A 115343-nucleotide genomic window follows, 5' to 3' on the forward strand; every position below is an offset into this window, starting at 1 on the left:
CTCAGAAGTTTTTCAACCACTTCCAGTCCAATGGCTGGCGGGTTGGCGGCAAAACCCCGATGCGCGATTGGATGGCAGCTGCCAGTAACTGGATGCTTAACAGCGTAAACTTCGCTAAAGCGCCAGTACAGCAAGTCTTAAACCTTAACCCTCCAAAATCATACAATGATCCATTATAAGACGCCCATAAAGTTCCTTTTTAACAGAGGCAAAAATGCTCCGTTAATGAGGCAGATATGCTCCATTAACGAGGCAAAAATGCTCCACTATCGAGGCATATATGCTCCGTTAACGAGGCAAATATGCTCCAATTAAAATTTTCAAACAGTTCATCATGAAGAAGATAAAGGCTACTGAGGCATTTATGCCTCGATTGACCACTACTATATATATATTATTATATAGTATAAGTATTATTATATATTATTTGTTTGTAGTGTTTTTGCCCGGTTCGTACACCTTTGTTTCAAACAATCTTGTACCAACAACTCAATCTCAGCCACTACCAACTTTGGCACTTTCACTATTTCCAACACACCACTCCCTTTTCCCAAATTTTTCATCTTTCAACCTTTCATTTTTCATCTCTCAGCCATGAACCTCACCGAAACCTACCAATTCCTGGAGTCTCGCGGAAAGGACACCCTCAACCCCAGCTTCAAAATCTACCAGGAGGACCACGAGCTAATCCTAAAGCTGCTGGCCTACTTCACCAACAACCAGCAAGCCTGCCAGAAGTACGCCATTTCGCTCCGTAAGGGGCTAATGCTATCCGGCCCTGTCGGATGCGGAAAAACCAGCCTTATGAGGATTTTTAACACCCTTTTGCTACCCCAGTTCAAGTATCAGGTGAAACCTTGCCGCGATATCAGCTTCGAGTTCAACCGCGATGGTTACACAGTAATTCACAAGTACAGCACAAACTCCTATAGCCGAGGCCAGCACAAGATCTACTGCTTCGACGACCTCGGAACCGAAAACCACCTCAAGTTCTACGGCGTGGAGTGCAACGTCATGGCTGAAATTCTCCTATCCCGCTACGACCAGTTCTGCCTACAAGGGCTTCAAACACACCTTACCACCAACCTTACCAGCATGGACATCGAGGAGCAGTATGGAAAGCGTGTCCGCTCCCGCATGCGCGAAATGTTTAACCTGTTGGCGTTTGATGCAGGCTCAAGAGATAAAAGGAATTAACTTTTTTATATAAAAAAGTGGTATCCGTTTATTCATCCGACACAAGGTCATTTCGTACATTTTCTATTTTGGCGTAACGTTCAACCTTAACGCCTACAAGCCATCGAATGGGCAAAAGGGTGCCTCCAGCGAAGACGATGGAGCCCTAATAAAGCTAGGACAGTAGGGCAGATGCCCGCTGGCACGTGGTAGGCCCATGGGGGTACGCCTTCCTCAAGGAGCCATCCTTACTGGTTTTGTCATTTCGTTAAAGAACAATTAATAAAAAAAACAATATTCAATCCGTATATTTGCCAGCCAAAAACAATGCAGCATGTTCACAATAAAACTTTTCAGCATAGTTGTTATCCTTATTTCGATAGCATTTCTTGGTCTTGCTCTTAGAATATTTGTACGCGGCAACTACGATGATACCGAGTTCGAAACTAACCCCAAAATGCAGGATATGGGCATAAAGTGTGCTCGCCACCAGGAAATGGAAAACTATTGCAAAAACAAGAAGCTAAGCGGTATTGGCTGCGGTTCTTGTAAGGGCTGTGCTTAACCGTAAGGTTTTCATAAAACAATAAACAGTAAGGGGATTGGCTGCAACGCTAATCCCCTTACTGTTTTAGTTCTCAAGCCGAGTTACTGCTTCTTAACGGCCTTCATCACCTCATCGTATGGAAGTTTTTTGGTGCAGAAGAACCAGTCGTAGCACTTCAGGTCTCCTTTGTTTTCCATACGCTCCTTGGCAACGCCGCACGATCCTGCCGTTGGTACAATTACATCATCGCCGGGTTGCCAATCGGCTGGTGTTGCTACGCCAAAGGTGTCGGCCGTCTGTAGCGCAACTACTACTCGATAGAGTTCGTCGAAGTTTCTTCCAAGGCTCAATGGATAGTAAATAATAGTCCGAATTATACCATTGGGGTCAACTACAAATACGGCCCTTACCGCCTTGGTGCTGCTCTCCCCGGGTTGAATCATGCCATACTTACGCGCTACCTCCATGGTAATGTCCTCTATCAGCGGAAATTTTACCTCAACATCCTTCATACCCTTGTACTCAATCTTTTCCTTTATGGTACGGAGCCATGCGATGTGGCTGTATAGTCCATCAACCGATAGGCCAACCAGCTTGCAGCTAACTTCTGCAAACTTTGCTTCCATGCTGGCAAAGGTCATGAACTCGGAGGTGCAAACAGGGGTAAAGTCGGCAGGGTGGCTAAATAAGATTACCCAGCTGCCCTTGTAGTCTGCCGGGAAATTGATTTCCCCTTGAGTCGTAACAGCTTTAAAGGTGGGTGCCGCTTCTCCAATACGAGGCAATAGTACAGCTTCTTGTTCCATAGTAGTAGATATTATTGGGTTTACATTCTGAGTTTCTTCCATTCCTCTTTCATTCGGCTTAAATCGGTCAGCCAGTCCTCTATGTCATTTTCATGTTCCAGTTCCTCGTTGAGGATTGTAACCGCCATTTGGTAGGTAGCGTGATCTTTGCCTAGCGTAAAATCGGCGATTTCTTGGTAGCGCTCAATGGCGCATCGTTCACCTTTTAGGTTCTGCGCTAGGATTGCTTCGATGTACGGATCGCGTGGCTCATCGTACGAGCAGCGTGCCAGCTTTGTCCATTCGCTTGGGTTTATAACAGGAGTCCCGCCTAGTTGGATAATTCGATTAACCACCATAACGGCGTGGTTTAACTCCTGGCTTGCATGCAGAAGAAGTTCTGGTTCAACCTCGCTTCTCATTGGCCCCTCCATTAACCTTGCGCCAATCCAGTACTGGTAGTAGGCTAGCCATTCTTCCGAAAGAGCCGCGTTTAACATACTGATAAGCTTATCGATATCTACCGAAGCTATCTTCGTTGCTTCCTTTCCCATATTGCTCTGTTTAAGTAAGAAAAACCACAATTTAGCCCGTTTTGAGAAAAAAGTCAATCAAAATAGCAATAATGAGCAATTGCTCATTATATTTGTAACGAACAAATGCTCGTTTCGTATGCCAAGACCAAAACGTATTCGTCGTGTAACCAATCCACCCCATTTTAAGGGATTCAAACCTTTGGGCTTGCCTGATGGTGGAGCTCCGGTTGTTATAAACTTCGAGGAGTATGAAGCCATCCGATTAAGCGACTGCGACCTGCATGGTCAGGTAGAAGCTGCAAAAATCATGGGGGTGTCGCGCCCAACCTTTGCTCGCATATACGAAAGCGCACGCCGTAAAATAGCCGAAGCTTTTATCGATGGGAAAAATATTGTATTCGAAGGCGGGAAGGTTTACTTTGATAGCGATTGGTACTCATGCAACGATTGTGGCTGCTGGTTTAACCATACCGAAAAAGAGCAGGAGGTTTCCTCCTGTGCCCTTTGTGGCTCTGCAAACATCCAACCTTACAGCGAAGATGATGATGCGCAGCTCGAGGAAGTCTGCCAATGCCCTCAGTGTGGTAAAGAGTTTCAAAACTTTCAAGCGTCAGACTGCAATGGGGATATTTGCCCCGAATGTAGCTGCCATATGATTCGAAAAAGCATGTCGCCTCATCGTAGAATGAGAAACCAAAAATGCAGAATGCAGTAAGCCGTTAGGCAATTAAGCTTCTGCTCATAAAAAACAGGTAAAATGAAAGTAGCCATCACATCAACAGGTAATAGCCCCGAGGCTAAGCTAGACAGCCGTTTTGGGCGTTGCTCCTATTTTGCGATCCTCGATACAGAAAGTCAGGGCATTGAGTTTATTCCCAATCCCAACAAGGATAGCATAGAGGGTGCAGGTCCAGCCTCTGCTCAGCTGGTAGCATCTAAAGATGTAACAAAGGTCGTTTCCGGCGAATTCGGGGCAAAGGTTAAGTCCATCTTCGACAGCTTGAAAATCCAGCTGGTAATGCTTCCCGATTCCGAAAAGACTATCAGTGAAATAATCGAGCTGCTAAACCATAAAAACTAGCCAACGGAAATGGTTGTACTACCCGAACAGGTCTGCAAGGCTTGGGATAATCGTAAGGATGCTGTTGTCTTTTCGACAGCTGACGTCAATGGAGTTCCTAACTCAATTTATGTAAAAAGCGTTTCTAGGTACAGCGAATCGCTTATCGTTATTGTCGATAACTACTTCCATAAAACGCGTAAAAATATTCTTGCAGGAGGTAAGGCAAGCATACTATTTATCACTAACGAAGGGAAGTCGTACCAGCTAAAAGGGTCGGTACGCTACCTACAAAGCGGCGAAATTTACGACGATATGAAAAGGTGGAATCCTTCTCGGCATCCGGGTCATGCAGCTGCATGTTTGGAAGTTGAAGAGGTTTACTCCGGTTCCGAGAGAATCGCCTAAAATATTCCTCAACCATAAACCATTTTTAGAATGCCTCAGATGGATGGAACAGGTCCTCTAAAGGAGGGCAAGCAAACAGGACGAGGTCTTGGTTACTGCAAAACTTCTTCCGATAAGAGTACGCTCGATATGCTAGGCAAAGGGATGGGCCTTCGCCGTAATTCTGGAGGAGGTTCAGGTCAAGGTAAACGCTTAAAAAGCGGTATTCGATAGTATTAACCTAATTAAAAAGGAGGTTACTATGCCAGGTTTAAACAGACGTGGCCCTAACGGAGAAGGGCCAATGACAGGACGAAGAATGGGACGCTGCAATCCCGACAATAAGGGGAAAATAGACGACGAAATCCTTCAAAATCGTGCTTCCGAATCGCAAGTAAATTCACCATTTGGTCGTGGACAAGGTGGAGGACGAGGAAGAGGTTTAAGGCGTTTCTTGAGGCTGCGCCTTCGAGGTCGTAGTGAATAGAGTAACTCTTAAGTTGTCTTATCATATTTATTTCGAGTATGCCAAGACATATCAAATTGGTTAGACGTAAAATTTTATTTGTATGAAAAACATTTTTGCAATTCCGTTAGCAAGCGGACGTCTTTGTTCACACTTTGGCCACTGCGAGCAGTTTGCCATTGTTGAGGTAGAAAATAACGCAATAATTGGCGAATCGCTTATCACGCCTCCGCCTCACGAACCTGGGCTTCTTCCCGGATGGTTGGCTGACCGTGGCGTTACCGATGTAATCGCTGGCGGTATGGGACAACGTGCTCTCGATCTTTTTGCTGCTCAAAACATTAAGGTTAACGTTGGCGCTCAGCATAAGGCTCCAAAAGAGTTGGTTGGCGATTGGCTCGAAAACTCGCTGGTAACAGGCTCAAACGCTTGCGATCACTAGGTGGATAATAGAATGATTTCAGACTATCGTTGCTTCTTTTGCTTTGCTCGCGCTTTTGAGGTGCTGCTCGAAAAGGAAAACCTATCGCTGACCGATAAAAATACCTTTACCAGCCAAATGGCAGAGCTTTACCGCCAGTCTTCTGGTTGTTTTTCGGCTCCTGCATTTGCCCGTGAGCTACATGTGGCGCTTAGGCGACTCACCTGTAATGCCGATCCTTACAAGGAAGCAAAGCAAAAGAGCAACGATTTGGTTTTAGGACAGTATCATCAGCTTAAGGCTCAAATTCTTCAGTCGGAGAACCCGTATGACACGGCGCTGCGCCTTGCCATTGCAGGGAACATCATCGACTTGGCCGTATGTAGCGAGTACGACCTTCCTGCTGCAATCAACAAGGTCTTATCGTCCGATTTTGCGATAGATTACTCTAAAGAGCTTAAGCAGGAACTCTCTATGGCAAAACGGGTGCTTTACCTTGGCGACAATGCCGGTGAAATTGTTTTTGATAAGCTTTTCATCGAAGCTATTATGCATCCGAACCTCATATATGCGGTTCGCGGTAGCAGCATCATAAACGATGCTACCATCTACGATGCTAGATATGTAGGTATAGATCGAGTGGCAGATGTAATCTCCAATGGGTACGATGCCCCGTCTACCATATTCGACTGTTGCTCATCAGAGTTTAAGGAGGCTTTTATGCAGGCTGATGTGATTATTGCCAAAGGTCAGGGCAACTTCGAGGGGCTATTTCGCCATTCGCCCAAAGATTTTTACTCCTTACTAATGGTAAAATGCGATGTTATTGCAGATGCCTTAGGCGTTCGTAAGGGCGATTTCGTTATAAAAAAAGTAAGTTCAGTACAATGATAAAAATAGCAATAGCTAGCGGTAAGGGTGGAACTGGGAAAACTTTTGTCTCGACCAACCTTTTCTGGGCTATCCAAAATACGGGGCAAGCGGTTTCGTTAGTCGATTGCGATGCCGAAGAACCCAACGTTGCAGAGTTTATTTCAGGTAGGGTTTCGGATCGTTCGGATATTTTCCAAAATGTTCCGGTAATCGATTCCGCGAAGTGCCTGTTTTGTGGCAGATGCTACAACTACTGCAGCTACAACGCCATTGTCTTCCTTCCTTCTTCTCGCTTCATTCAGGTAGTCGAAGACCTTTGCCACGATTGTGGTGCCTGCTCGGTAGCCTGTAAAAATGGGGCAATAACCGAAAAGAAAAAGCTACTGGGTACGGTAAAAACGATGGCTATTAACGACCATGCACAGGTCGTTGAAGCCCGAGCCGAAGTTGGAGTTTACTCTCCCGTTCCCTTAATTAAGAATGCCATAAAGGCTGTTGAAACTGAAGAAATCTCCATTTTCGATTCTCCTCCAGGTATCTCGTGTCCTTTTATTGCCACTGTTGATAAGGCTGACTTTGTGGTGCTGGTTACCGAACCTACTCCTTTCGGACTAAACGACCTGATGCTATCTGTCGAAACTCTTCAGGAGCTCAAAAGACCTTTTGGCGTTATAATAAATCGTGCAGGAATGGGCGATAGCGGAGTTTACGACTACCTAAAGCAAAATAGCATTCCCTTGCTCATGGAAATTCCTTTCGACAGGGAGATTGCCCGTACCTATTCCGAAGGAAGATTACTCGTAGAACAAAACCTAAGCTATCGAGAAAAATTTTCAGAGCTGCTTAATGTAGTTGTTAGACAAATAAAAAAAGGGTAAGAAATGAAAGAACGCGTTTTAAGCATCACTGCAGCCATATCGAGGGTGCTTGTCGGTGTCGTTTTTATCTTTTCGGGTTTTGTAAAAGCGGTTGATCCGCTTGGCTCTACCTACAAGTTTATCGACTACTTCAACGCATTTGGCATGCCTTCACTGGAGGTTACGGCATTTCCCTTAGCAATCCTCTTAAGTGCTTTAGAGCTTACTATTGGTGTATGTCTAATACTGTTTATTCAAAGTCGATGGGCTAGCTGGGGTGCACTCTTCTTTATGATTTTCTTTACTCCACTTACGCTTTGGCTTGCCATTACCAATCCGGTTCACGACTGCGGATGCTTTGGCGATGCCCTTGTGCTAACTAACTGGCAAACCTTCTATAAGAATATTTTAATTTTACTGTTAGCAGCCATTTTATTTGTCTTTAAAAGCAAATATCGGGCTTGGCTGAACGCAAAGGGAGAATGGGCAATAACAGCGGTTATTCTTCTGCTAATCGTTAGTTTCTCGTGGTATAACTACGAACACCTTCCCATTATTGATTTTAGACCCTACAAGGTAGGCGTTAGCATCCCCGAAAAAATGGCGATTCCCGAAGGTGCTCCAGCCGATATATACGAGCAGTACTTTACGCTTGTCGATACTGTTAGCGGCAAAAAGGTTGAGTTGGAGAGTAATGTTTACATGAGCGATTCCACCTACTGGAAAAATGGAACCATTTGGAAGTTCATCTCTTCATCCGAACCTAAACTGGTAAAAAGGGGGTATCAACCCGAGATCCACGACTTTAGAATTAGCACCTCAATGGGCGAAGACATTACTTCCGATGTCCTTTCCGATACTCGGTATTACTTCATCTTGGTTGCCTACGATTTGAAAAAGACAAATCCCGATCACCTGCCTTTAATTAAATCGATCCATAATCAGGCTATCAAAAACGGCTATCAATTTATGTGCCTTACAGCATCATCCGAATCTGTGGTGGAAAAGTATAAGCAGCAATGGCAAATTCCTTACCAATTCTACTACGCCGACCCCATAACCCTAAAAACCATAATCAGGGCAAATCCGGGGCTCCTTATTCTTCATAAAGGCAAAATAGTAGCCAAATGGCATCACAACGACATCCCCGATTATAATACGATCAATGCAAACTTCTTAAAACTATGACCGAAATTACCATTCTAAGCGGCAAAGGCGGAACCGGCAAAACAAGCCTCAGTGCGGCTTTTGCAACCATACATAGCAACTTGGTCGTAGCCGATTGCGATGTAGATGCTGCCAACCTGCATCTTATCCTTCAACCCCAAAACCAGCTCGAAGCCAACTTTGTAACTGGGCATAAGGCTATAATCGATTATGGCAAATGTACCAGCTGCGGTCTTTGTGTTGGCTACTGTCGATTCGATGCTTTGGCATTTCAGGGCAATCGGGTAGTTGTATCCGAAACATCATGCGATGGTTGCAAGCTCTGCTCTCGCGTTTGCCCGTCGCGTGCAATAACAATGGAGCCAAGCAATAAGAGCCGATGGTATGCTGGTAGCTATCGCAATGGTCTAATGGTACATGCAAGGCTTGCCCCAGGCGAAGAGAACTCGGGGAAACTGGTAAATGTAGTACGCGAACATGCTAAAAAAGTAGCCCAAGAACAGGGTGTCGAAACTATCATTATTGATGGACCTCCAGGAACGGGATGCCCTGTCATTTCGTCTGTTACAGGGGTGAAAAAAGCTGTTATTGTTACCGAACCAACCAACTCAGGATTTCACGATATGAAGCGAATCCTGGAGCTAACGGCAAACTTCAAGGTAAAATCGTATGTGGTTATCAACAAGTACGATTTAAACGACGAACTTGCTGTAGCTATCGAGCAATGGTGCGCATCAGCGGGGATTCCCGTTATAGGTAAAATTCCGTTTTCTCCGCTGGTAGTTCAGGCTATGGTTAGCTGTAAAAGCATTACAGAATTTGCCCCCGATTCGGAGGTGAGCCACGAAATTGTAAATATCTGGAACCAAATAAATACTACTGAAGCATGATAAGCTTTGGACCAGTACCATCGCGTAGGCTAGGGGAAAGCCTTGGGATAAACAACATCCCATCGCGCAAGGTATGCTCGTATGCCTGCATATACTGTCAGGTAGGTCGAACCTATAAGCATTCCATCAACCGCGAGCCGTTTTACTCTCCAGAGGTTCTTTTATCCGAGGTGAAAAAGCATCTATCGGCTCTTAAGGAAGAGGACAGACCCGATTACTTGACGCTTGTATCCAACGGAGAGCCTACGCTAGACATTAACCTTGGCGATTCTATCCTTAAACTAAAGGAATTAGGTATTCCAATTGCCGTTATTACGAATGCCTCCCTTTTAACAGATCCACAGGTGAGAGATGAGCTTTGCCTAGCCAACTGGGTATCCGTTAAGGTGGATGCTGGCAGCGAAACGGTATGGAAGGCCATTAACCGACCCTGTGTTGGATTGCATTTCAACGATCATATAGAAGGCATTTTAAAATTTGCATCTCAATTTAAGGGAACGCTTGCAACCGAAACCATGCTGGTTAGCGGAGTAAACGATAGCCCTGAAATGGTACAGCAAGCAGCCTCAATTGTCGAAAAGATAAATCCTGATGTTGCCTACATCTCTATCCCAACGCGTCCTCCTACCGTGCAATCGGTTCATGCACCATCTGAGTTAACCGTAAGCGAAGCGTTCCATATTTACAAGGATAGGGGGCTTAACGTGGAGCTGCTCCTAGGCTTCGAAGGCACCAACTTCGGCAATACAGGCAATATCATCGAGGATATCGTAAACATCTCAACGGTACACCCTATTCGCGAGGATGCTATGCTGGAGCTGCTGAAAAAGAATGGTGCGGATACTGCCATTCTTAACGAGTTGCTGCAAATAAAGTACATAAAAAAGGTGCAGTATAAGTCTGACACCTACTACATAAGATATTTTCATCTCTAAAGAACCAAGGGAAGGACCATTTTAAATCTTGTGTCTTAAATCTTGTGTCTCATAAAATAACGTTGTAAAATGAATCAACAAATCGAGAAAAAGAAGCTACCCAATATCAAGAATATTATCATTGTAGCTTCGGGTAAGGGTGGCGTAGGTAAATCTACGGTCGCCGCTGGTGTTGCCATGTCGCTGGCTGGTGAAGGCTATAAAACAGGACTGCTGGATGCCGATATTTTTGGCCCATCAGTACCGCTGCTATTCGATCTTCAGGATGCAAAGCCCGAGGTTGAGGTTCGCGATGGCAAACAGTGCCTTATGCCATTCGAAAAGTATGGCATTAAGCTGATGTCGATAGGTTTCTTTATCGACACCAAGCAGGCTGTAGTTTGGCGTGGTCCCCGTGTTTCGAGTGGTATTTCTCAGCTACTTTCCGATACCTATTGGGGTGAACTCGACTATCTCGTTATCGATACCCCTCCTGGTACCGGCGATGTACACATCACCCTTCTTCAGAACTTCGAAACATCGGGAGCCGTTGTGGTAACCACTCCACAGCAAATGGCTTTGGCAGATGTTAAGAAGGCTGTAGATATGTTTAACGACCCTCAAATTGGAACTCCAATCTTCGGAATTGTCGAAAATATGGCATGGTTTAGCCCAACCGCTCATCCCGAAGAGAAGTACTTCCTTTTTGGTAAAGGTGGCGGACAAAGCTTGGCCAACGAGTTTAACCTCCCGCTTGTGGCTCAAATTCCATTTAACGAGAAGATGGGAGAAAGCTGCGATGCTGGTAAGATGGCTGAACTTCTTACAGACAAGTCTATTAAGGCTGCGTTTAACCAGCTGTTCAATGGCATCATTTCAAAATAGGATAGCACTACTATTGAAAAGAGGAGTAATGCTTATGCTCCTCTTTTCGATGATTTGGGCAATGGGGTGCTCTCCTCAAAAGAGTTTGAGGAAGAAAAAGGCGGTCCCTTGTCCCTGCGAAAACAAGTATAAAAGAAGGGTGTTATGATTGAGCACGAGTATACCTTTAGGGTGATGTACCCCGATACCGATCGCATGGGTACCGTTCACCATTCCAACTACGCTAAGTACTACGAAACTGCCCGTTGGGAGCTTTTTCGCAGCCTTGGCATTTCCTACCAATCGGTTGAAGAGGCTGGCTACATGCTTCCCGTCATTCGAATGAATTTTAGGTTTATAAAAACTACCCGTTACGACGAGCAGCTCCGTGTAAAAACAACCCTCAAGGCTATTAAGGGGGTGCGGTTGTGGTTTACCTACAAGTTATACAACGAGCAGAATGAGCTCATCAACGAGGCAGAAACGGAGCTGGCTTTTGTTGAGGCTGATACATGGAAGCCTTGTCTTGCTCCAACATTTGTTGTGGATGCTATTAATGACAAAATTAAAACTTTGTGGGTTAATTAATTCCTCTGAGTAACGGTTCTTATAAGGAAGGACGATGGTTGGATATATCCTGATAGCAGTATTGTTCGGTAATATTGGTAGCGTAATGCTTGCATCTCTTTTGCTCAGAATAGGTTCCCATAAGCTGCAGCAGCTCACAAAGCACATCAACGCTTTTGCAGGAGGTACGCTTCTTGGTGCCGCATTTATCGGGATGCTTCCCAATGCTGTAAAACTGGGCGGCTTTCAGGTTTCATATGCAATTCTAGGCGGTATTCTTTTTTTCTTCCTTATCGAAAAAGTAATGCTTTGGCGTATCTGTGCCGATGAGCATTGCGACCGTCATAGCAAGGCTGGGGCCTTAATGCTAATGGTTGGCGACTCTTTTCATAACTTCCTCGATGGCATTGTCATTGCTGCTGCCTTCCTTCATTCATCGTCATTTGGGGTTGTTGTGGCTCTGTCTGTTTTCGCTCACGAAATACCGCAGGAGGTTGCCGACTTTGGAGTGATGATAAAGTCAGGGTTTTCCAAAAGGAAGGCCGTATTCTACAACCTTTTTTCAGGATTTACCGCAATTATAGGTGCACTTCTAGCTTGGTATTGGGGTGTATACACTCAAATGGCCATGCCTTTTATTTTAGCAGTATCAGCAGCTGGGTTTATTTACATTGCTCTAGCAGACTTAATCCCAGAGCTGCATCGAAGATCTTCTTTTGGTCAATCTTTTACGCAGTTTTTGCTTCTCCTTGCTGGGATTTCTGTTATAGTAGTATCCATTTTAACTAAGCCATAATGAACCTACTCCAAGAGCTTAAAAAAGATATCCGCTACATAGAAGGGCTGAATGCCTGCATCAACTGCGGAACCTGCACCGCCATTTGTCCGGCTGCTGTCTTTAACGACTACGATCCCCGCAATATTGTAGATACGGTTCAATGCGCAAGCGAGAGTGATATCAGAGACCTCCTCACAAGCGATACCATCTGGTACTGCGGCGAATGCCTATCGTGCAAGACACGCTGTCCACGAGGCAATACTCCCGGGTACATCGTTCAGGCACTACGGGCGCTCTCCATCGAATCGGGACTCTTTGTCGAAAGCGAGCAGGGGCAAAAGCAGCTAGCTATTAAGCGGACTGTGGGCGACCATATACTTAAGCATGGCTACTGCGTTTACATCGACGAGGTGAATACTGAAATGTACCCCGAACAGGGTCCCGTTTGGGATTGGCTTCAGGAAAACCGCGAACAGGTGCTCGAACGGCTTGGCACCAGCTACCAAAAGCTGCAGAGCGGAACGCTACGCCTAACCTCCGAAGAATCGTTAAACGACCTTAAGCGCATTTTCGATGAAACGGGTGCCACCCAACGATTCGAGAAAATTGAGGCTTACTCGGAGCATGTTGCCAATAAGCTGGGCTTAGAATTTAGCGGAGGTAAGGATGCCTACTTCGGCTATCAGTACAACGGCAATGAAGATGCATAGCATAGCGTGACTACAATCATGTGTCTAAAATCTAATATCTATCGTCTAACGTCTAAAATCTACCCAAATGAAAGGTTACATTCAAGTTTACACCGGTGATGGTAAGGGTAAAACAACCGCAGCCTTTGGCTTGGCGCTTCGTGCAGTAGGCGCAGGGAAAAAGGTATTTATTGCCCAGTTCATAAAAGGAAAACCTTACTCCGAAATCGATGCCGTTAACAAGTATATTCCAAAAATAACCGTCAAGCAGTATGGGCTAGACTGCTTTATCTACACCCAGCCAACCGCAGCCGATATTACAGTTGCACGTACAGGGTTGGCAGAGGTTGCCGAAATTGTTGCAGCCGAGAAGTACGATGTTGTGGTGCTCGATGAAATATGCATCGCCCTATACTATAACATATTTTCGGTTCCCGAAGTGGTGAAGATTCTCGCCACCAAACCCGAGCAAACCGAAATCATCGTAACGGGCCGATATGCCCCCAACGAAATCATTGCTGTTGCCGATTTGGTTACCGAAATGCGCGAGGTAAAGCACTACTATACCAAAGGTGTTGAGGCTCGTAAAGGAATAGAATTCTAACGGCATAAAAGCCCTTTACCATGGAATACAATAGAAAAGAATCGTGGGTTGAAGCCCAAAAGGATATAGCTGGCGATAGGTACTACTTCGCCCGAAGCTGTATTCGTCAGAATTTCTTTCCTGCTGCCGAAGGTGTTTTTCTAAAAATCATTAAAGATATTCTTGGCAAAGATATCTACGATGACCCTAACCAAACTACCTGTACCGGCATTGCCTACCATTCGGGGATAATCCCTTTCGAAACGATAATGACGGTGGTAGGTCGCCAGTTTGCCCTTATGACCGAGGCAGGTTACGAGAACTTTGTTTGCTCGTGCGTTACCTCGTTCGGCATCTACACCGAGGTGCTCGAAACCTGGAAGCACTTTCCCGAAAAGGAGGAAGAAGCGCGCCAAGCACTGCTCCGTGCAACCGGAAGAACCTTCCAAATACCCAAGAACTTGGTGCACTCTAGCGACCTCATCTACAAGTTTAGGAAGGAGATTGCTGCGAAAGCCAAGTATCGATTGGTTGATGGTCAAACAGGAGAACCCTTGAAGGTGGTAGACCATGTGGGCTGTCACTACGCCAAGATATTCCCAGAGAAGGGCGTTGGTGGTGCCGAATTTCCACAAGTTCTGGTAGGTCTTGTTGATGAGTGGGGGGGGGCGCAGATCGACTATCCCGAGCGCCGCCACTGCTGCGGTTTTGGCTTTAGGCAGTACCTCCTAAAGTCGAATCGGGGATACTCGGTTAGCAATTCCAAATTAAAGTTCGATTCCATGGAGCCATTTCATCCCGACTTTATCCTTACCAACTGTCCAGGTTGCAACTACTTCCTCGATCGCTGGCAGTATGTCATTTCCGAAATGGAGGGTAAGGTATACGGTGCCAATGGTTATGGCATTCCAGCTTTAAGCCACGAGGAGTTGGCGGGTTTGGTACTCGGCTTCGATCCTTGGGATTTGGGACTTCAGCTACATCAGGTTGCGGTAGAGCCTCTGCTTGATAAGATGGACGTTGCATACAACCCTTTCGATAAGTACAAAGGAGTAAACGGGCAGGTGCTAAGCACTCCCGCAAGCCCCAGCATCCTTAGGCTTTGCTAGGTCGGATTTCCTATTTGTATTAGAAATACTTTCACTGTCCTTTTATTCAAGTAGGCGGTATCTCCCTTTGGGAGATCCGCCTTTTTTATTCCCCGTGGCTGTTTGTGGCCGTTGGCTACAGGTTGTTTTGAGCCGCTTTTTCAAGACTTCTAACTTTGTTCTCAATACATACTGATTCAGTTGAGAGAAACCGATACCTCTCACCCTCTTAAAATATCAATCAACCCCTTGTTTACGTACAACGTCTCTCGCCCAACCTTTACCGACTCCAAAACGCCGATTCCCTCAAGTTCCTTTAGGTATCTCGATGCAGTTTTTCGTTCAACCTGTAGGCGGTTAACCACAAAATCAATCTTAGAGTAGGGTTGCTCAAAAAGCAGCTCAACCAGTTCCTTCTTGTAAATCTTGGGAGCATGCTCTTGCACCCTTATCACCGTCTGCTCGAGTAGCTGCCTAATCAGGCTAATTTTCTCTATGGTTTGCAGCGAGGTTACCTCAACCGCTTTAAGCATAAACAAAATCCAATCCTCCCATACCCCAGTCCTGTTGGTCTGATTCAGCAATCGGTAGTAGTCCGATTTATGCTCAATAATATAGGAGCTTAAGTACAGTATCGGAATGTCAATTAGCTCATTCAGTATCAAGTACAGGATATTCAGTATTCTGCCAGTCCTTCCGTTTCCATCGTAAAAAGGGTGAATGCTTTCAAATTGGTAGTGTAGAATGGCAAGGCTTATCAAAGGCGACAAATCCTGCTCTTGCTCATTAAAGTGGTTAATGAAATTGGTAAGAAGATCAAAAATCTCCCGCTTATCTTGTGGTGGCGTATAAACCACCTCCCCCGTCTTGTCATTTTTCAGAACTGTTCCAGGTGTGCTTCTTACACCTGCCGTATTATCCACCAGTTCCTGTTGTATACTTACAATGTCATTTACGCGTAGGAAACCCTGTTTCTTAACTATTTCAAATCCTCTAAAAATCGCTTTTCTATAGTTCACAACCTCTTTTGTCTCTGGCGAAACATTCGATTTATTCACAGTAAGCGCCTTATAAAGATCATCCTGCGTAGTAATAATATTTTCAATTTCAGAACTCCCCTTAGCCTCCTGCAGTACAATTGCATTAATAAGCATCGCCTGGTTAGGAATCGTCTTAGCAATACCCTTAAGCTCTGCCAAAGCTGCCGTTGCCCTATTTACCTGTCGTAAAATTGGTATGGTTTCAACCTTCTCTCTCTTTGGAGGAAGGTTATCTAGTACATAGTTTGGTTCTATTTGTCCCATTTTTTTATTATATGTACCAAAAATACACTATTTTGTACATATAACTATCACTTGTCCCATTTTTTCATTAATACGTACAAGTAGATGCAAAAAATCACCAGTTGCACCAACTCCACTATTACCTACCCACCACTCCCTACTCCCGAAGGACACTCCCCGGGTCTGTTTGGGGCCGTTGGCTACAGCCTGTCATGCTTTTTGCATTCGGCACCCTTCACTTCAGGCAGCTCCAATGCCCTTCGTTCCTTCGGGCATCCCAGCTACCCTCCGCTGCGGTTGCCGAGCAAAAAGGCGCAGCTTTCCCCCGGCCCCTGCTGCTCACGCCAGGCTTACGCCAATGTAAGCTATTTTAACATAACGTGATATTATAGTACAACCCCCAAGGGGCTCCGCTCCGCTCCGGGCTACGCCTTTGTCCTATAATCACATTATGCAAAATAGCCCCCAAACAGCCCCTCGCCCGCCCACCACCCCGAAATACAGATGCCACAGCATTCCCCGCCACCCTTTCAGCGGTGCGGTTTTGGAGGGGGGTAATTAGGGCAGTGCATCCTTCATGTGCCTGCGGCAGCGCCCAACGCTCGCGCTTCCGCTCCTCCCTGGCTCCAGCCCATGCCCGTTCCGCGCAAGCCTCTCGCAGCGGTCGGTGCTGCAGCGCTCCCTTTTAGCCGCCACCTCGGCACCCCACGGCAAAGGTGGCTCGTGCCTCGCCGCTGCTCGTTGCTCCACCGGGCTGTCGCTGCTCCGCTCGTGCCTCCCTCCGCAGATGCCACCCAGTTCCGCGCCTCCCATCAGCTCATCCCTCACCACCCTTGCCCAAATCCCCCAGCACCTTTGAAACCATCGGCTAGCCCCTCCAAAACCGCCCTTTGTTCACCCCGTAAGAAGAGTTCCTTTTAAGTAATTTGCATTCCATATAGGGTAGTTCCTCCAAATCCTTTATTTTTTCATCCTTTCATTTTTCATCTTATCATATCTCTTCCGTCTAACTCCCGCTTAACTTCAGCATAACTTCCGATTACCTTCTAAAGTCTAATATCTAAAGTCTAATATCTAACGTCTAACATCTAAAGTCTTTGATTCCCGCACTCCCCAACCGATAGAAAAGGTAAGCCGTTCCGCGCCTATGCGTCAAGGTCAAGCCCTGCGGGTTTTTCGCAAAATCTCCACCCTCGCCTTCGTGCCTCCGGCTCGGGTAGTATTTTCCGAAAAAACCTTGACCCGGCGCTCCGCTCACTTGGCTGGTCGCTATCGGTTGATGAGGGCTACCTCTGTTCAGACTATCAACCTTACCGCTGTTATCAGCCATGTTGAGGATTATCCCAATAAAAAAGAGGACTCCCAATCGTGGAAATCCTCTTTCTAAAAGGTTTTACGGATTGCCGCTTTTGCGGCTAAATCCTTGATACACTATTCGCCATCAACCGACACCTGGGCAACCGCCGACATAACGCCACCCGCTAGGGTAATGTAGCCCGCAATGGTTACAACAGCTGCTGGTAGCGCAATCGGGCTGGCTATAATCGCACCGCCCACGGCGGCTAGGCAAAGCCCAATGGTGCGAACCCGTTTAAAGAACTTGGGGGTAGGAGCCGCTGCACGTTTGGCCAGGCTCATCTCATTTCCCTTCATGCTCGTTCGTTTTAAAGATGATTGTTTCGAGGTGGTGAATCCGGCGCTCCAGAAACTCAATCCGCTGGTTCATTAGCTCGTTGATCCCCTTAAACTCCGCCTTAATCAGCGCCATGGTCGACTTTACCTCCGTCACATCCTTTTCTACCCGCTTAAAGTCAGCAAGCAGCTGCCGCAGGAAGTAGGCTACAACGGCCAGCAGCACCGAGATCAGGGCGTAGAAGTAGGGTGCCGAACTCTCCATCTCCTGAAGGATTAAGGTTGAGGCTGCGCTAGGCCGGATACCTTAACCAGCGATACCGAGTTATACTGCCCGTTCTTTAGCGAGTAGAGCTCACCGTTAACCTGCTGGTAGAACTCAATACCCAGCACCAGGAAAAGCGGCTTGGTCTCCGCCTTGGCAAAGGTGCTGCTCAATGATACCGCATCCTTGGTGGGCTCTGCAGCTGCCAAGCTAACCTGGTAGGGCTGCGCCTCGCTTACCTCAAAGGTGCCCGCCTCAAAGTCTACCTTGGCCACACCCGATACCAGCTTCACGTGGGTTGCACCTTCCGGTGCCCCAAAGTCTGCATTCGGTGTGATCACCCCAAAGCTTACGGTTGCCTTACCCTCGGCGCGGTCAATCGTTGAGGCCATCTTTCTGAAGTAGCTCGTACCCAGCTTGGCGTTGCTGTTGAACTCAAATCCCTCCAGTAGCTCCAGCTCGCCATCCAGCACGTTGCGCTGGCCTCGCGTGCTCGTGGCGTCGGCCTTTACCACCCTCATCATCTCACCCGTTAGACGGCTAGTCATACGGCTGTCAGAGCCGTTTCTGATGAAGTTGCGCAGCGCATCCCTCAGCAGCTTGCCAGCTTTGCCGGCACGGCCAAACTCGGCCCCGTTCTCACGCGTACGCTCAAACGCTGGGTCGTTCTTGATGCGCTCCGCATCCACGCCGCCCTTCATGCGGGCAAGATGACCATCCTTGCTCTTGTAGAAGGAAAAATCCCCGATTTTACCCTTCAGCTTAATCAGTCCTTCTTGTTTTGCCATAACCTAAAAAATTTTGGTGAACAGGGGCAAGCTACAACGCATAGGCAAGAATTGAAATTAACCACTTCCGATACTGGTCATTATGGCCGCATTATTACCCATCCTTCCGAATCGGGTAGCCCGTTTTTTTGTACCTTTGGTATAGGCAAGTCCACGGATAAGCCAGAGATGCACCATACATCAAACTGACATAAAGCATAGGCCAAAATGAAGCAGGCACGCGTAGTCATTTACCCCAAGGACATCCAGCTCATAACGGGCAAGAGCGAGCGTTACGGACGGATGCTGCTCAGCAAGATCCGCAGAGCAAACCAGAAAGACGAGCACCAGTTCATCACCATTCACGAGTTCGCCTCCTTTACCGGCATTCCCGAGGACACAATCGAACCCTATCTCAAATAGGTTAATTTTAACGGTAACCTAAGAGGTAGCACCACTAAAAACGCCCAAAATTCAAGCCTCAAAATCGGTGCGTAACCCAAAACAAACCCCAACTGAGCGCTAACCATCAACCTTTTACAAATAACGTTCGAATCCCTCCCTCTCCGCAGACCACAACATCAAAGCACAACAAAGTTCTGTAAATCGAATGGTTTACAGAATTTTATGTTTTTACCCCATTCTAAAAATCCACCCCAATTCCCAAATTAAAAGTTACCGATTCGGTGAACTCTCTCTTTTTACACCCTAAACAGTTCACCGATCTGACCCTATGCTATTGTAGCATTGCTGCTTATATCGCAAAATTTGGGCTGTTTTAGTTCGATTTATGGTCATTCGCCACTATTTTTAGCTTGTAAAACAAAAAATGTAAGGATCATGACACAAAAACAACCAATTGTCGTGCTCTTCTATATATACGTAAAGCCAAGAGCACAAAAAGTAAAACAATTTTTACTATTACTACTCCACCATTTCCTACCCCAAAAATTTTTCATCCTTCACCCCTTCATTTTTCATTTAACAGCCATGAATCTAACCGAAACCTACCAATTCATGAAATCTCGTGGCAAGTCCACCTCAAACCCAGTTTTAAAATCTACCAAGAGAGCTACAAACTAAATCTAAAGCAGTTTGCCTACTTTACCAACAACCACTAGGCATGCCTCGAATTCGTCATCTCGTTCCGCAAGGGGGTAATACAGTATTGTACTGTCGAATGTGGAAAACCAGCAAAACTTAGTACGGGAAAGAACTCCAAGAAGCAACTTGGCTATATTTACGACGTAAACCGTACGACCATTAATGAGTGGATTAGGCGGTACTACCGGAAAGATCTAAAAAATACCTGAATAATCGTGGAAGCCCTATACGAAACGCCCCAGACTAAGACCCTTCAAACAACTCAAGGAACTGCTGATCAAGAAGGACATCGACAGGCTGGCGCTAGATTCCAACCTAGAGGTCGTAGAACCCGTAAAGGAGGATCGGATGGAGCAGCCCAGGGCGGGAATCCAAAAGCTTTATAGGACACTATACGCTTCCTTTGATGCCGTAGGGCTAAAAGTGGGGGCACGACAAACTGTTCTCCATCCTCAAGGCGCATGGCTGCTGGAACGCGTAAAACAGCGTAGTGCAGAATCACCAACTCGTACCACCTCTTTCACAAGTACAAGAACCGAGTCTAAGGAAGAGTGATTACTGACCCTAACGAGGTTTAGGTGCCCGTATAACCCATCTGCGCCGGTCAACCCTATTGGGGAAACAATCGGCACACTATTCGCTACCGTCTGTTCCCTAAGAAGGATTTTCCATGGCTATTTCAGATAGTTAACTACAGCCTGTCATGTCTCTTTCATTCAGCACCCTTTCAGCATATTGCAGAAGGTTCATCAGGGAGGAATACTCAATACCATTCTTTGCTGCAAAAAGCATTTCCATTCGTACATGAAATAAAGAAGCGGACATCTAGAAGTTTCCTAGATGTCCGCTTCGTCTTATTCTTTAAAACATAACCTTCTAGTTGGCGTCAATAAGCTGAGAGCCTCCAGTTAGCGAATGCACAATATTGGGATGGCCTGCATACTTCACGATGCTTGCCTCCGATGCTGTAACTACCAGCTTGTTTACGGCAGTTACCTGAGCCTCGCTGCCTCCCTTTAGGTTTAAGTCGCTGTGGCTGGTGAGCAGCCTAAAGCCGTAGAGTTTGCTGTTACCAGAGAGCTCTTCTACATATAGGATGCCTGCTTCGCCGTAAGGTTTTACATCGGAGCCAGCGCTAGCTATTACGCTCAGTTCGTCGGTAGCGATGTTGGTTTCCACGTAGCTGCCCCCATCAGCATCGATTTTGAACTTCGATGGATTAAAGATACCTGTTGTGTATACCTCGGAGCCTCCCCAGGCCGTGATGGAGCGAAGCAGCGGCATCGTTATTAGTACCCGTTTGTGCTTAACATATTGAGGCATTATTGCATTATCGAGGAAGATGCATAGTTCGCCAACTCCGTTTATATCGGTATGTATGTTATCCTGGTAGCCATCTGGGGCTTCTACAACAACCTCTATATGGCTGCCTCTTACAACTTCTACCTGGAAGCCATCTTCTACCTTCAACTTGTCAAAGTAGCCAATTCCTATACGATTTACTGCGGTTACATCACCGGGACCAAACTCCTCCTTAATGCATGACGTAAATGTTAGAACGAGCGCAAAGAGTATAAGCTTAAATGTAATCTTCATGTGTTAATGGTATTTGAGCTGCAAAAGTAGAACTATAGGCCAAATATCAACCATGTAAAGTTGGGAAAAGTGCTAGTTGGCCGTTCGTATACCTTACGACGGTTTGCTTTGCGAAAAGTTACAGCAGCGCATGCATTGTGGGGGGAGAAGCCGGTAGCCTCATATTAAGGGTTGGAGGGGTGGCTTATCCGTTCAGGAAATAGGCGGTAGGGGTGACATGAGGTCATTCAAGCCCTACAAATGCATTTTTAGTGCTTGCATGAGGCCATTCAAGCCTTCCAAATACTTTTTTTATGCTTGCATGAGGTTATTCAAGGCCTGCAACTACGTTTTTGGTGCTTGCATGAGGTCATTCAAGCACCAAAAATTCGTTTTTAGCCCTTGCATTACCTCATGCAAGGCTATTTCGCATTTTGCTCTTCATAATGGAGGAGGATTCCGCTACTCGCCAATGGCTCTAAGGTAGTTGCTGTACACCTGCTTCCAGTCTACCACCTTCCAGAGGTTGGCGAGGTAGTCGCCGCGCTTGTTGCGGTACTTGAGGTAGTAGGCGTGCTCCCACACGTCGATGTTGAAGATGGGATACCCTTCGGTTAGGGCTACATCCATGAATGGGGCGTCCTGGTTGGCCGTTGTTGTAATGGTAAGCTTACCATCGGGCAGTACCAGCAGCCATGCCCAGCCCGATCCGAAGCGCGATAGCGCTGCCTTTTCCATCTCCTTCTTAAAGGCCTCAAGGCTACCGTACTGCTTCTCGATGATCTGCTTAAGTTCATCGGGCATTACGCTTTTCGAGGCAGGTGTAAGCACATCAAAGAACAGATTGTGGTTGTAAACGCCACCACCGTTATTGCGCACAGCTTGCTGTATGGGCTGGGGCAGCGTTCCTATGTTGCGCAGCAGCATCATTAGCGGCATTGACTTCAAATCGGGGTAACTTTCTAGAGCCTTTACAAGGTTGGTCGCATATGCCGCATGATGCGCCGAGTAGTGTATGCGCATGGTGGTCGAATCGATGTAGGGTTCAAGATCGGCATAGCTGTATTTCAGTTTAACCTGTCCTTCTTGTGCGCTTGCCGCAACGAAAGTAAGAGCTAGGCTTACTACGAGTATAAGAACTTTCTTCATAATAGGTACGATTAATGTTAGGAAGCGCCATTCTGTAGCGCTATTGCAATAAACCCTTTTTTGCCGATAATGTTTAAAAGCAAAAGGAGTCGACAGTATGTTGACCCCTTTTTTATAGAAATTGGTTGAGCCTAGTAGTTCTCAACCACAAGATCTGCGTCTTTTTCCATCTCCGTATCTTTTACAATAAAATCACGTTCTGCCTTAAGCAGGTTGATGGTTTGGAGTAGCAGATTCTTCGTTTCGTTCAGAATGCCCAGGTAAAGGTTGCTGTTTCGGGTCGTTGCCTCGCCGTTCTTTATACGCTTAATCTGCTTTTTGCGGACCACGTTTAGCAGTTCAATAACCTGCTGCTGTTTCTTAATGATGTCGGGTATTTCGTCGAACGTTTGCTCGTTAATAGCGCGGGTAATATCGCTGAATAGGGCCGACACTTCATAGTTAATGGATTTAAGTTCTACCACCTGATCCTTGTGTAGTCCTTTATGGTTATTGTCGATATGGTCGAATGCGGGTTTGGTAATAAAGCTAAGCGAATGGGCAATTTCGCGTAGGTAGTCAATTACCTGAACGTAGTAGTGGCCCGTTTCTATGGAATCGCTTTGCAGCTGCGTTAGCGTATGGTAGAGGTTTGCCTTGTACTTTTTGGTCTCAAAGGAGATCTCCTCCACATCATTATTCAGCTTTTTGAGCAACTTGCGATCCTCGTTCGAAAGGCCATGTATGGTCTCGTTGTAGATAACCACAATGTTTCGTAAAGCCTTGTTTACCTCGTTTACACAGCGCTTTACCACGGCCTCTTCCTTCATATCCAGCGGGATGTTGCTTTCAGTCTCTTCTTTAAGCTTTTTGTTGTGGATTTTATTCGATTTTAGGATGAAGAATACAGCAATCGCAATCATAATAAATATGCCGATGACGCCGGTCCACGAAAGGAAAAGGGCAACAACCAACGATGCCGTAAATGCGATGAGCGCCGTAAATAGCCATCCCGAAATGACCGTAAGCACGCCGGTTACGCGGTAAACCGCGCTTTCGCGCCCCCAGGCACGATCGGATAGCGATGAAGCCATTGCAACCATAAAGGTAACGTAGGTCGTAGAAAGAGGTAACTTTAGCGATGTTGCCGAGGATATCAAGATACTTGCAACAGTGAGGTTTACGGATGCTCGAAGCATGTCAAACGAAGCGTCATGCTTTTTTGACTTATGTTGCTCTTCTACGTTAAAGCGTGAGGAGATAAACTTTTTCACCTTTTGGGGAAGAACCCTTTCTATGGATGCATTGGCATTGAGAGCACCTCTTACAATGCCCCTGGATATACTTGTAGAACCAAACTTTTCGGATCCTGAATCTTGCCGTGCCAAGCCTATCTCAGTTTCGGTAACCGTACGTGCCTTTTTCGATAGCCAAAGCGTTATTGTCATAATGGCCCCGGCGATAACAAGGTAAATTGCATTGGTCGAAACCGGTTGTGCCAATTCACCCATCATGAGGTGTCCAGCAGGAACACCAGAGGTAAGGTATATTTGGTACGATTTTAGTCCTGCCATGAAAACCCCAATAAAATTAACCAAGTCGTTTCCTGCAAACGAAAGCGCAAGCGCAAATGTACCAGCAAGTACGATATACTTAAGTAGGTTGAAGTTGAATAGCGATATAAATAGTTGGAAGATTAGGGTTAGGGTTATAAATGAAAGACCTAGAATAGTTAAAGTATTCGATTCTATGTAGGCTATAAATTCGGGATTAAACACCGATGAGTCAACAATCCCTTTCATTATTATAAAATAAAGTATTGCGGTTAAGGCTATGCCGCCCCATATGGATCCAAGGTATTTGAATGTTTTTTTATAGTTGAAGGTAAAAATCAGACGGGTAACGTACATGGTAACTGCTCCCGCTATAAATGCTACCGCAATAGAAATGAATATTCCCGAGATGATGGCGAGCGCCTTTCCTGCATTTATGTACTGGGTTAGATCTGCAAGTGTAGCATCGGTATTGGCAATCTTAAAAAGCGATACGGCAACCGCAGCACCAAGCAATTCGAAGACTAGAGAAACCGTGGTAGAGGTTGGTAGGCCAAATGTGTTATAAAAGTCGAGCAGAATAACATCGGTGAGCATTACGGCCAGAAAAATGACCATTATTTCCATTAGGTAGAATTCCTGAGGATGAAAAATCCCCTTTCGAGCAACCTCCATCATTCCTCCCGAGAAAACAGACCCTAAAAGAATTCCTAATGATGCTATAATCATAATGACATAGCGAGGTGCTGATTTAGAGCCTATGGCCGAGTTTAGAAAGTTTACGGCATCGTTACTTACCCCAACAACCAGATCTAAGATGGATAGCAGCAACAATACGGTAACAATAATCAAAAGAACGTTATCCATTGTATTCAAAATTTGAATGTAAAATTACAATTCGATAAAAAACAAGTATTAACTCAATGTTAACAATGGGTTAACTGTAATTTATCGACAACTGAAATGTCATATATATTAAAGTGAAAAATCCCTTACCCATGCACGCGTGAATCTTTGATTATAACAGACAAACACCTATTTCGATTCTTTGTTTTGGTTAACTTCAACTTTATCCGTGAACTAATAAAAATTATAAGCAGAATGGAAAATTTGTGAAGAGTTGCTTAATGTTTACTTAACATGAAGATGCAGGATGTTACCCATGCAGTTCGTAGTTGGACTACAATAAATTGGTAATTAAAGAAGAGCGACAAAGCATACTGTCTATTATAAAAAGGCAACGTAATGGTTTAAATAGATATAGGAACAACAGAATTGCACCATTTTCAGCAGATTGTATTTCATTTTAGATCTAGCTTTAGTAAAACTGTTGCCTATTGAACTACTAATTTGTAGTGTTTTAAACCAACACAATGATCACTAAAGAGCTCTATATTGGAGTTCTCCTGTTTTCGAATAGACATGATGCTTCTCGCAATGTAAAAAATAGAGATACTAAATATCCTCTCGCTAACCTTAGTCTAATTAAAACGCACGGGGCTCTGTGGCATTTAGCTAACGCTGAGCTCGCGTTGCTCGGTTGCATTGCCGTCGAACTTAAAAAGCGGTCTAAGACCGCCATCAATCGCCAAACCAACCAAAACCATACACCAGTGCAGCCTCCACCAGGGCTGCGCTTTGCTTTTTTGCTACTCCGTATAACGGTTTGGCGAAAGCTATTTAGAAAAGTTGAATTCAGCGTAGCTGAACTTTGCCTTTAAATTTGCCTAGCCCTAGAATAATTCTAAGTTGAAAGATCACTAATCCGACTCAGATGTACCTATATCTACACTAGATTAAGGTTATTCTATGATGAAAGAACACTAATCTAACTCAGTTTTACCTAAATCTACATTAGATTAAGATTATTCTACGATGAGAGATCACTAATCCGACTCAGAATTACTAAATCTACGCTAGATTAAGGTAATTCTACGATGAGAGATCACTAATCTGACATAGATTTACCTAAGTCTACACTAGATTAAAGTTATTCTACGATGAGAGAACACTGATCTAACTCAGTTTTACCTAAATCTACACTAGATTAAGGTAATTCTACGATGAGAGAACACTGATCTGACTCAGAATTACTACATCTACTTTAACATAAGGTGGGCTCAAGCGCAACTTTGGGAGTATTATTTGCTACATTTCCTCCCGAAGAATGCCCTTTATGCTTTCTATTTCGTGTTGCCTTACACAACCCTTTACCGTAGCGAAATAAATGGTGTTTACGTAAGGAGCATACCCTTCCCAAAGAATAGATATTTGCCCATTCTCAACCTCCTTTTTACACAAGAAAGTCGGAATAACAGCTAAACCACTGGCAGACGATAGGCATCGAACTATTGAGTTGATGTTAGGGACAATAAAGTTGGGCCTAAAATTGGGACGCTGGGCAAAGTTTGCCTGCCAAAACTGATTAAGATGCTCCATCTCGCCTGTTGTGCCAAACCATTTCTGCTGCTTTAACCAGAGTTGAATGTTTTCGTGGTTTTTACTTTTAATGAGTTCGATAAACCCATCGGTAATAGTATTGCTACCGCAAATCAAGGCTATCCGTTCCTCCGAGAAGGGCTCAAAGAGTATTGGCCGAGATTCATCTTTATTCGGGGTAATTACTATATCGACGATCCCTTTCTCAAGTTTTTCGAGCAGATCGATGTAATGACCAAACTGTACAACCAGGTTAAATGGAAGTGAGCTGATGTGCTTTTCCAGGCTGTACTGAAAGGTTTCAAAACACATTCCAATGCTTACGGTTGGAGTTGCATCGTTGGTAGATCTTTTAAAGACTTTTTCAGCCTCTTCGAGCCTTGATAATGGTTCCTGAAGAAAAGCATAAAGGACCTTACCTCGTTCGGTTGGAATCATTCTGCGAGCCTTTCTTTCGAAAAGCTTAAACCCCACATACGCTTCAAGCGAGTTGAGATGAAGGCTAACACCCGGCTGAGATGCGAATAGCACTTGTGCTGCACCTGTCAGAGTGCCACTCTCGTATATGGCCTTAAATGTTCGATACCATTCGTAGTTTACCATGTTCAATAGTATTACTATAATAATACAAAGCCATAAATTAAACTATTTTTATTATACATGTCAACATAGTTCCTTTGCATCAGAGAAAAAAAACGGAATTGTTATACAGCATGAAAGAGATTTTTGAAAGCACGCAAATAAATGGCATGGTTCTCAAAAATAGGATCGTCCGATCGGCCTTATGGATGAAAATGGCCAATAGCGATGGGCTTGTAGCCGAGAATCTAATAAAAACCTATGAAGCACTAGGTAATGGAGGCTCAGGATTGGTAATTACAGGCTATGCAACGGTCTTAGAAAACGACAGACCCAATAATGGAATGATTGGATCCTATAGTGATATTTTTTTAGAAGGATTAAGTAGGTTGTCCAGCGCCATCCAAAAGGGTGGAGCCAAAGCAGCATTACAGCTTGCAGTTGGTGGATCTCAAAGTCATATTAGCGATAGAACCGGATTAGACTTCATAGGCCCCTCTGCTATCGAAAACAGGGTGACCAGAATTACACCACGAGAGATGTCGCATGAAGACATAAAGCATGTAGCAAAGAGCTTTGGCAATGCCGCATATCGTGCTAAGCAAGCCGGATTTGATGCGGTACAGCTACATGCAGCACATGGATACCTACTTAGCCAGTTCCTGACACCATACTACAACCGACGTTCAGATGAATATGGAGGTGCAATACACAACCGTGCCCGAATAATTTATGAAGTATATAAAGAGGTTCGAACACGTGTTGGAGCCGAATACCCTATTCTGGTAAAAATTAACCACGATGATTTTATGGACGAAGGCGAGGGATTAACCTTTGATGAAGCCCTACAAGTCATAGAGCATCTGGATAGCCTAGGGGTAGATGCATTCGAAGTTAGCGGAACTAATGAATCATCGGGCAAGGGCATTGGACCAGCACGTAAACGCATTAGTAAACTAGAAAACCAGTCGTACTACAAGAATGCGACAAGCATAATTGCTGATAGAGTAAAGGCACCTGTAATACTGATGGGAGGCAACAGAAACCTCCCCTTGGTACAGGAGATCTTAAATAGTAGCAATATTGAATACTTCTCCATAAGTCGTCCATTACTTTCGGAGCCAGACCTACCCTTGAAGTGGAAAGGGAATAGCAGCTATATGCCAAGATGCATATCGTGCAACAAATGCAGCGAAACAACACCAAACAGCTGCTTTATGAACAGAAGGTAAACAACTTGTCCATTGAACAAAAATTTAAAACGAAGGATATGAAGCTATTTAACGAGATTAAAATTGGCGATAAGATTGCCAAGAATCGAATTGTAATGCCCCCAATGACACGCTCGAGGGCAAGCAAAGGGGATATTGCCAATGAGCTAATGGCCGAATACTATGCTCAGCGAGCCTCTGCGGGACTAATTGTATCGGAAGGAACACAAATCAGCCAGCAAGGTAAGGGCTATGCATGGACCCCTGGAATTTACACTCCAGAACAAATTGATGGATGGAAAAAGGTGACCAAGGCCGTGCATGCCCAAGAAGGAATTATATATGCACAGCTTTGGCATGTTGGCCGCGTATCCCACAATTCATTACAACCCAACAATCAAGCACCTGTTTCTTCGTCGGCCTTACGGGCAGAGGGCGTAAAAGTATTTATCGATCCTGAAGATAGAGGCCCTGAGGCAGGAACAGGTGAAATGGTTCAGCACTCTATGCCAAGAGCACTAAGCATTCCAGAAATTAGGGTAATCATAAAACAGTATGCCCAAGCAGCCCAAAATGCCATAGCAGCAGGATTTGATGGTGTAGAAATACATGCTGCTAATGGGTACCTAATCAACCAGTTTATTGATTCTGAATCCAATCAGCGAACTGATGAGTATGGTGGTGCATTAGAGAATAGGCTACGATTTATGAGGGAGGTTACCGAAGCCGTTGCCGATGCAATTGGAAAAGAAAAAGTGGGAATCCGGCTAGCTCCATTTACAACGCTGCAAGGAACTGTTGATCGGAATCCAAGCAAAACCTACCTTACAGCAGCAAGAATTCTTAACGAAATCGGAATCGGATACATCCATATTGCCGAAGCAGATTGGGATGATGCCCCAGAAATGCCGTTAACGTTTAAGCAGGAACTGCGAAATCTGTTTTCAGGCGTAATAATCTATGCAGGAAAGTATACTAAGGAGCGAGCCGAAAAGATGATTGATTCCGGCTTGGCTGATATGGTAGGGTTTGGCAGACCTTTTATTGCAAATCCCGACCTTCCCTACCGCCTGCAAAATAACCTATCGCTTAACGAAGGCAATAGGCTAACCTATTTTGGAGGCACATCCAACGGATATACCGACTATCCCTTTGCAAACCTGAGATAGTACTGTATGAAAAAACAAAATGTATAACTTTTAGAGTTTACATTCCATTAGATTGGCCATAGCTTAAGCGCTATGGCTATTTTTATAGTGCATCAGCAATCTTAACCACAGTTGCGCGCTGATCGGCAACCATTTCGCCCCACTGAGCAATGGCATCAAGGAGCGGGATAAGCGATTTACCGAACTCGGTTAACTCGTACTCGACCTTTAGAGGAGGCTTGGACGTATACACCATACGGGTTACGACCCCATCCTCCTCGAGCTGCTTCAGCTGTAGGCTCAGGGTTCGTTCGGTAACTACTGGTAGCGTTTTTCGCAGCTCATTATACCTTTTTTTTCCATCGCGAAGATGGTAAAGTATTACCGTTTTCCACTTACCCCCAATTATGTCCATGGTAATGCTCGTGGTACATGGATATAACTTACCATCAATACTATACAGTTCGCTAACACACTTTAACGCCATAAGCTTCAACCTATCCTTTTGGATAGTTATTGCAAAGATAATATGCTATACTTAGTTTTGCAACTATAAATATTATAGTACAAACATAGCAAAAGGTGATAGCGTCGCTCCTCCTCTTGATGAAGGCGCCAACAAGAAATAGGATTAGAGTGGCAATAATATGGTGCCGTTTGCATTAAAATTTCGTTGATAATGAAGAAAGTGTTATTTGTGGTAAGTAGCCATAGCGTTAAGGGCGCTACAGGAGAGCCTACTGGATACTACCTTGGAGAAGTTTCTCATACATGGAGCGTACTTCATGATGCAGGCTTAGAAATTGACTTTGTTAGTCCAAAGGGAGGTGAAGCCCCCGGTGAGGGTTTTGACTTTACCGATCCCATAAACAAGAAATTTTGGGATAACGATGAGTATCGCTCGAAAATTCAGAACACGCTAAAGCCAAGTGATGTAGATGTGGATCAATACGTTGCCATATACTATGCAGGTGGACATGGCACCATGTGGGATTTTGCAGACAACACAGAATTGCAGCAAATTACTAAACAAATTTACGAGGGCGGAGGTTATGTTGGTGCTGTTTGCCATGGACCTGCAGGCTTGCTTAACGTTCGCCTAAGCAATGGAGACAACCTCGTAAAGGGTAAGCGTGTAAATACGTTTACTGATGCAGAGGAACGCGCTATAAATCTCGACAAGATTGTACCCTACATGCTCGAAACTGAGATGAAAAAGCGTGGAGTACTGTTTGAGTCATCGGGATTGAGGGAGCCTCACGTAGCGGTAGACGACAGGCTAGTAACCGGACAAAACCCGGCATCGGCAAAAGGAGTCGGAGAGGCGTTACTTCAACTTATTAACCAACAATAGTAGCAATATGAAAAGAGTCTTTGGATTTTTTGTGCTGGCAGCCATGCTGCTTATGACAGTCAACCAAGCCGATGCACTTTCGAACAGAAGCAAGGCGGCAAAGGGGAAGGTTTTGTTTGTGGTTACGAGCCACAGCGAGAAGGGTTCGACTGGGGAAAAAACGGGCTACTACCTAAGCGAGGTATCCCACGCCTGGAAAGTACTCGTAAATGCCGGTTATGAGATCGACTTTGTTAGCCCCAAGGGTGGTGAGGCACCTGTAGATGGCTTCGACCTGAGCGACCCAGTTAACAAGGCATTCTGGGAAAATGCAACCTATAAGGCAAAGATATCGAATACCCTTAAGCCTTCAGAGGTTAAGGTTCGTGATTACGTAGCCATATACTTTGCCGGAGGGCACGGAACCATGTGGGATTTTGCCGATAACAAGGAACTACAGAGGTTAACCCGTCAAATTTATGAGAAGAATGGTGTTGTAGGAGCCGTTTGCCATGGACCATCGGGTTTGGTAAACGTGAAGCTGAGCAACGGCAAGTACCTGGTAGAAGGTAAGAGGGTAAACTCGTTTACCGATGCCGAAGAAAAGGCACTTAAGATGGAAACTGTGGTGCCATTTATGCTTGAAACCGAAATGCGCAAGCGTGGTGCTAAGTTCGAGAACTCGGAGATGTGGCAGCCCCACGTTACTGTAGATGGACTCCTAGTGACAGGCCAAAATCCAGCCTCGGCAAAAGGAGTTGCGCTAGAAATGGTTAAGCTACTCAACGGTAAAAAGTAACCTAGAATAAGGTTTAACTGGCAGGATGATCAGCTGGCATTGCGGGTAATATAAAATCCCGCAATGCTAAAATTAAACAGATGCATATGAAACGAATTGTTTTAGTAGCCATTATTGCAATGCAGACCGTAGTTGCAAGCTCACAGAGCCGCGAGGTTATTAAGGTCGCCTCTTTTAAAGGTATACAGGTTACGGGTATTACCGTTAGCAATAAGGGGAGAATATTTGCCAACTTTCCAAGGTGGAGAATGGGCGTACCATTCTCTGTAGTGGAGGTAATGAAAGATGGGAGCTATAAGCCATATCCAAACGTAGGCTTAAATAGGTGGGAAGTTGGGCCGCCGGCAGACAGCTCGTTTATTGGGGTTCAGTCGGTTGTTGCCAATGGTGACATGCTGTACATTCTTGATACGGCTAATCCTTTATTTAAGGGTATAATTACTCAACCACGGCTGTTTGTGTTCGATTTGAAGAGCGACAAGCTGGTGAAAACTTACAACTTCCCTTCTAGCGCAGTCCATTCAACCTCCTATGTTAACGATTTGAGAATCGACAACAAACGAAACCTTATCTATTTTACTGATTCTGGAGAGCCTGGTATTATCATTTTGGATACTAAGAAGGGCCTGTTTACTCGCGTACTTGACAACCATCCCTTTACCAAAGCAGAGGTTAACTTTCTTACATTTAACGGTGCTAGGATGCCCTTCACCGTTCATTCGGATGGAATAGAGCTGAATGCTCGTAACGATATTCTGTACTTTCACGCTCTTTCAGGGTATACCCTCTATGGGATTGAGATTAGCACATTGCTCGACCCTAGAAAATTGGAAAAGGCAAAACCTTTTATGATGAAAACAGCAGCACCCGACGGAATGATTATGGACGAAAAAGGGAATCTTTACTATGGAGATTTAGAGAATAACAAAATTGAGTATATAACACCAGATAGGAAGCAGATTAGGACTTTGCTAGAAGGTGAAGCGGTAAAATGGGCTGATACCTTCAGCATTCATAGCGGGTACTTATACTACACCAACTCACGCATAAACGAAGCAAAGGGAGATATCTCCAGTATGGAATTCACCATAAATAAGGTGAAGCTACCCTAGGTTGTCTACAACGATATAAAATTTAGTGCTGAAGACGACCAAAAAAGCAATCCAGAATAGTAAAGGGCAGCCTTTTTTGCTTTCTGTTTTCCGAAATAAGAACTCATTAAAAAACTACATAAATGTTAGATCGTTCCAGACTACCTCCTTTTATTGAAATCCCGAAGTTATTAAGGTTTCGCCCCTTCGGGGCTTTTCTTTCGATTCCCTACCCCCTATTCTAAAGGATTTTTCTCCTCCGAAACCACTGATACGTTATCAGCGATATCGCCAGCATAAGCAGCACCACAAAGAGGTAGCCGTAGCGCCACTTCAGCTCGGGCATCACCTCGAAGTTCATCCCGTAAACGCCCACAATAAACGTTAGCGGCAGGAAGAATGCCGAGAAGATGGTGAGCAGCTTCATGACGTCGTTACTCCGTTGGGCAGTAAGCGTGAGATAGGTATTCATCAAGCTGCTGCTATCCTCCAGCGCCTCCTCGTACTCTAAAATTAGCCGGACCAGCGAATCCTTAACATCCTGTAGCGCCGTTTGGTGCTCCTGCTGGATGGCATACTGATTCAGCACCGCCTGGGTAAGCATCAACAGCTTCCGGCTGATGCGGAGCTCTGCCTTCTGGTAGTACAAATCCTCCTGCGACACCCGCTTTAGATCCTTCAGGAAGATTATTTTCTCAATCTCGTCGATATGGTTGGCATGCCAGCTGGCCGGCCCAATGTAGGAGTCTACAATGTGGTTAAAGATGTGTATTACCAGCTGGTGAATGTCGATTGACGAATCCAGCTTATCCTCGATGTCCAAAAGAAAGGGGAAGCTAGATCGATGCACCGTAATCAGGAGGCCATCCTTAATAAAGAAGGCAACCTTCCCCGACAGCTCGTTAACCGTGGTGACGTTATCCTCGAGCCGTGCGGTATAGGCGCGGAGGATGATAAAGGTGAAGCCGTCGTGCTGCTCAATTTTGGGCAGGTGTCCCGGCTCCATGCTGTCGGACACCAGAAAGTAGTTGAGCTTATGCTGGGCAGTTATCTCCTGCAGCTCTTCGTTGGTTGGCGAAACGAGGTCAATCCAGTCGAACGAATCAAATTTGGTTTCCTTTATGCTGGTTGTCATATCCGTTAGGCATTGTTCTTGGTAAAGATAGCGGTTCTGTTCGAAATGCTACCTCGCCCGATACTCCAAAAGAACCATTCCGGTATCGAACACCCTGCTCTTTACCAACGATAGAGGAACCTCGCCATCCAACCCCTCGAAGAGCTTAATCCCCTTACCAACAATGGCAGGTGCAACGCAAACCATGATATCGTCAATCAGGTTTGCCCTTAGCATCGAGGCGTTAAAGAGGCCTCCTCCAAGAAGCCAGATATCCTTCCCCTCCTGCTCCTTTAGCGCTTCGACGTACCGGGTGGCATCATCGCTCACAAAGGTTACGTTACCATCGGGTTCTACACCCTGTGTGGAGGTAAACACGTAGCATTGCTTCCCGGTATAGGGCCAGTCGACACCAAAGCTGATGATGGTTCTATAAGTGTTCATGCCCATGATAACCGTACCAATAGATTTGAAGAAATCATGGTACCCATGATCGATATTCTCGGGGTTTGGAACCTCGTACAGCCACTCTAAACCGCCATTCTCGCTGGCAATATAGCCATCGAGCGATGCGGCAATGTATAGCCTTAGCTTTCTCATATGCAGATTATAGTTGTATCGTGTAACATGTCTATCGAATCACAAAAGCGACCAAAAGGAAATATTGTAAAGATCGATGAATTCTCTATCCTAACACCTATACCAGCATTAAAGTTGATGGAAGCCCAACGTTAAACTACCCTTAAAGAGGCTTTTCTTGCGAATAAAATGCACAAACTTCCAACTATTAATTTTAATTATAGGCTCGGCTTTATATCTTTGCACACTACATTTAATTTGCACATATAGAATGAACGTTGAATCAATCATTTCGGATTGGTGTCTTGCAGGAGCGCAGGCGCTTTATGGAAACGAAATCGCCGCATCGCATATTCAAATCCAAAAGACCAAGAAGGATTTTGAGGGAGACTATACCCTAATTGTGTTCCCTTTTGTAAAACTCGCCAGAAAGTCGCCCGAGGCTATCGGAAAGGAAATTGGCGAATACCTTTTGGCTAACGTTCGGGAAGTATCAGCATACAACGTCATTAAAGGATTCCTAAATATTGCTCTTACCCCTGAATTCTGGGCTGATCGCCTAAATCAGGCGTTGGCAACACCTAACTATGGGATTGCAGAGCCAAACAGCGGCAAGACAATCATGGTCGAATACTCTTCGCCCAACACCAACAAGCCTCTACACCTAGGTCACGTTCGCAACAACCTGCTCGGCAACGCTGTTTCGAAGATTTTGAAGGCTAGCGGAAAGAAGGTTTACATGGTGAATCTGGTCAACGACCGCGGAATTCACATCTGCAAGTCGATGATTGCCTGGAAACTTTTCGGCAATGGTGAGACTCCAGAATCGACAGGTAAAAAGGGCGACCACCTTGTAGGCGACTACTACGTACGCTTCGACAAGGAGTTCCGCGCTCAGGTTAAGGAGATGGTAGCAAGCGGCATGGAGGAAGAGGAGGCAAAGAAGAAGGCTCCTATCCTACTTCAGGCTCAAGACCTCCTCCGCAAGTGGGAAGCTAAAGACGTAGAAACCATCAACCTTTGGAGCACGATGAACGGCTGGGTTTACGAGGGTTTCGAAAAAACATACAACGACCTTGGAATTACCTTCGACCGCACCTACTACGAATCGCAAACCTACCTTTTGGGTAAGGAGCTTGTGATGAAGGGCCTCGAAGCAGGCGTATTCTTCAAAAAGGAGGACGGCTCGGTTTGGATTGACCTTACCGATGATGGTCTCGACCAAAAGTTGCTGCTTCGTGGCGATGGCACTTCGGTTTACATGACACAAGATCTAGGCACCGCCCACCAGCGCTTCGACGAGTACACGCTCGACGAGCACATCTACGTTGTGGGCAACGAGCAGAACTACCACTTCCAGGTACTTCGCCTCGTGCTTAAAAAGCTTGGATTTAGCTGGGCAGATAGCATCACCCACCTATCTTACGGAATGGTTGAGCTACCCGAAGGTAAGATGAAGTCGCGCGAAGGTACAGTTGTTGATGCCGACGAGCTGGTTGACGAAATGGTATCTACCGCACGTCAGATGTCGGAAGAGCTCGGCAAACTCGATGGCTTAACCGAACAGCAAGCTATCGACGTTAACCGCATGGTTGGCCTTGGTGCGCTAAAGTACTTTATCCTTAAGGTTGATCCTAAGAAGACCATGATGTTCGACCCCAAGGAATCAATCGATTTTAACGGAAATACTGGCCCATTCATCCAGTACACCCACGCTCGTATCAAATCGCTGCTACGTAAGGCAAAGGATGCCGGAACTGAAGCACCTTCATCAATCAACCTAAGCCTTTGCCTATCGCAAAAGGAGATCGATCTGATTAAGATGCTCGACCTTTACCCAGAAGTCGTATCAACAGCAGCCGATCAGCTCTCGCCAGCTATCATTGCGAACTACGCCTACGACATGGCCAAGGAGTTTAACCAGTTCTACCACGATTCGCCAATCATCAAGGAGGATAACGAGGAGATACGCCAAATGCGCCTTGCCCTCTCTCAGCAAATTGCCCTTACCATTAAGAGCGGCATGAGCCTTTTGGGAATCGAGGTGCCTGAGAAGATGTAAATCTGAAGACACTAGATATTAGACATTAGATGCTAGACAATAGAATAGTCTAAAGTCTAACATCTAAAATCTAAAGTCTGAAAATGTAATTAAAAAAGAACCAATATATGTTCGAGAATTTATCCGACAGGTTAGACAGGGCATTTAAGTTGCTGAAAGGTGAAGGTAAAATCACCGATATCAACGTTGCCGAAACCGTAAAAGATATCCGCAAGGCGCTCTTGGACGCCGACGTTAGCTACAAGGTTGCCAAAAACTTTACCGACGACGTAAAGAAAAAGGCGCTTGGACAAGACGTGCTCAACTCCGTTAAGCCAGGCCAAATGATGACCAAAATCGTACACGACGAGCTGGTACAGCTTATGGGTGGCGAAATGGTCGACATCGATATCAAAGGTTCTCCTGCTGTAATTCTTATTGCAGGTCTCCAAGGTTCTGGTAAGACTACCTTCTCTGGTAAGCTTGCCTCTTTCATCAAGAGCAAGAAAGGACGTCAACCCCTTCTTGTTGCCGGCGACGTTTACCGTCCTGCAGCTATCCAGCAGCTGAAAATTCTTGGTGAGCAAATCTCAGTTCCTGTTTACACCGAAGAGGGAAGCAAGAATCCGGTAGAGATCGCTAAGAATGCCATCAAATTCGCCAAGGATAACGGTCATAACGTGGTTATCGTCGATACCGCGGGACGCTTGGCTGTTGACGAGGCGATGATGCAGGAAGTTGAAAACATCAAGAAAGCGGTTAACCCTAGCGAAATCCTCTTCGTTGTCGACTCGATGACCGGTCAGGATGCCGTAAACACCGCAAAGGAGTTCAACGACAGGCTCAACTTCGACGGTGTTGTCCTAACCAAGCTCGATGGTGATACCCGTGGTGGTGCGGCCCTCTCCATTCGCTCTGTTGTCGATAAGCCTATCAAGTTCGTTAGTGCCGGCGAAAAGATGGATGCCCTACAGGTGTTCCACCCCGAGCGTATGGCCGACCGTATCCTAGGCATGGGTGATATCGTTACCCTTGTTGAAAAGGCACAGGAGCAGTACGATGCCGAACAGGCTCGTAACCTTCAAAAGAAGATTGCTAAGGATCAGTTCAACTTCAACGACTTCCTTTCTCAGATTGGCCAGATCAAGAAGATGGGTAACCTAAAGGATCTCGCAGGCATGATCCCAGGTCTTGGCAAGATGATGAAGAACATCGACATCGACGATAATGCCTTTAAGGGTATAGAGGCCATCATTAAATCTATGACCCCGCTTGAGCGCGAAAATCCTGCCGTAATCAACGGTAGCCGCCGCAAGCGTATTGCCGAAGGTAGCGGAACCACCATTCAGGAGGTAAACCGCCTGCTCAAGCAGTTCGAGGACACCCGCAAGATGATGAAGATGATGTCGGGCGGACCACGTGCAATGGGTGGCATGATGAAAGGCATGAAACGATAAACCACATAAAACGTTAGGCTATGAACTTAATAGACGGTAAAAAAATTGCCTCCGAAATCAAAGCCGAAATAGCAGCAGAGGTTAAGGAAATGGTTGCCCAAGGCCATAGACCACCACACCTTGCTGCAATTATTGTTGGTCACGACGGTGCAAGCGAAACCTACGTAGGTCACAAGGAAAAGGGCTGTGCAGAAGTTGGCTTCAAGTCCACCATCATCCGATTCGAGGAAGATGCAACCGAGGCAGAGCTGCTTGCAACAATTAAGAAGTTCAACGAGGATCCCGAAGTAGATGGCTTCATCGTTCAGCTTCCGCTTCCCAAGCACATCGACGAGAATAAGGTAATTGAGGCTATCGATCCTAAAAAGGATGTTGACGGATTCCATCCAACCAACGTAGGAAGAATGATGATTGGTTTACCTTCATACATCTCTGCTACACCTTTTGGCATCATGGAGTTGCTTAAGCGCTATAAGATAGAAACAGCAGGCAAGCATGCGGTTGTTATTGGCCGTAGCAACATTGTAGGTCGACCAATGGCCAACCTGCTATCGCAAAAAGGCTATCCGGGCGATTGCACCGTAACCGTTTGCCACAGCCGTACCAAAAATCTTAAGGAGGTTTGCCATTCGGCCGACATCATTATAGCTGCACTTGGCGCTCCAGAGTTTGTTACCGCCGAAATGGTGAAAGAGGGTGCTGTAGTTATCGACGTAGGTATTACTCGAGTTAAATCGGAAACGTCTAAGTCGGGATGGAAGCTGCTTGGCGATGTTAAGTTCGATGAGGTTGCCCCAAAATGCAGCTACATCACGCCCGTACCCGGAGGCGTTGGAGCGACTACCATTGTTGCGCTTCTAACCAATACGCTAAAGGCTTGCAAAAAGGAAATCTACAAGTAATAGCAAATATAGAACATAAAAAGGGCTCGATTTTTCGAGCCCTTTTTGTTTAAAATCGTAAGCCTAACGTTAGGCCAGTATTCAAGTACGATACTGTTTTCTTTTCATTGGGAAGAGATTCCGAAATCTGCTCCTCTGGTATTAAAGAACTTGTATCGCGCCGTTGTACATCGGTAAATTTGGCGAATGAGATTCCATATTCAACCTTTATTCCGATATCCACCGATTCTCCAATTGGGTATCTCAACCTTGCGCCCAAAAGAGCACCAGGAGCAAGCGATCGCTTAGCCGAAACGGTCATAGTTTGCACGTTACCAGTCTGCGAAAGTTTATTGAAGTTTTGCTTAGCAAACTCAACAAGGTTTATCCCTACGCTCCCTTTTACGTCGAACGTTAAATGGCGCATAATTGGTAGAAACGTAACACCTCCCACGCCAAAAAATGTAGAACGATATGGATCTATATCAATTTTTGACAGGGTAACTCCGCTACCATAGGCATCAGCCAAATCACTATCCTTTACCTTAAAAGTAGTGGTTAGCACCTCTACCTGTAAGCCCCACTCGTCGGTAATCTTTCTAACAAACCCAAACGACATGCTGCCACCTGAGCGTGGTTTTAGAAATACGGCATCAGTTTTAGCATTCGAGAATGGGGGAAGCGAAATGTTATACCCTACTGAAATATCCAAGTAGTACGTCGACTCCTCTTTTTTGTCGCTTTCCTGCGCAAAGGAGGCAAAGGCCATAGCCGCCAGCATTGCTGTAAGCAAAACCTGTTTCATGCGGTACCTTGTTTTAGTTTTTATCGGTTACGTCCCAATCGAATTCCTCATCTCCTTCGTCCAAAAGAAACTGCTCTTCAATTTCCTTAAACGAATCATTGATGATGCTTATTTCGAAGAACTCTGGATCAAATTCTCCACCGATCCATTCAACAAGTTCCTTGTACTCCTCGCTATCAGGGTTCTTGAGCGTTTCGAGCATGTCAAGATACCCAGTAATGCCACCACAGTCCTCTGGTGGACAGTTACGCTTCCCGCCAACGCAGATCATGTGTTCCAGCGGTTCCTTTGCTTCGATTATCTTTTCTAGCGTAATTTTATGCTCCCAGTTATCTCCAAAATCGTAAACGTAGTTAATGGAGTCCTTCTCTGCCTTAAAGATGTCCACTATGTTAACAACAGAATCGTCCAGAACACTGTTGTCTTCTAACGCTTCTGGATCACCATAGATCAGCCCACCCTTTTCAAATTGGTAAAGATGCGAATCATACCATCCCATTGCAATTTGAGCAGCGTAATGAAGGTCTAAAAGCTGAGTATTGTCGTTAAGCTGAACGCTACGCCAAATTGTTGGCGATATTCCCTTAAGCTCAATCTTAAATTGGTAGATTTTACTCATAATCGTTGATTTTTAAAATTCTCGGCTTTCACCCTTCGGATTTGCCTTTATACAAACATACATTATTCATTTTAAAAAAAAGGATAAAATGGGAATCTCTTTACGCGGCAAAAGCTAATCAGAAAGAAAATCGGGACAATTTTGTTGAAATGGAAGAGTGTGTCTCCACCAAGATGCCGTGCTAGAAGCAAGAATACCCCGATACCCTGAAACGCTTGCACAAAGAGAACAGAACTCCAAACCTATTTTGGGCAAGAACGGAGCCGGCCAAACACCAAAATGCTTTTTTTACTCATGCATGGAGCTATGTAAGCACAACTGATAGCCTCATGAACGCTCCTCGTATGCATTCACTTCTTACTGGCAATACTTGTCGATCGTTTAAGCAAATCCGAACACTGGTAAACCTTTGACAATAGTGACGGGGAAATAGACTTGCCCTCTTTGCTTATGTAACCGCAAACTATAGCGTAATCGTCAGCCGAGGTGTGCCCATACAAGAGCGACGACAGCCAGTTCTTGGGGAAGAAGATGTCTCCCGTTTGCTGGATTTCGGGTAAAATGGATAAACCTTTTGCCAGATATTCCTCCGATTCGTCGTTACGCAAAGGATGGTTTAAAAGTTTAAGAGCATCAGCAACCCAAGCCTCCTGCTTTCTATTTTCCAGATGCAATAACGATTCAAAAAGCTTATCTCTTACAATCTTTTTGGGATCGACAGCCTGAGAAATAAAGTTAAACCGACGCAGATTGTCGATGTTCTTAATACTTTTTCGGGTTACATTTAATATAGAACTCGATTCTTCTGGCATCCGAATGCAAAGTTCAAATGCAAAATTCTGAAGATCCATCTCCCCAATCCATCTATTATCGCTAACAACTTCGTGGCTCCATATCTCATGCATTTTTCTGGCAGACTTTTCAGAGTGCATAACCTTTGCAATAGTTCTTAAGTACTGAATCTTTAGTTTATTGTCATTTGTATGTGAATACGCGTTCCAAAGTGAGCATTCAACCATTTCTCGCGTAGCAGCATCGTCTTTAGAAATGAAATAGAGATTTGCAGAAAGAAGGTAATCAAGAGACATGCTAATAAGTAGCTCATTCTTTTCATATTCTACCACACGAACAAGCAAAGCGAGCATACTTTTACCGTCAAAATTGCCGTTTAGCATATTCTCGTACAAGGTAACAATGCAAGAAGCCCGATGCACCGGATTTTTCAGATTCTGATAGTGACGAACAATCGAAGCGCACTTTAGGGAATCCAACTCAAAGTAGCCATATCCAAACCCATTAGAGTTGGGAATAAAGCAGTCATTATTTCTTCTGCATTTAGGGAATATCAGAACTTGTTCTTTGCCCCCCTTTTTACCAAGAAGCGCAGATTGGGAGGTTCCCTTATGATGCACTAATTTGGTAAACTCAATAAGTTGAAGATAAGGAAGCCTAATCTCAGATGGCAATTTCTGTCGCAACACAATGCCACACCCCACGCTGTCTTTATAGTATACATCATAGGCATAGATTGGCATACCCGCACTTTCGACCCAACTCTTGCTCCAATCCTTTACGCTAAACCTAGCATGCTTATCAAAAATTTTGACTAGGTCGCCCCAGCTCGCATTACCTAAAGAGTAAGTCCTTAGATACTCACGCAGAGCGTTCTGAAAGGCATATTGCCCCATTAATTTCTCCAGAGAACGAATTACAATGGGTGCTTTGTGGTAAATAATATTACCATACATGGTACCTGCAAGATTTAAGTTCTCCAGCCTTTGTTTTATCGGATTAGTACCCTTTGTACGATCTTCGCTATACGCTTTAGGGGCATGAGCAATTAAAAATTGAAGATCGCTATTTACAGATGGAAATAGTTCCTTAACAATCTTGTCCGCAAAGAAGCCTGCAAAAACCTCCTTCATCCACACATCGTCAAACCACGGCATGGTTACAAGATCCCCAAACCACAAATGAGCCGTTTCATGAGCAATAAGTTCTGCCCTAGCAATTTTTTCCGGTTGAGTGGCACTTTCTGCTAGAAACATCTTAGAATCAACATAGAAAACCGATCCGGGATGCTCCATCCCACTAAACTGGAAGAACGGAATAATTGCTAAATCGTACTTTTGGAAAGGATACAAGATGCCGGTGTACCTCTCCATCCACCTTACAGAATAGTCTACCATATAAAATATGGAATCAAGGTTTTGTGCTACCTTCTTTGCATCATTTTCTCTATAAAGAACAGCATACTTTTTGCCATCAATTTCCTTTTGAGCTTTCGAGAACTTTCCGGCAGTAAACGAAAAAAGATAAGTACTAATGAGATCAGACTGCTGAAATTTGAAAGTCGTACGAGAACCAGAAGTTGTTACAGAATCAGCTATACTCGCATTGGATATTGCAGTCCACCCTTTAGGTAAGTCAAGTTCCAACTTGAAATAAGCTTTCAAATCAGGCTGATCAAAACAAGGGAAAACAGTCCTAGCTCTATCTGGAACTAAAAGTGTATACATTAAATCGTCTTTTCTATTTAAAGCCTGATCACCTGCTAAAAACTTAATAGCAATTCTATTTCCCCTCTTTTTGAGATACTTTGAACTAATAACAATATGCTCATTAATTAACTCGTAAGCTATCTCTTTCTCGTTGCACATTACGTTTTTTATACTAGAAGCATCGCCTGTAAAGTCTAGTACAACCTGCCCAAGATCACGCTTAAAATCGAACGTAATTATCTCATATCCATCAACCTTTTCATTACATCCCTTGGGAATGTTAAATCGAATATCATAGGATAGATTACCAATTAGCCCTGCTCGTTCTTGTGCAAGTTTCTTTGAAACACCAGGTTGAAGTACCATTCTGCTATCAGAGTCACCACAGCCTAAAAGCATGGTTATAAGCAGCATTGAGAAAAAAAATTTAACTCGCATATTTACTTTGTATAGCTTTATTTTTAATATAAAAATAGAACTAATTTTAGTAATAGTAAAGAATTGCATGTTTTTCTTTTCTATTCGAACACATCTAAATATAAAACAATTACATAGAAACAGGGAGCATACTACGTTCACAAATAGACCTTGAGGTATAAATCTCATTTACATTTTAACAATTTCCGATGTTGATTTAAAACAAAAAGAGTTATACCTTAACCATATGAAACTTTTCTCATAGAAAGCCATGGCAAGTATAAAACATCTAAAGAAGAGAGTTAAAACACTTTGTGATAACGTACAAAATGAATGCTACGTAGAGTTGCTTTTTGGAACAAGCAATGAAGTTGAGCTAATTTGGAGCATAATGTCACGCTGCGATAAGCTGCATCATGAAACAATTCAAAAGATAAATTCAAAAATACCTAAAAAACTTTCTGCAAAAGAGCGCAAAACCTACTACAAAGCGCTTTCTGAGAACTTTTACAGCAAAACGCTCGATTTTATTAACGATATGAACTCTATTATACCCTAAAAATAGCGCGTACTATACTTTTTCATCTCTTTTGCTAGCAGTTTTGCCTTCGCGCTAGTATGCTTATCGAGTAACGCCCAGAATTTAGGCCCATGGTTCTTTTCTACCGTATGGCATAATTCGTGAAGAATTACATAGTCAATAAGATAATCTGGCAGTTGCATTAGGTAAACACTAAGATTGATATTATTCTGATAGGAACAACTTCCCCATCGCGACTTTATCTTTTTTACTGCCACATTGCCAAATCTAAATCCACATTCCGATGCTAACTGAAAAACCCTCAAGGGGAGTAACTCTTTTGCTTCCATGGTCCAAGCTCGTTCGATAGCCTTTACAGTCAATTCCTGCACTGTTGCGTGTTCAGTTTCCACTCCTTCGGGGACAGATATCCTAATTTCATTTTGAAGTATCCGACAGGACACGACACTGTTTTCTGAAGAATGTCTAGCAAAAGTAAGTATTCGCTTTTTCGTCCTAAACGAAGTCGATTCATTAAAAACAGTCTTTCGTGTTTCAAGATTAGCCATTTTTGCTTTAGCCATCTCTATCCATTCCGTTTTCTGAAGCACGAAACGTTCAGCATCGTCAAGTTTAATATTAAAAGGCATTGTTACAACAACACCTTTAAAAGGTTTAAGAACAATAGAAACCCGCCGAACACCTTTTTTCCTAACGTAGAAAACCTCCCCAATAGCAGGATAGACAACTGTTTTTGAGCGACTTTCCATTATTTTGAACTTATCCATCCATCAACGCCCAATACTTTTATGCGATCTTTTTCTTTTTGAGCCTCTTCGTACGTCTTAAAGCTGGATGTTACTACAGAGTATACCTTACTTCTATGAACGACACGTCCTTTAATCTTCTTTTTTGCTAGATGAGCCACATGCTTTTCGGCATTTTCATTGGTCTCAAAAGACCCCAACACTACCACAAAACTTTTAGAATCAATACTGCTTTCTTGTTTGACGGGCTTCTTTGCTTCTGTAACCAATGCTTTCTTGTTAACATTTAGCCTTTCGTTCTCTTTTGTCTCTTCTTTTACATTTGCATCTCTTTCCCCTTCTCTCTTAGACAAAGACGCTGTATTTTTTACCGTATTTTCTACTGTAGCAACAACTTCGTTGTCAATTGCATCTTGAGCGACTTCCTCTGCTTCAAGTTTTTTCTCTTCTACTTCTTTTTGTTCTGAATCTATTGGATCCAAAACAATCTTAGGCTTAGAGATATCAGCCTTGGTTCCAAAAATATCTGTCCAAAAAACATTAAGAACAAATAGCGCCCCCAATAGCAGTATAAAACCAACTAACAATGACTTCGAAATTTTTCTAGGAGTAGAATTACTACGATGAATCTCCTCTTCCCTTTTTAGAATTTCCCCCTTATTGTTTAATACACCTACTGAAACATCATCTTCTTTATCTTCGCTCTTCACGTCTGTATTCTCATTGTTTTCCTCGGTTTTATCAACAATATGCTGTTGATCTTTATCTGCCAACGGATTATCCATATCTACCTTAGAAGAAGAGAACATAACATTTGGAATTGATTCGGTAAACACATCGACAGGCTTCCCAACTAGTTCCTCCTCTTTTACAGTAGAATTGTTTACCATTGTCGTAGCCAATTCGTTCTCTTCCAGATCCCTTGACTCTTCGTAAGGACGATCGATAGAGAAAGCGGCATTCCCCTGTCTATCTTTATAGAAATAACCGAGCCCTTCTACTTCGTAAACCTTTTTGTCTACATTACTTATAGAGTTTTTTACAGCATCAACAAAAGATGCGACTTTTAATCGAGCATCATCTTTATGTAGGCCGCATACGTGCGCTAGTTCGTTCTCTAAAAAACCATCGTTATACTTTAGAAACGGGCTGAACGTTACATTATCTTTTGTAAGAATATTGCTGAGAGTGCTATCTTTAATCAGGAATGCGCCAAAATCGGGTATTATAACCCTCTTCCCTTGCGATACGAGTGATTTGATGACTGTTCCTACCATTTTTACTCCTAGTTATATGTAAGCAAAGTTATTGTTTATTTTATCTTCTTGAACAGCGGTGCTACTACTCGAAGCTAAAATTTCAAGTTCCCTTTTTTCAAATATCTTTGTGGCCTCAATAAAAAAACAATAGAATGGTAAAGAGATTTATACTTGCTGCCACCGCCGCTGTATCGGCATTTAGTGCGATTGGCCAAAGCGATGACATTAAAGTTAAGATTTCAGGATTTGTAAAAGCCGATTATTGGATAGATACCCGCAAGAATACCGATGGTGTAGATGGGTTGTTTTGCTATTACCCTCTTGCACCCGAATACGATGCTAACGGAAAAGACCTTAATGAACAACCTACTGCAAATCTAACAGCCCTCTCAACAAGACTTCGCTTCAACATATCCGGTCCAGATGTATTTGGAGCAAAGGCCAATGCAATAATCGAGGCCGATTTTACAGGAACAACGGAAGTTGCACTTCTCCGCCTTCGATTGGCCAACCTAAACCTATCTTGGCCAAAATCCACGTTGCTTATAGGACAAGCATGGCATCCCTTCAGCATACCCCAATTTTTACCACGAACTCTTTCCTTAAATACTGGAGCCCCATTTCAATGCTTCAACCGAAATCCACAAATAACATATACCTATTCAATAGGGCCAGGTTTTAAAGTTCTAGGCTCACTAAACTACCAGAGCAGCTACGAAAGCCTTGGTCCAAACGGGAAAAGTTCCATTTACCTCAGAAATGCCATTATTCCAAATCTCGACTTCCAGATGAGCAAAACGTTTGGGAAGTCGACCATTGGTGTTGCATACGATTTTAAGATGCTTCGCCCAACCATCTATAATGTAGCAGCAGACGGTAAAAAGTACCAGAACAACAATACAGTTAAATCCAATTCATTTTTAGGATATTACAACTACACATCGGAAAAACTATTTGTCATTGCAAAGCAACTTTGGGGGCAAAACCTAACCGAATTTCTAATGCAAGGCGGATATGGAGTTTCCAGTACCAATCCGACAACTGGGATACAAGAGTACGCGCCATCTAAAGGTACGTCTACGCTTATCAACTTTTGCTACGGAACCAAATATCGAATTGGAGGAACTTTAGGGTACTTGTGCAATAATGGTTTTACTGAAAATGTATCCAAAATATACGGAAGAGCAGAAAATCTTAAAGAGATGATTCGCATTGCTCCTAACGTAATGTATGTGTCCAAAAATTTTCAGTTAGGCATTGAGGGTGAGTTTAACCGAGCCTACTGGGGAAATGTTGACTACAATAGCAAGGGAAATGTTGTTAATGCAAAGGCTGTAAACGGATTTCGATTTTTAACTTCTTTACAGTACAATTTTTAGGATTTAATTCAAGAATATTTTTTTCTTTGCATTAGAATATTCGAACCTGTCCATCAAAAAAAGTAGTGATGAGGGATAATGCAACCATACTTTCTAGAAGGTATGCTTTTTACCTGTTTTTAATTGGCGTTGGAATGTGGCTAATAGCCGTAAGCATAGAGGCAATCGTATCTAAACAGGCCTTTACATTAGGCTTAATTGGAGATTTGCATGCTAAAAACGTTTCGTTTCTATTCTTAGATATTATTCCATTTGCGCTAGGTTTTTGCGGCTATCGTTGGGGCTTACACACCGGACAAAAAGCCGATACTCTTAATGAAATCATCGAAAAGGATAAGCAGCGTAATACAAAGCTTATCGCATTAGTCGACGAAATAAAGAAGGGGAACTTTGAAGTCAGCAATGGTTTTGACAAAAAAGACAAGCTAATCAATTCAATATTAGACCTTAGAAACTCTTTAAAAACCAGCACACAAGAAGAAGAAATTCGCAAAAAAGAAGACGAAGAGCGCCACTGGGTAGCACAAGGTCTCGCCAAATTTGGAGAAATACTTCGAGCCAACAACGATGATATGACGGAGCTTTCGTACAATATCATTAGCCAGCTGGTAAAATACGTAAGAGCAAACCAAGGAGGTATTTATCTTCTAACCGAAGACCAAGAAAACCGAAAGGTTTTTGAAATGAAGGCATGCTACGCTTACGAGCGTCGTAAGTATGTCGATAAGTTAATCAACCTTGGAGAGGGCCTTGTAGGTGCATGCGCCAAGGAAGGAAAAACCGTTAACCTAAAAAAGGTACCAGATACATATCTTTCCATTACCTCGGGACTTGGACATGCTAATCCTAAGTTTTTGCTTCTAGTTCCGTTGAAGTTCAACGAAGAGACACATGGTGTTTTAGAGATTGCATCTTTCAACGAGTTCAAGCCTCACGTAGTTGAGTTCATCGAAAAAGTGGCCGAGAGTATTGCATCAACCATTGCCAATGTAAAGATCAACATTCGTACGGCAATGCTTCTTCGCGACTCTCAGGAACAAGCAGAAATGCTTGCCTCTCAAGAAGAAGAAATGCGTCAGAACATGGAGGAATTGCAGGCAACCCAAGAAGATGCAGTTCGACAAACCGAGCGTTTGTCTGGCTACATCAATGCACTAGACAGCGTGCATATGCGTGCAGAGTTCGACTCATCAGGAAATCTTGTTGCAGCCAACGACCAATTCCTCGAAAAATTCGAGGTTCCTCATTTCGACGATGTCTACGAAAAGAACATTACCTCGTTCATTCATCCTGAATCCCTTACTTCATTCCGTAATAGTTGGGCAAACCTTGTTGCAGAAGACAAATGCCACGAAGGTGAACTAAAGTGTGTAACTTTTATCAATAAAACGATCTACCTATTTACCTCATTGAGCCGCGTAAACCGCAGCAATGGAGAAATGGATAAGGTGCTTTTACTAGCTCTAGAAGTTACCGATCAGAAGAAAGAAGAGTTAGAGATGAGATCTATTGTTTCGGCAGTAAACTCCTCGCTCCTTCAAGCAGAGCTCACCAATACAGGTGATCTTGTAGTTGTAAACGATAAGCTAAAAGCCGAACTAGGATACAATGATGTTCAGACTGTTTATAACATCAACGAATTCATCAACGATCTTGACAAGCCTCAGTTTGAAAAAGCATGGATGAAGCTTGTCAACCAAGGTTTCTTTGAAGGAACCATCAACTTTACCAGCTTTGATGGCCAGGTTAAGGCATTAGATATTACCCTAATCGGTATCAGAAACTTTAACGACGATATCGTTAAGATTGTACTAATTGGAACTGACAAATCTGCAATAAAGGCAGTTGAAGACAAGTATCTTCAGCTTCAAGAAACTACAGAACAGCTAAAGGATGCGCTTTCGAAAACTGAAGAGGAGATTAACCGAAGAATTAGAGAGGTTCGCGAACAGTTGGCCCTCCAATATAAAGAGGTTGAAAGAATCCGAATCCGCAACGATAAAACAGTTGATAACGCCCCTATCGCAATGGTTTGCTTCAACTCACAAGGAATTATTGAGGTATTCAACAAGAAGGCTGCAGAAGTATGGGGATACCAACCCTCCGAAATAATTAACATGCCTATAAGCAAGCTATTCCCCAAAGAGCAGGTTCAAGGTGAAGGCATTGTAAATGCTATCTGCGATGTGGATAAAATCAAGCCGATAAACCAAAAAGAAAGCGTAAAGATTATAAACACCAACAACCAAAAGCAGGCGGCTTATATTACACTTGCTGATGCCAGAGTAACCAAAGAGCATAACTACGTTGCCTATGTAGAAGTTATAAGCAACTAGCAATATAAAGACAACCAATCATTTCAACAAAATAGTATAGGGTGAGAATTTAATCTCACCCTATATTTTTGAAATGCGGGAAGGGTGACTATCTTTGTGAAGAAGAACATAGAATTGGGACAAAAGAATGGGAGAATTTATTGTATCAGCACGTAAATACCGTCCGGCAAGCTTCGATACTGTTGTTGGTCAAGGGTCTATAACATCAACCCTAAAAAATGCCATACAGAGAAAGCAGCTAGCACACGCCTACCTATTCTGTGGTCCTCGTGGTGTTGGGAAGACAACGTGCGCCAGAATCTTTGCCAAAACCATCAACTGCTTCAACCCGACAGCCGACATGGAGCCATGCGGCGAGTGTGAATCATGCAAGGCCTTCAACGAAGGTCGTTCATACAACATTCACGAGCTCGATGCCGCATCGAACAACTCGGTTGAAGATATACGTACCCTGACCGATCAGGTACGCATTCCTCCGCAGATTGGTAAATACAAGGTATACATCATCGACGAGGTTCACATGCTCTCGTCTGGTGCGTTTAATGCGTTTCTTAAAACGCTAGAGGAACCACCTGCACATGCCATCTTTATACTTGCAACTACCGAAAAGCACAAAATATTACCAACCATTCTGTCTCGTTGTCAGATATACGACTTCAACAGAATGGGCGTTGAAGATACCGTAAAGCATCTTACCCAGATTGCACAAAAAGAGGGTATTACATTCGAAGAAGAAGCCCTAAATATTATAGCACACAAGGCAGATGGTGCTATGCGCGATGCGCTATCAATATTCGACCAAGTAGTCGCATTTTGCGGTACACATCTCAGCTACGCTAAGGTTATCGAAAATCTTAACGTGCTCGACTACGACTACTACTTCCGGTTAACCGACTCATTCTTAGCAAAAGATCACGTTAAAGCACTTGTTCTTTTCGATGAAATATTGGCAAAGGGATTCGATGCTCAACACTTTATGATTGGACTTTGCATCCATTTCCGCGATCTGCTCGTTTGCAAAGATCCACAATCAACAAAACTACTCGAAGTTGGAGCCAGCATTGCCAACAGATATAAAGATCAAGCGGCTCGTTGCAGCGTAGCTTACCTTTACGAGGCAATGGCAGCCTCAAATAAATGCGATGTAGGATATCGATCGAGTAGTAACCCTCGACTTCATGTAGAACTTGCGCTGCTTCACCTTTGCTACATTGGTGAAGAAAAAAAAAATTAGCGAACGAAATCTAGGTGAACTAATGAGCGGTGTAGATACCGCTAGTTCTGCTCAAACAGCATCAACAAACAATTCTACAACATCATCACAGAATCAAACAAGTATAGTCAAAGACACTGCTCAGAAACAAGCAGAGCCTAAAGCACAAGCACGTCCGTCCCTCCCATCTCTGAAACGAACGCCATCCTTTTCTGTAAAAGATGCCATGTCGGGAAAAATAGCCCCCACAGCAACAGCATCGCAGACATCGGCAAGCGATACAGGTAGCGATGCCTTGGAGAACATGGATGATATTGAAGAATCCTTTAATTCTATGGTAGAGGAAGTCGATTTTACACCAAAAAATCTAGAACAGGTATGGAATCGACTTGCGAGCCACATCAAAGCATCAAGACCTCGAATAGGGAATGCACTCCTTGCAAACAAGCCTAGCATTATTGATGATAACCTCATCACCTTCGACGTTGTAAACCAGCTGCAGAAGGACGAGTTGATGACTAACTACAACGAGATCATCAGCTACATCCGTAAATCGCTAGGAATGCCCTTGCTCGAACTCGAATTTAATGTTGTAGAGGCTGATAGCACAAATGCACGTCCCTACACCATTGACGAGAAGTTTAAGTTTATGATCCAGAAAAATCCAGCAGTGCTTACGCTAAAACAAGCCCTTGGTCTTGATTTTGAATAGATCTGTGTGCAAATAATTCCCCTCCATTTTAAAAAGAATTAACTGTTCTATGCTGTACTTACAGCATTTAGAAGTGTACACTCGCTATTTTTGTTATCTTTGGTGTCGCTTACATTAAGCGAACAACTATTTGTGCTCAATAACAAAATATTATAGGTCTAATGAGTATAGTAAACGCTCTATTGAAAGCCTTTTTAGGAGGTAGTAAATCTGATCGAGACATTAAGGAGGTTATGCCTTATGTCCAAAAGGCTCTAGAAATTTACCCTAGCCTTGCTCAAATTAGCAACGATGAGTTAAGGCTTAGAAGCAAAAGGCTTCGCGAAATCATCAAGGAAAGAATTTCTGAGGATGAGCTTAAAATTGCCGATCTTAAGACTCAGATGGAATCGGATACGATTAGCATCGAAGAAAAGGAAACGGTTTATACACAAATTGACAAGCTAACTAAGCAGGTTGACGATACTATAGAGGTTGTCCTTCTTGAAGTACTACCAGAAGCCTTTGCTATTGTTAAAGAAACAGCTCGTCGTTTCAAAGAAAATACCCAGTTAGAAGTTACAGCGACAGACTTTGACCGCAACCTAGCGGCCAAAAAGGAGAACGTTGTTATAAAAGGCGATAAGGCCTTCTGGGCTAACAACTGGATGGCAGGTGGATCAATGATCACCTGGGATATGGTTCACTACGACGTACAGCTTATTGGTGGTGTAGTTCTTCATAAAGGTAAAATTGCTGAAATGGCAACTGGTGAAGGTAAAACGCTGGTTGCAACCCTACCCGTATTCCTAAATGCACTTGCAGGTAAAGGCGTTCACGTTGTAACCGTAAACGACTACCTTGCGCGTCGTGACTCGGAATGGATGGGGCCAATCTACGAATTCCACGAACTATCTGTGGACTGCATCGACAAGCATGAGCCACACTCTGAAGCTCGTCGTGCAGCATACAACAGCGACATTACCTTTGGTACAAACAACGAGTTTGGTTTCGACTACCTCCGCGACAACATGTCGTTTAACCCAGAAGACCTCGTTCAGCGCAAGCACCACTTTGCCATTGTAGACGAGGTCGATTCTGTGCTTATTGACGATGCTCGTACTCCGTTAATCATATCAGGTCCTGTTCCCAAAGGAGAGGATCAGCTGTTTAACGAGTATAATGCTAACATCGAGAAGCTTTACAACGTTCAGCAAAAATTAGCAACCCAACTGCTTTCCGATGCTAAAAAGTTTATAAACGAAGGCAATGCGGAAGAAGGAGGAAAACTTCTATTAAGAGTTCACAAAGCACTTCCAAAGTATAAGCCTTTAATAAAGTATCTCAGCGAACCAGGTGTTAAATCACTGCTACTTAAGACTGAGAACTTTTACATGCAAGACAATAACAAGAACATGCACATCATTACCGATGAGTTGTACTTTGTTATTGATGAGAAGCAAAATTCGGTAGAGCTAACCGATAAGGGTATCGATTTAATTTCTAAGTCGTTTGACGATAAAAGTTTCTTTATTCTTCCTGATATAGGAAGTACAATTGCCGATCTTGAGAAGAACATACAAGATCCAACAGAAAAACTTGCAGCAAAGGATAAGCTGCTCGAAGAGTACGCCATTAAATCAGAGCGCGTTCATACGGTTAACCAGTTACTCAAAGCCTACGCGATGTTCGAAAAGGACATTGAGTATGTGGTGATGGACAACAAGGTTAAAATTGTTGATGAGCAAACAGGACGTATCCTTGAAGGAAGACGTTATTCTGATGGTCTACATCAAGCTATTGAAGCAAAAGAAAAAGTTACCGTAGAGGCTGCAACTCAAACCTTTGCAACGGTTACACTACAGAACTACTTCCGTATGTACCATAAGCTTGCAGGTATGACCGGTACTGCCGAAACAGAGGCAGGTGAACTTTGGTCAATCTACAAGTTGGATGTAGTTGTAATCCCAACTAACCGTCCCATTGTCCGCAAGGATATGGACGATATGGTATACAAAACTAAACGCGAAAAGTACAACGCTGTTATAGACGAGATTGTAGCTCTTACAGAAGCAGGACGTCCTGTTCTTGTAGGAACAACCTCCGTTGAAATTTCAGAATTGCTTTCGCGTATGCTTAAGCTTCGAGGTATAAAGCATAACGTACTTAATGCGAAGCAGCACCAACGCGAAGCGGAGATTGTAGCAGAAGCAGGTCGTGCAAGTCAGGTTACAATTGCAACCAACATGGCAGGTCGTGGTACCGACATTAAGCTAACCCCAGAAGTTAAGGAAGCAGGAGGTTTGGCTATTATTGGAACAGAACGTCACGAATCTCGTCGTGTAGACCGCCAGCTACGTGGTCGTGCAGGTCGTCAAGGAGACCCAGGAACATCTCTCTTCTACGTTTCGCTAGAAGATGACTTGATGCGCCTATTTGGTTCAGATAGAATGTCTAAAATGATGGACCGCCTTGGCCTTAAGGAAGGAGAAGTAATTCAACACTCTTGGATTTCGAAGTCTATTGAGCGTGCTCAAAAGAAGGTTGAAGAAAACAACTTCGGAATTCGTAAGCGCTTGCTCGAATACGACGACGTTATGAACTCGCAACGTGAGGTTATCTACACCCGCCGTCGCCACGCTTTAAATGGCGAACGCGTAGAGGTAGATATCGACAATATGATGAGCGATTATGCTCTTACCCTTGCCGAGCAAGTTCATGGTAAGATGGATTACGAGGACTACCAACTAGAACTTATCAGACAGCTCGGAATTGAAACCTCTATTACTGAACAAGAGTTTAAATCTCTAAGCGAAACGGCTCTTTCCGATCGTATTTACGAAAATATTAAGGCTGTATACGAGCGTAAAGCACACCAAATAGCAGATCATGCTTGGCCCGTAATTAAGGATGTTTACGAGCATCAAGCAGCTCAATACCAAAATATCGTTGTTCCAATTACCGATGGCCATAAGGGCTTCAACATTCTTTCGAATCTAAAGAAAGCATACGATTCGAAGGGTAAAGAGGTAATTAAGTCGTACTCTAAGACCATTATGCTGGTTACCATAGACGAGCATTGGATGGAGCACCTTCGTGAAATGGATGAGCTAAAGCAATCGGTACAGAATGCTACTTACGAACAAAAAGATCCTCTATTGATCTATAAGTTTGAGTCGTACAACCTATTCCGTTCAATGCTCGAGAAGGTTAATCGCGATGTGCTTTCGTCACTGCTTCGTGGCCACATTCCATTCCGTGAAACAGAACAGGAAAGGCCTCAGATGCAAGAGCAGCGCGAAAATCGTCAGAAGGTAGATCTTAACAGGCTAAGCACTAGTCGCAACGAACTATCATCGAACGCTAGTGAGCCAAAACGCAACGAGCCAGTAAAGGTAGGGAAGCAAATAGGACGTAACGATCCTTGCCCTTGCGGTAGCGGCAAAAAGTATAAATCTTGCCACGGTAAAAACGAATAGCATTTACCAATAAATAAAACGAAGCGGTCTGTAGAATTACAGACCGCTTTTTTATCATTCTGAGGAATAATTTCAACAGTATTACGCCTCGAGTTATTGCTAAAAAACTTATATTAAAATACTACATAAAAAACAAATATGATAATCAGACTTTTGGAATAGTTTATCTATAAAAAATAAATTACAAAACTGTAAATGAGAATAAGGCACGACAATTGTAAAACTAACCATGTTGCCATGACGTGCAATATGAAGTTTGCCCCATTTTTCACACACAATAAAAGGACAGAAATTCAACCTAGAAAATCTGTCCTTTTCATTTTATAATCAGATTATTTATAAGAAAATGCTATGCTAGATTTCCTTACTATTGAAGATATGAATTGTAGCATCTTCTGCTTTCCAATTCTTATTATCATCTGAAATAAAAGTGTGAGTTACTTCAATATGGTTATCGATATGATAAATAAGAACAACCTTTGTCTTATCGCCTTCATTTGTTATATCCAGATTTTCAACATGTACAAAGGTTTTATCACCATCTAAGGTCCTATTTGCATTAGCCTTTTGATAGATAAAAACAGGCTTAAGGTTTCCATCGTCATTCCTTGCAAGGATAGACCTAATATCGTCAACAACTAGTGATTTTTGTAGGAAATAATTACCTACTAGAGTCCTTTCTTTTGCAGTAATTGCACTTGCATAACTTCCTACTAGAATTAACATTCCAATTAGGAAACATTTCATCGTTCTCATCATTATACATTTTTTGTAAAACAAAAACTAATTCATTAATAAAATGAACGTAGATGAATTAAGATGTGCACAACTATTCTACTACAACATTTGGAATTAATTCGGACTAACTTCATAATTAATTTGTCCTTTTGGGGTAATTCCACCTATAAGACGCATGAAAAATAAAAATGTAACCAGTGAAACAAATAATTAGTGTTAACCAATTAGCTATAGAACATATTTCTTCCCTTAAAAAAGATCGGCATACCCGAACGAAACAACAATCCTCACTTTTAGGCACTGATTTCGCAATGTGTAGAATAAAATCAACAGCCTATAAATTAATTATACAGCAACAACAAAAAGACATCAACTTTTTTATCTTATATATACCACTAAATATAAATACATTAACAGCAGTCTATAAGGCTAACCAAAGAGAAGAAGGAAAAAATAGGCATCGTTATTGCAACAAATGAGATGTACTGCAAATGCAGACATAATTAATACGCCCCATTTTTCACACACAATAAAAGGACAGAGATTCAAAATTGAAGATCTGTCCTTTTTGCTTGTATCAGAGGAATAGGCCTACTTGGTCTTTTTATCAGCAAGCTCAATTAGAGCAAACATTTCGTCGCGATACTTGGCCGCCTCTATAAAGTCTAAATTCTTAGCCGCCTTCTCCATATTCTCTTTTGCCTGCTGAATAGACTTCTGTATTTCGGATTTAGACATGTAGCCTAACACGGGATCTGCAGCTACGCTAATCTTTTCGGGTTCTAAATAGGCTTTCTCTTCGGCAGGTTTTGCCAATAAATCGCTACTCAACGCTCCCTTAGATGATTTGTAAACCTGACGAGGCGTAATGTTATGCTCGATGTTGTAACTGGCCTGCTTTTCGCGCCGACGGTTGGTTTCGCTAATGGTTTTCTCCATCGAATCGGTAATCTTATCGGCATACATAATTACCAAACCATTTATATTACGAGCGGCACGCCCTGCCGTTTGGGTTAGCGAACGCGCAGACCGAAGAAATCCTTCCTTATCGGCATCAAGAATAGCAACAAGAGAGACTTCCGGTAAGTCGAGCCCCTCGCGAAGAAGGTTAACCCCTACCAGCACATCAAACAAACCCGCTTGTAGGTCTTCCATTATTTGAATTCGCTCCAGCGTTTCCACATCGGAGTGGATATAGCGGGTTCTAATGCCCATACGGACTAGATACTTGGTTAGCTCCTCGGCCATACGCTTGGTAAGCGTAGTTACAAGAACTCTCTCCTCCTTCTCCGTTCTCTTGTAAATCTCCTCTAGAAGATCGTCTATTTGGTTTGCCGTTGGGCGAACCTCTATTACCGGATCAAGCAGTCCTGTTGGACGAATAACCTGCTCCACAATCACTCCTTCACTCTTTTTCAGCTCATAGTCGGCTGGCGTAGCGCTTACGAATACGGCCTGATTCACCAGCGTCTCAAACTCGTCGAACTTAAGCGGACGGTTATCGATTGCTGCAGGAAGTCGGAACCCGTATTCAACCAGGTTGTTCTTGCGCGAGTAATCGCCACCGTACATAGCGCGAACCTGAGGTATCGTTACGTGGCTTTCATCAATTATTATCAATCGATCGTTGGGGAAGTAGTCGAGCAAGCAGAATGGGCGCATTCCCGGTTTTCGGCCATCAAAGTAACGAGAGTAGTTTTCGATACCCGGACAGTATCCCAGCTCCTTCAGCATCTCCATATCGTACTCAACGCGCTGCTTTAGGCGTTTTGCTTCCGCAAACTTCCCTACGCTATTAAAGAACTCTACTTGCTGCACTAAATCGTCCTGAATTTGACGAATGGCGTTGTTCATCCGCTCCTTGGTGGTAACAAATAGGTTTGCTGGATAAATAAGCACCTCATCCGGCTCATCGATAACTGAACCCGTTATAGGATCAAATATCTCCAGGCTCTCTATCTCATCTCCCCAAAAGGAGATACGGTAAGCACTATCGCTGTAGGCAAGGTAAACATCAACCGTATCGCCCTTAACCCTAAAGCGTCCACGGCTAAACTCTACCTCGTTGCGCGAGTAAAGCGCATCCACTAAGCCGTAAAGCAGCTTGTTTCGGCTAAGAATTTGACCGCGTCTAAGCTTTATGGTTGTTGCATGAAAGTCTTCGGGGTTTCCGATGCCGTATAAGCACGATACAGATGATACCACAATAACATCCCTCCTACCCGATAGCAACGCCGATGTAGTGCTCAAGCGTAATTTTTCAAGCTCATCGTTAATGGCCAGGTCCTTTTCGATGTAAACATCGGTAGTCGGAATATAGGCCTCGGGCTGGTAGTAGTCGTAGTACGATACGAAGTACTCCACCGCATTTTCGGGGAAAAAGGTCTTAAACTCTCCGTAAAGCTGAGCAGCCAACGTTTTATTGTGGCTAAGGATAAGTGTAGGGCGATTGAGCTGCGCCACTACGTTTGCCATGGTAAACGTTTTACCAGAACCCGTTACCCCAAGAAGCACGTTGTACTTGCTTTCGCCCCTAATGTTTTCCACCAGCTGACGAATAGCCTCAGGCTGATCACCAGTGGGCTTAAATTCGGATGTAAGCTTAAAATCCATAGCACTACAATAATATCTTAATTTGCAAAGTTAAGTAAATAGGACTACAAGCGGCTTGCACATCGGCAATTCTTTAGAATGCCATGCTGCAATATCGGCTTAAGGAAATAGGATAATTAATGCAACGTAGAAAGCCCACCCGTATATGATACGAGTGGGCTTAGACTAAAAAGCATATAAGTCTAACCTACTTGAATAACCTCAAAAAGCATTATAGGACACCCAGCTGATGTAGCAGGGAAATATTGTGCTTCACCAAGTTTATATCCTGAACTATTGATGTAGCCGATATCGTAGCACCGCTCATAGCATCAACATTACGCCTATACTCGAAAATGTAACCAATTGCCTTACCGGCAAACTGCTTTAGCCAAAATCGGCTAGCCACGGCTCCTCCATACGGAGGTCGGTATTCCAAAATTTTCACCTTAGAGGTAACCAAATCGGCATCAAAAACAACCGCATAGTCGAATGTTTCCGTTCGTCCGTTGGTTTGAGATACGTAAACATACCCCACGGCATTCCCTTCCTTTTTGACAATGCATAGAGTACCATCGGGCATTGGCTTCGCCAACCTTCGCTGGGTGTTATCGTCAATGGTTAAGTAGGTAAGCGAATAGCCACGACCAAAGCAGCCATCAATTAATTCCTTCTGCTTACTCTGCGAGAACTTCGAAAGCTCCAACTTAGCCATTGCCGAAACGCTAAGGACACCCAAAAACACAACTAGCAGAAATACCTTTTTCATCCGAATAAAATTGTTTTTAAAGGCTAAATGCAACCCGCATAACAAGGCTTTATTCATGCCTGTTTGCGACTGCTAGTCTTGCGGGTTTCATGATAATTGATTAGAAGGTTACGCCAACTCCTAGATTTAGCGTTCCAACGGCAGAATCGTCGGCTTTAGACTTGGACAACAAATAGTCGGCTTTGAGCACCGCACCTTTAGCAATTCGGTAGCCAACCCCAAACACCCAATCCTGCTTATTGTAGGCATCCTTTCGTGTTGCTCCCGATGCAACCTTATAGTTGGTATCGTACTTTTCGTAGCGTACAAAGGGGGTAAGAGCACCTTCGCCGCTGCCATCTTTAGCAAATAGGTCGTAGGCAAACTCTACGTAGTAGCCAAGCATTGCAGAACCTAAATCCTTTTTTGTAAGCTTATTGTACTCGGCAACATTAGCCAACGATGCATATGCAACCACCCCTCGTGTTTTGAAGTTTCCTATTGAGTAACGGTAATCGGCACCAACCATCGAGATATTTACAACCGAAGAGTCGGCCTTTGCCATGGCTGCATGGTTGCTCTTATCCAGCTTATTGAATAGCGTTGAACCTGTTTCGCCAAAATAACCTGATACTCCCAGTACCAGATTCGGAACCGCATCGTAGGTAAGACGTGCGGCTACGCTTGGGCTGCCCATTACAGCCTTTGCTCCCTTCTGACGACCACCTCTCAATCCGGACGATCCGCCAAGCAAACCGCCACCATCGTAGCTTTTAAACCCATTCATTACGTACACCTGATAGCCCAAGCCAGCCTCACTGAATCGCCCTTGAAAGCCTGCGCCAATCTCGCGCCATGTTGATGGTATAATACTATTGTCGACGGCAGGACGCAGCACCCCATTAAACGATGTTGGCTCGTGATACTCGTTTACGATACCAAATGGAGTTAACAGCAAACCAGCTTTAAGCTGCAACCTTTCGTCGAAACGATGGTTCAGGTAAGCCTGTTCAATCCAAATTTCCTTTACATGCTCAAATTCGATCTCCGTATGAAATGATGTTTTCGACGAAAACTGGTAGTTCATCATCATAACCACACGGCTAACATCCAAATTCCCATTTTGCTTAAAGCCCGATTTGATAGGCTGAACATAATCGATGGTTCCGTAGCCGCCAATCGACAAACGAGATGCTCTTTCGGCATCGTTTACAGCTAAACCTTGTCCATTTACCGCTGACATTCCGCCTAAAAGGGCAAATGCAGCTAACAGTAGATCCTTTTTCATTACAGACTTTATTAAGTTTTCTGCTACTAAATACCGGCTAAACCATAAGCGCAGCCTCCTTTGAAATAATCTGCGCCCTACAATCAACCATTATTTAGACTTGATTAAAATTACGTTGCAAAAAAAGATATAAACTGAATGCCTTCATATACCTACTTTTTGGTATTTTCGTCGGCTAATTAAGTAACCCGCACATTTTACTGCCATTTATGGAACTCCTTACCCTTTTTGCCCTTGCCGTTGGCCTCTGCTTCGATACGTTTGCCGTTTCTATTTCGAGCGGACTAATGAAAAGGGAAATAACCTTTAAGCAGGCGCTTCGAATTGCTATTGTACTTGGTGCTTTTCAAGGGTTGATGCCTGCAATCGGATGGTTTTTAGGAATCAGCATTAAGGAGTACATTCAAGAGTGGGATCACTGGATTGCGTTTATTCTGCTCGCCATACTTGGTGGTAAAATGATCTACGAAAGCTTTAGCAAAGGAGACGATAAGGAATTTGATCCGCTTAACGTAAAGGTGATGGTAGGAATGGCCATTGCAACCAGCATCGACGCGCTGATTGTTGGCGTTAGCTTCGGGATGTTCGAGGTTAATCTTCCACTTGCCGTTATTGTTATTGGAGGGGTTACCATGTTTGCCTCAATGCTCGGAATATTCTTAGGAAAAAAAACTGGCGCCCATTTAGGAGAAAAAATTGAGGTGCTTGGTGGAATAATCCTTATCGCTATTGGGGTAAAAATTGTAGTGCAGCACCTTTGGTTTGCGTAAAAAAGGATTTAAAGAAGCTGCGAATACGCGTCTCCTAGATTGGTAAAGCTTTCGCAAAAGCCGATCGTACGCTGCAAGCCAAAAATTTCAACTTCGAATCTATCCTATCGATGCCTTTTGTATCAAATCAATTGCTTTTATTGCAATTTTAAGTAGGTCAAGGATAGCTTTGCCCTGCTTTCGATATTCGTGACCTTCATCCATTTTACCTGTATCTGACGTTATTTAACATCCGTTTTTCTGTACTTCCGTGGATAATAGTACTTTTGAAGCCGAATGAGCATGTATCGTCAAATATCATTTCGACTAGTATTTCTTCTAGCAGTTCTCTTTTGCTATGGCTTGAGCGAAAACGCACAGAGCGACCCTAACCTATGTGCTGTTGAGCTCATGGAAGGGAAAGAGAGCTTCGTAATTAAGGATGCATCAGAGATAGACTCGTACAACGACGATAAAATTAGCACCGATGCTTGCATGCCCCTTTTATCGGCACAAAAAAAGGAGCATAGTATCGTTCATACGAGCAGCGCAATCATTCATTACCCCGCCCCTATTTGGCAACCGCCCAAAAGCTGCTAAAAAGCCTATCCGCTTAGCCCTACTTATGCACAAATACGTCGTTCGTGTAAGCCGCACGCGTATAGCAACATTTTTAATGTGATGGTTGATTGCATCTTTTAAACGGTTAGATGCCATTCATAAAAACCACATTAGGCTCCCGGATACGATATTAGCGCTCGTATTACCGTTCTGGTAACGTTTTATTTTACAACAATTAAATCAGGATAACCTATCTATGGCTTGGTTAAGATCGATGTATAGCTGGATTCTAAAATGGGCTGATACACCCTACGGACCATTGGCTCTATTTATTACCGCCTTCGTAGAATCGATATTTTTCCCCGTACCTCCCGATATTCTGCTTATAGCTCTGGCTTTGGGATGTACCTCAAAATCGTTTCGATTTGCCCTAAACTGTACAATAGGCTCTATACTAGGCGCTATTGTGGGCTACTATATTGGCTTTTTTGCATGGATTTCTCCTAGCGGAGAGTTTACCCCATTTGCCAACTTCTTCTTTAACAATATCCCTGGATTCTCTATAGACCTTTACAATAGCATTAAAGAGCTATTCAACCAGTGGGATTTTTGGGTGATTTTTACGGCAGGATTTACTCCAATACCCTATAAGGTTTTCACCATAACCTCTGGAGTGTTCGATTTAAATATGCCAATGTTCGTCCTTGCTTCCTTTATAAGCCGTGGTTTGCGATTTTTCCTTATTGCATACCTTATCTGGCGATTTGGAGCAAGCATCAAGCACTTTATCGACAAGTATTTTAATGCGCTGGCATTAGGATTTACGGTGCTACTTATAGGAGGTTTTGTCCTCGTAACGTACTTATTTTAAAACAAACAGCATGATTATAAACGCCTACATTTGGATCGGATTTATTGTATTTGTACTGCTAATGCTCACCTTAGACCTAGGTGTGTTTCACCGCAAATCGCACGAGGTAAAAATTAAGGAGGCCCTTACTTGGAGCGCTGTATGGATTTTGCTGGCGCTAGCTTTTAACTATGGCATTTACCTCTTCATGGGGAAGGAAAAAGCCCTAGAGTTTTTGGCGGGTTACCTAATCGAAAAATCGTTAAGCGTCGATAACCTATTCGTATTCATTATGCTCTTCACATTTTTTGATGTGAAGCCAAAGTATCAGCATAAGGTTCTGTTTTGGGGAATAATTGGTGCGCTGATCTTACGCGCGTTCTTTATTCTTGCCGGGGTTGCGCTTATCAACCAGTTCCATTGGGTTATTTACGTATTTGGGGCTTTTCTGGTTTATACCGGAATTAAGATGCTATCGCACAAGGACGAAAGCATCGAACCCGATAAAAATCCTTTGGTTAAGATCTTTAAGAGGATATTCCCCGTTACCGGAGAGATGCATGGCGGTAAATTCTTTGTAAAGCTCAACGCTAAAACATTTGCTACTCCCCTCTTCATTGTACTGCTGGTGGTAGAGTTTACCGATCTTATTTTTGCCGTCGATTCCATTCCGGCTATACTTGCCGTATCGAATGATACCTTTATAATATTCACCTCGAATGTATTTGCCATCTTAGGCTTACGCGCACTATACTTTGCGCTTGCCGGACTTACCCAATACTTTCACTACCTAAAGTATGGGCTGTCGGCAATACTGGTTTTTGTTGGGGTTAAAATGGTAATCGTTGGATTTTTTAAAATACCGATTGCCGCGTCACTTCTAACGATACTCGGAATTCTAACCATTTCCATACTTCTTTCAGTACTTTTCCCTGCTAGGGTAAAACCTCAGCTAGTAACATCAAAAACTACTAAACGATGAAATGTCCTTGCTGTAACGTACCTCTCGTAATGTCGGAGAGACAAGGTGTAGAAATAGACTACTGCCCTCAATGCCGTGGTGTTTGGCTCGATCGTGGCGAGCTGGATAAAATTATTGAGCGCTCGTTATCGCTTGATGCTCCAATGGGCTTCAGCACCAAACAAGCGTTTAGCGGCAATAAGCACGACGACCACTACAAGTACCACAAGAAAAAGAGCTGGCTAAACGAGCTCTTCGATTAGCAAGGCGGGGCTAGCCCGCCAACCTACGGAGATCTTGATGTTGAAACGGAAACGCTATCCGTAGAATATAGCAAAAGGGGCTGTCCGATTAAGACAGCCCCTTTAATACCTAATGGCTTAGCCGAATAGCGATAGAGCAGATTCCAGAACCTTGCAAAGCCTGTTTTACTTCAAAAGCCCTCTTTCGCGTAAATCCTTATAGATATCGGCAATACTGTCGGGTATTTCGAACCGAATTAGCCAGTTAACGTCCAAGCCATTATGAATAGCAGCCTTCATTAAGAGGCTATTGCTACCCAACAAATTTCCTATTGCTTCAATATCGTCCCTAAACTCAAGATGAAGATCTTCGTGCTGCTTTTGAATGAGCATTAAAATCTTAAAGATGCGAGCTATAATGTAGATGAGTAAGGTATACGACTTGCCATATCTTTCGGCAGCAATGCGCGGACTATTCAGCTCTAGTAATTTTCGAAGCAGGGCACAATTTAAGGTTATTTCGCCCACCTTATCCTTAGTGATGTAAACATGCTCGTTTATCTTTCCGCTTATTGTGCGAGCATCCATTAGCAGATAACCTGGAGAGTAGTAGGTATCTGAAGCCCTTTGAACATCTTCTATAATAGTACTTTTAAGCTTTTCCCTTTTATCCTGCACCGAATCGGTATCAACCAGCTCGAAACGAAGCTTACTGGCCAGCTTTAAATCTTTCTTTAGCAGCCGCAATACCAGCTTATCCTTTTCCTTGCCGGGTAGCAGCTCTAGGGCTCTTTTAAATTCTGGGTCAAAATCCATACTGATTCCTTATTTATTCTCCCTAGGATAGGCAATAGCGCCGAAATTCGCTATTCTACCCTATTGAGATTCCGATAGGCCTTTCGCACCAGCTGCGTTACCACAATAAAACCTAAACCTACAACCAAACGGTACTCCTTTAAAGGATTATCGGGGAATAGATCGATTAGCGCAGCAGCCAAGACAATTAGGCTTAATATCCAAATTAATGCAAAGGTAATTAAAACCGCTGTTCTCATGGTTCTTCTTTTTAATAGTTGTAGCTAAGAATAGGCTACTAAAGCGGCTTCTCCAAGTAAATAACCGAAAAGCTGCTGCTTCCATAATCCTTATCGCCACGAATATCCGTAATCCTATCGAACCCATTCCTGGTCAAAAACCGTAACCCCTTCCAGTTTTTAAGGTGTACCCCTATGCCTAAGCTTGCATAGCCCTTTTCTTTTGCAGCGGCGGCAATTGCTGCTACCGCTTCGCGTCCAACGCCATGCTGCTGCACCTGTGCGTTAACCACAAATATGCTAATCCATACCGTTGATGGATTCGGATATCCATGGTACACATCGAGAAAGCCCACTATGCACGAATCCTTTTTGCTGCAAATCGCCTTAAGCTGGTAAAGTGCCCTACTGGCATTAGCAATAGGAGGTAAATCGCCCTCCGAAATGCATTTTTCGATATAGCTTTCCTCAAACCACTCCCCTTCGAGCAGCTGCTTATCGGTCCAGCTGCAGCAAATGGACTTTAGCGCTGGAATATCCTTTTCCACCGCATCTCTGATTATTAGGTTTTCGGTCTCTATACTACTGGATATAGTTCTGCTCATAAAAGGTTTTTTATCGCTATCTTTTGAATAATGCATTCAATTTTTTCCTATTCCGCTTTTGGGGAATTTAATGCCGCCTCGTATCTTCTAAAAGCAGAAACTTCGTCAGCATCCTTTTTTATCCACATTTAAGGGGAAATTCAACAGGGATACTAAATTCTAGATTGTAACAGTAACCGGTATTGCCTTTTTACTCATTGCCGTCTCTATGCTATTTATGACATTCACGTTGTAATCTATATAAACCCTTTTCCTTCTACCACTTTTTAATACAAAGCAAACAACCGTTCTTGCCATAAAAGCGCTATACCTTATCCTTACCTGTCGAATACTTCGATAGTCTATTCGATTATTAGTTACGTGTAAAATTGTAGCGTAAACCAGTACAACAAATAATATGGTCATAACAACTAGCGTAGAAAGGCTTTCGAATGCACCAGTTTTACTATATGTAGTAAATTCTGAGAATAATATTTTTATGTATAAGAAATAGGTAACTCCCAAAACAAATTTCAATACACCACTATAGTTGATAGCGATTTCCTGATCGTTAAGCTCTAAGCTGCCATTTTGTGTTTTAAAAATTTCGTTCATATGCTATTCCTATTATACCTCTGCTAGGCGTAGGCACCGTCTACGCTTTTTACCTTTTGCCACGCTACTTAAACAACAGGCTATAAGCCTTGGTTAATTGAGCATAGCGAGTATAACCTCCTATACTTCCGTTTTATTGCGGTCTAAGACCGCTTCTTACCTTCGACATAGTCACAGACTATGCCGAGCCTTGCACTTAGAATAAACTTCGCTTAGCTAAGGTGTATATGTCTGATTAGAGCTAGACTTTTCCATCAATAAGCCGTAAACCAACTACCCCGAACGGGATGCAAACGAAGGAAACCTTCCCAAATTTGTACTACTAGGCTTACGATTATAAATAGATGCGCCTAATGTAGCAATAATAGCTTACCGTTAGCACTGCTTAGCTCAATTTTTTTTAAGAATAAAATGGGGATAGCCGTTAAAGGCCAGAAATGGCGCTTAATTGAGCAGCCTACTAAGCTTAATTGAGCAGCTTACTGCGATGAATGCAGTAAACGGCTGAGCTTAATTCAGGAACCTACTGCGATAAATTCAGTAGCCGGCTGAATTAAATTCAAATATTTGGTAGCTTAATTCAGCAGCCTACTGAATTAAATTAAGACGAAGCCTGAATTAAGTAGAGTAAGCCGCTGAATTTAATTGAGAAAAAGGCGAATTTATTTCAGCAGCCTACTGAACTAAATTCAGCACCCGCCAATACCTTTTTTAGTCAGGATGCCCTTATACGCCTTACAGAGCCGTTTTTGCCTTGCTACATGAGCAAATTGCTAGCTCTTTAGCTGTTATTACTATTCAGACTAAATATAAATTTCATGAATAATGTAAATTTTAGTACACCTCACGAATTAATTATTCATAAATATATTTTAATTTTAACATAGTGAAATAAATATTAAGTCCCACTAAAATTTTTACAGGTATGAACAAACCACAATTTAATTCACGATTTTTAGACACTGACTTTGCAGAGTACGACAAGCTTCTAAGTCAGATAGAGACTTTAGATAAGGGAAAACTCGATAGCCTCACCCCCGAACAGCGCCAGCTCTACGGCAAAGTGGGTAATTCAGTTCTCGAATGGGATAGCCGCGTTCAGGGATATATTAGTCAGAAGCCTGAATTTACGCCAATCTTTCTGGATAAGGAAGTATTTACATCTAAGCTAGAGCTCCACAAGAAGGTTCGTCCGATTGTCAACCGCCTTAAGGCCATATTGGAGAACTGGGAAGATACCGAATCGCTTATCAGCTTCGACGTGGATAACGATGCCCGCAGCTACTACCAAAACGTAAAGATGCTGGCAGCAAAGAATGTCCCCAGCGCACAAACCATCTACGAAGACCTATCATCGCGCTTCGCCAACGCAGGGCGCAAAGAGGCTAACAAAGCAGCAAAAAACGAAAACAAGGAATAGGTAATTATAAGCTCTTTTAAAAGCGGACCTCAGCGATGGGGGCCGCTTTTTTTTATTAGACACAGAGGCGCGGAGATCACAGAGGGGCACAGCGTTTTTACTATTCCCTACTCCCTACTCACTACTTCCCCATAAAACCCACCCCTTACCTCCCGTCCAAACGGGAGGATTACGTGCATTAATTAGGGTTAGCCCATTATTCTTTAACCCCTCTTTTCTTCCGAATAACTTCAGTACAACTCCCGTTTATTTCCGTTTAACTTCTACCAGAACTATTTCTATAACATCTTTGATGTCTCATTCTTCTTCCGTTTAATCCAGCTTAGGCGGGAGTCGCTTCGCGCCACTTCCGAATAAATTCCATTTAAATTCTATCCTCAAACACAGAGGCGCGGAGATCAAAGAGGGGCACAGCGTTTTTACTAATCCCTACTCCCTACTCACTACTCCCTATTTAACACTATTTACTGCAACATAAAGCCGCGCTTGGCGTCATATTTGCAGATATTGCGCAATCTTGCACGATAGGTATACGTTTTTGCTAAAAATTAAACACCTCATCCTCAAATGGGACTATTCAACTTTACGAGAAAAAAAGAAAAGGTTAACACCAGCCTTCCTGGTGCCGACGTTCCGATGGTGGAGCGCAGCATGGCGCCTCAGCCCATCGATGCTCCAACGCCTACATCCGAAACGCCGCAGCTAGGAGTCGATGCCATTTACGCCTTCCTTCAGTACGACTACGAGACCAAGGGCTACAACGATGCGCTCACCAACCCCGACGAGAGCTACAAGAACGACAACATTAAGCTCTTCCAGTACGACTTACAGATCCTCATTCAGCGCTCTTTTATGTACTACGACGATAAGATAAAGGAGATCGACTTCCACATTGGTTCGCGCACCCGCGCCGGACTAATCGACTTGGTGGAAGAGCTCAAAATAAAGCGCGAGCTGGTGCTGGAGCATATTGAAAAGGTAAAGCAGCTACAGCAGGAAACCGAAAACAACGCCGGAATGAGCGAGCGCATCAGGCTATCGTACCAGCGCGGTTTTATGCGCGGCTTATCGGCCATTACGCAAACCAAAGTGATGAACATTACCCTATAACGCATAGCCAAGAGGCCCGCATTGCCGGCAACAGCGGGCAGCGGTTAACCTTTTGCTGATTAAAGCATAAATCGAATGAAAGATTGGTGGATAAAGCTGGGCTGCTACCTAACGGGGTACAACTACAGCATTGTAAAAAGTTCGAGCGAGGCCAGCGCCAAGGCGGTTAAGAAGTTCGCCTCTGCCCTGCTCATCATCAGCATGGTGTGGTGCTTTATAGGGTACGAGTTTACCAGCCACTACCTGCACGGCAGCACGTTAACCTCCATCATCGGGGCCATCATTATGGTGGTTATGGTGATCCAAATAGAGCGTCAAATTATCCTTACCATAGGAAAAAGCCGATCGGTTAAGCGATTCCGTATCATCATTGGTATCGTTATGGCCATCATCGGATCGGTTATTATAGACCAGGTAATGTTTAAGGATGATATCGAGCGCGAGCGCATAACCGTCGATCAGGAGAAGGTTAACAAGGCGATGATCTTTAAGACAAAGGAGATCAACGATCAGATCGCGCAGCTCGATACGTCGATTGCCCGTAAGGAGCGCGAGCGCATGAAGGCTATCGCCGAGATAACCAAGAACCCAACCATTACGGCCTACAATACGCAAACGCAAACCAAGGCCGACTCCAACGGACGAATGGTTACCGTTGGACGTACCATGACTACCCAATCGATGCCAAATCCTAAGATTGAGATGCTGGCACAGCTCGATGGGCAAATAAAAACGCTGCACGACCTAAAGGTTGCAAAGGAGAATAGCCTGCTAACGATACGGGCAACCGTCGAAAAGGAGGTAAAGGAGAACAAGCCGTTCCTCGAGGAGCTCTCCATTCTATTTAAAATTCTAATGTCGAGCCCAATTGCCTTTGTGGTTTGGGCGCTTATCTTCACCTTCTTCTTTTCGATAGAGCTCTTTGTGCTCTACTGCAAGTTTGGCGACGACAAGAACGACTACGACCGCACCATCATGCATCAGATGCAGATCCGCATGCAGATGATCGATAAGCTTAATCAGTAGATTTTTAAGGGCAGGACAACCTTGGTTGTCCAATAAAAGCAATGCAGCACCGATGGGGATTGGTGCTGCATTTTTTTTGGTCGTATAATTTTAAGCTCTAAGCTAAGCACATTGACACGGAAGTACAGATGTACTCAGAGATTATTCCATTAGCTTCTTTAACTTGTGAAATAGCTTCTCCTTTCTACGTCAACGCGCTATCGTGTAATCACGCCAAGCTCACCTACCGAGGTCCACTCCTTACCCTCCACCTCGTCGAGCGCAACGAACTTGAAGAAGCGAGCAACGGCTGGAGCATCGAACATTACCTCCTGCTTAATTGGGTTATGCTTGATGTTGGCAAACTCGCCCTTGCAGGCAGCCTTTTGCCAGGTTACACCATCGGTAGAGGTGTAAAACTCGTAGTGCATAGGCGTTCCGCTAATGTTACCATCGGTTCGGGGCGCATAGGTAAAGCCCTTAAGGGTTAGCGTTTCGCCTAAATCCACAACAATAGAGTGAGGATGCTTAGGAAGATTGGCGCCATCCCAAGGCGTATGCCACATCGACGATGATGCACCATCGATAGCGTTTACGGCAGGGAACGAGCCTTGTGCTGCGCTCGACGAAACCACCGTCCACTTAGCGGTGCAGATATCGAACGACTCCTGCTTAACCTCGCTAAACACGCTGTTGTTGTTGATGAACGTGCGTGCCTTTACAACGCCACCCTGTGGCAAAGCAAAAGGCTTATCGTAAAGGTTCGAAGCGGCAGTTGGCTCCGAGCCATCGGTAGTATACCTAATGTTCACCGTTTTCGATTCGCTGCTAATTTTTACATTTCCCTGCTTATCGCGCGAAATCACTGGATCGGCGAGCAGCTCCGGTGCCATAAACAATCCGATATTGCTAATATTGGGGATGTCGCGCGATTTAAGAATGCTCACGCGAATCTTCGATGCGGTAGTTGTTGGCAAACGCAGCAAGCGCTTGTAGCCAATGGTAGTACCACGGCCAACTTCCTTCCAAGCCCCGTTGATAAAGGCTTCTACAGCGAACTCTTCTACGCGTTGCCCTTTGGTAATATCCTCCTGAATCATGAAAACGTTAAACTCCGAAGGCCTAGCAAGCGAAAGCTCGGCTACAGCAGGAAGCATCTTCGGCGACCAATTGGTCTTCGCCGATTTGTCGATAGCACCGTTAGCCGCACCAGCCTTTGCCCCTACAGCAAGGTTGGTCTTAAAGGTAGCACTAATGTACTCGCCGAACTCCTTTAAGCGCTTCACATCGCTTTCTTGAATAAGCCCACGGGTATCGGGCGGTACATTCAGTAGTAGCACCGAGTTCATTCCTACCGAATTAAAGTAGATATCGACGAGCTTATTCAGCGACTTTACGCGCGAATCCTCTGCCTTATGGTAGAACCAGCCGGGACGAATGGAAACATCCACTTCCGAAGGCCACCAGAACACCTGATTAGCCTTAGCAAGCAGCTCGCGGCTTCCTAAATCGTTCTTCATTGCGTTAATACCCAGCTGTTGGTTAACAGCCGCACTCTCGTTGGTTCCTCCTGGATTTAGCACGGTGGTGCTCCACTCGGTAGGGCGACCGTAGCCGCTTTCGGTACCAACCCAGCGAACATCTTCGCCCGACACAGCCACAACAGCATTGGGCTGTAGCTTATGGATAAGCTGGTAGTACTCCTTCCAGCTATATTCCTGCTTTTTACCATTTGGCCCCTCGCCACAAGCACCGTCGAACCAAACCTCGTCTACCTTTCCGTAGTTGGTAAGAAGTTCGGTAAGCTGCTCCATAAAGAACTTATTGTAGCGGGGCGAATCGCCGTAGCACTCTGCATTACGATCCCAAGGCGAAAGGTAAACGCCAAACCTCATACCGTACTTGGTGCAGGCATCGCGTAGCTCCCTTACCACATCGCCCTTACCGTTTTTCCAGGGACTTGCAGCCACCGTGTGCTTGGTTACCTTCGATGGCCAAAGACAGAAGCCGTCGTGGTGCTTAGCGGTAAGTATTGCCATCTTAAATCCGGCATCTTTAAGCGATTTTACCCACTGGTCGGCATCAAAATGGGTAGGGTTGAACAGTTGGGGATCTTCTGTTCCGTGTCCCCATTCGAGGTTTGTAAAGGTGTTGATGGTAAAATGGAGAAAAGCGGTAAGCTCGAGCTCCTGCCATGCCTTTTGCTGAGGTGTTGGAACAACGCGTGCTGCCATCTTAACCTTCTGTTCGATAGTAGCATTAGCGGGGAACTTCACGCTCTTAACGTAGTAGTTCTCCTTTTGCTGAGCATAAGCTGTAATACTCAATAGCGCTGCAGCAAGTAGCAGCGCACTAGTTTTGGCTAACTTCATTAGATGTCGAGTTTTTGTCTACCTACAAATAAAGCTTTTTTAATGGTAAAGTTCCATACCAGATGCAGCTAGTTTCAAGACTAGTAGGTAGTTTAACATGCAAGCAAATACCCGTTACCGATAGCGTCAACGGACAAAAAAAAGGGTACCCGAAGGTACCCTTAGCTTGTTATGCTGCTGCAATGTTACTTTCCAATAACGTTGATTGCATTAAGATCAGCAAACGACTCCTTCAAACGAGCGATAACTGACTCTTCGCCCTTACGCAACCAAACGCGTGGGTCGTAGTACTTCTTGTTAGGAGAATCATCACCTTCTGGGTTGCCAAGCTGACCTTGTAGGTATGCTTCCTTAGCCTTGTAGTACTTAAGGATACCTTCCCAGAATGCCCATTGAATATCGGTATCAATGTTCATCTTAACTACACCGTACGAAATTGCTTCGTGAATCTTTTCCTTCTCAGAACCCGATCCACCGTGGAATACGAAGCTTACAGGTTGAGCTACTGTATTAAACTTCTTTTGGATGTACTCTTGAGAATCTCTTAGGATATATGGGCTAAGAACAACGTTTCCTGGTTTATATACACCGTGAACGTTTCCGAAAGAAGCAGCAATGGTGAAGTTAGGGCTAATCTTGCTTAGCTCTTCGTAAGCATAGGCAACCTCTTCGGGCTGAGTGTAAAGCTTAGAAGCATCAACATGGCTATTGTCTACGCCATCTTCTTCGCCGCCGGTAACACCAAGCTCAATTTCGAGGGTCATTCCCATCTTGCTCATACGGGCAAGGTACTTCTTCGAAATCTCGATGTTTTCTTCAAGAGACTCTTCCGACAAGTCTAGCATGTGCGAGCAGAAAAGTGGCTTTCCTTTTTCTGCGAAGAACTTTTCGCCAGCATCAAGCAAACCGTCAATCCAAGGAAGAAGCTTCTTTGCAGCGTGATCGGTATGAAGGATTACAGGTATTCCATAAGATTCAGCAACATTGTGAACGTGAAGAGCTGCCGAGATAGCTCCGGTAATGGCCGACTTTTGGCCATCGTTGCTAAGGCCTTTCCCTGCATAGAAAGAAGCACCGCCATTCGATACTTGGATGATTACAGGAGAGTTAACTTCACGAGCTGCTTCAAGAACAGCGTTTACAGTGTCGGTTCCAGTAACGTTAACCGCTGGAATTGCGAATCCTTTTTCCTTAGCATACGCATAAAGATCATGAACGTCAGAGCCGCTGATAACACCTGGCTTGAAATTGAAAGTTGCCATAATGGAATTTATTTTGATGTAATAAAAAACTGCTTTCTCCGAAAAGATGAAATCGAAAAGTGCAAAAATTACACGCTCAATTTCAACCATCAAAGGTATAACTATCAGCAATTGTAAACAAATCTATTTTAGTAAATTTACGTTGCGTGAAAACCAGAGTGAGGCTGTAACAACTAATTAGGGGGATTACCTCAACGGTATCCCCCTAATAAAATTATAGTGACGTGACATTTATAAGTTCGACAGAGCGCTAACCTACAAGGTTGTAAACAACGAGACAAAGACGTATAGCCAGTGGGCAAATACGCCCGCGCAAAGCCCTCCTATTGTATGCGAAAGCAGAGCCTTCGAAATTAACGGACGGTATCCCATAGAGTCGAGCATTGCAGTATGCGTGCTAAGGTAACCGCTCCAGCACATTCCCATTGCGGTAAATACGGCAATAGCGTTACCGTTAATAAAGCCCGACACCATAAACTGCTTTATAAGACCAAGCGCAGCACCAACTGCTCCTAGCGAAGTAATTGGGAACGCAACTAGCTCTGGATGCTCGAAGCCAAATAGCCACTCGAAAAACCAGCTTACCTTTCCAGCCAGATAAGGAAGCAAACGAACACCTTCGTAGGCCAAGCCCTGATACCCTACCTTAGGATCAGCAGGACCAAATGTTAGCAGCATTACTATCGTAGAGATAATCAACACCCCTGGAATAATAGCCAACCCCAAATCGACACCTGTTTTTCCTCCATCAAGGATGGCGTTAAGGAAGCGTAAGAATGCGTTCCCTTCCGATTTAAAGGATAAATTTTGTTCATCGCCCTTTTCTTCTGCAACCTCTTGTCGTAGTATTGGACTATTTTTTATAGAACGCTGCATCAAACGAGTAGAAACCATACCCCCAAAAACAGCACCAGCCAAACCAACCATAGCTGCTCCAAAATGGCCTAAACCAGCCATAAACGTTATTACAACAAGTCCCATACCAAAAGCGGTTCCAAAGTTTGTTAGGGAAACAAGCTGGTAGGGTTTAAAATACTGTCTAAAGTTTTTATCCTTCGCTAATCCAATAATTGCAGGATTGTCGGAAAAGAAGGTCATCAAACCACCTAGCGCAGCAACACCAGGAAGGTTAAAAAGAGGCTTCATCAGTGGAGCTAGGATATACTCCAGCAAACGAACAACCCCAAACTCTATTAGCAAACGCCCTAAAGCACCAGAAAGAACGGTAATACCCATGATGTACAACACGGTCTTTATCAACAGATCGTAAGCTGTTGCCATTATGGTATTAAGAAGGTTATTCGTCCCCATTCTTGTACCTAAGAACCCAAAAAAGAGAAAGAGTATTAACAGAAATAGTCCCGCCTCAATCCTCCTTTTTGTCAAAAACTTCAGATTCGTATATTTCATTATACCTACACTTTTATGTGATTATGCGGAAGCAAAAATAAGATGATTTTGAAAGTCCAATCACAACGCATCCTTAAAAAAACAAGTTTAAAAACATAAGCGAAACGCTTTTTTATCTAAAACATTCAAATCATTTCAAAAAAAAAGCCGAACTATTGAAAGTTCGGCTCTAGCATTTAGCTACATACAATATTGTAGAAAAGAAAGAATCAAACAGTGCAAGTATTCTACTTAAAGTTTGAAATAATGCCTTTTACAACCCTTACTTTTTCCGCGAGTAGGTCGTCAGAGGTTGCCTCGGCAAGAAAGCGTAAGTATGGTTCGGTATTCGAAGGACGAACGTTTAACCACCAGTCGGCAAACTCAAGACGGTAACCATCAAAGTCGTAGAAGGCGGTTACGGTTTCGGTCTCCTCAAAATGCTTTTTGATGGCATCCATTGCTTCCTGCTTCTGTACTATCTTAAAGTTGATTTCTCCGGAGTTATGGTAGCTTGATATTCCTGCAATGGCTTCGCTAAACGAGATTCCTTTGCTCTTTAACCTTGCCACAACGTTAAGGGTAAGGATTGCCGCAAGCATACCCGAATCGGAATAGAAGAAATCCTTAAAGTAGTAGTGACCGGCAAGTTCACCGCCGTAGATTCCGTCAATTTCACGGAGTTTAAGCGCTGCATAGGCGCGCCCCACACGCCAAGTATGAATCTCGGCACCAAAATTCTTTCGCAGGTATTCGCCTACAGCCTTAGACGATCGGATATCCTGAAGCACTTTTTGTCCTGCAGGTTTACCTTCGAGGAAGTAGTGCCCCAACAAAGCTATGATAAGATCTGGCGAAACAAACTTTCCCTTCTCGTCGACAAACATAACGCGGTCAGCATCGCCATCGAATATAACGCCAATATCGCTCTTAGTATGGTTTACTAAGGCCTTTAAATCGGCCACATTGGACTCATCCAACGGATTTGGTTCGTGGTTAGGGAAAGTTCCGTCAACATCATCGTAAATATACGTTGGTGCTTCGCCTAACACCTGACGAACAAATAATCCTGCCATACCATTAGAGCAATCTACCGCAATTTTAAGGCTCGACAAGTCTTCCAACTTCGACTTTAAGAATTCGAGATACTCCTCCTTAACCTTAACCGGAGTAATGCTTCCTCGCTTAGTAGAAGCTTCTACATTACCACCAAGTACGAGCGCCTCCAACTCCTTTAACCCAGAGTCGTAACCAACGGGGAGAGCATTTTCTCTCGAAATTTTCAATCCATTATACTCCTTAGGGTTGTGCGATGCGGTAATCTGCACCGAGGCTTTGAAGCCCAACTTTGCCGTTGTATAGTAAACCAATGGGGTTGTTGCCAAACCAATATCGAATACATCGGCTCCTGCATCGTTGATTCCCCTTACAAGCGCCGCGAAAATCTCGGGAGATGACACTCGTGCATCTCTACCCACTAAGATCTTATTGGCGCTTAGAAGCTGAGGTAGAAAGTAACCGATTCGGTAAACATCCTCTTGGTTAAAGTCCTTATTATAAATGCCTCTAATATCGTACGCGTGAAAAGCTCCCATAAATCAGATTTATTTATTCTTTTGTTTTTATGTTATTCCCGCTTTGAAAAACGGGCGCACAATCTACTTAATTTTACTGGAAAGAAAAAATATGTTAGAAATTATATTGGGCAAAAAAGAACAGAGCCACCCAGAATAATACTGAGGAGGCTCTGTTCTTTCGTCATCTAATTTCGTTGACTACACCGCTGCAATAAACACATCTAACTTAGGTAGCAGGTACTTCACCTTTTGCAAAGATGAAAGTTTAATAGTTCCAATAACGTAGCTGTAATCCTTCGACGAGTACTTTTCGGTGATATTCTCGAACTCGAAGTGGCTAAACGCAAGGCTGTCGCGGTAGCGTAGGTATATCTTCACCTCGGTGTCGGTGGTGTAGGTTGGCGGAGTAAAGAGCGTATGCTTCTTGTACTCGTATTTGTAATTATGAGCGCGGGCGGTAATGTCGGAAAGAACCGACGAAGCAGTAGGGAATGCCCCAGCCCCCTTGCCAAACATAAACTGCTTCTCGTAGTATTCGCCTTCGATGATAACTCCGTTATACTCGTTCTCCACCGAGTAGATATACTCGTCAGGAGAAACCAGCTTAGGCATTACAAACATGGTGAAGCTGCCGTTATCTAACTTGGTAACCTGCGCCACCAGCTTAATCTTAAGTCCTTTTTCTTTGGCATACTGAATGTCGCAAGGGGCAAGATTTGGAATGCCGCAGTTAAAGATATCCTCGGGCTTAACCAGCGTACCAAAGGCATGCAGGGTGATGATGATAAGCTTAAACATCGAATCGTAACCCTCAACATCGAAGGTCGGATTGCTCTCGGCAAAGCCCAAATCCTGTGCCAACTTAAGGGCGCTATCGTAGTCGCCACCCTCGTTAAAGATTTTGGTAAGAATGAAGTTCGACGAGCCGTTAAGGATGCCGGTGATCGACTTCAGCAGGTCGTTATCGTAGTACTCTTCGAGGTTCCGGATAACAGGGATGCTACCGCAGGCGCTGGCATCGTAGAGCAACGACACGTTATGCTTCTTCTGTATTTCGATAAGCTCCTCGAGGTGCTCGGCAAGCATCTTTTTGTTGCCTGACACAACGCTCTTGCCCTTAAGCAGGGAAGCCTTTACGATATGATATGCCTCATCGGCATTGTCAATAAGTTCAACAACAAGGTTGATGTCTTCGTCGTTGATTATTTCGTTGGCATCGGTGGTGTAAAAATTCTCGGATACGTTTCTTTTCTTATCAGGGTGTTTAATACACACCTTTTTTATGGTTGCATCTACCGTACGGCTATTTTTAAGCACGTGGTAAAGCCCTTCGCCTACCACTCCAAATCCAAATAGGCCAATGTTCAACTTTGTTTTCATTGTTTTTATTTCTTTGTTTTTATAATTCTGTTTTGTTTGAAGTCAAGAAGAAATAAGAATAAGTTGCCTTAAGGAAATACCTTGTAAACCCACCCCCTCCCCCCTCCAAAGGAGGGGATAATCATGCTTCTATTGAGGTTCTTTATTATTCTCTAACCTCTTCCGTCTACCTTCTGTATAACTTCCGATTATTTCCGTTTAACTTCTGCCATCATACTACCACGTATCGTACTGATGACCGCAGCATTCCAGCTCCTCTTCGTCGCAATCGGAAGCGTAGAAATCCTCAATTACCCGGCTAAGCTGCCTCCACTCCAATAAAAATCCATCGTGACCAAAGCTGGATGTAATTGGGGCGAATTGAGCATTAGGAATAAGCACCTTCAACGCACGTTGCTCCTCGATTGGGAAAAGAATGTCGGTATCGATACCAACCAGCAGCGTCTTTGCCTTAATCCTCGATAGCGCAGCGGCAACTCCCCCCCTATTGCGTCCCACATTGTGCGAGTCGATAATACGGGTGAGCGTGTAGTACGAGTAGGCATCGAAGCGATTTGCCAACTTTTGCCCTTGATACTGTTGGTAGGAAGATGCTTTAGACGCTTCCAAACCATTATTATCTAGCTCATATTGCGTTTTGTTGTACCCCTCGTAGCTGCGATAGCTTACAAGAGCAATGGTACGAGCAGCCTTTAATCCATCCAGACCACCATCGGGTCGATCCTCAAAGAATGTCTTATCGGCACGAATAGCCATGCGCTGGCTCTCGTTTAGCGCCGTTGCCCAAGGTGTAACCCTTGCATTGCTAGCAACAATAATAAGGTGCTCGCTAACATCGGGATTGATGATTGCCCACTCCAACGCCTGGAATGCGCCAATTGATCCTCCTATAAGCGTATGAATCCTATCAATACCTAAATGTTGGCGAAGCAGCTCGTGAGCATTGGCTAGGTCGCGAACGGTTATTTGAGGGAATGCTCTATAGTATGGCTTACCGGTTTGTGGATTCGTGGATAGAGGTCCGGTTGTTCCGTAGCACGAACCAATAATGTTAGCGCACACTACAAAGTAGCGAGAGGTGTCGTAGTAATTTCCCTCACCGACAAGCACATCCCACCAATCTTCGGCATCGGAGTTGGCAGTAAGGGCATGACAAACCCAAAGAACGTTATCCTTTGCAGGATTTAGCGTTCCAGAGGTATGGTAAACGATGTTCAATTCAGGGAGTTCTTCCCCGCTCTCCAGCGGGAAAGAACGTCCTAAACAGTACTGGTGCTTATTCATTTATCTAAATGGAATTAAAAGCTTGTTCTATATCATTAATTATATCGTCGACATATTCGATGCCAACTGATAGGCGAAGCAGCGATGGAGTGACTCCGGCAGCTCGCTGTGCCTCTTCATTGAGCTGAGCGTGCGTTGTTGCCGATGGCTGAATAATGAGCGTTTTAGCGTCACCCACGTTGGCAAGGTGGCTGATAAGCTTAAGGCTTTCGACAAACTTTACGGTTTGCTCCTTGGTTCCGTTCACCTCGAACGAAAGTACCGAACCAAAGCCATTCTTCAGGTACTTCTTCGCCAAACCGTGGCTAGGATGGCTCGCCAAACCCGGATAAAGAACATTCTTCACCTTGGCATGCCCATCTAGCCAATGGGCTATTTTAAATGCATTGCTGTTGTGCCTCTCCACACGAAGCGAAAGCGTTTCGAGCCCTTGCAGCATTAAGAAGGAGTTGAAAGGACTGATGGTAGGTCCCAAATCGCGAAGTCCCTCGAGTCGTGCTTTAAGAATAAAAGCATTGCTACCAAAGATTTCCCAAAGCGATTGTCCATGGTAGGCATCCTGCTTCTCAGATATCTCTGGGAACTTGCCGTTTGCCCAGTTAAAGTTTCCTCCATCTACAATAATACCACCCATTGATGTTCCATGACCACCAATCCATTTGGTTGCCGACTCAACCACAACGTTAGCACCATGGTCTAATGGACGAACAATATAGCCTCCAGCTCCAAAGGTGTTATCTACAATAAAAGGTATATCGTGCTTTGCAGCAAGAACTCCAAGCGCCTCAAAATCGGGAACAATAAACGATGGATTCCCTATCGACTCGGCATAAATTGCCTTAGTGTTCTCATCGATCAACTTGGCAAAGTCTTCGGGCTTCGTGCTTTCGGCAAAACGAACCTTAATTCCTAGGCGGGCAAAGGTTACCTTAAACTGGTTGTAGCTGCCGCCATATAAATAAGGTGAGGAAATAAAGTTATCACCCTGCTTAAGTATGTTGTTGATGGCTATAAGCTGTGCTGCATGTCCTGACGAAACCGCCAACGCCCCAACCCCCCTTTCGAGCGCGGCAACGCGCTTCTCGAACACGTCGGTAGTAGGATTCATAAGACGCGTATAGATGTTGCCAAACTCCTTTAGTGCAAAAAGGTTGGCTGCATGCTCGGAACTATTAAAGGTATAAGCTGTAGTTTGGTAGATAGGTACAGCACGAGAATTGGTTGCAGAATCGACCTCCTGACCTGCATGAATCTGTAGAGTATCAAAGTGTAATGAACGTTCAGACATTGTTGAAATTTGTTTACAATTAGACATAGCAATACCATAACCACTTATGGCTTAACTTTTTTATCCTGCTACAGCATCAAAACAAACGGCTATAGCAAGGAAATCCCATACGGTTTAAGGGAAAACTAAAAATGATGCAGCAATGTTCTAAACACCGCTATTGCAAATGGAGGTGATTATTTCGCGCAGCTAGCGCATTCGTGGCATTGTAGCTTCGCTACCGATTGCCACAGCTGAGAAAAATCGAAAGAATGTAAATTCTGATTTCATGCTGTTGTTGTTAAATTATAAACCCCTTGTTTCTTGGGTAGGTTTTAGCACCATCTCCCCGTGGGGGAAGGTTGCTAGAGCTTCAACGAGCCTATTCTCTCCACTCTTCTTTATAACTCAAACAACCCTTTTGAAAGGATTATTGAACTGAATGCAAATATACGTCTTTTATTAATACATCCTAAACCCAGCCTCTCTTTATACATTCTTTAACAACACCTTCTAATGCTTTCCATCTAACAGTAGAGAAAGTTAAATGGAAGTAAAGGAGTTAGACAAAGCTACACAAGTAAATTTTGAAGTTAAATAAGTTAACAAACATGGACTATGTCGATTAGCGCTTCCCGCCCAGCTGACGATAAGTGCAGCAGATGCGGAAGAGCCAACGTCGTTAGGACAAGACGAGCCTCGTAAAAACAAGTCTTATTCGGATGAAACCGCATCGAATAGATTAAAATTCATGGCTAATCGATTTGGAACTTTGACAAAGCACCCCTACATTTACGGCATGCTACAATGGAGAAAAATAGCATCACTTTTCCTGCTGCTGGCCTACATATTTGTGCTGGCCCTGTCCGTTGTCCCCCATCACCATCATATCTATGGCAGTATCTGCACCGAAAACTCCCTACATCACGACAACGAAGGAGATTTAATAATTGCAGATTGCCTGGAAGATCACGATGACAGCAGCTGCTGCCCCAAAAAGACCACCAAGTGCGACGATATGCAGTGCATTTCGCGCATCGTATACCTCTCCGGCGAAATAGCTAAACTAACGAGAAACGATGGCGACCAACCATTGCTTCCGCTTTTACTTACACCTTTTATAGCAGGTAATAGCTTCGACATTTTGCCAGATGCTAACAGCTATCAACAATCCCATAGGCTCAAATACTATCCGCCCAACGAACGAATCGTTAAGCTGCTGCTTACATCGGGCGTTGGCCTTAGAGCTCCTCCTGTCCTGTCGCTAAGAGGCTAAGCTAAATCATTCTTTTACTAGAATCGAAATACATTCCAGCAATCGCCATTGCAGATTGTTGCGTATATTCATTAGCCTCACCATCAACCTGGGAATATCATCCCACCAACAAGTACATATTTTCAACCAAGAACTGTATAAGATCGGGTTAACCCTTATAGGGTAATTGCGTAAAAGTTTACCCTACCGTTTTTGCTTTAGCTACAAATTGTAGGTAAAAGCAGGAAGATCTTTTCAAACTTGGATAATACAAAACCTTATGACAAACGCTCAAAGAGCTACGTCTATCAATCTAAAGAAATGAAGATAAAGCTATTTATCACCACTATAGCACTGTGTACCCTTGCGCAGTTTGCCTTTAGCCAGGGGAGCGTAAAGGGAAAAATCAAAGGAATTAGCACCAGTAAAAAGGAGGAGCCGCTAGCCTTTGCCAACGTTTACTGGATTGGCACCTCCGTTGGAACAGTTTCTGATGCCAACGGAGCATTCTCTATAAACCATCCCAAAGGCGCAACCAAGCTGGTTGCCCGTACCATTGGCTTCAAAGCCGATACGCTTTCCATTAAGCCCGGTTCTGCCGAAGTAGAGTTTGTGCTTGTTGCCGAAAACGTGAAACTCGAAGAAGTTGTTGTCTCGGGTAGGCAACGTGGAAGCACCCTACTGGCCCTTACCCCGCTTAAAACCGAAGTAATTACGGCATCTGGACTTTGTAAAATGGCCTGCTGTAATCTCGCCGAAAGCTTCGAGAATACCGCTAGCGTAAGCGTTGGCTTTAGCGATGCCGTTTCGGGTGCTCGCCAAATCAAGATGCTCGGATTGGCCGGAACCTACACCCAAATGCTCGACGAGAACCGTCCCATCATGAGAGGTATTGCCTCTCCATACGGGCTAACCTACACTCCAGGACAATGGCTAGAAAGCATCCAGGTATCTAAAGGACCAGGCTCGGTGCTTAACGGCTATGAAGCCATTACCGGACAGATTAACGTAGAGCACCGCAAGCCAACGGCTAAGGAGCCGCTATTCGTTAATCTTTTTGCAGATACCGACCAGCGCACCGAGGCCAACGTTGCTTCATCGCTTCAGATAAACGAGCGCCTTAGCACCGTTACCCTTGTTCATGCATCTACCGATCCAATGAAGAAGGATCATAACAAGGATGGATTTATGGATATGCCAACTGCCAAGCAGGTAAACGTTGCCAGCCGATGGCTATATATGGCCCCAAGCGAAGCCCAACTTCGAGCCGGTATTAAGGTGCTTGCTGAGGAACGTAACGGCGGACAGATGAACAACGCCAGTGTAGCCAACAACTACGGGTTGGGCCTATATAGATCGAAGATCAACAACAAGCAATTCAACGCCTACGTTAAGTTTGGAATGCCTGTTGGCGAACATCACGACCATGAAGCCCATAAGGAGAGCGCCGACGGCCATTCTGATTGTAGTGAAGAGTGTACAGGCGATCACCCCCATGAGAAGGAACATTCCGAATGCGGAGAAGAATGTTCGGAAGATCATTCTAAAGGTGATGATCATTCGGAGTGTGGAGAGGAATGCACCGAAGATCATGGAGAAGAAGAACACGAAGAATGCCATGAGGTAGAAAAGAGTCTTGCACTTGTAGCCGACTATACCTATCACGAGCAGAACTCGTTCTTTGGAATCAAAAACTATAACGCCGACATGCACTCGGTATTTACCAATCTTCTTTTCCAAGGAGGATTTAACGAAAGCAACCGCTACGAGCTGGGCGCCAGCTTCCGATTCGACCGATACAACGAGCTGTTGATCGATCGCTTCATCCAGAACAACGCCACTAAGATGGAGCAGTACATCAACCTCGACAGAACCGAGCGTACCGCAGGCGTATTTGGCGAGTACACCCTCTCGAAGGAGGAAAAGATGACCTTTATCGTTGGCGCACGTGCCGATCACAACAGCCTTTACGGCTGGCTCTTCACCCCAAGGGCTAACTTTAAATGGGATATCACCGATAAGCTTACCTTCCGCGCTTCGGGAGGCCGTGGATACCGCTCGCCAAACCCCATCTCCGACAATATGGGAATCCTGGCAACCGGTCGTCAGATTGCCATCGACAACAACCTGAAGATAGAGGATGCCTGGACCTACGGCGCCAGCATCGTTAGATACTTTAAGCTGTTCAACGACGAAAGGGCTTCGATCAGCCTCGATGCGTTCCGTACCCAATTCAGCAACCAGCTGATTGTCGATCAGGAGTACAACAAGGCGCTGGTGAGCATCTACAACCTCGATGGGCAGTCGTACACCAACAGCATTCAGGTAGACCTTAACTTTATTCCGGTGGAGCGCCTTAGCGTATTTGCAACCTACCGCTATACTGATGCAAAAGTCGATCTAAAGAATCAAGGCTTGGTTAAGAAACCGATGGTGGATAAGTTTAAGGCGCTGCTAAACCTACAGTATGCAACCAAAATGAACAAGTGGACCTTCGACGCCACGGCGCAGCTCAACGGGCAAACCCTCCTACCCAACCTCTCGGGCGATTTAACCCAGAAGAAGGATTACTCGGAGGTTTATCCCATGTTCTTCGGTCAGGTTACCCGCAAGTTTAAGAAGGTGGATGTTTACGTAGGATGCGAAAATATCGGTAACTACCGCCAAAAGAACCCGATCCTTTCTGCCGATTCACCGTTCTCCACCTCATTTAACTCATCGGTGGTATGGGGACCGCTTATGGGCCGCAAGGTATACGGTGGTTTAAGATTTACGCTCTAAACTAAATTGCCGAATATCATTCGGTCAACCGATAGAAAAAGGTTCTCCTATATCTGGTGGGAGAACCTTTTTGCATACTAGCATCTGCCAAAAGCAGAATATTTGTGTAGCTTTATCCGGCAAAAAACCGATTAGGGAATCCTTTTGGATGTTTAATGAAAACCTACTAAAACCTGAAAGTATGAGAGCAACAAGCACGCTGATGTTTCTAGCCTGCATCGCCATTTCGCTGAGTGGCATGAGCGCTTCCATCGGACACAACTCCACGCAAAAAAGCAGCAACAAGAGTTCTGGCATTATCACCGGAGCCGAACAAACCGAGAAGTATCTTCCCTACCTTAAGGGCAAACGGGTTGGCGTACTTGCCAATCCTACCACCGTCATCGGCAACAGGCATCTTGTAGATAGCCTGCTAGCAAGAGGCATCAACATCGTAAAGGTCTTTGGTCCCGAACACGGGTTTAGGGGCAATGCCAGCGCCGGAGTAGACGTAAACGACGAACAGGATAAAACAACCGGCCTTAAGGTAATCTCTCTGTATGGTCCAAAGCAAAAGCCATCGCGCGAAGACCTTGCCGATGTAGACATCATGGTATTCGACATCCAGGATGTAGGATGCCGTTTCTATACCTATATCAACGTACTTGGTAAGATTATGGAGGCTTGCGCCGAGAATGGGAAGGAGCTGCTAATCCTAGATCGCCCTAACCCTAACGGCTACCTGGTTGACGGTCCTATTCTCGACATGCGGCTAAAGTCGGGCATCGGCATGTTCCCAATTCCTATTGCCCACGGAATGACCATCGCCGAATTCGCCCAGATGATAAATGGCGAAGGTTGGCTTCCCAACAAGATGACCTGCAAGCTAAAAATCATCCGTATGGTTAACTACAACCACGATATGTCCTACACCCTTCCGGTAAAGCCATCACCTAACCTGAATACGCAGCAAAGCATCATGCTTTACCCTTCGGTTTGCCTCTTCGAGGGAACCATCATTAGCCAAGGACGCGGCACCCATACCCCCTTCACCATTCTGGGAAGCCCTCTGCTAAAAGGCAAGTACAGCTTCACCTTTAAGCCGATCAGCATACCGGGCATGAGCGAATCTCCACTTCATATGAACGAGGTGTGCTACGGGCTAGACCTGCAAAACTACGACATAAAAAAGTTGAGGAAAAGCCGACGAATCAACATCCAGTGGATGATAGACCTCTACAACGCCTACCCCGACAAGGAAAGGTTCTTCGACCGAAGCCAGAGCAAGCAGATCGGCAACATCGACTACCTTGCCGGCACCTACGACTTCAAGAAGCAGATCATCGAGGGCAAATCGGCAAAGGAGATACAAGCCTCGTGGGAGCCGCAGCTCTCGCAGTACAAGGAGATGCGAAAGAAGTACCTGCTCTACAAGTAGCATAAAGCATAACAACGCCTCTTAAGGGAATTGTAGTAATACCTGAATCATCCGCTACGAAGGTTCAGGTATTTGCGTTTAGGAGTTTCCCTAAAATATTAGACTGTTATCCCCAGTAATCCCAGTTAAACGAAGGCACAGCCCATAGCCGTCAAGCTCAGCCATTTTTTCAAAGTTCAAATGCATAATCATGGCTGATTATCCTCCCGCTTAGGCGGGAGGATAACGTGCTGCTATTGGGCGTTTGTCCTTTTAAATTCATCCTTAACTTGACGACTATGGACACAGCCTCGTCCAAACGGGGGAAAATCGTTGGGGTTAACGTAAGGGCGAAATATCTTTCGCCCCTACCCAACATAAAATTTATCATCCTTCCATTTGACAGGATTGTCTACGATGTATTCGGCGATATTCTGGTACGACTGTTCGTTTCGAATGATATGTTCGTAGTAGTTGCGTTGCCAAATGTTTTGAACGTTGGTGTTTTGCCGCATCCATTTGGTAACGCCAATTTTAAAACCGCGTAACATCGATCCAATCGTGCGCGATGTTCCCCGTATTACCATTTGTTCGTCCGTTGGATCAACCGCAGGGGCGAAAAATATTTCGCCCTTACACACGCCCCTACATTCCCCATAACCTCCATCATCCACAATTTGTACAATACCATGTACATGATTAGGCATGATTACATATTCGTGTAAAACAACATTTGGATAATGGTTTGGAATATCCAACCAGCACTGTTGGGCAGTACGTCCTGAATCGTTCAAAATCATTTCCGCATTTTCAATATGCCCAAATAGACATGCCCTACCGTATAGGCATAGGGTTACAAAGTACAAGCCTGCTTGCGAATAGTCGTATCCCTTTAGGCGGATGCTTTGCCGATGGTGAATATTTGGATTGTAGTTCATTATTAAATGATTTTCTTATTCACAGTCGAGGACTTTTTAAAAGAAATTACAATTTACAAAATTGTCTTCGCATTCTAGATGTTTCTAATACGTTTAGAAGGTAAATATCATCTATCCACCTATATAACATAGAATGGATCGCCATCCCATTTGGCAGGATTCCCTACGATATATTGGGCAATGCGCGGGTACAATTGTTTGGGGCAATCGGTGGGGCGCACGTAGGGGCGAAAAATTTTTCGCCCTTACATACGCCATTATATTCCCCACAACCCCCATCATCCACAATTTGTACAATGCAATGTACATGATTGGGCATGATTACATATTCGTGTAAAACAACATTTGGATAATGGTGCGGAATCACCATTTTGTGGGCGAAATATGTTTCGCCCCTACAATCCCAACCATCACAACCATCCACAAATTTGTACAATGCAATGTACATGATTGGGCATTATTACATATTCGTGTAAAACAACATTTGGATAATGGTGCGGAATCACCATTTTGTGGGCGAAATATGTTTCGCCCCTACAATCCCAACCATCACAACCATCCACAAATTTGTACAATGCAATGTACATGATTGGGCATTATTGCGTATTCGTGTAAAACAACATTTGGATAATGGTGCCGAATATCCATACGGTTTGGACGAAAAATTTTTCGCCCCTACGGCAAATCCTATGTAATCCCATTTTTTATAAAAACAAAACCATAGCTTTGCTGTTAAAGGACAAAATTTGAAACCATGAGATCATTACTAGCTGTTGCCTTTTTGCTGATTGGAGTAGCATCCTACGCCCAAAACAATGCAGCTTTAAGCGGCAGGATATATAGCTCGAAAAACGGAGCTCCCGTACCCTTCGCAACTATTGCCGTATGGGGAACACAGCAGGGTACAATCGCCAACGAAAATGGCGAATACGAAATTAAGGGATTAAAACCCGGATACGTACAGCTAAAGGTTAGCGCCGTTGGCTTCAAGCCTACAATCTCCGGCGAGGTACTTGCAACCAATGCCAAAAGAGCCATACTCGATGTTGAGATGGAGGAAACCTCTGTAAGCATCGAAGAGATAACCGTTAGGGCCAACAACTTCAGGAAGAGCATCGATAGCCCCGTAAGCCTATCGCGCATCGGCATCGAAGAGATTGAGAAAAACCCTGGTGGCAACCGCGACATTTCGAAGGTTATCCAGTCGTTTCCCGGAGTATCTTCGGCTGCGGCATTCCGCAACGACATTATCGTTAGGGGTGGCGGTCCAAGCGAGAATAAGTTTTACCTAGATGGCATCGAAGTTCCCACCATCAACCACTTCTCTACGCAAGGCGCCTCGGGCGGACCTGTTGGGGTGATAAACGTTGACTTTATCCGCGAGGTAAACTTTTACTCGGGCGCATTCCCGTCCTCCTCCAACGATGTGCTTAGCTCGATCCTCGACTTTAAAATGATCGATGGAAATAAGGATAAGCTAAAGTTTAGGGCAACCGTGGGTGCCTCCGATCTTGGACTAACGTTGGATGGTCCAATATCCGATAGAACTACGTTCATCGCCTCTGCTCGAAGGAGCTACCTCCAGCTGCTCTTTAAGACGCTAAAGCTCCCTTTCCTCCCTACCTACAACGATATCCAGCTTAAGGTAAAAACAAAGATCAACAGCAAGCAGGAGATTTCGTTTATCGGTCTTGGTGCCTACGATATCAGCAGGCTGAACAAGAGCATTAGCAATCCAGACGAAGAGCAGCGCTTTATCCTGAACTACCTGCCCGAAAACGACCAATGGAGCTACACGCTGGGCGTCGTTTACAAGCAGTACCGCGAGAAGAGCGTCAACACATGGGTGGTAAGCCGCTCCCACTTCTTCAATAAGGAGTACAAGTATCCCAGCAACGACGAGAGCCAGCCCAGAATCCTCGACTATTCATCAGCCGAAAAGCGGAACAGGCTGCGCTTCGAGCATTCCAACGAGGTATCGGGCTACAAAATGGGATATGGCGCAAACGTTGGCGTCGACGAGTACTCCAACTCCACGTTTCAGCTGGGATTTAAGAATGGCGCCCCCTCCACTACCGATTACAGCAGCAGCCTAAACCTCTTCAACTACGGGGTATTCTTCAACATCGCCAAAAGCTACCTGAACGAGAAGCTGTCGCTGGCATTAGGGGCTAGGCTCGATGGGAATAGCTACTCATCGTCGATGCAAAACCCCTTAAAGCAGGTCTCGCCCCGCTTTTCGCTAAGCTATGGCATTACAAAGGAGGTGTTCTTCAACTTCAACCTTGGCAGATACTACCAGGCTCCTCCGCTTACCTCTATGGGTTACGCCAGCGCCAATGGCGAGCTGGTAAACAAGCGGAATGGGCTTAAGTACATCCAATCGGACCATCTTGTTGCGGGATTCGAGTACCGCCCCAGCGAGAAGGATAAGCTTACCCTAGAGGGATTCTACAAGCTTTACGATAACTACCTCTTTTCGGTAACCGACTCCGTTGCCATTGCCAGCAAGGGTGGCGACTATGGCGTTTTTGGCAACGAGGAGCTGCGCTCTACCGCCAAAGGTTCGTCGTATGGCGTGGAGCTAATGTACCGCTCGAAAGACTTCTACGGGTTTAACCTCGTGGGTGCCTATACGCTCTTCTGGAGCCGCACCAAAAGCAGCGTCAACCGCAGTGGCGCTAACGGGTGGATTCCAACATCGTGGGACAATAGGAATATCGTTACCCTAACAGGGTCGCGTATGTTCGGCAAGAACTGGGAGGCTGGCGTTAAGTGGCGATACCTGGGCGGCAGCCCCTACACGCCCTACGATATAGACAAGTCGAGCATAAAGGAGGCCTACGATGCCGTTGGCGGCCTCTACTTCGACTACTCGCAGTTCAACCAGCTGCGCTTAGGCTCGTACCAGCAGCTCGACCTTCGCGTGGATAAAACCTACTACCTAAAGAAGTGGTCGATGAACTTCTACGTCGATATCCAGAATGTCTTAGCCTCGAAGCAGAAACGTGCCGATGTGTACCTACCCGAGCTCGACGCCAACGGTAAACCGATTGTTGTACCCGGCAACCCCGACAGGTACAAGCTCAAAAAGGTAGAGATGAAAGGCTCTGGAACTATTCTTCCGACAATTGGGGTAATACTTGACTTCTAATAGGGATAATCGACCTGCGATTATGGACAATACGCAGGCACGACTCTTCTTTTTGAATGATATGGTCGTTGATAAAGCAATCGTTGGGGGAATCGTCTGGGCGAATAATTATTTACCCATAACATCAAACGTTTTTAACGTCGGTATTTTGCCGCATCCATTTGGCAACGCCCATTTTAAAACCGCAAAATATCAACAAATCATGCGCACGTATGGGCAAAATATTTTTCGCCCATACCACGACCGTACGTATTGAACATTTGTCCATCCGTTGGGGCGCATGTTGGGATAATCGTACGAACATACATTGGAACGCACGTAGGGGCGAAACATTTTTCGCCCCTACAACGACCATAACCCAAAATTTGCACAATACCATACACATGGTTGGGCATAATTACGTGTTCGTGTAAAACAACATTGGGTAATGGTTCGGAATATCCATCTGTAAAGGCGAAAATTAATTCGCCCATACGTAGGGCAATACGTCCTGCATTGGTCAAAACCTTTTCTCCAGTTCACCGCAGCCATGTAAACGTACAAGCCTTAGCAAAGTAAGCCCCGTCTACCTTGCCAAGCAGCAAAAAATCAAAGCACAGCCGCAATTGTAGCTGTGCTTTGATTTTGTTTGTTTGCCGTTTATATGCGGTTAAAAACCGCTACTTATTTTCGACATAGTCACAGACTATGCCGAGCCTTGAGCTTCGATTATACTACGCTTAACTAGGGCTGTAAATTCACTCTCAAAGTGGTTGATGGAGTGTAATATGCTTCCCTTTCTATTACACCTGTTTGTTGAAAATAACGTATGTTGTACACAACTCTTATAACTCAATCCTTAAATGATTAAAGTTAATGACATCTAATGAAAGGCTGGATAAATAACCATATAGTGGAAAATCTATTGTTATTGCTACTGCCTTTTTTTCATAACACAAATTGAATACAGATGTATCAGAAAGACCAAATTTTAAAAATGATTCATGATATATAAGTTCTGAGGAACTTTTATATACTTCTATAGTATTATTAATCAGAGTTGAGATTCCCTTTAATCCAATTTTAGCACCTGAGTATTCATAATTTTCAAGTAGATTAGATGCTTCTGTAAGAATATTAGGAGTTGTTATTATATTAGAATTAGATATAATATTCATAAGCAATAAATAATCATTAACATCAAAAATATTCGTTCTTTTATTTTTTCTCACATGCTCATGCCCTAATGAACCAATAATTAATAGTATAAATATATTACAGTCAAGTACTATGTTTTTACCACTTAAATATTTTTTTACTCTTTCAAGGTTACTCATTTAATATCTCTAATTTTCATTGAACGAACCTCACCCGTTTCTGCTTCAATTTTGAATATTTTATATTTTCTACTTTTAGTTGGAATCAATTGAAACTGATTAACAGGCACATCATCGGACTCATAACTTAAAGTTATATACCAATATTTGTTGTCATCAGAAATTTCAATTTCTTCTAATACAGGTTTGCTTGTATCATAAAATGAATTCAAATAGTTCAATGCAATCTTTGTTACTTCGTTGATAGTCATCTTTTTGTTGCTTTAAGAAAATTAATTTTACGTTATTCAAATATATAAAAGATACAACAATGTGAACTATTATCTCATTATATATTTTACCGTTATGCTTACCTAATGCCTACGATTTAAAAATATTGAGGGCTAATGTAGAGATTATATCGTGCCGTTGTACTCTTTAACTTAATTATTTTAGCTGTGGCAGGCAATAATAATACGTAGGTAGCGCATCGTAGCTTTTCGCGTAAGGGTGTCGGCTTAACATCGCCGTTGGGTGGAGGATTACTTATCAGCCAAACAGGGTTCTGGCATCTAAAGAGCCTTTAACGGCACTCCAGCTGGTGCAACCCGAGCTCGGCTATCTCCTAACCGTCCATGATTATCTCCTACCCGTCCACGGATAACTCCTAACCATCGACGGTTAACTGTTTGCCATCGACGATTATCTCTTAGCCATCCATGATTAACTGTTCACCATCGACAATTATCTCTTAACCATCGACGGTTAACTGTTCACCATCGACGATTAACTCCTAACCATCGACGGTTAACTGTTTATCGTCGACGATTATCTCTTAGCCGTCCATGGTTAACTCCTAACCGTGCATGGTTTTCTCTTAGCCATCGACGGTTTTTGATTTAAGCAGGAGCTTACCTAGCGAGCAATACTTGGTAAGGTGACAGGTGCCGATGTAGTAGAGGTAGGTTCGTACGGATTGGCGGTGGCCTAATCCGTCATGTAGCTTGCAATGCGTCAAAAGCTATAGTTTGGCACACCTCTACCAACATCAAGTTTAACGCAAAGGCCATTGCAAGCACAACTACCTAGTAATGTACGTGCAGTATATTTCAAAATATTTTCACATTATTTGTTTATTTAAACATAATTACTACTTTTATAACAGTAATGAATCGCACATCAAGCGGCTAAGCCAACCAGCATTCAGCTTGCGTTACCTGCTTTAGCTGCCTTGTTGGCCGATTCACCACTTAATTAACCCTACTACTAATTAAAAAACGGGAAGGAGGTATTTTATGGCCAGAGTAAAAAGAACTTCAAATTCGCTCGACAACTTAAAGCAGCGTCTTGCAGGGATGACATCCATCGATCCAAAGATTGATTTGGGGAATGGAATCACCGCCGAAGAGGCTGAAAAGTTGGTAAAATCTTGCGATACGATGCTTCAGGAGTACAACACGCTGTTGTCGGATGCCGACGAGAAGCAGTACGAAATTGAGCAGCTCGAAAAGAAAATGGACACTTTCTGTGTTAGTATTCTTGCATCGGCTGCAGTTAAGTACGGCAAGGACAGCATCGAGTACGAGAAAGTTGGTGGGAAGCGTACGAGCGACATTAAGCGCAAGAGTAGCAAAAAGAAGGCGAATAGTGCTACTAAAGAGTAGCCAGATTTGAATCGTCTACTGTTTTGAATCATACGAAACGGGCAACTCCTTAGGGGCTGCTCGTTTTGGCGTTAACATAGGGTATAAAGTAAGAAGGAAAGCCCCAATGCGCGTGTATACCCATATAGCGTATAAACACCCCACGCCGAAGTCTGCAAGTTAAGCCACGACAGCCTTTCTTTGTGTCGTTTCTTTGGGCACAAAGAAATGAAAGGAAAAAGCATACAGAATCTATACAACCCCAAGGAATGGGGTTGAAAAAAGAAATGGAAGCAACAGCAACCCACCCCTACCTCCCGTTCAAACGGGAGGATAACTTGCTGCTATTAAGCAACAGTCAAGTTTATCTCAGCAAACCAACCTTAAATCATCATCCTCCACCCGTAAATACCGTGGCGAATCCACACCAAACAGGCACGAATTCTGTTTGAGTGAGGTCGCCTCCATAACATACTTCAATGCAGCAACAATATCAGGGTTACAACATAAATTGAAATGGAACATAAACCCGCAACCGAACGAGTTAATTCGTGCAGGATTTTTCTTTGTTTCGTTTCCGTTAGATTTACGGAACACCACCAGCGTACATTATTCTATAAAAAAAAGAGATAGGACAAATCGGAGGGGCAGATGAAACAATTCTAGCTTAGAATTGAAGGTATACGCATGCGGATAAATCCCTCACACGTACTGATAGGGTACCATTCAACAACAGCAGCACCGCTTCGCACTGCGAAAGCTGCTGTTTGTGCCGCATTGCCTGCTTTCCGCGTAGTAGCCAATATTAGCCCTCCAAATTCGCTAAATTTGGAGCAGCCTAACATCAACAAGAAATAGAATGAAGCAGCTACTAGCATCAGCGCTCCTCTGCATTTCGATGGCTGCGGGGGCGCAGCTACCCAAGGCATCGAGCGGAGAGATTAAGCGCATCGAGAAGTTCCCATCGAAGCATGTCGATGCCCGAAACATCGACGTTTGGCTACCTGCAGGCTACTCGCCAGCCAAGAAGTACGCCGTACTCTACATGCACGACGGCCAAATGCTCTACGACTCTACCACTACCTGGAACAAGCAGGAATGGATGGTCGACGAGGTGGCAACGAAGCTGACAAAGGAAGAAAAGATCCGCGACATAATTGTGGTGGGCATATGGAATAACAACACGCTCCGCCATGCAGAGTATTTCCCCGAAAAGGCGTTGAAGAACCTTGCTCCCGATCAGCGCAAGGAGCTGCTTCTCCTAATTAAAGAAGGCCCCAAAGCCGACAGCTACCTCCGATTTCTGGTTACCGAGCTAAAGCCCTACATCGACAAAACATTCGCAACGCTGCCCGATCAGCAGAACACCTTCATTGCCGGATCGAGCATGGGTGGACTCATATCGCTCTACGCCATATGCGAGTACCCTAAGGTGTTTGGAGGCGCAGCATGCCTATCTACCCACTGGATCGGCAAGTTTAACGACGACAACAACCCCATTCCTCCGGCCATCATAAAGTATATGCAGGCAAAGCTGCCATCGCCCAAAACCCATAAGCTGTACTTCGACTACGGTAACAAAACCCTAGACCAGTACTACAAGCCTTGGCAGCTAAAGGTGGATGCGCTGATGGAGCAGAAGGGCTTCACCTCGGAGTCGTGGATCACCAAGGAATTTGTAGGTGAAGACCACTCCGAAAGGGCATGGCAGCGCAGGCTACATATTCCCTTCGAGTTCCTTATGGCAAAGTAGAATATTCTCCCCCGAAATAGAGAACGAGCGCACCCGAATTGGATGCGCTCGTTGCTGTTTTATCCTTTTACGATTCACCTTTCCTTTGGGGCAAAGGTACCGGTCCATCGCCGTCAAGCTAGGCCGATGTTTAGAACCGTTTTTTTGAAGAAAAGAAGATAAATATCAAACACCAGCGCATGATTGAAACTGGTTATCCCCCATAGCCGTCAAACTAAGCCATTTTTACAAAGCCTAAATGCAGAATCATGGCTGATTATCCCCTCTTTGGAGGGGTAATGTCGTTAACTTAAGAAAAGTTGATCATTAAGTTAATGATATGGGGCAACATCCTTCACTTAGAGCGGGAGGTTTTTCACCTTAGAAAGACCGACTATAGTCTCCTCCTGTTTAACCTCTCCGAGGTAAATAGGCAGGGTAAGGATGGTATCTACAAATCGCAATGTCCTACGGACAAATTACGAATGGCGAAAATACCGCGTAGCGGTTATAGACTTGTAGCATCATTCCTACGCCACTCCATTTTTCTCCGTAGGAGATATACAATAAGCAATTGTATAGTAGATTGCCCCTTAAGCTAACGGCATTGCCTAGGAGGGAATAACGTACTGCTATTGAGCGTTTATCCTTTTAAATTCAGCCTTAGCTTAACTGCCATGCCTGCTAGCTAATCCCTACTTAGTCCTACCGCATAAACCACCTTGCCAGCTTCAGCTTAACCGAGGTGTAGGGCGGATAGAAGAACGAAGGGTTTACTAGTGTTGATGTGCTAAGGATGCTCTTGTGGTGCGAGAAGGCCTCGAAGCTGCGGCGGCCGTGGTAGCTGCCCATGCCGCTGGTCATTACCCCACCAAAGGGCAATTCTGGGCTAACCAGGTGCATCAGCGCATTGTTGATGGCGCCGCCGCCAAACTCCACCCGCTCCATAAAGAAGCGCTCCACCTTTTTGCTTTTGGTAAAGATATACAGCGCCAGCGGGTAGCGATTACGGCGGATGATGGCCAGCGCCTCATCGAGGCTATCGTAGGCAATGATGGGAAGGATGGGGCCGAAGATCTCCTCCTGCATAATGGGGGCATCGAGCGGGACATCCTCCATAAGGGTTGGCTCTATGTAGAGCGTATCGGGATTGCTGCGCCCACCGTGCGCTATGCGACCATCGGCTAGGTAGCCCAGCAGCGTATCGAAGCGGCGGCGGTTAATAATGCGGGTAAGATCCGCGCATCGTTCAGGATTGTCGCCGTAAAGTTCACTGATGCACCCTTTGGCCAGCCGCACCACCTCGTCCTTTACGCTGCGGTGCACCAGCAGGTAGTCGGGCGCCACGCACGTTTGCCCGGCGTTGAAGTACTTGGCCCACACCAGCCGCTTTACCGATACCTTAAGGTTGGCATCGGCATGCACGATGGCCGGACTCTTACCGCCCAGCTCCAGCGTTACGGGGGTGAGGTGCTTGGCGGCCATCCCCATCACCTGCCTGCCCACCTTGGGGCTACCCGTAAAGAAGATATGGTTAAAGGGATACCCCTCGATGAGCATTGGCCCCAGCTGCGCCCCCGATCCTTGGGTGACGCTAACGTAGCAGGAGTCGAAGGTTTCGTCCACCAGCTTAGCGACAACAGCAGCCGTATGTTCGGCCATATCGCTCGGCAGCAGCACGGCGCAGTTTCCAGCGGCAATGGCGCCGATAAGCGGAGCGATCAGCAGCTGAAAGGGGTAGTTCCAAGGCCCAATGATGAGCACCACACCGCGAGGCTCGGCCAATATACGCGAGCGCGAAGGCTGAAGCATCAGCGGCGTGCCTACCCGCTGGGGTTTCATCCAGCGCTTCAGGTGCCTGAGGGCATAGTTAATCTCCTCGTAAAGGATGCCCACCTCGCTGGAGAACGCCTCGTAGGCCGATTTGCCCATGTCGGTATACAGCGCAGCAAGAATCTCAGCCTCGTGCCGCTTAATGGCAGCTTTAAGCTTCGCGAGCTGCTCTACCCTAAAGGCGTAGCTGCGGGTGTTCCCTTCGTCAAAGAAAACTCGCTTAGCGCTATAGGCTTGTTCGATGTCCTTCTCCTGCATATCGGTAGTGTTTTTTAATGGCAACCAAAACCTGACAGGTTTTAAAAACCTGTCAGGTCTAATACTTAAGCATTGGATCACTTAATCTCCAATCAATCCAAGATCAACAAATATAGCAATCCCTCCTATGTTAAAATAGGAAAAGTACGAACCACAACACCATATATCCCAAAATTTTTCGTTATCCTAGCAACGCTTAGCCACCAATTGACGAGGGTAAATTCGAGTAGAGTTGTACTACTGATTAAACTGAAGCACGAACATGAAGCAATACATCTGCAACTTCATACATACTGCACTTGCAGCCTTTCTGCTCTTACCGGCAACCTCTTTGGCTCAAGATGAAGCTACCCCAGACAGTTCCTACTACTCCAAGATGCTGAGCGCTCCCATCGTTCGGATTTTTAGCGCAAAAAATGGGGCAAAGTGGATTATTGCAGGAAAAGATAGCAGCCTGCTTTACAAGATAAACCCCAAAGGCGATGTTTGCAACATGAAGGATTCCGCAAACATTCCCAGCAGCACACGGTTCAGCGACGTTCTCATCATCAAAAACAACCTTACTCTGGTAGGCACCAAGGGCAGCTACGTTTACCGCTTCAGCAAGAAAAGCTGTAGCTGGATAAACAGCAGCTACGGCCTTACCGACAGCACCATAGATCACTTCGAGTGGGATAAGCGCCAAAAGCTCCTTTACGTAAAAACGGCGCAATCACGTTTTCTAGTAAAGCACCACAACAAGCTTATCAACATCCGATTCTCCCAAATAAAGGATACGCTCACAACCTTTGACGAGATTCGCCATTTCCTGAAGCAGAACTTCAGGTGGAGCATACAAAAGGGCATTTGCGAGGTGGCCGCCGACATCGACTTTAGCTTCCGTCCCGAGAAGTTCATCAGCAAAGACGAACTCCAGCAGATTAAGGATTCACTTCGTCCTGGCGACATCATCATTAAGAGGAACGACGAGCAGCTCTCCAATGTGGGAATTCCCGGCTTTTGGACCCATTCGGGGATATACTTAGGCTCGCTAGAGCAGCTCGACAGCTGCTTTAAAGGCACTGCCATACTTAAAGGGCAGAGCCCATCAGCATACATTCAGGAGAATTACCCCGAGGCATACGAAAAGTTGGAGGGGAAGAAAGGATTAATTATTGAAGCCATAGGAAAGGGGGTAGTCATAAACCCGGTTGAGCATATTGCAAAGGTTGACTACCTAGCAGCTCTCCGAACAACCCTCTCTAGCGAAGATATCTTTAAGTCGCTACTTACGGCATTCGAGTATCTCGGAACGCCCTACGACTACCTCTTCGACTTCAGCAACGATAACAAGCTCGTGTGCAGCGAACTCGTTTTCCTATCGTTTAGCGCATCGCCAAACAAGCAGGGGGTTAAGTTTATGATGGGAGATCTAAATGGTGAAACGTTTCTTTCGCCCAACGATATGGCCAAGCAGTATAGCATGGAATGGAAACAGCCCTCGCCACAGCTAAAGCTGGTATTCTTTTACGATGCCGAACGGCGCCAACGCAAATCGGTACGCCGCAACGAGGCGGTTTTCGCTAAATCGTGGAAGCGGAAGAGCCTGTACTAGCACCCTACTGGTTAACAAAGCAAACGGTACTACAAGCAACAACTCCTGCAGTCTCGGTTCGCAAACGGCTTTCGCCAAGCGATATCTCAATAAAACCTTGCTGCTTAGCCAAAGCAACCTCCTCTACGCTAAAGTCACCTTCGGGACCTATGAGGATAAGAGCATTATCGCCAGGAGCAACAGCATGCTTTAGCAGCACCTTTTCGCCATCATTGCAGTGAGCGATGAACTTCTTCCCTTCAAAAGGACGATTAACCAGCTCTTTAAAGGATGTCATCTCATTAACCTTTGGATGATAGGCTTTTACCGACTGCTTAACAGCTGCGGTAACCACCTTTTCAGATCGCTCCTGCTTAACGGTTCTTCTCTCGGAGTGGAAAGATTCCAACGGGGTAATTTCATCAATACCGATTTCTGTGACCTTTTCGAGGAACCACTCGTAACGGTCTATCAGCTTAGTAGGCCCAATGGCAATATGAAGGTAGTACGGACGTTTCCCGTAGCATTCCTGTTTCTCCACCACCTCTACCCTACACCGTTTGGGGTTGGCATCAACAATCTGAGCAATGTACATACCCCCATCTCCATCAACAAGGTTTATTCGTTTACCGATTTCCATACGCAGCACGCGCACGCAATGCTTCGACTCTTCCTCATTTAAGGTATACGAATTTCCTGTAATATCCGGTGTATAGAAGATGTTCATGCCTTTCCGTTTTGCTGCGAAGATAGCAAAAATAGCCCGAGCAGCGGTTTCATGAAAAATATATGAACAATCTGACAACAAATTCGCTTTCTTTACATAACCATTCAAGAAAACGGCATGTTAGTCAAAATTTACCCTGAAAATCCAAACGAGCGCCAAATTAATGAGGTGGTAAGAGTGCTCGAGAACGATGGAGTTATCATTTACCCCACCGATTCTGTTTATGCGCTTGGTTGCAGCCTAAAAAGTAAAAAAGGGCTCGAACGCATCCTTAAAATAAAAGGGCTCAAGCAAAAGGATGTTGATTTTTCTATAATATGTACTGATTTAAGCAATCTATCCCAGTTCGCAAGAGTCGACAACACCACCTTTAAGCTGATGAAGAAAAACCTACCTGGACCTTTTACCTTCATCCTGCCGGCATCCAACCGAATACCAGATACCTTTTTGGACAGGAAAAAGACCATTGGCATCCGCATCCCCGATAACCCTATTCCGATAGCCATAACCGCAGCCCTAGGACAACCTCTTATCACCACATCCATTAAGGACGACGACGAAATTATAGAGTACACTACCGATCCGGAACTAATCCACGAACGCTTTGAGCATCTTGTAGACTTAACTATTGATGGTGGATACGGTGGGAACGTTGCTACAACGGTTGTTGACTGCACAGGCGCCGAAACTGAAATTGTGAGGGAAGGGAAAGGAGAACTTACTGAGTAAGCAAATGGTATAAATACAAAAAAAGGTCGTTCAAATTGAACGACCTTTTCTTTATTGTAAGAGTTGATTAGTAGCGATTTCTTGGGCCACGGTTTCCACCGCCTCTGTTGCCACCAAAAGAGCCTCTTGGCTTATCTTCTCTTGGCTTTGCTTCAGATACAGAAATTGTTCTTCCATCGTACTCAACTTGGTTGAGTTCCTCGATAGCACGATTAGCCTCCTCATCAGAAGCCATCTCTACGAAACCAAATCCTCTTGAGCGGCCGGTTACCTTGTCCGTAATTACTTTTGCAGAGCTAACTTGTCCGTACTCTTCAAAAAGTTGTGCTAGGTCATCATCATTGACTCTAAAACTCAAGTTCGAAATAAAAATGTTCATTTGTCTAAAAAAATTAAAGCTTTTTTCCTTTGTTTTCGGTGAGTCTTTTAGAGGAGTCGACGATGACTTTTCTGAAATTTGATCTAGCTATTAGAATAACTTTCAAAAATTATAATCTGACAAACTAACTAGAAACTCAGACGGCAACAAATTCAAAGACAAATATCGTTTCTTTTTCCAAATAATCAAGAGCACCCCTCATTTTTTTATAAAAAAAACACAATATTTCTTAAAACTAATGCATTTTTCCTGTTTCGCATGCAGTTTTTTAAGTTTTTCCATGGGCTGTTTTACTTTTTGTAGCCAAGCATGCTACAATTCATCCACCTCAAGGTTCCTTAAAAAAGTCTTTCGTTTACACTATAGCCAGCCCGTTTTTCCTCAGCGACTTCCATACTTTAGATGCAGATATAGCCTCTACACCACTATCTAAATGAGCCTTGGCTAACGCCTTCACCTCCTCGACTCCTATAAAGTATCCTTTTTCTTCTAGCAAAAGGAAGAAGTCTTCCCAGAATCCGATCTCCTCAAGACGAAATATCACCTCAACCACTTTGCTTTGGTTGAAAATATGCAGCTTTGGACGACGACTATCGGTTAGCAAGAGTTGGTAGCCATCGGCAAGCCATACCAAGGTTCCGCTATCGGGAAAATGCTCGTTCTTAACGGTTACCAAGCATCCGGCAACTAGCGTTGGGGGAACTTTCGTTTGTGGGACTTTACCGTCGAACCAAGTAACCACATTCTTCTCGAAACCTATACTATGCATATAGTTGTAGGTTGCCTTTCGTAACCCTTCGCCTAGCATTTCGAGGTCGGTATCTGCGTTGTCTGTAAAGAATATTTCGTTATTGGCAAACGGATTTTTCTTGTTCGATAGGAACTTTGCCCCATACTTTTCGGGATTGCAGCCGGCAGGACTATGAACGGTCATGGCAAAACGATGCCAAAAGGCTGATTGGATAAGCTTCTGCTCGAAGAGTTGACGTACCACCTCTAGTGAGTCTATGGTTTCCTGTGTGGTTTCTGAAGGGAAACCGTACATCAGGTAGGCATGCACCAGTATGCCCGCCGACGAAAAGGCGCTGGTAACCTTTGCCGTTTGCTTAATGTCCACACCCTTACTCATTAGGGCAAGCAGCCGATCGGAGGCCACCTCGAGCCCCCCCGATACGGCAATACATCCAGCTCGAGCCATTAAAAGACAAAGATCGCGGGTAAAGCTGCGCTCGAACCGTACATTTGCCCACCAGCTTACGGTTAACCCTCGGCGAATAATCTCGAGCGATATTTTTTTAAGCAGCGCAGGGGGAGCCGCCTCATCAACAAAGTGGAAGCCCGATTGCCCGATTTGCCCCATTACGTTCTCCATCATATCCACAATGGCCATGGCATCGTAGGGCTCAAAGCGCTTAATGTAATCGAGCGTTACATCGCAAAAGGCGCACTTGGCCCAATAGCAGCCATGTGCAAGAATAAGCTTATTCCAGCGGCCATCGCTCCATAACTTTAGCATTGGATTGGCCGTTTCTACCATATCGAGATACTTTCCAATAGGCAGCTGGCTGTACAGCGGTGCCGGGCGCTCGCCTCCCGGCACATCTAGGAGCGCGTTGCTTACGTTAACAATGGCACCATCTTTTAAAAAGGACGTTCGCACCAACGAATCCTCGCCTCGGTTACCCTCTAGGTACTCCAACAGACGGAGAATAGAAATTTCTCCATCGTCGTAAAGGAGGTAGTCGATATACTCGAAAAGACGCGGATCAGCGAGGTCGCGCAGCTCGGTGCTCACGTACCCTCCTCCCATCAGCACCTTTACGTTGGAATAGTTCTGCTTCAGCCATTTTGCACAGGCAAGCGCAGCATAAAGATTTCCGGGGAAAGGAATGGTAAAACCAACCACATCGGGTTTTACCTCGTTAAAATAGTCCGAAAATGTGTCCACAATTAGCCTATCGATAAGGTTGGGCACACCATCGACCATTGCCTTTAGGCTATCGAAGGTGGGCAGCGCTATGCAGAGCGACTCGGCATAGCGAATAAGCTCGAAGTGGGGCGATACGTTGCGGCGAATGAAATCGCTAATATCCTCGATGTAGAGCGTTGCCAGGTGCTTAGCCCTATCCACAACTCCCAAATCTCCAAACAGGAATTCGAGATCGGCGATATGCCTAAAGCGATCGCCCTCGGGAAGGAATCCGCGCTTGCCAATTCGGTTGGCCAACGTAAGGTCGTTGCTACGAAGGAACCGAACCACCGGTTCGATGGTTGAAACGTATCGACTGCGAAGGGCCAGAATCTTTGCATCCGTATGGCTGGTTACGCTAGCCTCATCAACCGATTCGAAAATGGTTGTAAGCATATCTGCCGTAAAAAGCCGATCGATAAGCTCGATGCCCAGATCCTGCTGAAAGACATCAACTCCTTGTTTTGACAGGTAGCCCGCCAAGTAGGGCGTGGCTGGGTATGGCGTGTTTAGCTGGGTTAGCGGTGGGGTAACGAGTAGGATGCGCATTGCAGATGATCTCTTCGGTAAATAAAGCCCAAATATACTAGAAAAAGGGCGAACAGAGCATCAGGTAGAAACAGCAGACTACATGCCGATTTACGCCACTAAACAAATGAACCCTACCGCTGTTTAGGTAGAAAAACAAATGAAAATGAAAAAAATACTAGCAGCGCTTTTACTGGTTGCCTCAGCATCGGCATTTGGGCAGCAGAAATGGACGGTAGACCCATCGCACTCGGGGGTAAGGTTTACGGTTATGCACATAATGGTATCGGAGGTTGAAGGCCGCTTCACCAAGTTTAACGGTACCATCGACGCCCCATGGCCCAATTTCGTCAATGCCAAAATCAGCTTCACCGTCGATGTGAACAGCATCAACACCGACGACGACATCCGCAATGAACACCTTAAATCCGACGATTTCTTTAATGCAGGAAAGTACCCCAACATGACCTTTACCAGCACTTCGTTTAGAAAGGTAAAGGACAACAAGTACGCGCTAGAGGGCAACCTAACGATTAGGGACGTTACCAAAAAGGTAAAGTTCGACGTTACCTACCTAGGTAAGGCAAAATCGCAGCGCGGAACCGTTGCCGGGTTTAAAGCAACCGCAATTATCGACCGCCTGGCATACGGGCTAAAATGGAATGCACTTGCCGATGCAGGGGGGTCTATAGTCGGAAAGGATGTAACCATCAGCCTTAACCTCGAATTCGTCGAGACAAAGTGATCCTCCTGCACAAAGGGAGCTCGTTTACTCTTCTTTTAGACTCAACGCTACTGGGCCATTTCTCCCTTTGGAGGATGGCCCAAGCTATTTTTAAACGAAGCTGTAGACCTACGGAATGGGCCAAGTTTCATTTTTTTGATGGATTTGTTGACCGACAAATGGAGGTAAAACCATTATAGTCCCCACTCATCGCCAAGACCCGTAGCAAAATTCTACTCCGCCTCCTTCGTAGCCCTAAAGGTTATGGTTCCCTTGTCCGACGTTAGGATCAGCGTCGATTCATCAACCGTAATTGTTTGCGGGCTAGCAAGCAGGCTATGGTAAAGGTTCTCGATATCGCCGATTACCCCCATGCAGAGCATCTTGGTTGCCCCTACCTTATCGAATGCCACCACATTGCCATTTATAGAGAATACACCGAAGTAGCTGTTGCAGCATCGGCCATGAATGCGGGATGTTTTTTGATCGAAGACCAGCGTGGCGGGCTCTTCGGCAGGAACAACCAGCGTTTTATCGCCGCTCTCAATTTTAACCATGCTCCACGTCTTGGAGTAGAGCAACGTATCGCTAAAACCGTTAGCAACCACCGCAGCGGACGACTTAGAGGCTTCTGAAGAGGAAACCTTGGCGGAGGTACATCCGCCCACAGCTGCAACCACAGCCAAAAGTAAAACTGAAATTCTCATATTGCTTATATTTTACGAGCATCGGCGGCAGCTACCATGCCAAAAATGCTACTGTTGATTAAAAAACAGGCTAACCGCCTGCGAAAAGCCTGAGCTAGATGCATCGGCCACCACCCTATGCTGCTGCCTAAGCTGCTCGGGAGCGTTGGCCACCACGTAGCTGTTGGGCGTAAAATCGAGCATATCCACATCGTTAAAGTCGTTCCCCAGCACCATTACATCTTTGGGCAAGACATTGAGCTTAGAGGCCAACATTTCCAGCGCATGGCCCTTCGACACATTCTTGTCGAACACCTCTACCCACATATTTTCGCCGTTGATGGGCGATGTGGTTCGGATAACCTTAAAATCGGGAAGGCTGGCAGCAATTCGCTCGAAACGATCCAGATCGGGTTCAATAAAGGCCAGCGCCTGGCACGACTCGGGATACTCATCAGCCCCTAAAGGAAAGCAGTAGTCGGGGTAGTGCCGCATGCGCTCGTGGAAGTCGGATACGGGATTTTCGGTAGCCGAGTAGTAAAAGTGGTGCGTATCGGGAACCGGCTTGTGCAGCATAAAGTCGAGGTTATGACGCGTAAGCTCCGTTACCAGATGCTTAACCCGATTCGAGGATAGCTGAGCGCTAAAAATGATTTCACCTGTTCGCCAATCCATAACGCCAACACCTGTTGAAAAAATGAGGTAGTCGATAGGAAACGTGCGGGGGATATTCCTCAGAATGGCGTAGAACGACCGCCCTGTTGCAACAACACGAACTACTCCCCTATTGCCAAGCATCCTAAGGGTATCTAAGTCCTTCCTAGACACCTTTCCTCCATTAGGAAGAAGCGTTCCATCGAGATCGGTTGCTACAATTTTCATCGACTAATAGATTTTAGACATTAGACGTTAGACATTAGATTTTGGATCAACGTTGTTAGCTATGCTCTACATTCAATAAGGGCTGTCATTCCTGGCTAGTCCCGGAATATAGAAAAGAAATCCAATAGATTCTAAAAAGCCCCCGCTTCTCGGGATTTCTGCTTTGCTACAACCTTCGGGCTACTCATTAAATCCCGTGACAAGCACGCGATGACACTCCGAGAGCAAGCAATTCCTTAACTAAACGAGCAGGGTATAGCGCCATGATTATGCATTCTCTATTTTCGTTAACGTCCCTTTCAACTTCCGTATAACTCCGGTATAACTCCCGTTTAACTTCTTCCTTATAGAAATAAAAAATCCAAAAGGATTACTTGCAACTTACCAGCTTTTGCCTGTAAAATCAAATAACCCTTTTGGATATTTAGGTATCTTAAGAAGCCTGTCTATGCGTTAATCATCATAGGCATTAGCAGCATAAGCGTATCGTCGAATTCGCCAACTTGGGTAGTCGGAAGGATCAAGCCTGCACGTGATGGATCAGCAAGTTCCAAAACCACCTCTTCGCTTTCGATATTTGCAAGAATTTCGGAAAGGAAGGTTGATTTGAAGCCAATCTCCATATCGTCGCCCTCGTACTGACAGCTAAGGCGCTCGATAGCCGAAATCGAAAAGTCTAGGTCTTGCGCCGAAACGGTAAGCTGGTTGCCGTTTATTTTAAGCTTGATAAGGTTGCTGGCCTGGTTAGAGCAAACCGACACGCGACGAACGCAGTTAAGCAGTTCTGCCCTATCAATGGTAAGCCTATTAGGGTTATTGGTTGGGATTACCGAGTTGTAGGCAGGGTAGGTTCCTTCCACCAAGCGGCATACCAGCTTAAAGTTAGTAAGGGTAAACGAAGCATTCTTAGAGTCGAATGCAACAGCAACATCGTTAGATTCCTTAGCCAAAAGTGCCTTTAGCAGGTTGGCTGGCTTCTTAGGAAGAATAAACGAGGCAGCCCCCGAAGGATGAACATCGGTTCTCTTGTAGCGAACCAGCTTATGAGCATCCGAAGCAACAAAGGTTGCCGATTCGGTATCGAAGTCGATGTTGATACCGTTCATTACCGGACGAAGCTCGTCGTCGGCAGTAGCAAACACGGTTTTGGTAATACCATCGAGAAGGGCATCGGGGTTGATGCCAACCTCAAACTTCGACTCCTCCTTAATAAGTGGGACTGTGGGAAAATCCTCGGCGCTAGCACCAGGGATGTTGAACTTACCCTTTTCCCAGCTAATCTCTACATCGAGATTCTCAGGGTTTACGATAAATGTAAGAGGTTGCTCAGGAAACTCCTTCAAGGTGTCGGTCAACAGCTTTGCAGGAATAGCAATATCCCCCTCTTCCACCACATTCTCAATATGGAGGGTGGTTTCCATGGTGGATTCCAAATCGGAAGCAGTAACCTTAAGCTCGTTGTTGTGGAGCATAAACAAGAAGTTGTCCAAAATAGGAAGCGTATTCTTGCTATTAATCACCCTGCTGATAAGCTGTAGGTGGCTCAAGAGTTCGGTGCTGGATACTACGAATTTCATTCCTTAATTATTTAATTTTCAAAAGTATTTTCTTTTGCACTTTAGAATTCAAGTATACAAAAAAAAGGGGTAGATGCTACCCCTTTCCCTAATTAGTTATTAAAAAGAAATGAACATCCTGCAAAAGAATGTCGTAATCTACCCAGTTTGCCATTACAACCTGCTTGTCGCCATCGAAAATCACGTAAAGCTTATCGCGGTCGTACTTAAGCGGTCGGCCGTAGGCGTCGTACTCGTCGCCAACAGGCATCAGGTATAGCTTAAACACCTCAGACTTGCCATCGACCGATGCGATGCTGATAATAGCCTCCGGCTCGGAAAGCACCAACGTGCGCAGCTCAAACTCATCCATTTTAACCAGTTGCTTAAAGCCCAGCTCCCTATATAGCGAAAGGTAGAAGTCAAGCTGCTCTGCGTTGAAATCGGGAACCTCCTGCTGCTTGTATATGTCGTATAGATGAAAGTTGCCGTCCGTCCCTCGGAATAGCTTAAAACTGCGCTGAGGCTTTGTCAAGTTATCCACCGTGATGGATACGATATCGCTCGGCATAAGCGAAAGCAGCAAATTCTGATGCCATTCGGCTGGATTTACCGACAGCGTAGATGCAGGGCTGTAGTTAGAACCCGGTATTTGAAGCAGATATATCTTAGCCTTACCATCTACAACACCAATTGAGCCTATACTGGGATTCGGAAACTCCGCAACTCTAAACTTGGTAGCAACCCGTCCATCGGCCTCAGCTGTTATGGTGTAGCCTTCGTCCAGCGCCAAAGCCGCATCCTTTCTAACTTTTCTCGGTAGCGGCATTTTTACCTCAACATTTTCGAGGAAGTAGAGTAGCTGCTGAATCATCATTGGCTTTACCTCTCCTTTCCCATTTACGAACCAAACGCCATTACGCTTTTCGAGAACCACGCTAGAGGTATCCTTTTCTATCACGATTCGCGTAAGCGAATTAACATCTTTAACGGCAAAACCCTTAGAGCTGGTAATAATGTCGGTGTATAAGTAAGCCGCAACAAAGCCCGCCCCTAAAACAACAATAAAAATCGATATCCAAACTATCCTTTTCGACATGAATGAGAATTAAAAGATTACTACACTCGGCAGTGCATAAGCAACACCTCTAGCCTAACCTACCTTGCATACCTCCTCTTACGGAGCATGATAAATACAACACCAAAAACTACCAACAGCAGCATAGGAATAGCCGTATTAATAGCAATCCACAGGCTACGCTGGGTGTAAATCTTGCTTTTATCGAGCATACGGATAACCATTTCGCGGTTACGTATCTGCATAAGCCCAGTATCATCATTAAGGTAGCTGATTACGTTCAGCAGGAAGTCCTTATTGCCAAACTGCTGATTCATGTACTTATCGAAGCCTAACGGATAAGGCATTACGCCATCAGCACGTCTTGTAACGTCGTTGCGGATGATGTCACCATCGGCAACTACCACCATTTTAGTCGGGTTACTTTTGCCAACCAAGGGCTTTCCATTAGCAACAACACCGGGTACCATCCGGTTTTGGAAGGCCGAAGTAAATTGTCCTTCGAGCAGCATAGCCACCGGTGCCCATGCACGGTTGAAGTCGCCGGGCTTAAACTTGCGCGTTACCTGAGCAAGGCTTACCATAACCGGCGCCTGAATCTCGCGAGCGTACTGCGAGGTACCAAGCAGCACTGTCTTCTTTATATCATGCCCTACCCCTACGGTATCTATGCTTGAAGGGTACTTGGAGTATACCACATTCAGATTTTTGGTAATGATATTATCATCAGGAGCGTTGAGCAGCGGGTAGTAGTACCAAGGTGATGGAACAAACTGTGGTTGAGCGCCCGGCACGGCCATATTCACCGGTATTAGTATGCTTTGCGCATCCTGCAGCACGGTTGGGTTTATGCGCACGCCGTACTTAAAGAGTTGATCGTCGAGGTTATGCTCGTTAACAAGACCAAAGGTAACCTCTCCTGTAGCCAAGCTATCGTCGTTCACTGTTACCGCATCGATAAACCATGCTACCTTACCACCGCGCATGATGTACTGGTCGAGAACCAGCTTGTCGGCCTCACTCCACTTCTTTAGCGGCTTAGCAATAATAGCAGTCGAGAAGCCATCGAGCGCCCCCATACGGCCACGAATGGAAACGGAGTCGATATTAAAGCGCTCGGAAAGCACCTGAAGGGCTCCCTGCGCATGAAGGGCATCAAGTTCGTCGTGACCCTGAATGAAGGCAATCTTGGGTAGTTCCTTCTTCATGATCATATCGATAGCCGATATGAAGCTGTACTCCAAGTTTTGAACGCCGATGGTAATAGCCTCTTCTGGGTTAACCCTCGAATTGCTGGTAAGCAGGTTTATGCCGATCTCGTAGCCATTGTAGCTTACGATAGCACCAGGGAATAGCGTTCGCTGGTTTATGCCGCCTTCGGCATTTTTCTCCTGAACGTTAACCGGGCGTAGCCCCTTTTTATAGAGTTCCTCGTAAAGGGCGTTCTGCTTTTTCCCTCCTTCGGCAGCAGGATTGACGAACTCGTACTGAAGGTTTCCTCCGCTGTAGGCCGAAAGTTCATCGAGCATCTCCTTTACGGAGCGTTTCATCTTTTTAAAGGCAATGGGCATATCGCCATCGAGGTATACCTTAACGTATACCACATCCTTCACCTGTTTTAGCTTATCCTTGGTAACCTGCGAGAGCGTAAAGCGGCTATCGGAGGTAAGATCGAGGCGAAAATATAGAAATGATGCCACTAGATTTACGGCCAGCACTGCACCCAGAAAAAGGGCTAGCGTCTTAAGCGATTTGGCTTTTTGTCCGCTTGATATTATGAATAGCTTCTTCATTTTATCCCTATTTCCAGTTTCGTGATTGTACCTTGAGCATCGTAGCATAGACGAACACCGCAATGGCGCTAACGAAGTAGATCACATCGCGCGAATCGATTACCCCCTTGCTCATCGACTTGTAGTGCTCGTTGATTCCAAAACTCACTACAATGCTGTCGACCGATTTGAGGAAAGGGAAAGATGCCAGCGAATCGAAGCCAATGTACATGAACAGGCAAAGCACCGCAGCCAGAATAAACGACACGATTTGGTTGTCGGTAAGCGACGAAGAGAATACGCCAATTGCCGCGTATACGGCCGCTAAGAAGAACAGCCCAATAAACGATCCCCACATGGCTCCCATATCAACATTGCCAACGGGGTTGGCCAGCTGGTATACCGAAAAGAGGTAGATGAGCGTGGGTATTAACGCTATCAGCACCAGCACCACCGCACCTAGGAACTTACCGCCCACCAGCTGTAGGTCGGTAAGCGGACGGGTAAGCAGCAGTTCCACCGTTCCGGTTTTCTTCTCCTCGGCAAACATGCGCATGGTAACCGCAGGCACCAGCAGCAGAAACACCCAGGGGGCTATAAAGAAGAGCGTATCGAGCGAGGCAAATCCTCCATCGATAACGTTGTACTCGCCGGGTGATACCCACATAAACCAGCTGGTAATAGCCAAGAATATGCCTACAGCCACATACCCGGTAATGGTAGAAAAGAACGTGCTAATCTCCTTAAATAGAATACTACGCATTACTTAATAAATTTTACCTGCAAAAGTAGCATCTTATCGCTATTGGTGCAGGCTACATCCTTTAATAATGGATAAAAAACAGGTGTTGTTGTTTGAATCTACAGTAAATCCTACACTTCTATAAACCTACCCCAAAACACCTCTTATGCCTCTTTATGTGGTAAAGCACTATCAAAATGCCATAAATACATATTTAAGCTATAAATAACACAACGGAAAAATTCAACGCAACAAAAATTCGCTAATTTTAAAACCAATAAACACTAATTTCAACTAAAACAGAAACAACTATGAACAAATTCGCTTTAGTTACTATTTTCTTTTCGATTCTACTTCTTAAGGACATTTCTTTGAATGCTCAAAACATTAAAATTAAGTTTCCCCCCGGATACAATGTGATCGTTCAAGGGGAAAGGATTCCTGGAGTTACAGGCTCTCAATACCTTTCAGAAGAATGGACCAAAGGTCGAATAACTTTAAATGACGGAAATTATATAGACTCTATTGATCTTCGTTTAAACGCATATAAAAATGAGATGCACTATCTCGACAAAGGAATCGAATATTCGATTAGTACTCCTAAAAACATCAAAGAGATAATAATCAGCAATAGAAAATTCATTTATAGTCCCTACATAGAAGGGTCTACAATTTTGTATAGCTACTTTGAAGTTTTGGCTGAAGGCAAAACAGATCTTCTAGCTCTACACTACATAATAAGAAAACCGTCAAGTTACAATCAGGCCTTAGATTATGGAGAAAAAAATGATCGGTTGGTTCTAAGCGAAAAATACTTTATAAGAAGAGGCAACACTGTCATTGAGCATGATAAAAAAGGGAAAAACCTAATGGAATTGGCAGGAATTAAAGGTGATCAAATAAAAACCAAGATCAAAGAAGATAATTTATCTCTCAAAAAAAAGGAAGATTTAATCAAACTTGTAACGTATGCCAATACGCTAAACTAGCATCATTAAACAGCAAAATAACAAGGGCGATTGGTAGAAACCTCTCCAATCGCCCTTGTTCTCTTACTATACCAAAACGCCTTCTATTGCATAATCAGGACAAACTATAAACAGATGCATTACCTTGTTGAGAAGCGCACCAGATTCAGAAAGCCCAGCTGAGCAACCTTCTGCAGCTTCCGGTAGTCAATCTTATCGGGCGTATCGTTGGGCGTGTGGTAGTCGTCGTGAAAAGCGGCCATCCATCCTATGAACGGAACGCCATGAACGGAAAACGGACCATGGTCGCTACGGCTACCGGGGCCACCCAGCGACGCACGAGAGCGTAGGCTAAGGATATTGCCCATCTCGGCATTCGTCTTCTCGGTAATCTCTTTAATCGAAGGCTGCTTCTCGTAGTAGAAGAAGTAGGCTTCGCGGCTAAGCGTATCCTTGGGGTACGAGCGGCCAATCATATCGTAGTTAATGTAGAGCTGCGTTTTATCCATGGCGATGTAGGGGTTGCGGCTGTAGTAGGTCGATCCCCAAAGCCCCTTCTCCTCGCAGGTCCAAAGGCCAAACACGATGCTCACCTTAGGCTTAATGCCCGACTCCTTTAGCGCCTTTGCTATGGTTAGCACCCCAACGGTTCCCGAGGCATTATCGTCGGCACCAGGGAATAGCGTGCTGCCCCACAAGCCGTAGTGGTCGTAGTGCGCCCCAACAACGATGCAGCGGGTGGTATCCTCGCCAGGAATAACGCCTACCACATTGCGCACCTTGCAGAGCTCGCCTCCAGAAACATCGCCCGTTACCTTGATGCGCACTTTTAGGGGCGCCGCTTTGGCCGATACGTAGCTAGGCGCTTTATCTGCATTAACGCCAACCGAGCCAAGAGCAGCACGAAGAAAAACGCTCGAAAGGTTGAAGGCCACAGGCGCTACCGATGTCGAATCGTTGGGCAAGGCCAGGATATCATCGGCAACGCTACGAGCCTTCCCGATGTAAGGAACGGTATTGGCTAGCTCCGAACCATTGGTGATGTACACAACTGCAGCAGCCCCACGACGCTTGGCCTCGCTGGTGGCATTATCCAGAATATCCTGCTTTTGCTTTGGGGTAAGCGTCTTCGACTTAAAGATGTCCGTTTTAAGGATCTCCTCGCCGTAAGGGAAGAGCACAATTACCTTACCCCTAACATCTACCTTACCGTAGCTATCAAGGCCAAACTCTGGAAGGTATAGCCCATAACCAGCATAAACCGCATCACCATCGATGCGGAAGCTGTTGAGCACCCTGCGGCTTTTGATGTAGTAGTCGACATTAGGCGTTGGCATAAAGGTGCTGCCCCCAAAGGCAATCTCCATAGCCTCGTTTTGGGGATGCGAATATCTTACAAGATTGAAGCTTTGAAAGTAGCTCTTAGCATCGCCGGCAGGCTGAATGCCGTACACGCCAAACATCGATGCGATGTAGTCCGACGCAAGCACCGCTCCCTTCTCGGTAGAGTAGCGCCCCTCCATTAAGGGCGAAGCCAGGAAGTCTAGCGGAGCCTTCAAGGCATTAACGGTTATGGCATCGAGCCCGCGCTGCTCGGCAGGCGACTGGGCCAGCAGCGGCTCTCCAAACAGCAGCAAGCCAAGCGCAAGTAGTGCAGTAGTACGTTTCTTCATCGGTTAGGTTTATTTTTGCGCGGGGGAGGTCCCACATAAAACGGACGCGCCCCCTTGCCTATTTTTCACCTTTAGACGATGCGAGCGCGAAAACCTTGCGGTGCAGCCCCGCAAAAAACGTACGAACGGATCGCCGTCGAGCGAAGGAACTGGCCCCTGCGAAGCATAGGCTCAGCACAAACGCTTACCGATTAAGGCCTGCTGCTGCTACCCTAACAGAAGGATGTCGCCCCGCCAGCTCATCTTCTACTCGCAAAGATGCTCCCAAGCTCCCTTACGAATTCCCGTTCCCACTTCAGCCGCTCGTGCCCTCCGTCGTAGACGATTGCCGTATAGCGGTACTTTTGCTTTTTCAGCCGTTTTACCAGCGCCTGGTATTTATCCATCGCAAAATCCTCGTTGCTGCCGTAGGCGATATGCAGCGTGGGCGAAATATTGGGCCTCCACTTAATGCTTTTTACCTTCTCGCCTAAGGGCGAAAAGCAGATAAGCTCCGAGAAGAGCTCGGGATGTATCCTACTTAGCGTGATCCCAAAGCCGGCCCCGTTGGAGGCGCCGTAAAAGAACCGGCTGCTCCGCTCCTTCGATACTGAGTAGCGCTTTTCGATATACGGAATCAGCTCCTCCGCAAAGAAGCCAATATGGTTGACGAACAAATCCTTTAGCTTCGGATCATCAGCCGATCCCATTGTCTCCACGTACTCATAGTGCCTGTAGGATAAGTTAACGGGTACAGGTTTCTCATTCGAATAAGCGCCCGCTAGAATAATGGGCGGAATAATTTTACGGTCAATCAGCGAATCGAGCAGCACCCTATAGCGCCCATCGGTAATCATTTGCCCATCGGTGGCAAATACGACCGGATACGGAACCGAATCCGAATAATCTTTCGGGAGGTAAATGCAGATGACGCGAGGCTCGTTCATGTAGCGGCTTTGCAGGGTATCGATAAGGAACTTCGATCCTCCCCCAAGGCCTTGCGCGTAGCCTGCCGATACGAGTAGCGCAGTAAACGCCAGCATCAATGAATACTTCAATTTTTTCATAGTATTATGTTTGTAGAGTTTTCTGATGTAGCTGTATAATGATAATAACCCTCTGCCCCGCTAAGCATAGGCTCTGCCCTTGTTTGGCAAAGGCTGTTGCCTTTCGTCAGTACTAACATTGCAGGCTATCGCCCATAGCCGAACACCGGCGCAACGCTTAGCGGCCCGTACGGCCGGCCGTAAATGTAGCAAGAAAAGCTTTCAGCTAAGCACCCTCAACCCGCTATTCTACGGGGTGGCAGGCCAGCGCTAGGGAGCACCGCAGGTTCGGGTGGCTTTTTAGGAGGTAGTAGAGTAACTGGCGGTAAAAGTTTATTAGCTAACATTTAATTATTGCTTGCAGGTGAAAATACATTTTATAACTTAGCTGCCATCACCTTATTTAGATCATACATATATGCCATTAGCTACACGTTTAGAAAATAGGCTTTCTTCTTCCGCTGCCGCAGCAAGGCGGGTCGGAGCCTTCGCCGAGGCGGCAAGCTCGGTTTCGGCAAGGGCGCATTCCATTTCGGGAGCGCCAAGGTTCGTTTCGCTACTGGCAACCTTCTTTTCGGTGCAGCCAAGCTTAGCTTCGGGGCACCCGCATCAATTTCCGTTCAGCTAGGATTCATTTCGTTGCAGTCGAGCTTGATTTCGGAGCAGCCAGGCTTTATTTCGGAAGCATCAAACGTCATTTCGTCAGCGTCACATGTCATTGCGTCATGTTCAAGCTTTATTTCGGAGCATCCAAGCTTCATTTCGGAAGCGCCAAACGTCATTTCGTCAGCATCACATGTCATTGCGTCATGTTCAAGCTTCGTTTCGGAGCAGCCAAGCTTCATTTCGGAGGCGACAGGGTTCGTTTCGCTGTTGCCATGCCCCTATGCTAGCGCCTAACTCAGAAAAGCAAACCGGCAGTCGGCCTTCTTTCTTCGGGTAGCTGCCTATACTATAACCTAAACTATATGATTATGCAGAAGAAAACCGCAAACTCAGTACGAATGCTTAAGTCCACCTCGCTGGTGCTTGGGCAAAATCAGGCAAAATGGGCTACGTCGGTAGTTCTAGCCAAGTCGGTACCTTCCTACATGGAGATTGTCGGTATGATAGACGATGCCGCCGTAGATGCGGATAAGGATATACTGGCAGCGGCCATCACCAAAAACGAAACCAGAGATAACCTAGAGGAGGAGCTTTTCCTCTGCTGCTCTGGGCTGATTTCGATTGCCAACTACGAAAAGAATGCGGAATTGGCTCAGGCGGTAAAGCACACGGAGTCGAGCTTGGAGAAGATGAAGGACGATCAGCTAATAACCACCGGAAAAACGGTGCTCGCCTTGGCGAAGGCTAACGCGAAGAAGCTAGAGGACTACGGGTATATGGCTGCGGATATCACAGCGCTCGAAACCCTAATCGGACAGTTTACAGCTGTGCAGGCAACGCCTCGCAGCGAGGAGTCTACCCGCGTTGCGGCTAAAATGTCGATGAACGAGATTATCCGTAAGGCCAAGGAGCTGCTCACCGATCAGATCGACCATCAGATGGAGCTTATGCGCCGCCGCGAGCCCGAGTTCTACAACGCTTACCAGTCGGCCCGTAAGATTATTGACATCGGCGTACGCCACGAGAAGAAGGAGAAAACCCTAAAGGCCGAAGGGGAACGTCAAAATCCCGAAGCGGATACCGAGTAAAAGGAGCCTCATAGCAAAGTGCCTCTTTCTCTTATGCTGCTACTTGCAGTAAGGTTCTGAACAATTTGTACAAAAGCTATTCAGCACATTACAAATCGCACTTTGAAAAAACAGCATAAAAACAAAATACTTTGTTGCAAAAGTTGACAATCAATCCATAATTTCATCAACAAAATCAAAAACAATCATGAAAAAACTTGTGCTATTTTCTTTTCTATTAGCAAGTTTCTCTTTAAACGGTTTTTTCACATACTCACAAACCGTTGCCGTAATAAGACCCAATGTCGACGTTGCATTTCCTCCGGGTAGCAATATAATTGTTAAAGGCGAAAATATAATTGGTGTTGACGGGTCTCAATATCTTTCTGAAGAGTGGACAAAAGGTAATATTACAATGAATAATGGTACTATAATTGATTCCATAGATCTTCGATTAAATGCATATAAAAAAGAGATGCACTACTTATACAAAGATGTTGAGTATTCAATTAACTCTCCTGAAAGTATTAGAGAGGTAAAAATGGGAAATAGGAAGTTTATCTACAGCTCTTATAAAACGGATAAGAACGACATCTCAAAAAACTATTTTGAAGTTCTAGCAGAAGGAAAAGCAAGCCTCCTAGTTTTATATTACATCAAGAGAATTAGTTCAAACTATAATGTTGTTCTAGACGTTGGTAATAGGAATGACCAATTAGAATTAAATGAAAAA

102 protein-coding genes, 1 pseudogene and 1 riboswitch (1 of these 104 running past the window's edge) are annotated in these 115343 nt (G+C 44.8%); of the genes and pseudogenes, 55 read left to right on the plus strand and 48 right to left on the minus strand.

The features are described from left to right. Window positions 1-594 precede the first annotated feature (594 nt). Window positions 595-1197 carry a P-loop NTPase family protein gene (locus CLV25_RS11035; protein ID WP_131839709.1) on the plus strand — a complete coding sequence of 201 codons (603 nt, stop codon included), beginning with the start codon at window positions 595-597 and terminating at the stop codon, window positions 1195-1197. A gap of 313 nt (window positions 1198-1510) precedes the next feature. Next, window positions 1511-1741 (plus strand): hypothetical protein, encoded by a 231-nt coding sequence (locus tag CLV25_RS11040; protein WP_131839710.1) that lies wholly within the window; start codon window positions 1511-1513, stop codon window positions 1739-1741. Between the two features lie 83 nt (window positions 1742-1824). Here CLV25_RS11040 and CLV25_RS11045 read toward each other — a convergent pair whose 3' ends face one another. Together CLV25_RS11045 and CLV25_RS11050 are read right to left on the minus strand one after the other, a co-directional pair. Next, window positions 1825-2529 carry a peroxiredoxin gene (locus tag CLV25_RS11045; protein ID WP_131839711.1) on the minus strand — a complete coding sequence of 235 codons (705 nt, stop codon included), beginning with the start codon at window positions 2527-2529 and terminating at the stop codon, window positions 1825-1827. A 20-nt stretch (window positions 2530-2549) separates the two neighbouring features. Continuing rightward, window positions 2550-3062: a ferritin-like domain-containing protein gene (locus CLV25_RS11050; protein WP_131839712.1), complete on the minus strand. Its 513-nt coding sequence runs from the start codon at window positions 3060-3062 to the stop codon at window positions 2550-2552. A gap of 118 nt (window positions 3063-3180) precedes the next feature. Here CLV25_RS11050 and CLV25_RS11055 point away from each other — a divergent pair, with 118 nt between their 5' ends. The 17 genes from CLV25_RS11055 to CLV25_RS11135 all read left to right on the plus strand — a co-directional run bounded on the left by CLV25_RS11055 (window position 3181) and on the right by CLV25_RS11135 (window position 14669). Next, a complete protein-coding gene (locus CLV25_RS11055) occupies window positions 3181-3759 on the plus strand; it encodes a DUF134 domain-containing protein (protein WP_131839713.1) in 579 nt (192 codons plus the stop codon). 42 nt (window positions 3760-3801) lie between these two features. Beyond that, window positions 3802-4125, plus strand: coding sequence for a NifB/NifX family molybdenum-iron cluster-binding protein (locus tag CLV25_RS11060; RefSeq protein ID WP_131839714.1), 324 nt, complete (start codon window positions 3802-3804; stop codon window positions 4123-4125). Window positions 4126-4134: 9 nt separating this feature from the next. Beyond that, a complete protein-coding gene (locus tag CLV25_RS11065) occupies window positions 4135-4512 on the plus strand; it encodes a pyridoxamine 5'-phosphate oxidase family protein (protein ID WP_131839715.1) in 378 nt (125 codons plus the stop codon). 30 nt (window positions 4513-4542) lie between these two features. After that, window positions 4543-4725: a DUF5320 domain-containing protein gene (locus CLV25_RS11070; protein ID WP_131839716.1), complete on the plus strand. Its 183-nt coding sequence runs from the start codon at window positions 4543-4545 to the stop codon at window positions 4723-4725. 28 nt (window positions 4726-4753) lie between these two features. Then, complete coding sequence (locus tag CLV25_RS11075) at window positions 4754-4978, plus strand: DUF5320 domain-containing protein (RefSeq protein ID WP_131839717.1); 225 nt, start codon at window positions 4754-4756, stop codon at window positions 4976-4978. 82 nt (window positions 4979-5060) lie between these two features. Beyond that, window positions 5061-5399, plus strand: a complete 339-nt coding sequence (locus tag CLV25_RS11080; protein ID WP_131839718.1) for a NifB/NifX family molybdenum-iron cluster-binding protein — start codon at window positions 5061-5063, stop codon at window positions 5397-5399. Window positions 5400-5411: 12 nt separating this feature from the next. Then, the gene (locus tag CLV25_RS11085; protein ID WP_131839719.1) at window positions 5412-6269 is read left to right on the plus strand and encodes a damage-control phosphatase ARMT1 family protein; all 858 of its coding nucleotides are present in this window, start codon (window positions 5412-5414) and stop codon (window positions 6267-6269) included. Next, a complete protein-coding gene (locus tag CLV25_RS11090; protein WP_131839720.1) occupies window positions 6266-7129 on the plus strand; it encodes a nucleotide-binding protein in 864 nt (287 codons plus the stop codon). Before CLV25_RS11085 ends, CLV25_RS11090 begins: the two co-directional genes overlap by 4 nt. A gap of 3 nt (window positions 7130-7132) precedes the next feature. Beyond that, window positions 7133-8296: a BT_3928 family protein gene (locus tag CLV25_RS11095; RefSeq protein ID WP_131839721.1), complete on the plus strand. Its 1164-nt coding sequence runs from the start codon at window positions 7133-7135 to the stop codon at window positions 8294-8296. Then, entirely contained in the window at window positions 8293-9165 is an 873-nt protein-coding gene (locus CLV25_RS11100) for a nucleotide-binding protein (RefSeq protein ID WP_131839722.1), read from the plus strand. The genes CLV25_RS11095 and CLV25_RS11100 overlap by 4 nt, the downstream gene beginning before the upstream one ends. Next, window positions 9162-10100: a radical SAM protein gene (locus tag CLV25_RS11105; protein WP_131839723.1), complete on the plus strand. Its 939-nt coding sequence runs from the start codon at window positions 9162-9164 to the stop codon at window positions 10098-10100. Before CLV25_RS11100 ends, CLV25_RS11105 begins: the two co-directional genes overlap by 4 nt. Before the next feature lie 69 nt (window positions 10101-10169). Next, window positions 10170-10964 (plus strand): Mrp/NBP35 family ATP-binding protein, encoded by a 795-nt coding sequence (locus CLV25_RS11110; protein ID WP_131839724.1) that lies wholly within the window; start codon window positions 10170-10172, stop codon window positions 10962-10964. A 144-nt stretch (window positions 10965-11108) separates the two neighbouring features. Continuing rightward, window positions 11109-11531: an acyl-CoA thioesterase gene (locus tag CLV25_RS11115; protein WP_131839725.1), complete on the plus strand. Its 423-nt coding sequence runs from the start codon at window positions 11109-11111 to the stop codon at window positions 11529-11531. Window positions 11532-11565: 34 nt separating this feature from the next. After that, a complete protein-coding gene (locus tag CLV25_RS11120) occupies window positions 11566-12306 on the plus strand; it encodes a ZIP family metal transporter (RefSeq protein WP_131839726.1) in 741 nt (246 codons plus the stop codon). Then, window positions 12306-12998: a 4Fe-4S dicluster domain-containing protein gene (locus CLV25_RS11125; RefSeq protein WP_131839727.1), complete on the plus strand. Its 693-nt coding sequence runs from the start codon at window positions 12306-12308 to the stop codon at window positions 12996-12998. Before CLV25_RS11120 ends, CLV25_RS11125 begins: the two co-directional genes overlap by 1 nt. Window positions 12999-13065: 67 nt before the next feature. Continuing rightward, the gene (gene cobO / locus CLV25_RS11130) at window positions 13066-13581 is read left to right on the plus strand and encodes a cob(I)yrinic acid a,c-diamide adenosyltransferase (protein WP_131839728.1); all 516 of its coding nucleotides are present in this window, start codon (window positions 13066-13068) and stop codon (window positions 13579-13581) included. Window positions 13582-13601: 20 nt separating this feature from the next. Beyond that, window positions 13602-14669, plus strand: a complete 1068-nt coding sequence (locus tag CLV25_RS11135) for a heterodisulfide reductase-related iron-sulfur binding cluster (protein ID WP_131839729.1) — start codon at window positions 13602-13604, stop codon at window positions 14667-14669. Between the two features lie 200 nt (window positions 14670-14869). Here the strand turns inward: CLV25_RS11135 and CLV25_RS11140 are convergent, their stop codons facing one another. From CLV25_RS11140 to CLV25_RS11155, 4 genes are all read right to left on the minus strand, one after another. Continuing rightward, complete coding sequence (locus CLV25_RS11140; RefSeq protein ID WP_131839730.1) at window positions 14870-15952, minus strand: Fic family protein; 1083 nt, start codon at window positions 15950-15952, stop codon at window positions 14870-14872. 1410 nt (window positions 15953-17362) lie between these two features. Then, window positions 17363-17584: a hypothetical protein gene (locus CLV25_RS11145; protein WP_207895649.1), complete on the minus strand. Its 222-nt coding sequence runs from the start codon at window positions 17582-17584 to the stop codon at window positions 17363-17365. Then, window positions 17571-17828, minus strand: a complete 258-nt coding sequence (locus tag CLV25_RS11150; RefSeq protein ID WP_131839731.1) for a hypothetical protein — start codon at window positions 17826-17828, stop codon at window positions 17571-17573. Before CLV25_RS11150 ends, CLV25_RS11145 begins: the two co-directional genes overlap by 14 nt. Window positions 17829-17839: 11 nt before the next feature. Next, a complete protein-coding gene (locus tag CLV25_RS11155; protein WP_131839732.1) occupies window positions 17840-18616 on the minus strand; it encodes a hypothetical protein in 777 nt (258 codons plus the stop codon). A 207-nt stretch (window positions 18617-18823) separates the two neighbouring features. On the opposite strand from CLV25_RS11155, the gene CLV25_RS11160 reads away from it, so the two are divergent. Further along, window positions 18824-19018, plus strand: coding sequence for a hypothetical protein (locus tag CLV25_RS11160; protein WP_131839733.1), 195 nt, complete (start codon window positions 18824-18826; stop codon window positions 19016-19018). A gap of 1029 nt (window positions 19019-20047) precedes the next feature. Continuing rightward, a complete protein-coding gene (locus tag CLV25_RS16005; RefSeq protein ID WP_207895651.1) occupies window positions 20048-20254 on the plus strand; it encodes a hypothetical protein in 207 nt (68 codons plus the stop codon). A gap of 321 nt (window positions 20255-20575) precedes the next feature. Here CLV25_RS16005 and CLV25_RS11165 read toward each other — a convergent pair whose 3' ends face one another. The 4 genes from CLV25_RS11165 to CLV25_RS11180 form a co-directional block, all read right to left on the minus strand. Further along, window positions 20576-21295: a head GIN domain-containing protein gene (locus CLV25_RS11165; RefSeq protein WP_131839734.1), complete on the minus strand. Its 720-nt coding sequence runs from the start codon at window positions 21293-21295 to the stop codon at window positions 20576-20578. Window positions 21296-21736: 441 nt separating this feature from the next. Then, entirely contained in the window at window positions 21737-22423 is a 687-nt protein-coding gene (locus CLV25_RS11170) for a superoxide dismutase (RefSeq protein ID WP_131839735.1), read from the minus strand. A 131-nt stretch (window positions 22424-22554) separates the two neighbouring features. Then, window positions 22555-24822, minus strand: a complete 2268-nt coding sequence (locus CLV25_RS11175) for an inorganic phosphate transporter (protein WP_131839736.1) — start codon at window positions 24820-24822, stop codon at window positions 22555-22557. A gap of 1281 nt (window positions 24823-26103) precedes the next feature. Continuing rightward, window positions 26104-26997, minus strand: a complete 894-nt coding sequence (locus CLV25_RS11180; protein ID WP_131839737.1) for a LysR family transcriptional regulator — start codon at window positions 26995-26997, stop codon at window positions 26104-26106. A gap of 110 nt (window positions 26998-27107) precedes the next feature. On the opposite strand from CLV25_RS11180, the gene CLV25_RS11185 reads away from it, so the two are divergent. Beyond that, window positions 27108-28205, plus strand: a complete 1098-nt coding sequence (locus CLV25_RS11185) for an NADH:flavin oxidoreductase (RefSeq protein ID WP_131839738.1) — start codon at window positions 27108-27110, stop codon at window positions 28203-28205. A gap of 38 nt (window positions 28206-28243) precedes the next feature. Further along, the gene (locus tag CLV25_RS11190) at window positions 28244-29353 is read left to right on the plus strand and encodes an alkene reductase (protein WP_131839739.1); all 1110 of its coding nucleotides are present in this window, start codon (window positions 28244-28246) and stop codon (window positions 29351-29353) included. Between the two features lie 82 nt (window positions 29354-29435). Here the strand turns inward: CLV25_RS11190 and CLV25_RS11195 are convergent, their stop codons facing one another. Continuing rightward, complete coding sequence (locus CLV25_RS11195) at window positions 29436-29819, minus strand: winged helix-turn-helix transcriptional regulator (RefSeq protein WP_131839740.1); 384 nt, start codon at window positions 29817-29819, stop codon at window positions 29436-29438. Between the two features lie 192 nt (window positions 29820-30011). Between CLV25_RS11195 and CLV25_RS11200 the strand changes: the two genes are divergently transcribed. From CLV25_RS11200 to CLV25_RS11210, 3 genes are all read left to right on the plus strand, one after another. Then, complete coding sequence (locus CLV25_RS11200; protein WP_131839741.1) at window positions 30012-30686, plus strand: type 1 glutamine amidotransferase domain-containing protein; 675 nt, start codon at window positions 30012-30014, stop codon at window positions 30684-30686. A gap of 7 nt (window positions 30687-30693) precedes the next feature. Continuing rightward, window positions 30694-31464: a type 1 glutamine amidotransferase domain-containing protein gene (locus tag CLV25_RS11205; RefSeq protein WP_131839742.1), complete on the plus strand. Its 771-nt coding sequence runs from the start codon at window positions 30694-30696 to the stop codon at window positions 31462-31464. Window positions 31465-31550: 86 nt separating this feature from the next. Further along, window positions 31551-32576, plus strand: a complete 1026-nt coding sequence (locus CLV25_RS11210; RefSeq protein WP_131839743.1) for an L-dopachrome tautomerase-related protein — start codon at window positions 31551-31553, stop codon at window positions 32574-32576. Between the two features lie 220 nt (window positions 32577-32796). Here CLV25_RS11210 and CLV25_RS11215 read toward each other — a convergent pair whose 3' ends face one another. Both CLV25_RS11215 and CLV25_RS11220 read right to left on the minus strand, forming a co-directional pair. Beyond that, window positions 32797-33690: a CorA family divalent cation transporter gene (locus CLV25_RS11215; protein ID WP_131839744.1), complete on the minus strand. Its 894-nt coding sequence runs from the start codon at window positions 33688-33690 to the stop codon at window positions 32797-32799. 48 nt (window positions 33691-33738) lie between these two features. Then, complete coding sequence (locus CLV25_RS11220; RefSeq protein ID WP_131839745.1) at window positions 33739-34269, minus strand: dihydrofolate reductase family protein; 531 nt, start codon at window positions 34267-34269, stop codon at window positions 33739-33741. A 250-nt stretch (window positions 34270-34519) separates the two neighbouring features. Between CLV25_RS11220 and argS the strand changes: the two genes are divergently transcribed. From argS to folD, 3 genes are all read left to right on the plus strand, one after another. Further along, on the plus strand, window positions 34520-36310 hold the full coding sequence (gene argS, locus CLV25_RS11225; protein ID WP_131839746.1) for an arginine--tRNA ligase: 1791 nt from the start codon (window positions 34520-34522) through the stop codon (window positions 36308-36310). A 107-nt stretch (window positions 36311-36417) separates the two neighbouring features. After that, window positions 36418-37746 carry a signal recognition particle protein gene (gene ffh, locus CLV25_RS11230; RefSeq protein ID WP_131839747.1) on the plus strand — a complete coding sequence of 443 codons (1329 nt, stop codon included), beginning with the start codon at window positions 36418-36420 and terminating at the stop codon, window positions 37744-37746. Between the two features lie 20 nt (window positions 37747-37766). Then, window positions 37767-38648, plus strand: a complete 882-nt coding sequence (gene folD / locus CLV25_RS11235; protein WP_131839748.1) for a bifunctional methylenetetrahydrofolate dehydrogenase/methenyltetrahydrofolate cyclohydrolase FolD — start codon at window positions 37767-37769, stop codon at window positions 38646-38648. A 49-nt stretch (window positions 38649-38697) separates the two neighbouring features. Here the strand turns inward: folD and CLV25_RS11240 are convergent, their stop codons facing one another. The 3 genes from CLV25_RS11240 to CLV25_RS11250 form a co-directional block, all read right to left on the minus strand. Next, window positions 38698-39432 (minus strand): outer membrane beta-barrel protein, encoded by a 735-nt coding sequence (locus tag CLV25_RS11240; RefSeq protein ID WP_131839749.1) that lies wholly within the window; start codon window positions 39430-39432, stop codon window positions 38698-38700. 13 nt (window positions 39433-39445) lie between these two features. Next, entirely contained in the window at window positions 39446-40051 is a 606-nt protein-coding gene (locus CLV25_RS11245) for a plasmid pRiA4b ORF-3 family protein (protein ID WP_131839750.1), read from the minus strand. A gap of 350 nt (window positions 40052-40401) precedes the next feature. Further along, window positions 40402-43059, minus strand: a complete 2658-nt coding sequence (locus CLV25_RS11250; protein WP_165877067.1) for a M1 family metallopeptidase — start codon at window positions 43057-43059, stop codon at window positions 40402-40404. A 181-nt stretch (window positions 43060-43240) separates the two neighbouring features. On the opposite strand from CLV25_RS11250, the gene CLV25_RS15945 reads away from it, so the two are divergent. After that, window positions 43241-43528 carry a hypothetical protein gene (locus CLV25_RS15945; protein WP_165877068.1) on the plus strand — a complete coding sequence of 96 codons (288 nt, stop codon included), beginning with the start codon at window positions 43241-43243 and terminating at the stop codon, window positions 43526-43528. Here CLV25_RS15945 and CLV25_RS11255 read toward each other — a convergent pair. Further along, window positions 43525-44259: a M48 family metallopeptidase gene (locus CLV25_RS11255; RefSeq protein WP_165877069.1), complete on the minus strand. Its 735-nt coding sequence runs from the start codon at window positions 44257-44259 to the stop codon at window positions 43525-43527. The two genes, CLV25_RS15945 and CLV25_RS11255, sit on opposite strands and share 4 nt — an antisense overlap. Next, entirely contained in the window at window positions 44259-45533 is a 1275-nt protein-coding gene (locus CLV25_RS11260) for an SPOR domain-containing protein (protein ID WP_131839753.1), read from the minus strand. Before CLV25_RS11260 ends, CLV25_RS11255 begins: the two co-directional genes overlap by 1 nt. Before the next feature lie 134 nt (window positions 45534-45667). Here CLV25_RS11260 and CLV25_RS11265 point away from each other — a divergent pair, with 134 nt between their 5' ends. From CLV25_RS11265 to secA, 5 genes and pseudogenes are all read left to right on the plus strand, one after another. Next, window positions 45668-46894: a hypothetical protein gene (locus CLV25_RS11265; RefSeq protein WP_131839754.1), complete on the plus strand. Its 1227-nt coding sequence runs from the start codon at window positions 45668-45670 to the stop codon at window positions 46892-46894. 68 nt (window positions 46895-46962) lie between these two features. Further along, complete coding sequence (locus CLV25_RS11270) at window positions 46963-49230, plus strand: PAS domain-containing protein (RefSeq protein ID WP_131839755.1); 2268 nt, start codon at window positions 46963-46965, stop codon at window positions 49228-49230. A 127-nt stretch (window positions 49231-49357) separates the two neighbouring features. Continuing rightward, window positions 49358-50452, plus strand: a pseudogene (locus CLV25_RS16180) (DNA polymerase III subunit gamma/tau); the annotation flags it as partial. A 34-nt stretch (window positions 50453-50486) separates the two neighbouring features. Continuing rightward, on the plus strand, window positions 50487-51155 hold the full coding sequence (locus CLV25_RS16185; RefSeq protein WP_131839757.1) for a hypothetical protein: 669 nt from the start codon (window positions 50487-50489) through the stop codon (window positions 51153-51155). Window positions 51156-51316: 161 nt separating this feature from the next. After that, a complete protein-coding gene (gene secA / locus CLV25_RS11285) occupies window positions 51317-54613 on the plus strand; it encodes a preprotein translocase subunit SecA (RefSeq protein ID WP_131839758.1) in 3297 nt (1098 codons plus the stop codon). A 354-nt stretch (window positions 54614-54967) separates the two neighbouring features. Here secA and CLV25_RS11290 read toward each other — a convergent pair whose 3' ends face one another. Then, a complete protein-coding gene (locus CLV25_RS11290; RefSeq protein ID WP_131839759.1) occupies window positions 54968-55369 on the minus strand; it encodes a hypothetical protein in 402 nt (133 codons plus the stop codon). A 179-nt stretch (window positions 55370-55548) separates the two neighbouring features. On the opposite strand from CLV25_RS11290, the gene CLV25_RS11295 reads away from it, so the two are divergent. After that, window positions 55549-55830, plus strand: coding sequence for a hypothetical protein (locus CLV25_RS11295; RefSeq protein WP_131839760.1), 282 nt, complete (start codon window positions 55549-55551; stop codon window positions 55828-55830). A 112-nt stretch (window positions 55831-55942) separates the two neighbouring features. On the opposite strand, the gene uvrB is transcribed toward CLV25_RS11295, so the two are convergent. From uvrB to CLV25_RS11310, 3 genes are all read right to left on the minus strand, one after another. After that, complete coding sequence (gene uvrB, locus CLV25_RS11300) at window positions 55943-57964, minus strand: excinuclease ABC subunit UvrB (protein ID WP_131839761.1); 2022 nt, start codon at window positions 57962-57964, stop codon at window positions 55943-55945. A gap of 211 nt (window positions 57965-58175) precedes the next feature. Beyond that, window positions 58176-58712: an FMN-binding protein gene (locus CLV25_RS11305; RefSeq protein ID WP_131839762.1), complete on the minus strand. Its 537-nt coding sequence runs from the start codon at window positions 58710-58712 to the stop codon at window positions 58176-58178. A gap of 100 nt (window positions 58713-58812) precedes the next feature. Beyond that, window positions 58813-59979, minus strand: a complete 1167-nt coding sequence (locus CLV25_RS11310; protein WP_131839763.1) for a hypothetical protein — start codon at window positions 59977-59979, stop codon at window positions 58813-58815. Between the two features lie 209 nt (window positions 59980-60188). On the opposite strand from CLV25_RS11310, the gene CLV25_RS11315 reads away from it, so the two are divergent. From CLV25_RS11315 to CLV25_RS11330, 4 genes are all read left to right on the plus strand, one after another. Beyond that, window positions 60189-60749, plus strand: a complete 561-nt coding sequence (locus CLV25_RS11315; protein WP_131839764.1) for a manganese efflux pump MntP — start codon at window positions 60189-60191, stop codon at window positions 60747-60749. Between the two features lie 796 nt (window positions 60750-61545). Further along, entirely contained in the window at window positions 61546-62160 is a 615-nt protein-coding gene (locus CLV25_RS11320; protein WP_131839765.1) for a YqaA family protein, read from the plus strand. A 10-nt stretch (window positions 62161-62170) separates the two neighbouring features. After that, entirely contained in the window at window positions 62171-63121 is a 951-nt protein-coding gene (locus tag CLV25_RS11325; RefSeq protein ID WP_131839766.1) for a TerC family protein, read from the plus strand. Continuing rightward, complete coding sequence (locus tag CLV25_RS11330) at window positions 63118-63363, plus strand: TFIIB-type zinc ribbon-containing protein (RefSeq protein ID WP_131839767.1); 246 nt, start codon at window positions 63118-63120, stop codon at window positions 63361-63363. The genes CLV25_RS11325 and CLV25_RS11330 overlap by 4 nt, the downstream gene beginning before the upstream one ends. Before the next feature lie 165 nt (window positions 63364-63528). On the opposite strand, the gene CLV25_RS11335 is transcribed toward CLV25_RS11330, so the two are convergent. From CLV25_RS11335 to CLV25_RS11350, 4 genes are all read right to left on the minus strand, one after another. Further along, complete coding sequence (locus CLV25_RS11335; RefSeq protein ID WP_131839768.1) at window positions 63529-64158, minus strand: hypothetical protein; 630 nt, start codon at window positions 64156-64158, stop codon at window positions 63529-63531. Between the two features lie 50 nt (window positions 64159-64208). Continuing rightward, entirely contained in the window at window positions 64209-64397 is a 189-nt protein-coding gene (locus tag CLV25_RS11340) for a hypothetical protein (RefSeq protein ID WP_131839769.1), read from the minus strand. Window positions 64398-64435: 38 nt separating this feature from the next. Further along, window positions 64436-64981 carry a GNAT family N-acetyltransferase gene (locus CLV25_RS11345; RefSeq protein ID WP_165877071.1) on the minus strand — a complete coding sequence of 182 codons (546 nt, stop codon included), beginning with the start codon at window positions 64979-64981 and terminating at the stop codon, window positions 64436-64438. Window positions 64982-65140: 159 nt separating this feature from the next. Beyond that, window positions 65141-65575 (minus strand): hypothetical protein, encoded by a 435-nt coding sequence (locus tag CLV25_RS11350; RefSeq protein ID WP_131839771.1) that lies wholly within the window; start codon window positions 65573-65575, stop codon window positions 65141-65143. A gap of 925 nt (window positions 65576-66500) precedes the next feature. Here CLV25_RS11350 and CLV25_RS11355 point away from each other — a divergent pair. The 3 genes from CLV25_RS11355 to CLV25_RS11365 all read left to right on the plus strand — a co-directional run bounded on the left by CLV25_RS11355 (window position 66501) and on the right by CLV25_RS11365 (window position 69131). Then, complete coding sequence (locus CLV25_RS11355; protein ID WP_131839772.1) at window positions 66501-66995, plus strand: hypothetical protein; 495 nt, start codon at window positions 66501-66503, stop codon at window positions 66993-66995. Window positions 66996-67562: 567 nt separating this feature from the next. Then, entirely contained in the window at window positions 67563-68105 is a 543-nt protein-coding gene (locus CLV25_RS11360) for a hypothetical protein (protein ID WP_131839773.1), read from the plus strand. A 75-nt stretch (window positions 68106-68180) separates the two neighbouring features. After that, a complete protein-coding gene (locus CLV25_RS11365; protein WP_131839774.1) occupies window positions 68181-69131 on the plus strand; it encodes a DUF4407 domain-containing protein in 951 nt (316 codons plus the stop codon). A gap of 197 nt (window positions 69132-69328) precedes the next feature. Here CLV25_RS11365 and CLV25_RS11370 read toward each other — a convergent pair whose 3' ends face one another. From CLV25_RS11370 to CLV25_RS11400, 7 genes are all read right to left on the minus strand, one after another. Further along, the gene (locus CLV25_RS11370) at window positions 69329-71482 is read right to left on the minus strand and encodes an alpha-L-fucosidase (RefSeq protein WP_131839775.1); all 2154 of its coding nucleotides are present in this window, start codon (window positions 71480-71482) and stop codon (window positions 69329-69331) included. Between the two features lie 185 nt (window positions 71483-71667). Beyond that, window positions 71668-72744 (minus strand): class II fructose-bisphosphate aldolase, encoded by a 1077-nt coding sequence (fbaA, locus tag CLV25_RS11375; protein ID WP_131839776.1) that lies wholly within the window; start codon window positions 72742-72744, stop codon window positions 71668-71670. A 255-nt stretch (window positions 72745-72999) separates the two neighbouring features. Continuing rightward, window positions 73000-74154 (minus strand): CD0519/CD1768 family membrane protein, encoded by a 1155-nt coding sequence (locus tag CLV25_RS11380; RefSeq protein WP_131839777.1) that lies wholly within the window; start codon window positions 74152-74154, stop codon window positions 73000-73002. 227 nt (window positions 74155-74381) lie between these two features. Beyond that, window positions 74382-75728 carry a phosphomannomutase/phosphoglucomutase gene (locus CLV25_RS11385; protein WP_131839778.1) on the minus strand — a complete coding sequence of 449 codons (1347 nt, stop codon included), beginning with the start codon at window positions 75726-75728 and terminating at the stop codon, window positions 74382-74384. Between the two features lie 180 nt (window positions 75729-75908). Then, a complete protein-coding gene (locus CLV25_RS11390; RefSeq protein ID WP_131839779.1) occupies window positions 75909-77090 on the minus strand; it encodes a homoserine dehydrogenase in 1182 nt (393 codons plus the stop codon). 216 nt (window positions 77091-77306) lie between these two features. Continuing rightward, window positions 77307-78374 (minus strand): homoserine O-acetyltransferase family protein, encoded by a 1068-nt coding sequence (locus CLV25_RS11395; RefSeq protein ID WP_131839780.1) that lies wholly within the window; start codon window positions 78372-78374, stop codon window positions 77307-77309. A gap of 4 nt (window positions 78375-78378) precedes the next feature. Further along, window positions 78379-79662 carry an O-acetylhomoserine aminocarboxypropyltransferase/cysteine synthase family protein gene (locus CLV25_RS11400; RefSeq protein ID WP_131839781.1) on the minus strand — a complete coding sequence of 428 codons (1284 nt, stop codon included), beginning with the start codon at window positions 79660-79662 and terminating at the stop codon, window positions 78379-78381. A 282-nt stretch (window positions 79663-79944) separates the two neighbouring features. Beyond that, window positions 79945-80051: riboswitch (SAM riboswitch) on the minus strand. A gap of 341 nt (window positions 80052-80392) precedes the next feature. Between CLV25_RS11400 and CLV25_RS11405 the strand changes: the two genes are divergently transcribed. The 3 genes from CLV25_RS11405 to CLV25_RS11415 all read left to right on the plus strand — a co-directional run bounded on the left by CLV25_RS11405 (window position 80393) and on the right by CLV25_RS11415 (window position 85094). Beyond that, window positions 80393-80917 (plus strand): hypothetical protein, encoded by a 525-nt coding sequence (locus tag CLV25_RS11405; protein ID WP_131839782.1) that lies wholly within the window; start codon window positions 80393-80395, stop codon window positions 80915-80917. Window positions 80918-81217: 300 nt separating this feature from the next. Further along, on the plus strand, window positions 81218-83677 hold the full coding sequence (locus tag CLV25_RS11410; protein WP_131839783.1) for a TonB-dependent receptor: 2460 nt from the start codon (window positions 81218-81220) through the stop codon (window positions 83675-83677). A gap of 181 nt (window positions 83678-83858) precedes the next feature. Beyond that, window positions 83859-85094 (plus strand): exo-beta-N-acetylmuramidase NamZ family protein, encoded by a 1236-nt coding sequence (locus CLV25_RS11415; protein WP_243649629.1) that lies wholly within the window; start codon window positions 83859-83861, stop codon window positions 85092-85094. Window positions 85095-85441: 347 nt separating this feature from the next. Here the strand turns inward: CLV25_RS11415 and CLV25_RS11420 are convergent, their stop codons facing one another. Next, window positions 85442-86011 (minus strand): transposase, encoded by a 570-nt coding sequence (locus tag CLV25_RS11420; protein WP_131839784.1) that lies wholly within the window; start codon window positions 86009-86011, stop codon window positions 85442-85444. Window positions 86012-86765: 754 nt separating this feature from the next. Between CLV25_RS11420 and CLV25_RS11425 the strand changes: the two genes are divergently transcribed. Beyond that, window positions 86766-89165: a TonB-dependent receptor gene (locus CLV25_RS11425; protein ID WP_131839785.1), complete on the plus strand. Its 2400-nt coding sequence runs from the start codon at window positions 86766-86768 to the stop codon at window positions 89163-89165. 824 nt (window positions 89166-89989) lie between these two features. Here CLV25_RS11425 and CLV25_RS11435 read toward each other — a convergent pair. Together CLV25_RS11435 and CLV25_RS11440 are read right to left on the minus strand one after the other, a co-directional pair. Continuing rightward, the gene (locus tag CLV25_RS11435; protein ID WP_131839787.1) at window positions 89990-90481 is read right to left on the minus strand and encodes a PIN domain-containing protein; all 492 of its coding nucleotides are present in this window, start codon (window positions 90479-90481) and stop codon (window positions 89990-89992) included. Then, a complete protein-coding gene (locus CLV25_RS11440; protein WP_131839788.1) occupies window positions 90478-90732 on the minus strand; it encodes a hypothetical protein in 255 nt (84 codons plus the stop codon). The genes CLV25_RS11435 and CLV25_RS11440 overlap by 4 nt, the downstream gene beginning before the upstream one ends. A 1023-nt stretch (window positions 90733-91755) precedes the next feature. Between CLV25_RS11440 and CLV25_RS11445 the strand changes: the two genes are divergently transcribed. Then, window positions 91756-92124 (plus strand): hypothetical protein, encoded by a 369-nt coding sequence (locus CLV25_RS11445; RefSeq protein WP_131839789.1) that lies wholly within the window; start codon window positions 91756-91758, stop codon window positions 92122-92124. 838 nt (window positions 92125-92962) lie between these two features. Beyond that, window positions 92963-93856 (plus strand): alpha/beta hydrolase, encoded by an 894-nt coding sequence (locus CLV25_RS11450; protein ID WP_131839790.1) that lies wholly within the window; start codon window positions 92963-92965, stop codon window positions 93854-93856. Window positions 93857-94540: 684 nt separating this feature from the next. Here the strand turns inward: CLV25_RS11450 and CLV25_RS11455 are convergent. Continuing rightward, window positions 94541-95926, minus strand: a complete 1386-nt coding sequence (locus CLV25_RS11455) for an aldehyde dehydrogenase (RefSeq protein ID WP_131839791.1) — start codon at window positions 95924-95926, stop codon at window positions 94541-94543. A gap of 262 nt (window positions 95927-96188) precedes the next feature. Here CLV25_RS11455 and CLV25_RS11460 point away from each other — a divergent pair, with 262 nt between their 5' ends. Next, window positions 96189-97520: a YiiX/YebB-like N1pC/P60 family cysteine hydrolase gene (locus tag CLV25_RS11460; protein ID WP_131839792.1), complete on the plus strand. Its 1332-nt coding sequence runs from the start codon at window positions 96189-96191 to the stop codon at window positions 97518-97520. A 4-nt stretch (window positions 97521-97524) separates the two neighbouring features. Here the strand turns inward: CLV25_RS11460 and CLV25_RS11465 are convergent, their stop codons facing one another. Beyond that, window positions 97525-98226, minus strand: a complete 702-nt coding sequence (locus CLV25_RS11465) for a 16S rRNA (uracil(1498)-N(3))-methyltransferase (RefSeq protein ID WP_131839793.1) — start codon at window positions 98224-98226, stop codon at window positions 97525-97527. A 117-nt stretch (window positions 98227-98343) separates the two neighbouring features. On the opposite strand from CLV25_RS11465, the gene CLV25_RS11470 reads away from it, so the two are divergent. Then, on the plus strand, window positions 98344-98955 hold the full coding sequence (locus CLV25_RS11470; RefSeq protein ID WP_131839794.1) for an L-threonylcarbamoyladenylate synthase: 612 nt from the start codon (window positions 98344-98346) through the stop codon (window positions 98953-98955). Window positions 98956-99022: 67 nt separating this feature from the next. On the opposite strand, the gene CLV25_RS11475 is transcribed toward CLV25_RS11470, so the two are convergent. Then, window positions 99023-99334, minus strand: a complete 312-nt coding sequence (locus CLV25_RS11475; protein WP_131839795.1) for an RNA recognition motif domain-containing protein — start codon at window positions 99332-99334, stop codon at window positions 99023-99025. Window positions 99335-99689: 355 nt separating this feature from the next. Then, complete coding sequence (locus tag CLV25_RS11480; protein ID WP_131839796.1) at window positions 99690-101852, minus strand: B12-binding domain-containing radical SAM protein; 2163 nt, start codon at window positions 101850-101852, stop codon at window positions 99690-99692. Window positions 101853-101997: 145 nt separating this feature from the next. Here CLV25_RS11480 and CLV25_RS11485 point away from each other — a divergent pair, with 145 nt between their 5' ends. Then, window positions 101998-102576, plus strand: coding sequence for a YceI family protein (locus tag CLV25_RS11485; RefSeq protein ID WP_131839797.1), 579 nt, complete (start codon window positions 101998-102000; stop codon window positions 102574-102576). A 212-nt stretch (window positions 102577-102788) separates the two neighbouring features. Here CLV25_RS11485 and CLV25_RS11490 read toward each other — a convergent pair whose 3' ends face one another. The 6 genes from CLV25_RS11490 to gldF form a co-directional block, all read right to left on the minus strand. Next, complete coding sequence (locus tag CLV25_RS11490; RefSeq protein ID WP_131839798.1) at window positions 102789-103262, minus strand: META domain-containing protein; 474 nt, start codon at window positions 103260-103262, stop codon at window positions 102789-102791. Window positions 103263-103310: 48 nt separating this feature from the next. Further along, the gene (locus CLV25_RS11495; protein WP_131839799.1) at window positions 103311-104123 is read right to left on the minus strand and encodes an HAD family hydrolase; all 813 of its coding nucleotides are present in this window, start codon (window positions 104121-104123) and stop codon (window positions 103311-103313) included. 446 nt (window positions 104124-104569) lie between these two features. Further along, the gene (gene dnaN, locus CLV25_RS11500; protein WP_131839800.1) at window positions 104570-105700 is read right to left on the minus strand and encodes a DNA polymerase III subunit beta; all 1131 of its coding nucleotides are present in this window, start codon (window positions 105698-105700) and stop codon (window positions 104570-104572) included. Window positions 105701-105788: 88 nt separating this feature from the next. Next, window positions 105789-106778 carry a hypothetical protein gene (locus CLV25_RS11505; protein WP_131839801.1) on the minus strand — a complete coding sequence of 330 codons (990 nt, stop codon included), beginning with the start codon at window positions 106776-106778 and terminating at the stop codon, window positions 105789-105791. Window positions 106779-106837: 59 nt separating this feature from the next. Further along, window positions 106838-108550: a gliding motility-associated ABC transporter substrate-binding protein GldG gene (gene gldG / locus CLV25_RS11510; RefSeq protein WP_165877072.1), complete on the minus strand. Its 1713-nt coding sequence runs from the start codon at window positions 108548-108550 to the stop codon at window positions 106838-106840. Between the two features lie 7 nt (window positions 108551-108557). Further along, window positions 108558-109292, minus strand: a complete 735-nt coding sequence (gldF, locus tag CLV25_RS11515) for a gliding motility-associated ABC transporter permease subunit GldF (RefSeq protein ID WP_131839803.1) — start codon at window positions 109290-109292, stop codon at window positions 108558-108560. A 290-nt stretch (window positions 109293-109582) separates the two neighbouring features. On the opposite strand from gldF, the gene CLV25_RS11520 reads away from it, so the two are divergent. Next, the gene (locus tag CLV25_RS11520; RefSeq protein ID WP_131839804.1) at window positions 109583-110260 is read left to right on the plus strand and encodes a hypothetical protein; all 678 of its coding nucleotides are present in this window, start codon (window positions 109583-109585) and stop codon (window positions 110258-110260) included. Window positions 110261-110379: 119 nt separating this feature from the next. On the opposite strand, the gene CLV25_RS11525 is transcribed toward CLV25_RS11520, so the two are convergent. Together CLV25_RS11525 and CLV25_RS11530 are read right to left on the minus strand one after the other, a co-directional pair. Next, complete coding sequence (locus CLV25_RS11525; RefSeq protein WP_131839805.1) at window positions 110380-111912, minus strand: M20/M25/M40 family metallo-hydrolase; 1533 nt, start codon at window positions 111910-111912, stop codon at window positions 110380-110382. 239 nt (window positions 111913-112151) lie between these two features. Next, on the minus strand, window positions 112152-112958 hold the full coding sequence (locus CLV25_RS11530; protein ID WP_131839806.1) for an alpha/beta hydrolase: 807 nt from the start codon (window positions 112956-112958) through the stop codon (window positions 112152-112154). A gap of 953 nt (window positions 112959-113911) precedes the next feature. Here CLV25_RS11530 and CLV25_RS11535 point away from each other — a divergent pair. Beyond that, window positions 113912-114631: a hypothetical protein gene (locus CLV25_RS11535; RefSeq protein WP_131839807.1), complete on the plus strand. Its 720-nt coding sequence runs from the start codon at window positions 113912-113914 to the stop codon at window positions 114629-114631. Between the two features lie 187 nt (window positions 114632-114818). Beyond that, window positions 114819-115343: the 5' portion of a hypothetical protein gene (locus tag CLV25_RS11540; RefSeq protein ID WP_131839808.1), read on the plus strand. 177 nt of this gene lie beyond the right edge of the window; only the first 525 of its 702 coding nucleotides appear in the window; the start codon lies at window positions 114819-114821; its stop codon lies beyond the right edge, outside the window.

The organism is Acetobacteroides hydrogenigenes (assembly GCF_004340205.1).
Classification (GTDB): Bacteria; Bacteroidota; Bacteroidia; order Bacteroidales; family ZOR0009; genus Acetobacteroides; species Acetobacteroides hydrogenigenes.

Coding starts and splice junctions, on each gene's coding strand:
- CLV25_RS11110 (WP_131839724.1), top strand. CDS start 10,170: ATGAATCAACAAATCGAGAAAAAGAAGCTACCCAATATCAAGAATATT.
- CLV25_RS11240 (WP_131839749.1), bottom strand. CDS start 39,432: ATGAAACAGGTTTTGCTTACAGCAATGCTGGCGGCTATGGCCTTTGCC.
- CLV25_RS11330 (WP_131839767.1), top strand. CDS start 63,118: ATGAAATGTCCTTGCTGTAACGTACCTCTCGTAATGTCGGAGAGACAA.
- CLV25_RS11185 (WP_131839738.1), top strand. CDS start 27,108: ATGAAAGAGATTTTTGAAAGCACGCAAATAAATGGCATGGTTCTCAAA.
- CLV25_RS11345 (WP_165877071.1), bottom strand. CDS start 64,981: ATGAGCAGAACTATATCCAGTAGTATAGAGACCGAAAACCTAATAATC.
- CLV25_RS11470 (WP_131839794.1), top strand. CDS start 98,344: ATGTTAGTCAAAATTTACCCTGAAAATCCAAACGAGCGCCAAATTAAT.
- CLV25_RS11145 (WP_207895649.1), bottom strand. CDS start 17,584: ATGAAGGGAAATGAGATGAGCCTGGCCAAACGTGCAGCGGCTCCTACC.
- uvrB (WP_131839761.1), bottom strand. CDS start 57,964: ATGGATTTTAAGCTTACATCCGAATTTAAGCCCACTGGTGATCAGCCT.
- CLV25_RS11175 (WP_131839736.1), bottom strand. CDS start 24,822: ATGGATAACGTTCTTTTGATTATTGTTACCGTATTGTTGCTGCTATCC.
- ffh (WP_131839747.1), top strand. CDS start 36,418: ATGTTCGAGAATTTATCCGACAGGTTAGACAGGGCATTTAAGTTGCTG.
- CLV25_RS11160 (WP_131839733.1), top strand. CDS start 18,824: ATGAAGCAGGCACGCGTAGTCATTTACCCCAAGGACATCCAGCTCATA.
- CLV25_RS11140 (WP_131839730.1), bottom strand. CDS start 15,952: ATGGGACAAATAGAACCAAACTATGTACTAGATAACCTTCCTCCAAAG.
- CLV25_RS11485 (WP_131839797.1), top strand. CDS start 101,998: ATGAAAAAAATACTAGCAGCGCTTTTACTGGTTGCCTCAGCATCGGCA.
- CLV25_RS11340 (WP_131839769.1), bottom strand. CDS start 64,397: ATGAGAACAGCGGTTTTAATTACCTTTGCATTAATTTGGATATTAAGC.
- CLV25_RS11495 (WP_131839799.1), bottom strand. CDS start 104,123: ATGAAAATTGTAGCAACCGATCTCGATGGAACGCTTCTTCCTAATGGA.
- CLV25_RS11085 (WP_131839719.1), top strand. CDS start 5,412: ATGATTTCAGACTATCGTTGCTTCTTTTGCTTTGCTCGCGCTTTTGAG.
- CLV25_RS11195 (WP_131839740.1), bottom strand. CDS start 29,819: ATGGCGTTAAAGTGTGTTAGCGAACTGTATAGTATTGATGGTAAGTTA.
- CLV25_RS11475 (WP_131839795.1), bottom strand. CDS start 99,334: ATGAACATTTTTATTTCGAACTTGAGTTTTAGAGTCAATGATGATGAC.
- CLV25_RS11065 (WP_131839715.1), top strand. CDS start 4,135: ATGGTTGTACTACCCGAACAGGTCTGCAAGGCTTGGGATAATCGTAAG.
- CLV25_RS11265 (WP_131839754.1), top strand. CDS start 45,668: ATGGTAAAGAGATTTATACTTGCTGCCACCGCCGCTGTATCGGCATTT.
- CLV25_RS11490 (WP_131839798.1), bottom strand. CDS start 103,262: ATGAGAATTTCAGTTTTACTTTTGGCTGTGGTTGCAGCTGTGGGCGGA.
- CLV25_RS11210 (WP_131839743.1), top strand. CDS start 31,551: ATGAAACGAATTGTTTTAGTAGCCATTATTGCAATGCAGACCGTAGTT.
- CLV25_RS11100 (WP_131839722.1), top strand. CDS start 8,293: ATGACCGAAATTACCATTCTAAGCGGCAAAGGCGGAACCGGCAAAACA.
- CLV25_RS11335 (WP_131839768.1), bottom strand. CDS start 64,158: ATGGATTTTGACCCAGAATTTAAAAGAGCCCTAGAGCTGCTACCCGGC.
- CLV25_RS15945 (WP_165877068.1), top strand. CDS start 43,241: ATGGCAAGTATAAAACATCTAAAGAAGAGAGTTAAAACACTTTGTGAT.
- CLV25_RS11530 (WP_131839806.1), bottom strand. CDS start 112,958: ATGAAAAAATTGAAGTATTCATTGATGCTGGCGTTTACTGCGCTACTC.
- gldG (WP_165877072.1), bottom strand. CDS start 108,550: ATGAAGAAGCTATTCATAATATCAAGCGGACAAAAAGCCAAATCGCTT.
- CLV25_RS11350 (WP_131839771.1), bottom strand. CDS start 65,575: ATGAACGAAATTTTTAAAACACAAAATGGCAGCTTAGAGCTTAACGAT.
- CLV25_RS11050 (WP_131839712.1), bottom strand. CDS start 3,062: ATGGGAAAGGAAGCAACGAAGATAGCTTCGGTAGATATCGATAAGCTT.
- CLV25_RS11270 (WP_131839755.1), top strand. CDS start 46,963: ATGAGGGATAATGCAACCATACTTTCTAGAAGGTATGCTTTTTACCTG.
- CLV25_RS11460 (WP_131839792.1), top strand. CDS start 96,189: ATGAAGCAATACATCTGCAACTTCATACATACTGCACTTGCAGCCTTT.
- CLV25_RS11505 (WP_131839801.1), bottom strand. CDS start 106,778: ATGTCGAAAAGGATAGTTTGGATATCGATTTTTATTGTTGTTTTAGGG.
- CLV25_RS11425 (WP_131839785.1), top strand. CDS start 86,766: ATGAGATCATTACTAGCTGTTGCCTTTTTGCTGATTGGAGTAGCATCC.
- CLV25_RS11410 (WP_131839783.1), top strand. CDS start 81,218: ATGAAGATAAAGCTATTTATCACCACTATAGCACTGTGTACCCTTGCG.
- secA (WP_131839758.1), top strand. CDS start 51,317: ATGAGTATAGTAAACGCTCTATTGAAAGCCTTTTTAGGAGGTAGTAAA.
- CLV25_RS11170 (WP_131839735.1), bottom strand. CDS start 22,423: ATGAAGAAAGTTCTTATACTCGTAGTAAGCCTAGCTCTTACTTTCGTT.
- CLV25_RS11385 (WP_131839778.1), bottom strand. CDS start 75,728: ATGGGAGCTTTTCACGCGTACGATATTAGAGGCATTTATAATAAGGAC.
- CLV25_RS11165 (WP_131839734.1), bottom strand. CDS start 21,295: ATGAAGATTACATTTAAGCTTATACTCTTTGCGCTCGTTCTAACATTT.
- CLV25_RS11080 (WP_131839718.1), top strand. CDS start 5,061: ATGAAAAACATTTTTGCAATTCCGTTAGCAAGCGGACGTCTTTGTTCA.
- CLV25_RS11405 (WP_131839782.1), top strand. CDS start 80,393: ATGGCTAATCGATTTGGAACTTTGACAAAGCACCCCTACATTTACGGC.
- CLV25_RS11035 (WP_131839709.1), top strand. CDS start 595: ATGAACCTCACCGAAACCTACCAATTCCTGGAGTCTCGCGGAAAGGAC.
- CLV25_RS11450 (WP_131839790.1), top strand. CDS start 92,963: ATGAAGCAGCTACTAGCATCAGCGCTCCTCTGCATTTCGATGGCTGCG.
- CLV25_RS11070 (WP_131839716.1), top strand. CDS start 4,543: ATGCCTCAGATGGATGGAACAGGTCCTCTAAAGGAGGGCAAGCAAACA.
- CLV25_RS11440 (WP_131839788.1), bottom strand. CDS start 90,732: ATGACTATCAACGAAGTAACAAAGATTGCATTGAACTATTTGAATTCA.
- CLV25_RS11150 (WP_131839731.1), bottom strand. CDS start 17,828: ATGGAGAGTTCGGCACCCTACTTCTACGCCCTGATCTCGGTGCTGCTG.
- CLV25_RS11400 (WP_131839781.1), bottom strand. CDS start 79,662: ATGTCTGAACGTTCATTACACTTTGATACTCTACAGATTCATGCAGGT.
- CLV25_RS11535 (WP_131839807.1), top strand. CDS start 113,912: ATGCAGAAGAAAACCGCAAACTCAGTACGAATGCTTAAGTCCACCTCG.
- CLV25_RS11445 (WP_131839789.1), top strand. CDS start 91,756: ATGGCCAGAGTAAAAAGAACTTCAAATTCGCTCGACAACTTAAAGCAG.
- CLV25_RS11215 (WP_131839744.1), bottom strand. CDS start 33,690: ATGACAACCAGCATAAAGGAAACCAAATTTGATTCGTTCGACTGGATT.
- argS (WP_131839746.1), top strand. CDS start 34,520: ATGAACGTTGAATCAATCATTTCGGATTGGTGTCTTGCAGGAGCGCAG.
- cobO (WP_131839728.1), top strand. CDS start 13,066: ATGAAAGGTTACATTCAAGTTTACACCGGTGATGGTAAGGGTAAAACA.
- CLV25_RS11435 (WP_131839787.1), bottom strand. CDS start 90,481: ATGAGTAACCTTGAAAGAGTAAAAAAATATTTAAGTGGTAAAAACATA.
- CLV25_RS11395 (WP_131839780.1), bottom strand. CDS start 78,374: ATGAATAAGCACCAGTACTGTTTAGGACGTTCTTTCCCGCTGGAGAGC.
- CLV25_RS11365 (WP_131839774.1), top strand. CDS start 68,181: ATGAAAGATTGGTGGATAAAGCTGGGCTGCTACCTAACGGGGTACAAC.
- CLV25_RS11045 (WP_131839711.1), bottom strand. CDS start 2,529: ATGGAACAAGAAGCTGTACTATTGCCTCGTATTGGAGAAGCGGCACCC.
- CLV25_RS11390 (WP_131839779.1), bottom strand. CDS start 77,090: ATGAAAACAAAGTTGAACATTGGCCTATTTGGATTTGGAGTGGTAGGC.
- CLV25_RS16005 (WP_207895651.1), top strand. CDS start 20,048: ATGGAGCAGCCCAGGGCGGGAATCCAAAAGCTTTATAGGACACTATAC.
- CLV25_RS11245 (WP_131839750.1), bottom strand. CDS start 40,051: ATGAGTAAAATCTACCAATTTAAGATTGAGCTTAAGGGAATATCGCCA.
- CLV25_RS11095 (WP_131839721.1), top strand. CDS start 7,133: ATGAAAGAACGCGTTTTAAGCATCACTGCAGCCATATCGAGGGTGCTT.
- CLV25_RS11220 (WP_131839745.1), bottom strand. CDS start 34,269: ATGAGAAAGCTAAGGCTATACATTGCCGCATCGCTCGATGGCTATATT.
- CLV25_RS11325 (WP_131839766.1), top strand. CDS start 62,171: ATGATTATAAACGCCTACATTTGGATCGGATTTATTGTATTTGTACTG.
- CLV25_RS11465 (WP_131839793.1), bottom strand. CDS start 98,226: ATGAACATCTTCTATACACCGGATATTACAGGAAATTCGTATACCTTA.
- CLV25_RS11190 (WP_131839739.1), top strand. CDS start 28,244: ATGAAGCTATTTAACGAGATTAAAATTGGCGATAAGATTGCCAAGAAT.
- CLV25_RS11310 (WP_131839763.1), bottom strand. CDS start 59,979: ATGAAAAAGGATCTACTGTTAGCTGCATTTGCCCTTTTAGGCGGAATG.
- CLV25_RS11420 (WP_131839784.1), bottom strand. CDS start 86,011: ATGAACTACAATCCAAATATTCACCATCGGCAAAGCATCCGCCTAAAG.
- CLV25_RS11370 (WP_131839775.1), bottom strand. CDS start 71,482: ATGAAGTTAGCCAAAACTAGTGCGCTGCTACTTGCTGCAGCGCTATTG.
- CLV25_RS11305 (WP_131839762.1), bottom strand. CDS start 58,712: ATGAAAAAGGTATTTCTGCTAGTTGTGTTTTTGGGTGTCCTTAGCGTT.
- CLV25_RS11125 (WP_131839727.1), top strand. CDS start 12,306: ATGAACCTACTCCAAGAGCTTAAAAAAGATATCCGCTACATAGAAGGG.
- CLV25_RS11180 (WP_131839737.1), bottom strand. CDS start 26,997: ATGGTAAACTACGAATGGTATCGAACATTTAAGGCCATATACGAGAGT.
- CLV25_RS11525 (WP_131839805.1), bottom strand. CDS start 111,912: ATGAAGAAACGTACTACTGCACTACTTGCGCTTGGCTTGCTGCTGTTT.
- CLV25_RS11290 (WP_131839759.1), bottom strand. CDS start 55,369: ATGAGAACGATGAAATGTTTCCTAATTGGAATGTTAATTCTAGTAGGA.
- CLV25_RS11205 (WP_131839742.1), top strand. CDS start 30,694: ATGAAAAGAGTCTTTGGATTTTTTGTGCTGGCAGCCATGCTGCTTATG.
- dnaN (WP_131839800.1), bottom strand. CDS start 105,700: ATGAAATTCGTAGTATCCAGCACCGAACTCTTGAGCCACCTACAGCTT.
- fbaA (WP_131839776.1), bottom strand. CDS start 72,744: ATGGCAACTTTCAATTTCAAGCCAGGTGTTATCAGCGGCTCTGACGTT.
- CLV25_RS11315 (WP_131839764.1), top strand. CDS start 60,189: ATGGAACTCCTTACCCTTTTTGCCCTTGCCGTTGGCCTCTGCTTCGAT.
- CLV25_RS11250 (WP_165877067.1), bottom strand. CDS start 43,059: ATGCAATTCTTTACTATTACTAAAATTAGTTCTATTTTTATATTAAAA.
- gldF (WP_131839803.1), bottom strand. CDS start 109,292: ATGCGTAGTATTCTATTTAAGGAGATTAGCACGTTCTTTTCTACCATT.
- CLV25_RS11120 (WP_131839726.1), top strand. CDS start 11,566: ATGGTTGGATATATCCTGATAGCAGTATTGTTCGGTAATATTGGTAGC.
- folD (WP_131839748.1), top strand. CDS start 37,767: ATGAACTTAATAGACGGTAAAAAAATTGCCTCCGAAATCAAAGCCGAA.
- CLV25_RS11115 (WP_131839725.1), top strand. CDS start 11,109: ATGATTGAGCACGAGTATACCTTTAGGGTGATGTACCCCGATACCGAT.
- CLV25_RS11135 (WP_131839729.1), top strand. CDS start 13,602: ATGGAATACAATAGAAAAGAATCGTGGGTTGAAGCCCAAAAGGATATA.
- CLV25_RS11360 (WP_131839773.1), top strand. CDS start 67,563: ATGGGACTATTCAACTTTACGAGAAAAAAAGAAAAGGTTAACACCAGC.
- CLV25_RS11255 (WP_165877069.1), bottom strand. CDS start 44,259: ATGGAAAGTCGCTCAAAAACAGTTGTCTATCCTGCTATTGGGGAGGTT.
- CLV25_RS11355 (WP_131839772.1), top strand. CDS start 66,501: ATGAACAAACCACAATTTAATTCACGATTTTTAGACACTGACTTTGCA.
- CLV25_RS11040 (WP_131839710.1), top strand. CDS start 1,511: ATGTTCACAATAAAACTTTTCAGCATAGTTGTTATCCTTATTTCGATA.
- CLV25_RS11520 (WP_131839804.1), top strand. CDS start 109,583: ATGAACAAATTCGCTTTAGTTACTATTTTCTTTTCGATTCTACTTCTT.
- CLV25_RS11455 (WP_131839791.1), bottom strand. CDS start 95,926: ATGCAGGAGAAGGACATCGAACAAGCCTATAGCGCTAAGCGAGTTTTC.
- CLV25_RS16185 (WP_131839757.1), top strand. CDS start 50,487: ATGAGCGGTGTAGATACCGCTAGTTCTGCTCAAACAGCATCAACAAAC.
- CLV25_RS11415 (WP_243649629.1), top strand. CDS start 83,859: ATGAGAGCAACAAGCACGCTGATGTTTCTAGCCTGCATCGCCATTTCG.
- CLV25_RS11060 (WP_131839714.1), top strand. CDS start 3,802: ATGAAAGTAGCCATCACATCAACAGGTAATAGCCCCGAGGCTAAGCTA.
- CLV25_RS11155 (WP_131839732.1), bottom strand. CDS start 18,616: ATGGCAAAACAAGAAGGACTGATTAAGCTGAAGGGTAAAATCGGGGAT.
- CLV25_RS11090 (WP_131839720.1), top strand. CDS start 6,266: ATGATAAAAATAGCAATAGCTAGCGGTAAGGGTGGAACTGGGAAAACT.
- CLV25_RS11380 (WP_131839777.1), bottom strand. CDS start 74,154: ATGAAATATACGAATCTGAAGTTTTTGACAAAAAGGAGGATTGAGGCG.
- CLV25_RS11320 (WP_131839765.1), top strand. CDS start 61,546: ATGGCTTGGTTAAGATCGATGTATAGCTGGATTCTAAAATGGGCTGAT.
- CLV25_RS11480 (WP_131839796.1), bottom strand. CDS start 101,852: ATGCGCATCCTACTCGTTACCCCACCGCTAACCCAGCTAAACACGCCA.
- CLV25_RS11260 (WP_131839753.1), bottom strand. CDS start 45,533: ATGGTAGGAACAGTCATCAAATCACTCGTATCGCAAGGGAAGAGGGTT.
- CLV25_RS11200 (WP_131839741.1), top strand. CDS start 30,012: ATGAAGAAAGTGTTATTTGTGGTAAGTAGCCATAGCGTTAAGGGCGCT.
- CLV25_RS11075 (WP_131839717.1), top strand. CDS start 4,754: ATGCCAGGTTTAAACAGACGTGGCCCTAACGGAGAAGGGCCAATGACA.
- CLV25_RS11055 (WP_131839713.1), top strand. CDS start 3,181: ATGCCAAGACCAAAACGTATTCGTCGTGTAACCAATCCACCCCATTTT.
- CLV25_RS11105 (WP_131839723.1), top strand. CDS start 9,162: ATGATAAGCTTTGGACCAGTACCATCGCGTAGGCTAGGGGAAAGCCTT.